Below are 101,445 nucleotides of genomic sequence, written 5' to 3'. Positions count from 1 at the left end.
CGTTCATGAAGGTCCGGACCGAGGTCCGTTCCCGGGTGGAGCGGTTCCTCAGCTTGACGGACGATCCCGGCGCGATCGATGTACGGGTATCCGAGCTGGCCGCCTGGCCGCCCGGCCGCCTGGCCGCCCGGCCGCCCGGCTGGCCGGTGGCAGCGCCGGAAACGGCCACCCCGCCCGGCTACCCCGCCCGGCTACCCCGCCCAGCTACCCCGCCCGGCTACCCCGCCCGGCGACCTCTGGCGGGCGGCAGCGCCGGAGAGGGCCGAGCCGTGCGGGTTACCGTGATCCGGTGACGGCGTACGCGGCGATCGTGCTCGCGGGTGGGGCGGCGCGCCGGATGGGTGGGCGGGACAAGCCGGCGCTGCCCGTCGGCGGCGTACCGATGCGCGAGCGGGTGCTCGCGGCCGTCGCCGACGCGATGCCCCGTATCCTGGTCGGTCCCGGGCCGGCCCCGGCGGGGGTGCTCCCGGCCCGGGAGTCGCCGCCCGGTGGCGGGCCGGTCGCCGCCACCGCAGCCGGACTGGCCCTGCTCGAACCGGGGGTACCGGTCGTCGCGCTGCTCGCTGCCGACCTGCCGCTGTTGACGCGGCCCGCCGTCGGTGACCTGCTGCGCCAGTTGGACACTCCACCGGGCACGCCACCGAACGCCCCACCGGGCATGCCATCGAACGCCCCACCGGGCACACCGCTGGACGTGCTGCCGCAGGTGGACGGGGTGTGTTTCGTGGACGCCTCGGGACGGCGGCAGACGTTGTGCGGGGTGTGGCGTACCGACGCCCTGCGTGCGGCGCTGGACCGGCTCGCTGGACGGCACTCCGGAGCGCCGCTGCGGGAGCTGCTCGCCGGGCTCACCGTGCGCGAGGTGACGTGGTCCGGTGGCGGCCCACCGCCGTGGTTCGACTGCGACACTGACGGTGACGTACGCCGGGCGGAGGAGTGGGCGCGATGACGGTGCTGGACGACTGGGTCACGGCGGTCTGCGCGGAACTGGGGCTGGAACCTGCCCAGGTGCCGGTGCCGACCGTGCTCGACCTGGCCCGGGACGTGGCCCACCAGGTGGTGCGTCCGGGTGCACCGGTCACCGCGTACCTGCTCGGGCTGGCCGTGGGGCGCGGGGCCGATCCGGTCGCGGCGGCGGCCCGGCTCGCCGACCTGGCCGGCACCTGGCCGGTGGAGTTGGGCGGCGGCCGACCGGCCGACTGACCGCGACCGAGGGGGCTGTCCGATCACGGTCCGGGCCGCGCCGACCGATACGGCGGCTGGGTAGGGTGACCGGAACGGACGGAGGCGATCATGACGGCAGACCACCCCTCGGCGCCGCCCGGCACGCCGGCGCATCACCACGAGTCGATCCTGCTCGACGAGCCGACCACGGCCGACCTGCGGGCGAAGGTGACCCAGGCGTGGCGGGAGTTCGCGAGGGCGCTGGCCGACCGGCTGGTCGACCTGCCGGCGGGGGCGCGCGTGGAGCTGACGCTCGACCCGACCGCCTCGGGCACGGACGACGCGATCTACTCCGTCGGGGCCGACGTCGGCACGGACGGCCGACTCAACGCGCGCGCGGTCGGCAACGCCACCCTGCCGCAGGGGTACCGGCTGGACCGCGCGGCCGTCGCCGACATGGTCGCGCTGGGCTGGTCGCCACCGGGCGTGGTGGAGGGCTCCGGTGACCAGTTCGGCCTGCACTGCGGGGTCGACGAGGCCACCCGGCTGGCGGCGGTGCTCTCCCGTACGCTGCGGGACATCTATGGTGCGCCGCATCCCGCGTTCCTGGTCTATCAGATCGAGGACGCCGAGGGTGAGCCGCTTGCGGGTGCCCCGCTGGGTACCGCGCGCAGCGAGTTCGGCCTGGTGCGGGAGATCGGCACCGAGCTGGAGGAGGCGCTGGCCGCCGCCGGTGGGGACAGCCCGGAGACCGAGGTGCTGGACCTGGCCGAGCGGGTACGCACGGTCGTCTCGACCATGCTCAAGTCGGACTCGGACCGGGTCCAGGTCGACTCCGACGGCGACATCAACATCCGCGCGGGCTCGGCGATGGTCTTCGTCCGGGTCCGGGACAATCCGCCGCTGGTCGACGTCTTCTCCCCGGTCCTCACCGAGGTCGAGCCCACCGAGCGGTTGTACGTCAAGCTCTCCGAGCTGACCAACCGGATGCCGATCGGTCGGCTCTATTGTGCCGACGACACCGTGTGGGCCTCGATCCCGGTCTTCGGCCGGAACTTCCAACCCACCCATCTGATGCTGGCCGTGCAGGTGATGACCGGCCTGGCGGACGAGTTGGACGACCGCCTGCACGGCGAGTTCGGCGGCAAGCGCTTCTTCGGTGAGGGGGACAAGCCGGGACGGGGTGAGCACCGCACCGGCATGTACCTCTGACCGTCGGCCGTTCCGAGTCGGCGGGCGGTAAGGGCGGGTGGGACCCGGAAACCCCGAGAAACCGGGCCCCACCCGCGTGGGAGGAAGGTTCAGGTCGTCGCGATCCAGCCGACGCTGCGTGCGGTGGTCGGGTCGGTGGCGCGCAGGCCGGTGTCGGAGACGGTCCAGAGCACGTCACCGATCACCAGCGACCGGCGTACCGGGGACCACATCCGTCGGCTCTCGCGGTCCGTCGCCGGGTGGGTCACCTCGCCGATCTCGCGGATGCTGTCGCCGCCGACGCGCAGCAGCCGGATGCCGGCGTCCACCGGCAGGGCCACCAGACCGCTGTCCGGCCGGTACAGGAAGGCGTGCGGGTCGTACTCGGCACCGGACCATCCACGGGGCAGATGCCACTGGTCCAGCCGGTACGGGCGGCCCGGATCGCGTACGTCGAAGAGGGACACCTGTACGCCCTGGGTCCGACCCCGCGTGTCGGCCTCCTGGCCGACCCCGAGCAACCGGCCCTCGGGCAGCGGGTGCAGGTAACCCGAGTACCCGGTGATCTTGAGTTCGCCGGTGACCCGGGGCGCGCCGGGGTCGGTCAGGTCGAGCGAGTAGAGCGGGTCGGTCTGTCGGAAGGTCACCACGTACGCCACCGGGCCGAGGTAGCGCACCGAGTAGATCCGTTCACCCCGGCCGAGCCCGCCGACCATTCCGGCGGGCACCAGTGATCCGCCCTCGCGGCGCAGCACCCGCACCGCGGACTCGGAGGTCCGGCCCTCTGCCCTGCCGCCCCAGACGTCACCGGTGGTGGTGGCCACCCGCAGGTGCCCGTTCCACTCCGACAGCGCGTACTGGTTGATCAGCCAACCGGGCACGGTGCCCGAGGCGACGAAGCGGGGAGGCCCCGGGGCTGCGGTGTCGAACTGGTGGATCTCGGTGACCTCGTCGTCCGCCGCCGGACGCGAGCGGGCCGGCTCGACCATCGGACGGCGACCGGCGAGGTAGAGACTGGTCGCGGTGCCGTAGACGGTGCTCGCGTCGGCGACCACGCCGACCGGGTCGCCGTCGCCGAGACGGTCGGTGGCCAGGTCGAAGCTGAGCACGGTCAGCGTCGACGTGCCGGTCATCCGTTCCGGGCGGCTCAGCCGGTCGCAGCCGATCCGCCCGGTGTGCCGTTCGGCGCCCGCCGTCCACTCGTACTCGGGCAGCCACGCCTCGATGCCCGCCCGCGCGATGACGGCACGGTTGCGGGCGGTCCGCTCCCGGTCGCTGCCGGTGCGCTCGAGCGGGAACTCCAGGCGGGGTGCCGAGTTCACCACCACCCGGGCGGTCGTGCCGGCCAGCCGGGCGTCGATGGTGCGGCCCTGGACGCGGTACGTCCCGAGCACCCGGGGTGCACCGGAGAGGTCGACCAGGACCAGCCGGGCGTCACCGTACGGGCCCCCGATCCGGCTCGCGACGCCGGTGGTCGTCGCGCGGGTGGCCTCGGTCAGGACCAGTGCCCGGTCACCGAGCAGCAGCAGTCGCTGCTCCGTCCAGCGCAGGCGCTCGTGGCCGTCGGTGAGGTCGAGTTCGCCGGTGATCCGCCGGCTGGCCGGGTCGACCACCCGCAGGACGCCGCCGGTGGTCGTGACGATCCGCCGTCCGTCGGTCTTGACCATGTCCGGCTCGTCGACGCCGACTTCGTGGTTGTTGGTCGTCGAGTGCTCCGGCGCGGCTCCCGTCGGCGCGGAAAGGGTCTCGGCACCCTTCGCCACGTCGCCGGCCCCGAGGGCGGCCCGGTCGCTGAACGTACGCCAGCCGCCACCGAAGCCGTACGGGCCGACCGAGGCGGTGGCCGCCGCGCGCAGCTCGGTGAGGGCGTCCGCGCAGGAGTCGAAGGAGACCAGGCCGACCGGCACCATTCGCGGCCCGTCGGTGCCGATGGGCAGTGTCACGACCGGTGGCGCCGACATGCTGCCGGCGAGCAGCGCCAGCGCGATCAGCGTGCCGCCGGCTGCGGTGGCCTTGGTTCCCCGTGTCATGCGCGGTTCGACGCGGCGTCCGGCGCTCCGGTTCCCCGACCGCTGGCATCGGTCGGGGAACCGGAGGTGGGCCGGTGAGCTATGTGGACGGCAGCCAGGCGAGACGCTTCCCGGTGGCCGGGTCGGACGCCTGCGCCCCGGTGAACGAAACGGTCCAGAGCACCCCGTCGACGAGTATCGCGCGGAGGATCCGCGTCTCGGAGAACCGGCCCGACTCGCCGTCGTCGTCCGGATGGGCGACCGTGCCGAGCTCGGTGCTGGCGTCGCCGCTCACCCGCAACAGGCGTAGCTCCTGGCCGACGGGGAGCGCGGCCAGGCCGGTCTCCGGCTCGTGCAGGACGACCGTGCCGTCGAAGTGGTCCTGGGACAGGTCGGGGGTCCGCCACTGGGCCGACCGGTCCGGGCGGCCCGGCTCGCCGAGGTCGAGCAGGGCGAGTTGCGGGCCCTTGAACCGCCCCCGGCTGGCCTCTTCCTGCCCGGCGACGAGCAGCCGCCCACCGGGCAGCGATTGCACGTATCCGCCGTGACCGGCGATGCTCGCGTCGCCGAGGAGCCGGGGACGGCCGGGGTCACTCAGGTCGACGACGTGTACCTGTTCGTCCTGCTTCCGGTAGCGGCCCGTCCGGGTGACCAGGAACGCGCGGTCGTCGGCGTAGTGCAGCAGGCCCGGTTCCCGCGACCGGCCGATACCGCTGACCGCGCCGGTCTCCACCATGGCGGTGTCCGCCCGGCGCAGGACCCGTACGGCCGATTCGGCGGCCGAGGTGTCCCCTGTGGTGGCTCCGGTGGTCACCAGCAGGTGTCCCTGCCGGACCGACAGGGCGTGCGGACTCGCCGGCCAGCCGGGCACGGTGCCGGAGGCGAGGAAACGGGGCCGACCCGGCCCGTCCACGTCGAACTGGTAGACGTCGGTCTGCCGGTCCTCCGGCTGGTATCGCACGTCGGCCAGATAGAGGTCGGTGCCGGTGGCGTGGACGAGGTGGGCGTTCGCGGCGATGCTCACCGGATCGCCGTCACCGAGCCGGTCGCGGGTCAGGTCGAAGCTGAGCACGGTCACCGTCGCGGCGCCGGTGGTCCGGTCGGTGCCGCTGAGCCGGTCGCAGTCGACCCGTCCACGGTGCCATTCGTCGCCGTCGTGCCACTCGAACCGGGGCAGCCAGTGGTCGATGTCGGCCTGCTCGACGGTCTTCCGGACCGTCTCCCGTCGGGACTCGTCGCTACCGTCGCCGGATCCCGGTCCGAAGCGGGCCCGGGTGCGCACCACGACGCGGGCGGTGTCGCCGGTGAGCCGACTGTCGACCAGGTTGCCCTGCAGGCGATGGACGCCGAGCACCCGGGGCGGACCGGAGAGGTCGACCAGCGTCACCTGGGCAGTGCCGCCGAGTGGCAGGCCGCTGGTGGACAGCGGGTCGCCTTCGGTCCGGCGTCCGTCGGCGTTCCAGGAACTCAGCACCAGAGCGCGGTCACCGCGCAGCACCAGCTCGGATCCGTGCAGGTGTGCCTGGCCGCGCCGTTCACCGAAGTCGAGCCGCCCGGTCTCGCGGCGGCCCGCCGGGTCGAAGACCCGCAGCAGGCCCTTGGTGAGCGTGACGATCCGCCGGCCGTCGGTCTTGGTCAGGTTCGGCTCGTCGGTGTCCCGGTCGGGGCGGGTCACGGACGCGGCAGGCTGGTCGCTCCTCAACGGCCCGGAACTCCAGTCGCCCGCGGTGAAGTTCGGGCCCTCCTCCGCGTACTCGCTGTCCTGCGGGAAGCCGTCCGGGCCGACCTGGGCGGCAGCGGCGGCCCGGAGCCCGGCCAGGGCGCTGTCGCAGGAGTCGTACGCGACCAGGCCGGGCCCGGGCACCGGTCGTCCGGCGGCGTCGGGGCGGGAGGTCGGCGGATCGGTGCATCCGGCGACTGTGAACAGGACGGTGACGAGCGTGCCGGCAACGCCGGCGGACAATCCCCGTGGCATGGCGCCTTAGACGTGTTCGGGGCGTGTCTGGTTGCGTCCCGTTGCGGATTTCCTGTCTGGTTCAGCTCGTGGAGGGTCCGACGCCGGGGGACTCCACCAGCCGGGAGAGCACGATGGTGCTGCGGCTGGAGGTGACGAACGACTCGGCCCGCAGTCGTTCCAGCGCCTCTTCGAGGTGGGCGATGTCGGCGGCCCGCAGATGGACGAGCGCGTCGGCCTCGCCGGAGACCGTGTACGCCCCGACGACCTCGGGGTGACGGCGTACCGCCGCACCGAGTTGGGCCGGGGTGGTGCGACCGGCGCAGAACAGCTCGACGAACGCCTCGGTGGTCCACCCGACGGCGGCCGGGTCGACGATGGCAGTGAATCCGCGAATCACCCCGGCCGACCGCAGCCGGTCGACCCGTCGCTTGACCGCCGGAGCGGAGAGTGACACCCGGGTGCCGATGTCCGCGTACGACGCGCGGGCGTCCGCGACGAGTAGCGCAATGATTCGTTGGTCGACGGCGTCGATCTGCAATGTTCTGCTCCTGAGAAGCAATGTTTGCGGCTGTTACTAAAGTTGCAGCCTACCTACCCTTGGTCACCGTGAACCAGCAGCGAGTACCGCGAAAGCGGACATATCTCATGTGCTCGCCCGAGCATTTCGCGGTCGAGTACGCGATCAACCCGTGGATGGACGTGACCGCCTCGGTCGACCCGGAACTGGCGGTCAAGCAGTGGGACCGCCTGCGGGAGACCCTGGTGGGCCTCGGCCACGAGGTGCACCTGCTGGCTCCCGAGGCGGGCCTGCCCGACATGGTCTACGCCGCCAACGGCGCGTTCACGGTGGACGGCACGGCCTACGGGGCGCGGTTCAAGCACCCGCAGCGGGCCGCCGAGGCCGCCGCGCACCGGGCGTTCTACGAGTCGCAGGGCTGGCGGTTCATCGCGCCGAACGAGACCAACGAGGGCGAGGGTGACTTCGCGTACCTGCCGGAGGCGCACGGCGGCCTGGTCCTGGCCGGGTACGGCTTCCGCACCGAGCTGCCCGCGCACGCCGAGGCACAGGAGGCGCTCGGTCGTCCGGTGGTGTCGTTGCACCTGGTCGACCCGCGCTTCTATCACCTGGACGTGGCGCTCGCCTCGATCGACGACGGCAACGTCGTCTACTACCCGGGCGCCTTCTCCGCCGCCAGCCAGCGGGTGCTCGCCCAACTCTTCCCCGACGCGGTGGTGGCGGACGACGACGACGCGCTGTCGTTCGGGCTGAACCTGGTCAGCGACGGCGCCAACGTGGTGCTCAACAGCGAGGCGACCCGGCTCACCGGCCGACTCAAGGCGGCTGGCTACACGCCGGTGCCGGTGGAACTGGCCGAACTCAAGAAGGGCGGTGGCAGCGTGAAGTGCTGCGTCGCCGAGCTGCGGCCCTGATCCGACGCTCGCCCTGAGCGACGTCTCGCTCGACCGCTCCAGGGCCGGCCGTCGCACCGGTCCGGCCCTGGGCACCGTGTCGAGACTCAGCCGAGCGTGGCCAGCTCGTTGACCAGCACGTTGGACAGCAGTTGACCGTCGCGCTGCACCTCGCGCAGATACCACTTCTGCTGCGGGGTACGCGGCTGGTTGAACTGCCACGCGCCGCGCGGGCTGTCGATCTGCCCGATCCGGCCGAGCGCCAGGTTCACCTCCTGCGCCGTCGGCGACTCACCGGCGAGGCGGATCGCCTGGTCGAGTACCTTGGCCGCGTCGTAGGAGGCCATCGCGTACGTGGTGGGCGAGGCGTTGTGCTTCTTGCGGTACGCCGACGCGAAGCGACGGTTCGCCGCGTTGTTCAGGTCGGCGGAGTAGTTCAGTGCGGTCCGGATGCCGAGCGCGTCGTTGGCCGGCCGGATGCTCTCCAGCACCGTGCCCTCGGTGAGGAACCCGGGCGCGTAGATCCGGCCCCGGAACCCGGCGTCGCGCAACTGCATGACGAACTCCACTGCCGCAGCTCCGGAGTAGAAGCAGAAGACCGTCGACGGGCTGCGGTTCAACGCCTGGCTGATGTCGCTGACGTAGGCCGTCTTGCCGGGGTTCGGGTTGCCCGTGGTCCAGATCACCGGGTCGGAGATCCTCGGGTCGGACTCGCCGAACTCCTGGCGGAAGCCGCGCAGCACGTCCTCGCCACCGCCACCGCCCTCGGGCAGGATGATGGCCACCCGGTCGGCCGTACCCAGCTCGTCCTTGAGGTAGCGGCCGAGCGCCCGGCCCGCCTCGTCCAGCACGTACGACGTACGCCAGATGTAGACGACGCTCTGCAGGCTCGGTGGCGAGGCGTTGGAGCCGATCAGCGGTACCCGGGCCTGCTCGACCGCGTCCCGGATGCCGAACATGACGGCGGAGCTGGCGACGCCGGTCATCGCGAGCACGTTCTGTTCGAGCAGGCTGCTCACGGCGGCCTGGCCGGACTTCACGGTGTCTCCCTCGTCGGCCGAGACCAGATTGACGGGGTGGCCGCCGAGACTCCGGTCGTTCAGGTCGAGGTAGAGCTGGAAGCCGTTGGTGAGTTCGTCGCCGATGGCCTTGTTCGGGCCGGCCTGCGGCGCGATCAGACCGATTTTGATCGGACTGCCGCCGGTGACGGTGGTGGTCCCCTCGTCGCCGTTCGTGCCACACGCGGCGACGAGGCTCCCTGTTCCGAGCGCGGCCAGCAACTGTAGTGCTCGCCTGCGGTTCATCTGCGACACCGGGTTCCCTTCAACACGCGTTGCCTAGGCGGGTGCGCCCCATCGGCGTTCTACCTGCTTCGCGACGCTGCGTCAATGATTAATGATCTTCGCCAAGAGACCGCAACGCGCTGGTTACCTTGGGCCAGACCGCCGCCTCGGGGTCGATGAGCCCGAAATGCTCACATCCCGAAAGCTCTACAAGGCGCATATCGGCCCCTGCTGCCTGGTTTGCGGCCACGTAAGCCCTGCTCATGGCGACCGGAACCTGTTCGTCGAGAGTGCCGTGCATCACTACGGTGCGTGTCGGGAGCGGTACCACGGATCGCGGGTCGGTAGCCGCGTAACGGTCGGGTACGTCCCCCGGACCACCTCCGAGCAGCGCCGCCACCGCACCCCCGTCCAGGTCGAGCCGGTACGCCTCGGCGAGGTCGGCGACCGGCGCGAGAGCGAGCACCCCGGCCACCGCCTCCGGCACGTGTCGCGCCGCGTGCAGGGCGAGGTGGCCACCGGCGGAATGACCGACCAGGACCGCTGGCGTCGGCGTCACCAGACCGGGCAGCGCCTCGTCCGCCAGCCGGGGCAGCGCGGTCACCGCGGCCAGCACGTCCTCCGGCGTACCGGGCCATCCGCCACCGGGTTGCCCGGTACGCCGGTACTCCACCTGCGCCACCGGGTGGCCGAGCACGGCAAGCGCGGCGGCCATCGAGTCGGTGTGCCGCCGGTCGTACTCGTGGCGCCAGAAGCCCCCGTGCACCACGACCACCAGCCGTCGGGGCGGCCCGGTGCCGGACGGCCGGCGCAGGTCGGCGACCTGGTCGGGGTGCCCGCCGTAGGCGACGGTGACGTCCGGGGCGGGAGCGGGCCGGGTCAGCACGGCTCGCGGGTCGGAGGTCATCGGCCGACCGTAGCGCGGAACGCGCCGCATCCGGCGTCGGGTGCGACGCACGGTGACCAGGTCGGCGGACGGGCGGAACACACGGTGACCGGTGCGCCGGGCCGACGGGCGGGGACGGCGGCCACTGGGTAAAGATGGGTGCCATGACCGAAGCACACTCAGCTGGACAGAACGACGAGCCTGGCCTGGACGGGGCCGGGCACTCCGGCACGGTGGTGGTGGTCGGGCCGGACGGCCGGCCGGTCGGCACCGTGCAGACCGACGACGGCCCCGGCGAGGACCCGACGCGCCTGGTCGAGCAGCCGGCCAAGGTGATGCGGATCGGCAGCATGATCAAGCAGCTCCTGGAGGAGGTCAAGGCGGCTCCGCTCGACGACGCCAGCCGGCACCGGATGCGGGAGATCCACGAGCGCTCGATCGTCGAGCTCAAGGAGGGGCTGGCCCCCGAGCTGCGCGAGGAACTCGAACGGCTCTCGCTGCCGTTCGCCGAGGACCAGGCGCCCAGCGAGGGCGAGTTGCGGATCGCCCACGCCCAGCTCGTCGGCTGGCTGGAAGGGCTGTTCCACGGCATCCAGGCCGCTCTGGTGGCCCAGCAGATGGCCGCCCGGGTGCAGCTCGAACAGATGCGTTCCGGCCGGCAGGCGCTGCCCAGCGGTCCCGGCGGCGGGGCCGTGCTGCCTGGGATGCCGGGCATGGGCCAGCCGGGCGGTGGCGAAGGACACAGCACCGGTCAGTACCTCTGACAGCACGCGGCGTGCGACCCCGCCGGGTCGCACGCCGCATCGCGCTCAGTCGGCCCCGAAGACCTTCTCCAGGTACGCGGCCACGCCGTCGGTGGAGTTCGTCGAGGTGACGTCGTCGGCGATCGCCAGCACGGTGGGGTGCGCGTTGGCCACCGCCACCGCCCGCCCGGCCCAGGTCAGCATCGGTACGTCGTTCGGCATGTCGCCGAAGGCCAGCACGTCGGCCGGGTCGACGCCGATCCGGTGGCAGTACCAGGCCAGCCCGGCCGCCTTCGTCACCCCGGCTGCCGAGATCTCCACCAGCCCGGAGTTCGACGAGTGGGTGGCCTCCGCCAGCCCCGCCAACGCGGCCGAGATCAGCTCGGTGAACCGGTCCGGATCCTGGTCGCCGGCCCGGACCAGCAGCTTCACCGCCGGCATCGACAGCAACTCCTCCGGTTTGTCCACGACCCGGATGGCCGCGTCACCGGCCTCCCAGCGCACCGGATAGTGCGCCTCGTGCCGCATCTCCCGGCTGTCCACGATCTCCACCGCGAGGCTCACGTCCGGCACCTCCGCCCGCAGGCGCTGGGCCACCTCGGCGAGCAGCTCCGGAGCCAGCGGATCGGCGCGCAGCACCTGGTCGTCGACCGGGTCGTAGACCACCGCGCCGTTGGCGCAGACCGCCGGCAGAGGTTCGGCGAGCTGGTCGTACACGAGCTGGAGCCAGCGGATCGGACGGCCGGTGACCAGCACGACCGGCGTGCCCTGGGCGGAGATCCGCGCCAGTACCGCGGCGGTGTGCGCACTGAGCGTGCGGTCGTCGCGGAGCAGCGTGCCGTCGATGTCGGTGGCGATCAGGCCGGGTGTCGCGTCCATCACCTGGACAGTAGCCGGTCGAGGTAGACCGCCACCCCGTCGTCGTCGTTACGCAGAGTGATGTCATCGGCGGCGGCCCGCACGCTCGGATGCGCGTTGGCGACGGCGACCCGGGCCCACCCGGCCCACTCGAACATCGGCAGGTCGTTCGGCATGTCGCCGAAGACCAGCACCTCGGCCGGATCCACGCCGAGGGACTGCGCGACCACGGTGAGGCCGGAGGCCTTGTCCACCCCGGGCGGGCAGATCTCGACGAAGCCGAGCCCGGCCTGGGTGACCGTGGCCAGGTGCGGCGGCACGATCTCCCGAGCGACCGCCAGCAACTCGTCGACGTGGTGGTCGGCGGTACGCGCGAACGCCTTGATCACGTCACCGGCGAGGCACTCGTCCCGGGTGCGGACCTCGAACCGGTCCTGGTAGGGCCAGGCCGGGTGGTAGTCGCCCCAGAGCGGGGCGTCGTGCTCGTCGGAGGCCTCGACCATGACCGTCAGGGGGCCGACCGCGACCTCCAGATCGGCCAGCAGGCCGGCCAGCACCTCGCTCCCGAGGCGCTCGTCGCGCAGCACCACCGGCCCGGCCGGGTCGCTCTGGTCCACCACCCGGCCGCCACCGGCCAGCACCAGGAAGTCCGCGGCACGGATGTCGTTGCGGGTCAGCTCGGTCAGCCGGGGGCCGCGCCCGGTGGCGCCGACCACCGGGATGCCGGCGGCACGCACCCGGTCGAGGACCTCGTGGGTGTACGCCGAGACGGTGTCGTCGCTGCGGACGAGCGTCCCGTCCAGGTCGGTGGCGATCAGCTTGGGCAGGCCCGGGCGGGTCATGGTTCCTCCTTCGCCCGCCGCCGTCGCGGCCAGCCGTACTGGTTGCCGGTAGGCGACCCGGCGTGACGGCGGGCAGCAACCGTACCTCGGGAAACCGGTCGCAACCATGGCTTCCCGGCGAATCGGATGCCAACGGACGGCGCACCGAAGATGACGTTCGGCCAGGCCCCCGCCGCACTGCCGGCGCTCGGCTCGCCGCTCATCCGACGCGCGGCACGGCGCACGGCGCGCGGCACGGCGCACGGCGCACGGCACGGCGCACGGCGCACGGCTCGGCGCACGGCACGGCGCGCGGCTCGGCGCGCGGCGCTGGGATGTTAGGAAGGGACCCTTCCTATACACCAGGCGTTAGCAGGGGACCCCTCCTTACACCTCAGTCGGGCGGGGCCTCGCGGGCGAAGGGCACCGTCGGGCTGACGGTGATGTCGGCCGGCGGACGTCCCTCGTCCGGATCCGTCTGCTCGGATCGTCGCCGGGAACGCCGGGACGTCGACGGCGGGGAAGCGTCGTCGGGGCCGACCGGCTCACCGCTCGGCGGCACCTCGGCCCCGGCGGGGGTGGTCCGGACGAGCGCGGCGGCGAACAGCAGCACGGCCGCGAAGGCCATGAACAGGCCACGCCCGTGCTCGATGCCGAGGCTCTCCTCGCCGGAGTAGTACATCAGGCTCCGACGGGTCGCGTCGTCGAGCGACGACGTGGCGGCGGCGAGCAGCGCGATCATGCCGGCCGCGAGGGCCAGGCCGGCGATCCGGGCGTTGACCTGCGCCGCCCTGGTGCCGCGTAGTGCGAGCGCCACCGCGCAACCGAGCACCAGGAGACCGACCAGGTAGCCGGTGCCCATTCCGCCGATCTCGGCGACCCCGTTGGTCACCTCCAGCGGACTGGCGGGGTCCGGACCGGTGGGGATGTTCATGGTCACCCACTCGCCGAGCAGCGAGGCGACGGCGGCGGCCGCACCCAGTCCGGCCAGCAGCATCGGTACCCGGTGGTCCCGGCCGAGGCCGGTGACGGCCCGCCGGAGGCGGCTTCCGCCCTCCGACTCGTCCGCCGCACCCCATTCGAGGACGCTGGCACCGTCGGCGCGTTCGTCCTGACGAGGGATGGGGAGGTCGTTGGTCATCGTTCGCCCTCTCCTCGGAGCCTGGACGCCCCGGAAGGCGCTGACCAGGTCGGCGGGTCCGCGTGAATCATTCCACAGCCGGCCGGTGACGTCGGGTTCCCGGCGGCGAGCCTCGCTGGTCGGTCGCCTGTCGGCGTCGGGTCGACTAGCGTCAGGTGCATGCCTATCCGTACCGCTTCCGCACGCTGGCAGGGCAACCTTCCCGAGGGCTCCGGCACGATCCGTACCGGCAAGGGCGGGCTGCAGGGGAACTACTCCTTCAAGTCCCGTTTCGAGGAGGGAGAGGGCACCAACCCCGAGGAGTTGATCGGCGCTGCGCACGCCGGCTGCTTCTCGATGGCCTTCTCCAAGGCGCTCGCCGACGCCGGGACCACCGCCACGTCGGTGGAGACCACCGCCACGGTGCACCTGGACAAGACCGACGCCGGAATGACGGTGACCCGCATCGAGCTGGACACCGTCGGTGACGTCCCCGGCATCGACGAGGCACAGTTCGCCAAGCTGGCCGAGACCGCGAAGCAGAACTGCCCGATCTCGCGCCTGCTGTCGCCCGGCGCGGAGATCACCCTCACCGCCCGCCTCACCTCCTGACCACCCCGCGCTGATCTCGCGCCTCCGGCATCCCGCAGACCGTTCGGGGCCTCGGAGGCGCGAGATCGCGCGTCGGGTGAGGAACAATGAGGGCGTGGCGGTCGAGATGGAGCGTGAGCGGTTCGAGGAGTTGGTGGGGGAAGCGCTGGACGAGGTTCCGGAGGAACTGCTGGCGCTGATGAGCAACGTGGTGATCCTGGTCGAGGACGACCCGCCCCCCGGCGAGGACCTGCTCGGCCTCTACGAGGGACACGCGTTGACCGACCGGGGCTGGGACTACGCCGGAGTCCTGCCGGACCGCATCCTGATCTACCGCAACCCGATCCTGCGGATCTGTGACACTGACGACGACGTCATCGACGAGGTGGCGGTGACCGTGGTGCACGAGATCGCCCACCACTTCGGCATCGACGACGCGCGCCTGCACGACCTCGGCTGGGGCTGACCCGCCGACCTCTTGCGGTGCTGCCCTACCGTCTCGGCCAGACACGGCGAGTACGGGAGGGACCCATGCGTAGCGAGCTGTTCTCAGCGGCGAACCTGGAGAAGGAGTCCGCGCAGCCCGGTATGCGGCTGCAGAACGCCAAGATGTTGAAGATCGAGCTGAACGGCGAGGCGATGGCCCGCGTCGGCTCGATGGTCGCGTACCAGGGGCAGGTGCAGTTCCAGGCGCTCGGCTCCGGTGGTATCGGCAACTTCCTCAAGCAGAAGCTCACCGGCGAGGGTGTGCCGCTGATGAAGCTGACCGGTCACGGCGACGTCTTCCTCGCCGACTTCGCCAAGGACGTGCACGTCATCGACCTGGAGCCGGGCGATGCCCTGTCCATCAACGGGTCCAGCGTGCTGGCCTTCGACTCGACGCTGAGCTACGACATCAAGATGGTCGGCGGCGCGGGCATGGCCTCGACCGGCCTGTTCAACTGCGTCTTCTCCGGTCAGGGCCGGATCGCGGTCACCACCCGGGGCACCCCGGTCGTGCTCAGCGTCGACGCACCCACCTACGTGGACCCGCAGGCCGCCGTCTGCTGGTCGGCGGGGTTGCAGACCGGCTACCACCGGGCCGACCAGCTCGGGCTCGGCACGCTGCTGGGGCGGACCACCGGTGAGGCGTACACGATGAGTTTCGCCGGGCGCGGCTTCGTCGTCGTCCAACCCTCCGAGGAACCGCCGGTCATGGGCAGCGGCCAGCAGGAGCAGGGCGGGGTGCTCGGCGGTCTGTTCCGCTGAGCCCGGTCGGTCAGCCCAGCTCGCCCGCACGGAGCCGGGCGAGCCAGGCTGCCGCGTCGGTGTAGTCGGCGTCGGAGAGTCCCGCCGGGGCCGGCACCGGCCGTTCGCCGGCCGTGCCGTCCCACCGGTGTCGGGGGTACGAACCGAGGAAGCGGACGTCGGCGCAGACCCGCCGTAGCCCCTGGAGGGTCTCGCCGAGCCGGTTGTCCGCGACGTGGCCGGTGCAGTCGAGGAAGAAGACGTACCGGCCCAGCGCCTCACCGGTCGGCCGGGACTCGATCCGGGTCAGGTTCACCCCGCGTACGGCAAGTTCCATCAGCACGGACAGCAGCGCGCCCACCTCGTCGTGGGCGATGTAGACCGCCAGCGAGGTCACGTCGTCACCGGTGGGCGGCGGTGGCGGGCCGGGGCGGGAGAGCAGCGCGAACCGGGTGACCGCATCCGGATGGTCGGCGATCTTGTCGGCCAGCACGGCGAGCCGGTGCCGGGCCGCGCCGATGGGTGCGCAGATCGCCGCGTCGTACTCACCGGTGGCGGCGCCGGCCGCCGCCGCCCCGTTGGAGAGCACGTCGACCACGACCGCGTCGGGCAGGTGTGCCCGTAGCCACCCCCGGCACTGGGTGGACGCCTGCGGGTGGGCGGCGACGCTGCGGATGGTCGGCAGCAGGGTGCCCGTCCGTGCGCCGAGCACGAACTGCACCGGCAGGATCACCTCGCGGGTGATCACCAGAGGTTCGCCCTCGGCCAGTTCGTCCAACGTGACCCCGACCGCGCCGCCGATCGAGTTCTCCAGCGGCACCAGCGCGGCGTCGGCCTCTCCGGTGCGTACCGCCTCCAGGGCCTCGCCGACGCTGCGGGCCGGTGTACGGCTGCCCCGCTCCGCGGCGGGCAGGGTACGCAACGCCTGCTCGGCGAAGGTGCCCTCGGGCCCGAGGTAGACGAAACGGGTCGGCGGCGTTCCCGGCATGGCGAACAGCCTACGCACCCGCCGAGGGTGTGGACGCCGATGGCGTCGGTGACTGCCCGGACGGCGTCGGCGTGGGCACCGGTGGCGGGGAGGGCACGGGCGGCACGGGTACCGGCACCGACCCCTCGTCGCCACAGGCCAGCGTCCTGATCCCGACCGGCGCGGCCACGCGTACCTCGACCGAGCAGACGTCGGTGCCGGCGGTGACCAGCCGCAGGGTGCCGGCCTGGTCCCGGGTGACCACCTGGAGCGGCTCGTACCCGATGACGTCGATGCCGGTGAAGTGCCAGCCGGCGGCGCAGAGCGGCCCCCTGGTGACCTGCACCCGCGCGTTGCGGGGGAGCAGCCCGTCGCGGCCCCGGACCAGGTCGACGATCCGTTGCCGGGACGGCTGACCGGGGCAGGCGACCGCGACCAGGCCGGCGTCGGTCGGCGCGACGGTCGGTGCGGCGCTGGGGGGTTCGCCGAAGGGCGGTGGTGTCGGGGTGGCCGATCCGGCCGCGGCCGTGGTGGGCGGCGGCGTCGGCAGGGTCGACCCGTCGCGCGGGTCCGGCGGTTCGCCGCAGCCGGCCAGCAGGAGTATGGCCAGCCCAGCGACTGCGGGCAGCCGGGTACGGCCCCGGCGGGCGCCCGGTCGGGCGGGCCGGCGGCCGGGGGCGGCACGACGGATCGGGGTGGGCGACACGGGGATGATCCTCGATGGGGGGCGAGCGTCGGGAGCGGCCGGAGCCGAGCCCATGGTAGGAGGATCCGCCGCCGACGTGAAGGTCCGCCGGGTACGCGGTGCCCGGGTCAGAGCTCGGAGATGAAGGTGAGCGAGCCGGCGACGGCCCCGTCGGCGAGCACCGGCGTGGAGATGGCGTCGACGGTCGCGTCGGAGACACCCTCGGTGGTTGCCATGATCCGTAACAGGCCACGGGCCATCCGGCCGGAGGCGAGCGCCAGCAGCGGCGGGATTTTGTCGATGTCCGGCTCGGCCAACTCGCCCCGGTACGCGGTGAAGTCGAGCAGCCGCAGGCCGCCGTCGAGCAGCGGCAGTCCGATGACGTCCTCGGGGGTGCCGAGGCCGAGCAGATCACAACCGGCGGCGGAGACGGCCACCACGCGGCTCTCGGCGTCGATCAGCAGGCAGGGCTCGTCGGCACTGGACACAGTGGCCGCCCACCGGCCGATGTTGTCGTACCCCAGCTCTGTCGGTGTTCCCGGGTCGGGCACGAACACTTCCGAGAGCGAGAGTTCGACGTGGGCCACCGCGCCTCCTATGCACACCGACGGAACGTCCACGCTAGCCGGTCGTCTCGGCCACCGCTGACCGCGCTGGTATCCACGCCATCGGTGCTGATCGCTGCCGGTCTGCGACGGCGCGGCCGGCCGGTGCGGAGTGCAGGGGCCCGGCCGCGTGGCGTCGCCGCAGACGTTACCGCCGGGTGGCCGGCTTGTCAGCGGCCATTCGGCCGTCCTCGTACCACCGGTAGTCGGCTGCTGGCGGATAGCCGCCGCTCATCCACGTCCCCGGGTGCTGCGCGACCCGGGAGAGCTTCTCGGCGGTGGCCGGGCTGATCCGGTTGCCACCGGCGACGAGCATCCGGTCGAGCTCCCGGTGGGTGGCCATCAGACAGTCCTTGGGCAGGCCGTAGACGCTGATGACGCCGGAGCCCACGAAGGTGAGCACCGGCGTCACCGGGATCGGATGGCCGACCGCACTGGTCAGTGCCTTGCTGGCGCGCCGGGCGTCGCGGCGGGCCTCGGCCACGTACGGCGGGCGCTTGCCGTTGATCTGCACCACGTCACCGGCGACCAGGACGCGGGCCCGGCCGTGGTCGGCGATGGTGACGGCGAAGAGTCCGCTCGGGCCGATGGCGAGGAACCCGGCCCGGTTGTCGTCGCTCTCGTCGAGCAGGGCGTCCGCGGCGTCCGTGCGCGGCCAGTCGATCACGTGCCACGCGGGCCCGAGATGGTCGAGTTGACCGAGCGCGCGGGCACCGGCCGCCTCCAGCCGACGGGCGCCCCGCTCGGCGCGACGTCGGCGGGCCCACTCCAAGGGCGACGGACGCGGGGCCGCGACCACCCCCGGCGCCTCGACCCGAGGGTGTGGCACCGCCGCTTGCGGCAGCGCCCGGGTGGACGGTACGGCTCGACGAGCGGGGAAGACAGTCATCGCGACCTCCGGCAAAAGGTCCCTCGAAGTTACTTTCTCACTACCCTACGTTGCGGGTCCCGGTAGTCGGCAAGCCGGAACGCCGGAATGACTGTGGATGAATGCCATATTCACCCACAGCTGTTTTATCGGATGCCGCCAAACCCTGCCCTAGGCTTCGGGTGTGACCCACTACGTGGACAGTGAGGTCGGTCGGCTCGGCACCGTGCTGCTGCACCGGCCGGGGCCGGAGCTCGCCCGCCTGACCCCGCGCAACAACGACTCCCTCCTGTTCGACGCCATCCCCTGGGTGGGGCGCGCGCAGGAGGAGCACGACGCCTTCGCCGCCGCGCTGCGCGAGCGCGATGTCGAGGTGCTCTATCTCACCGATCTGCTCACCGAGACCCTGGCCGTGGCGGAGGCCCGCGCCGAACTGACCGAACAGGTCCTCGCCTCGCCCCGGCTCGGCGACACCCTGCGCGCCCGGGTCGCCGCGCACCTGACCTACCTCGACCCGGCCGCGCTCGCCGGCGTCCTCGTCGCCGGCCTCGCCCACGAGGAGCTACGGCTCGGCGGTGACCGGCGCGGTGGCCTGGTCTACACGCTGATGGACCGGCACGACTTCGTCATCGCGCCCCTGCCGAACCTGTTGTTCACCCGCGACTCGTCACTGTGGATCGGCGGGCGGGTCGGCGTGACCAGCCTGGCGATGCCCGCCCGGCGGCGGGAGACCACGCTGACCGACGCGATCTACCGGCACCATCCGCGCTTCGCCGGCACCGAGTACGTCTACCGGCCCGACCTGGAGCACCTCGAAGGCGGCGACGTGCTGCTGCTCGCCCCCGGGGTGCTCGCCGTCGGGGTCGGCGAGCGGACCACCCCGGCCGGTGCCGAGCGGCTGGCCCGGCAGGTCTTCGCGGCCGGGCTGGCGCACACCATCCTGGTGGTGCCGATCGCCCAGGAGCGGGCCACCATGCACCTCGACACGGTCTGCACCATGGTCGACGTCGACGCGGTGCTGATGTATCCCAACGTCGCGCACTCGCTGTCGGCGTACACGGTGATCGCCGGGACCGACGGCGACGACCCACGGGTGGACGGCCCGGCGCCGTTCCTGCGGGCCGCCGCCGACGCGATGGACCTCGACCAGCTCCGGGTGATCGACACCGGGCTCGACCCGGTGACCGCCGAGCGGGAGCAGTGGGACGACGGCAACAACACGCTGGCGCTCGCGCCCCGGCTCTGCGTCGGGTACGAACGCAACGTGGAGACCAACGCCCAGCTCGAACGGGCCGGGATCGAACTCATCCCGATCGCCGGCTCCGAGCTGGGGTCGGGTCGGGGCGGCCCGCGCTGCATGTCGTGCCCACTGCTGCGCGAGTGACGACGCGGGCAGGCACGGGAGTAAGGAAGGGCCCCTTTTTAACGCCTCAGGTAGAGCAGGGGTCCCTTCCTAACACCAGAAGCGCACGCTCAGCGCAGGGTGAGCTGGCGACCCAGCAGGCCCTGACGGGACCGGCGGGCGGCGGCGTCGAGCGGCTCGGTCTCCGTCAACGCCTCGGCGTACCGCTTGGCGAAGTCGGCGACCGGCGCCTCCCACTCGGCGGCCGGGGTCTCCTCGGGCAGATCCCAGACCGGCACCAGCCGGCCGTGAGCACGGAACATGCCGGCGAACTTGGTCCCCTCGCCGAGAGTCAGCGAGCCGGCCGCACCCAGCCGGGCCAACGCGTCCAGCGCGGCCTCCTCGGCCTCGGGCAGGACCCAGCGCACGTGCGCCTTCTCCGGCACCTGGCACCAGTACGCCGACCGCGCCGCCGCCAGGCGTACGGTCGGGTAGATCGCCGCGTTGGCCCGTTCCAGGGACGCCTGCACGGTCGGGTCGTCGACGGCCTCGGGGACCAGCCAGAACTCGAAGCCCTCGTGCAGGGTGACCGTCAACGGACCGTCGACCAGGATGTCCTGGAGCCGTGGCCCGGGGCCGGGCAGCGGCGGCACCTGGACCGGGGCGCCCGGCTCGGTACGCAGCGCGCAGAGCAGCGACTCCGCCAGGTCCCGGGACACGTCACCGGACTGCTGGTGCCGCTGGAGCCCGACGAACACCTGCCCGTCGGCGCGGCTCATCGCGGGGGCTGCCATCGGCAGCACGGTGGCCAGCGTCACCGGCCGGTCGCCGTACTCCTCGACCAGCTCGGGGGTGAGCCGCAGCGGTGCGGAGGCGGCGGGCACGAGTTCCCGCAGCGCGATCCACTCCGGCTCGTCGGTCAGCCCCTCGAAGGGCCGGGGGACGAAGACGTCCCGCACCTTCTCCCGCTTCGGGGTCGTCGGCGCGGCGGCCCGCTGGTTCTTTCGACGCTTGCTCACGGCGACACAGCCTAGAGGCCCGGGCGCGATGCCGGGGGCCGGACCCGCCCTGCGCGGGCTCAGCCGGCGACGACCAGGTCCGGTCGTTCGGGGACCGGGTCGAAATCGGCCCAGACGCTCTGCCCCAGACCGTCCCGTTCGACCCCCCAGCGGCTCGCCAGGCCGGAGACGATGTGCAGGCCCCGGCCGTCGGCCGCGTCGATGTCCGCCGGACGGATCCGGGGCGTACCGGTCGCGCCGCCGTCGGTGACCCGCAGCCGGACGTGCGCCCCGTCGTCGGTCGTCATCAACCGCCAGGCCACCCGGACCACTCCGCCCGGCAGCGGGTCCGCGTGCCGGACGGCGTTGCCGACCAGCTCGGCCAGGACCGCGACGAGATCCGCGAGCACCACCGGGGACACGACCTCGGCCAGTTCGGCGGCGAGGCGGTGCCGGGCGGCGCGCGCACCGCTGGCGTGGTGCGGTACGACCACACACCACGCTCGTTCGACCGCTCCCGTCGACACGTCCCGCCCCTCTTCCGCCCCGGTGACCCCCACGATCACCTACGGGGCAGCCGCACCTCTGCGACCGTACCTCCACCAGTTCTCGGTCGGAGGAATACCCATCCATTCTGCTGTTCAACGATCCGGCGGACGAGATAGAGGCCGAGTCCGGTACCCGGATAGCGACGATTGTCACCCGAGTCGCCCTGCCAGAACCGGTCGAAGGCCCGTTCGACGTGCTCAGGGCGTACGCCGATGCCCCGGTCGCTGACCCGGACGCAGACGGTCGGCCCGTCCGAGGCCGCGCTCACCTCGATCGGCGAGCCGGGTGGGGAGTACTTGCCGGCGTTGGTGACCAGCTCGGTCAGCACGGTGACCAGGCTCTGCCGACGCCCGATCGCCCGGGGCAGGTCGGCCGGGAACTGGAGGGTCGCCCGACGACGCAGCTCACCGGGCAGGTTGGCGACCGCCCCGCGCAGCGTCTCGCCGAGGTCGAACGGCACCGCCGGCCCGTCGTCCGGCCAGGCCTCGGCGGCGGAGGAGAGCAGCCGGTCGAGCAGCCGGGCCAGCTCGTTGGCGCGCTGGCCGATGACCTGCGCGGCCTGGCGTCGGTCGGCGTCGCTGAGCGACTCCCAGTGGTCGTTGAGCGTGTCGGCGTACCCCTTGATGACGGTCACCGGCGTGCGCAGCTCGTGACTGGTCACCGCGACGAAGAGGTCCCGCTCGTGGTCGTGCCGTTGCTGGTCGGTGATGTCCCGGAAGGTGACCACCCGCAGCGCGCCCGGACCGGGCAGCTCACCCGAGGTGACCCGCAGCCAGCGTCCGTCCGGCAGGCGGTGGTCGAGGACCTGCCCGGACGGGGGCACCGGGAAGGGCAGCGGCTTGTTGATCGCCTCGGCTGCGGACCGGCCGGTGACGTCGGCGGCGGCCGGGTTCCAGAGGCGTACGTGGGCCTCCCGGTCGACGACCGCCAGCCCGTCGGCGAGAGCAGCCACCACCGGGCCGTCGCCGTGCACCGGCAGGCCGCTCTGGTCGCCGTACATGTGCGCGATGCAGGCGCCCAGGAATCCGACCACGCCCCGCTGCTCCGGGCCGGGCTCGTCGTCCCCGGCCCGGTACAGGGCCTGGAGGCTGCCGACGGCGTGCCCGCCGATCTCCGCCCGGGAGGCGACCATCCGGCGCAGGCCGCGATCGGTCAGCTCGTCGGCGAGCTGGCTGCCGAGCCGGTCGGTGCGTACGCACTGCACCCGGGGGCCGGCGAGCAGGCAGGCGGTGATCGGGTCGCTGGGTGGCAGCGGACGCCCGATGGTCCACTCGGCGGCACCGGTGGCGGCGATCACCCGTCCACCGCTGGGAGCGAACTCGACGAAGGCCATGCCGGCGGCGCCGAGTGCCGGTTGCGCCACCCGCAGTAGCTGGGTCAGTACCGGAAGGCCCGCGTCCCCCGAGTTGATCATCTCGATGACGACGGTGTGCCCGGCGATGAGAGCCGAGTAATCGGTACGGTCCGTCATGTCCCCGAGTGTGCACCTCCGTTCACCTTCTTCGGCACCCCCGACGGTCGGTTATCCCCTCAACCGGGCCAGCGTCTGCGCCGGGCGGTCGGTGATCACGCCGTCCACCTGGGCGGCCAGCACGAGATCCAGGTCCGCCGGCTCGTTGACGGTCCAGACGTAGACCTGGTTGCCGGCGGCCCGCAGCGACGGCACCAGCGCCGGGCGGGCCCGGACCAGGCCGATCCCGGGACCGGCGATGCCGACACCGAACGGCAGCCGGCCCAGGCGCAGCCAGCGGGGCAGCACCTCCAGCAGCAGTACGGTCGGTAGCGCCGGGGCCAGCGACCGCATCCGGCGTACGGCCAGCGGGGAGAAGGACATCACCGTCACGCGTACCTGATCGTCGCGGCGCGGTTCGGTCAGGCCGTACCGGCGCAGCAGGGCGACCAGCCGGCGCTCCACGTCGCGGCCGTAGCGGGACGGGTGTTTGGTCTCCACCAGCAGCCGCACCGGCCGCCCCGCGGCGAGGACCGCCTCCAACAGCCGTTCGAGGGTCAGCAGCCGGGTCCGCGAGTCGTCGAGCACCTCGTCCCCGTCGGCCGGTACGCAGCCCGGGTGCCAGGAGCCGAAGTCCAGCTCCTCCAGTTCGGCGAGGGTACGGGCGCTGACCAAGCCGCGACCGTTGCTGGTGCGGTTCAGTCGGCGGTCGTGCACGCAGACGAGGTGGCCGTCGCGGGTCAGCCGGACGTCGCACTCCAGCCCGTCGGCGCCCTCGTCGAGCGCGCGCAGGTAGGCGGCGAGGGTGTGCTCCGGCAGGTCGTACGACGCGCCACGGTGCGCGAAGACGAGCGGGGTGTGCACGGCCGTTACAGGACCCGGCCCGGTTGGCCGTTCGAGTCGACCACCGGTCGTCCGGCCGCCTCCCAGTCGCCCATCCCGCCCTCCACGTTGCGCACCTGGTCCCAGCCGTTGTGCATGAGGTAGGCGACCACCTGGGCGGACCGTCCACCGGAGCGGCAGATGACCGCGACGTCCCGGTCGTCGGGCACCTCGGCGATGCGCGCCGGCAGTTCCATCATCGGCAGGTGGTGGGCGGTGGGTGCGTGACCCGCCTCCCACTCGTCGTCCTCCCGGACGTCGAGCAGGTAGGTCTCGTCGTTGATCTCGGGCACCGTCATGGTGGGTACGTGGGATCCGAACACGGCTACCAAGCCTAGAGGGCCGTCGGGGCGATCGCGTAGGCCGGCGGGTCAGAGCCGGGTGACCCAGTGCGGATGGGCACCCGCCCACTGCGGCATCCGGGTGCCCCGGACCGCCTCGAACAGTCCCTCTCCGCCGTTGTCGAGCACGACGTAGGAGACCTGGTCGATGGTCTGCGGGTAGGACGGCACCTGGACGCCGCGCAGCGCGTCGGTGGAGAGGCCGCGCAGCGCCAGCAACAGGTCCTCCACGGGTACGCCGTTGGTGTCCACGGTCAGCGAGCCGCCGACGGCCTGGACGAGCCGGTGCAACTGGACCGGATTCTCGCGGAGGCGGGTCTCCCCCGCCCGTTGCAGCATCGCCCCCAGCAGTTGCTGCTGGTGGGTCTGCCGGTCGTAGTCGCCGCCGGGCAGGTCGTAGCGCTGGCGGACGTAGTCCAGCGCCTGGGCGCCGTCCATCCGCTGGCAGCCGGGCGAGAAGACCCGGTCGGTGTGGATCGAGCGCACCTCGGTGCGTACGCACATGGTCACCCCGCCGAGCAGGTCGATGACGCTGCGCAGACCGGCGAAGTCGACCAGGGCGGCGCCGTCGAAGCGGATGCCGGTGAGTCGGGTCAGGGTGGCCGAGAGCAGCCGGGCGCCGGCCTCACCGCCACCGCCGTACTCGTACGCGGCGTTGACCTTGTCCTCCCCGCCCGGGTAGCCGGACCCGGGCGGGATGTCGACCAGCAGGTCACGCGGTACGGAGACCAGGTAGCCCTCGCGTAGCCCGGCCGGTACGTGCACCATCAGGATGGTGTCGGTGCGCTGTTCCGGGCCGGTGTCGTCGGGGCGGCGGTCCGAGCCGACGAGCAGGTAGTTGAGCGGGCCGTCCCGGTCGGTGCGGTCGGCGCGGGCGCTCGGGTCGAGCAGTTCGGCCCGGGTCATGGTGCGCTCGTACCGGTCGGCGAGCACCCGGAGGCCGACCACGGCGACCGTGGCCAGCAGCACCACCGCCAGCCCGATCCCCAGCAGTACGCGTGGCCAACGCGGGTGCCCAGACTTGCCGCCCGGTGCGCGTGGTCCGCCGTCGCGTGCCCTCCTGGCCGTGACGTCCTCCCCGTCCGTCTGACATGAATCTTCTTCATGTCAGACTACGGACGGTGATGGCGACGTGACGGCGGTTTCCGGGTACTCCCGCCGGTCACTTCCGGCTGGAGATCACCTCGGGGTTGTAGAACACGAACTCGGCCAGCTTGTCCTGCTTGACCGCGTGGAACATGTCCAGGGTCTGCTCGCTCAGCGCTTCCCGGCCGCTGTCCGTGCCGTTGAACGTGCCGCCGTTGGTCTTCAGCATGATTAGCTCGTTGCCGGTGACCCCGCGCATGGTGAAGACGAAGTCCTCCACCGAGACGCCGCCGGTGTCCAGGATGAACGCCTTGCCGGCCGCCTTGATCAGCTCGTTGAGCTTGAGCGGGTTGGTCAGCGTGCCGTTCTGGCTGGCCTTCTTCGCCATCGCCTTGATCAGCTGCTGCTGGTTCTGCTGGCGGTCGTAGTCGCTGTTGGCCAGGCCGTACCGCTGCCGGGAGAAGTCCAGCGCGGCCCAGCCCTCCATCTCCTGGCAGCCCTTCTTGTGCACCACCGGGGTCCGCTGCTTGCCGGTCTTCTTGGCGTCCGCGTTCCACATCACCTTGCCGTCCACGTACGACATGTGGGCCGACTTGACCTCCTGCTTCGGGCAGATCCGCACCGAGCCGAGAGCGTCGATGACGTTCTTGAAGCCACCGAAGTTGATGATCGCCGCACCGTCGAAGCCGACGCCGGTCATGCCCTTGATGGTCTGGGCCATCAACTGGGCGCCGCCCTCCCAGCCGCCGCCGTTGCGGGCACCGGCCTGGAACGCTGCGTTGATCTTGTCGGTGCCGCCCGGGAAGTCGGTCTTGGGGAAGGCCGGGATGCGGGCCTCGGTGTCCCGAGGGATCGAGATCAGGTACGCCTGGTCGTGGGTGGCCGGGATGTGCAGCACGATGATGCTGTCCGCGCGTACGTCGTCGGCGGCCCACCGCTCCCGGGCGTCCACGCCCAGCAGCAGCATGTCGATCGGGCCTTCCAGGTTGTTTCCGCCCTCGTCCACCGTCTTGCCCGCCTCGCCGAGCAGGTTGCGCTGCGCGATGTTGCCGGTGGCCTGACCGATCACGGCCTTGCTGCCGACGATGGCGAGGCCGCTGGTCATCATCAGCACGGCGCCGAAGACCAGGGTGATCCGGGCCCAGAGAGGGTCCTTCCGCCGGGTGCGCCCCTTCTTGCCGCTCTTGCCGGACTTCTTGCCGGCTGAGGAGGGCGAGGGGTTCGATGCGCCAGGCGGATCGAGCAAGGAGGGGCTCTGAACCGGCATGCGTGCTCCAGCTCGTGAATGTGGGGGGCGGGAACACTTTACGGACGCAATCCCGCCGTGGCGAGTTCGTCTGACGCTCAGTTACCGTTCTCCGCCACGTCATCCTGGGGAAATGGACAAACGGGCAGAACAAAATGGACGATCGACTATTGGCTCCCAGGAATTTCACAGCAGAAGTCGGGCTTCTCGGTCACGCGCGGTGAGCGAGAAGCCCGACTGCCGGCCGGTGGCGTGATCAGCCGTTACCGGCCCGTGACTCCTTGTTCGCCTTGACCCAGTCGGTCATCGTGTCGCCGGACATCGCGCGGTACATGGCCAGGGCGTTCTCCCGGTCGGAGACGACCACCGACTCGCCGTTGATGGTCTGGCTGCCCAGGTGCGGGCTGGTGACGAACGTCAGGTTCTCGCCTCGCAGGTTGCGGAACTGCACCGCCATGTCGGTCAGTGAGAAGCCCTGGTCGACCGTGACCGCGTCGGTGACCGACCGGAGGAACGCGTTGAGCTTCTTCGGGTTGGTCAGCGTGCCGCTGCTCGCCGCCTTGTCCATCAGCGCCCGCAGGAACTCCTGCTGGTGGCGCATCCGGGCGAAGTCGCCGTCCGGGAACTGCTTCCGCTGCCGGATCCAGTCCAGCGCCTCGGTGCCGTTCATCTGGTTGGTGCCCTTGGTGAACTCCCGGTACGGCTTGTGGATCGAGGTGATGGTCCGCTCGACCTCCAGTTCGACGCCGCCGAGCGCGTCGGTGACCTGCTTGAAGCCCCCGAAGTCGATCGCCATGACGTGGTCGATGTGCACGTCGGTGAAGCACTCGACGGTGCGTACCGCCAGTGGCAGGCCGCCGAACGCGAACGCCGCATTGATCTTGCGACGCTGGCCGGAGTCACAGTCGGAGGCGGCGCTCTCCGGGATCGGCACGTACAGGTCGCGGGGGATGGAGACGAGGTACGCCTCCTGGTGGTCGGCGGGGATGTGCATGACGATGATCGTGTCGGCGCGCCACTCACCGGCCTGGTCCATCGGCGCGTCTGGATCCCGCGAGTCGGTGCCCACCATCAGGATGTTGAGCGCACCGTCCACCGCCTTCGCCGGCCGTCCGCCGGTGATTTCCGAGAACGGGTCGGTGCGGGCCAGGTTGTTGTCCAGGCTGCGGGCGTAGAACCAGGCGCCGACGCCGCCGAGCAGCGCCAGCACCAACACCACGACGCCGGTCAGCAGGGCGATCCGGCCCCACCGCGGGCGGCGGCCACGAGGCGGCGGCGGACCGCCGGGCCCGCCCGGCCCCACCGGGCCACGCGGACCGCCCGGCCCACCGGGTGCCTCGTCGTACGCCGGGAACCGGCTGGTCTCGTTCGCTCGGGCAGCGCGTCCGCCCCGGCCCGAGCCGGCCGGTACCGCCGCGCGCCCGGCGCTGCGGTGCAGGTGGAGGGCCGGCAGTGCGGCGGAGTTGGTGGCTGACATGTAACTCAGGGTACGCAGGCCCCGCCACTGTCGCCCGTCGTGAAACCCGGCCGGTGCCGGCCCCGGTGCTACCCGATCCGCTCGCGGAAGTAGTCGATCGTGCGTCGCAGGCCGACTTCGGGCGCGACGGAGGGCTCGTACCCGAGGACCTCGCGGGCGAGGGTCAGATCGGGACGGCGCATCTCCGGATCGTCGGCACTGCGCGTGACGTAGGTCACCTCGGACTTGCTCTCGCAGAGCGACACGATCGTCTCGGCCAGTTGCCGCATGCTCATCTCGTGCTCGGTGCCGCAGTTGACCGGTCCGCTCTCGGTCGAGTCGAGCAGCAGCAGGATGCCCCGGACGAGGTCCGCCACGTAGCAGATCGAGCGGGTCTGGTTGCCGGTGCCGTGCACGGTGATCGACTCACCGCGCAGCGCCTGGGAGATGAAGGTCGGGATGGCCCGCCCGTCGTCCGGCCGCATCCTCGGACCGTACGTGTTGAAGATCCGCACGATCGCGGTGTCCACGCCCCGACTGCGCCGGTACGCCATCGTCGCGGCCTCGGAGAAGCGCTTGGCCTCGTCGTACACGCTGCGGATGCCGATCGGGTTGACGTTGCCCCAGTACGTCTCCCGCTGCGGGTGCTCCTTCGGGTCGCCGTACGCCTCGGAGGTCGAGGCCAGCAGGAACCGGGCACCGTCGGCGGCGGCGCGCTCCAGCAGGTGCAGGGTGGCCACCGAGCCCACCCGCAGGATCTCCACTGGCAGCTTCTCGAAGTCCGTCGGGCTCGCCGGGGACGCCATGTGCAGGATCGCGTCGAACCGCTCGGCCAGCGCGGGATGATCCGGCAGCCCGTCGGAGATGTCCGCCTCCACCAGAGTGAACGACGGTTCGTCGAGCAGATGGGCGACGTTCTCCTTCGACCCGGTGACGAAGTTGTCCAGTGCGACCACCGTGCAACCGCGACCGATCAGGGAATCCACCAGGTGCGACGGGACGAAACCGGCACCGCCGGTGACCAGGATGCGGTGACCGGGACCAAAACGCTGCTCAACCTTCACGCCGACCAGAGTAAAGGAGGGGTCCCCTGCTAACGCCTCGTGTCCTACAGGGGACCCCTACTAACACTCGGCGGGCACTGCGCGCCGATCGACGCTCAGTGCCCGCCGGTGAGTCGTCAGTGCGCGCCGGCGCCGGTCAGCGAACGCACCTCCAGTTCGGCGTACTTGTCCTCGTCGCTCTCCTTGGAGACGAGGGTGCCGATCCAGCCGCAGAGGAAGCCGAACGGGATGGACAGGATGCCCGGGTTGGACAGCGGGAACCACTGCCAGTCGTGGTCCGGGAACATCGCCGTCGGTGCTCCGGAGACCACCGGCGAGAAGAACACCAGCAGTACGGCCGCCAGCAGACCGCCGTAGATCGCCCACACCGCGCCCGAGGTGTTGAACCGCTTCCAGAACAGGCTGTAGAGGATCGCCGGCAGGTTGCCGGAGGCGGCGACCGCGAAGGCCAGCGCCACCAGGAACGCCACGTTCAGGTTCTGCGCGAAGATCGACAGGGCGATGGCGGCCGCGCCGATCACCAACGCGGAGATCCGGGCGACGCGTACCTCCTGGCGCTCCGAGGTGTTGCCCCGCTTGATGACGTTGGCGTAGAAGTCGTGCGCCAGGCTGGACGACGACGCCAGGGTCAACCCGGCGACCACCGCGAGGATGGTGGCGAAGGCGACCGCCGCGATGATCGCCAGCATCGCCGCCCCGCCCAGATCGCCGCCGAAGAAGTCGATCCCGAGCGCCTCGGCTAGCTGTGGTGCGGCGGTGTTGCCGGCCGCGTCCTGTTCCCGGATGGCGTCACCACCCACCAGCGCCGCCGCACCGAAGCCGAGGGCAAGGGTGAGCAGGTAGAACGAGCCGATGATGCCGATCGCCCAGAGCACGCTCTTGCGGGCCGCCTTCGCCGTCGGCACGGTGTAGAAGCGGATCAAAATGTGTGGCAGGCCAGCGGTGCCGAGCACCAGGGCGATGCCGAGGGAGAGCAGGTCGACCTTGTTGTAGAAGGTCTGTGTCGCGTTGCCGGCTACCTCGACGCCGTACCGCAGCCCGGGTTCCAGGAACGCGGTGCCGTGGCCGGAGCTCGCCGCCGCGTCACCCAGCAGGGACGACAGGTTGAACTTGTACTTCGCCAGCACCAGCAGGGTCATCAACAGCGCGCCGCCCATCAGCAGGAACGCCTTGACGATCTGTACGTAGGTGGTGCCCTTCATGCCACCCACGGTGACGTAGATGATCATGAGGGCGCCGACCAGGATGATGGTCGCCACCTTGGCGGTGCTGGCGTCCATGCCCAGGAAGGTGGTGCCGGGGCGGATGCCGAGCAGCAGGGCTACCAGGGCGCCCGCGCCGACCATCTGGGCCAGCAGATAGAAGATCGACACGGTGATGGTGGAAACCGCCGCCGCGGTACGCACCGGACGCTGCCGCATCCGGAAGGCCAGTACGTCGGCCATCGTGTACCGGCCGGAGTTCCGCAGCAGCTCCGCGACCAGCAGCAGCGCCACCAGCCAGGCCACCAGGAAGCCGATCGAATAGAGGAAGCCGTCGTAGCCGTAGAGGGCGATGATGCCGGCGATGCCCAGGAAGGACGCGGCGGACATGTAGTCGCCGCCGATCGCCATGCCGTTCTGGAAGCCGGAGAACGACCGGCCGCCCGCGTAGAAGTCGGTGGCGGTCTTGGTCTGCCGGCTGGCCCAGATCGTGATGCCCAGGGTGGCGGCCACGAAAGCCAGGAAGAGCACGATGGTCAGGTTCCGGGCCGTCGTGTTGCCCGCCTCGACTGCGAGGATCATCGTGGTCACGACTCACCTCCGGTCAGCTCTTCACGGATCTTGTCGGCCACCGGGTCGATCTTCCGGTCGGCGTACCGGCTGTAGAGCCAGGCGATGAGGAAGGTCGAGACGAACTGGAGCAGGCCGAAGACCAGCGCCACGTTGATGTTGCTGCCGAACAGGCGCGTGCCCATGAAGTCTCGCGCGTACGCCGAGAGGATCACGTAGAGCGAGTACCACAGGAAGAACGCGATGGTCATCGGGAAGACGAATCCGCGCAGCGCGCGGCGCAGTCCGGCGAATTCGTCCGACCGTTGGACCGCGAGGTACCGCTGCGGCGTCGAATCGGTCGGCGCGGTCGCGGGTGTGTCCGTGGACATCTTGTGGATCACCACCTTCACAGGCATCAGGAGTTTCGCGCACGGTAAGAAGCGCACTCCCCGCCGGAAAAGGCTGAGATCGGTGCCGGTCGACGGCTGCGCCGAACGGCAGCATCGCTGCGCCGAGTGACCCAGCTCACTCCGTTGAGCGGTAGGTGAAGTCCGTCCAGGTTCGTCCGCCGGGGCATGGTCGGGTGACGCCCAACGGTGGGCCGGGTTCCGGGTGGCAGGGCGGTCAGCCCAGTTCGCGGTAGCGACCCCGATGATGCAGCAGCGGCGCGATGTCGTCGCCGAGCTCCACCTGCTCGACCGTCGCCTCGACGAGCAGGCTCCAGCCGTACTCCCTTGCGCTGTCGAGCCGGCACCCCGCCCACCCGCCGGCGTCGGCGGGCACCGGCCCGTAGGGCGTCTCGGTCCAGTCGCCGGTGGCGAACAGGCCACCCGGCGACGGGAAGAGGCCGGCGAACCGGTCGGCGAGCTGCCGGTGCGGCGGGCCGAGCGGCGCGACCGCGAACCGACCGGCCTCCTCGACCGCCGCCCACAGGTCGGACTCGGCGTCGATCAGGCCGAGCAGTCGGTCCGGCTCGCCCTCGGCCACCAGCGTGGAGGAGACGGTCAGCCCGGCCGGCCCGGGTGCGGTCCAGAGCGTCACCGGTGCGGCGAGCCGACCCCGGAAGCGGCGTACGGGCGAACGGTCGCCCGCCGGCACGGCGAACGGGTCGGTGTGGTGGATCTGGGCACCCGGCTGATGATTCACGTGAAACATTGTGACCCGCCCGGCCGGTTCACGGGCCCGTGCCCAGCTCAGGAACCGGTCGTGCAGGTCGGTGCGGTGAAGCTGCCCGTTGAGCTGGCTGAGCTGGGCGTGGGCTTCCGTCATCAGCAGTCCGAGATACACCAGGCAGTGCTCGACGCGCAGCTTGGCCGACTGTCGGAGGAGGCGCAACTGCCGCACGTTCGGTTGCACGTCGTTCCGAATAGCGTCGGTGCACACGTTGGCCTTGATGGCGGATTCGTGCTGGTCGAACTTCCCGACCGCGAGCAGGCGATCTACCTGGAGAATGCCGCTCGCGGACACGTGATCAACGGCCCTGAGACGGTCCGCTTGATGGACCGGAAGTGGGATAGCCTGCTCGGCGAAGCACTGTCCACGAGGACTTCGCTGGACCTGATCCGAAAGCTGAAGGTCACGCCATGAACGCTGCTGGACCTCGCTGGCGCACGTCGACTCGCTCGACCGATTCCGGCGGCAACTGTGTCGAGGTGGCGGACAACCTGCCCGGGGTGGTGCTGGTGCGGGACAGCAAGGATCGTTCCGGCCCGTCGCTCACCTTCGCACCGACCGCCTGGCGATCCTTCCTCGACCTGGCCCGAGAGGCATCGACCCCCGCCTCCTGCTGACCGACCCCCTGCCGGGGCGTGCGACACCCCCTCGGCGCACCGGTCGCGCGCGACGTGCGACCCACTCGGAAGGTCACGCTCGATCCAGGATCAAGTGGCCTCGTTGTAGCGCGGTAACCACTCGATCCTGCATCGAGCGCGATCATGCGGGCCGTCGGTGATCGAGCGCCGCCAGTGTTCGTGCGGGCCGCCCGTGTACCGCGCCGCCCGCGGTCATGTGGGGAGTTCTGATCGTGCGGGCCTCCCTTGATCGTGCGGGGAGTCCGTGATCGTGCGGGCCTCCCGTGATCGTGCGAGCCGATCGGGATTGTGCGGGCCGCCCCGGGTCTTGCGGGCCGTGAGCAAGCCTCCCTCGACCTGGCCCGAGAGGCATCAGGCCCCGCAACCCGGCTGATCTCCTTACTGGCGGCGTGTGCGGCGTGCCCAATGCTCGGAAGATCACGCTCGATCCAGGATCGAGTGGTCTCGTCGTCGCTCGGGAGCCACTCGATCCTGGATTGAGCGTGATCATGCGGGCCGTCCGTGTGTGTGCGGGCCGTCCGTGATCATGCGGGCCGTCCGTGTGTGTGCGGGCCGTCCGTGATCATGCGGGCCGTCCGTGTGTGTGTGCGGGCCGTCCGTGATCATGCGGGCCGTCCGTGTGTGTGCGGGCCGTCCGTGATTGTGCGGGCCGCCCGTGATCGTGCAGGCCGTCCGTGTGTGTGCGGGCTGCCCGCGATCATGCGAGCTGCCCGTGATCGGGTGGGGCCGCCGACAGGTGGCGGCACGGGTGGCCGCGTTATCCACAGGGGCAGCGCGCGGGGCGTGGTGACTGCCATCGTCGGTGGCATGTCCAGATCGCCTCGTCGGCCTCCGCAGTTGCGGGGGCGCATCTTCCGCGGGTCTCACGCGATCACAAGTGGCCTGCTCACCCGCAACGATCTCCGCAGTTCCGCCTGGCGTCCGCTCTTTCGAGATGTGTACGCGGACGCCAAGGTGCCCGTCACTCACCGGACCAGGTGCACTGCTGCCGGCCGATGGCTGATCCCGCCAGCCGGGGCGATCGCCGGTCGATCCGCTGCGGCACTCCACGGGTGCGCCCAGGTCGCCCCCGACGAGCCGGTGGACGTCATCGTGCCGCGTGACGTACGCGTCGGTGTCATCGCTGGTCTGCGCATCCATCGCGGGCCCATCGACCCGGGGGACGTCCTCGATCGCGCGGGCACGGCTGTCACGTCCCCCGTGCGTACCTGCTGGGACCTGGCACTCTGGCTCGACCTGGTGGAGGCGGTGGTGGTCATCGACGCGTTGTTGGCACGCAGACTCACCGACGTGTCCGCGCTACGCGGGTACGCGCTCGCGAGGGCGGGGCGCCGTGGCTGGCGGGCGATGCTCCGGGCGGTCGACCTCGCGGACGCTGGCGCCGAGTCGCCCCAGGAATCACGGACCCGGGTACGGCTGGTGCTGGCCGGGCTGCCCCCGCCTCGTACCCAGTGGGTCGTGTCGGACCAAGGCCGTTTCGTCGCTCGTCTCGATCTTGCCTGGCCGGACTATCGGGTGGCGGTGGAGTACGACGGGCTCTGGCACTCCGACCCGGAGCAGTTCCACTCGGACCGCAGACGGCTGAACCGACTGGTCGGCCGCGACTGGATCATCCTGCACGTCACCGCGAAGCGCCTCCGTGAGGACTTCGCGGGCTTCCTCGCCGAGGTCCAGGCCGCCCTTTGCTCCCGGGGCCACGTCCCACCGTCGTTCAGCGGCGCGGGGTGACCGTGGCCAGCAGTTCGGGCTGGCGGCGGTCCAGGGTGTCGCCGGCCAGGTACGCGCCGAGCAGCGCCGCACCCACGCCGTACGCCACGCCGAGCGGCAGGCCCAACCAGAGCCAGGTGCCGCCGAGCAGTGCGGCGGCCACCACCATCGGTACGCCGAGCACGGCGGTGACGACCATCGACAGCAGCGTCAGCAGACTCTTGACCACGCTGGCACCACTGTTCATCGCGAACGGGTTGCTCGTCTCCGGCAGCGAGTACGCGCCGAGCACCGAGATGAACGAGTTGACGGCCAGCCCGACGCCGTACGTGGCGACCAGTGCGCCGGCCATGAACCCGATCCACGCCGGCTCGCCGAGGACCAGTGCGATCACTACCGCGACCACGGCCAGCATCGGCAGTACGTAGAGCGAGAAGGCGGCCATCCGGGCGAGCAGTTCCTGTCGACCGGGTACGCCGGCCACCACGTTCGCGGCGTACGCGCTGCCGTCGAAGCCGAACTGGTTGGCCAGGGTGACTGCGGCGAGTAGCCCGACGAAGAGCATGGAGACGCTGACCAGCACCGGTGACGAGTCGCCGACGCTGAAGCCCTGATCACTGTCGAAGGCGAAGCCCTGCGCGCCGAAGTTGACCATGACCGGCACGAAGAGACCGACCACCGCGATGGTGATCAGGTTGGCCCGCCTCCGGGCGTCCCGCCACCAGTAGCGGGCCTCCCGGGCGACCAGCGCGCCGAACTGGTCCCGGCGCAGCCAGCCGGCCGCACGGGGGAACAGTTGGGCGACCGCGCCACCGGCCGGTCCCGCCTGGACCCGGGCCGGTCCGCTGCTCGCCGCACCCACCATCGCCGACTCCAGCGACCGCGACCACCACGCCAACAGCGCGAGGATGGTGAGCACGGCGATCGCCAGCTTCAGCGGTGCGGCCCAGACCCGGCCCTGGGCCAGGTCGATACCGGCCGTGAAGGGTGCGCCCAGCGGGGTCCAGCCGAGCACGGTCGCCACCGGGACGAACCGGTCCCAGTCGACCTCGCCGAGCGCGGCCACGCCCGCGATCTGCAACGGCCCCAGCATCGCGGCCAGCACCGCCAGCAGGACGGCGGCCAGGTCACGGACCCGCCGGGAGCGGAGCATGGTGGCGAACGCGCTGGTCACCGCCCGCGCACCGGCGACGCAGACGAACAGCCCCAGGACGACCCCGATCGCGGCCACCACGGCGGCCGACCATCCGCCGAAGACGCCGGCGGTGACGACCAGGCCGGAGAACGCCACCAGGGCGGCGATCGCCGGTACGCTCACCAGCGCCGCCGCGAACAGCCCCTTGACCAGGGTGCGGCGGGGTAGCGGCAGCAGCGCGAAGCGGGCCGGGTCGAGCGTCTCGTCGACGCCGAAGAAGACCAGCGGCAGCAGCATCCAGCCGAGCACGGTGAGGCTGCCGGCGAGCGCGGCGATCAGCAGCGCGTACGTGTCGTTGCCCGCCAGCCCGGGGGCGGCCAGGCCGAAGAAGGCTCCTACCGCGATCCAGAGCCCGAACAGCGACCCGACCAGGAACAGCGCGACCCGCCAGCCCTGACCACGGAAGTTGTTGGCCATCACCCGCAGCTTGAGCCGGACGAAGTGCCGGGCCGAGACGGCCCGTACCGGCTTCGCCGGGGCGGTCACTGAGACAGCCACGCCAGCTCCTCACCGGTTGCGGTACGCCCGCCGACCACCTCGACGAAGACCTCCTCCAGCGAGCGCTCGCCGCGTACCTGCTCCAGCGTGCCGACCCGCTTGATGGTGCCCTCGGCGAGGATCGCCACATGCGTGCAGAGCCGCTGCACGACCTCCATCACGTGACTGGAGAAGACCACCGTGCCGCCGCCGGTCACGTACCGCTGGAGGATGTCGCGGATCAACGCGGCCGAGACCGGATCGACCGCCTCGAACGGCTCGTCCAGCACCAGCAGTCGCGGCCCGTGCAGCAGCGCGCAGGCCAGGCCGATCTTCTTCTTCATACCCGCCGAGTAGTCCACCACCAGGGTGCGGCCGGCGTCGGCGAGGGCGAGCACGTCGAGCAGTTCCCCGGCGCGCTGGTCGACCACCGCCGGGTCCATGCCGCGCAGCAGGCCGTGGTACGCCAACAGCTCGGACCCGCTCAGCCTGTCGAAGAGGCGTACGCCGTCCGGCATCACGCCGAGCAGCCGTTTCGCGGTGACCGGGTCGGCCCACACGTCGTGCCCGAGCACCTGGGCGCCACCCGCGTCGGGCCGCAGCAGTCCGACCGCCATCGACAGCGTGGTGGTCTTGCCCGCGCCGTTCGGGCCCAGCAGGCCGTAGAACGAGCCGGCGGGCACGTCCAGATCCACACCGGCTACCGCGATCTTGCTGTCGAACCTCTTCGCCAGGCCGCGCAGCGCCAGCGCCGGGAGCTCACCAGTCATGAGCCCGACCGTATCCGGTCCTGACCAGTGCACCGACCGACCGGAGGACGATTCACGGCTCATCCGCGAGGCGGACGTCACGCCCGTCGCCCCTGCATGCCGACGGACGTTAGCAGGGGACCCTTCCTATACCGCAGGCGTTAATAGGGGGCCCTTCCTTACCGCCGGAGGCGTGCGTGTGCAACCGGACGCCCTGCTGACGGGTGAATGAATCAGATCCGGACGGGGAGGGCCATTGGACGGGGACGACGGGTTCGAGGAGTTCTATCGAACCAGCAGGCATCGGGTGGTCACGGTGCTCTACGCGCTCGGCGGCGACCTGACCGAGGCCCAGGACGCGGCCCAGGAGGCGTACGTCCGTGCCTGGCAGCGATGGTCCCGGATCAGTGGGTACGCCGACCCGGAGGCGTGGGTACGCATCGTCGGACACCGCCTGTTGATCAACCGGTGGCGCAAGATGCGCAACGGGGTGGTGGCGTACCGCCGTCACGGGAGCGCCTCGCCGGTCCCGCCGCCCTCGGAGAACACTGTGGCCCTGGTCGCCGCGTTGCGTCGGCTCTCCGTCGAGCAGCGGCAGGTGATCGTGCTGCACCATCTCGCGGATCTCTCCGTCGCGGAGATCGCCAGCCAGACTGGCGCGCCCGCCGGCACGGTCAAGGCGCGACTCGCCCGAGGTCGTCGGGCGCTGGCCGCGATGCTCGACACCGATCTTCCCGAGGAGATCCGCAATGCCTGATCCGCTCTTCACCGACCTCCTTCGGGACACCGAGCGGCTGACCTGGGCGTCGATCGACCAGGTCACGCACCGGGGGCGGCAGCGTGCCCGGCGTACCCGGATGATGTCCGTCCTCGCGGCGGCGGTGGCCGTGGCGGTGGTGGCCACCGGCGGAGTGGTCCTCTCCGGCAGCCCGGAGGCGACCGCCCCGATGGGACCGGCGGGTCCTGCGCCGACGGAGTCGACCGGCCCGAGCGCCGGCCCGCTTCGGACGGTGCCGACCTCTCCGACCGGGAACCGCCGCCCGCTGGTCGGTGCCGCCGACCCGGCGGTGCCCGCTGCCGCCATGCTCCAGGAAGGTGACGGGCCGGCCGGCTACCAGGCGGACGATTCCGAGGGTGACGACGACTGGGCCTTCACGGACAGCGCGGATCGGTGCGTGAACCCGGACCACCCGCTGATGCGGCTGGTCACTCGGGCGGAACGGGACCGGTACCTGCGGGATCCCGAGCCCCGCAGCAATTTCGTGATGCAGCGCGTGGCTCGTCTCGCGGTCGATGACGCGCTTCGTTACCAGAGTCTGGTGCTCGACCGGGTCGAATCGTGCGGCGACAAGTACGTGTCGATGTGGGTGGTCGCCGCCGGATTCGCCGGTGAGGAATCTCTGGTGGTCCGCGCGCAACACAACGCCGGTCCGGCCCTCTTCTACGTCTTCGTCCGTCAGGGGGATCTGGTCACGCAGGTCTGGCACAACGAGATCACCGACACGGCGGCGGCCGTCGAGTTGGGGCGGGCGGCGGCCTGGCGGCTCTGCGCCGGGACGGACACCTGCTGATCCTGCGGCGGTGCCCCGGATCGCCGGGTCACCGCCGGAGGGCGTCGGGGGCGTGCAGGCGCAGCATGGTGCGGGCGATGTCGGTCGGGGCGCGGCGGCGGGTGGCGAGGGAGACGGCGACCATCACGGTGAAGGCCAGCGGCACCGTCCAGGCGGCGGGCTGGGCGGTGAGGGTGGCGGGCCAGCCGGACAGCGGTGGGCCGAGCACGGTGACCAGCACCGCAGAGACCGCGGCGCCGCCGCCGACCAGGATGCCGGCCGCCGCGCCCGCGTCGGTGAGCCCACGCCACCAGATGCCGAGCACCAGCAGCGGGCAGAAGCTGGACGCGGCGACGGCGAACGCCAGCCCGACCACCTGCGAGACGTCCAGCCCGGAGACGTTCAACGCGAGCACCGTCGGCACTCCGCCCGCGATCACGGTGGCCAGCCGGAAGCCGCGTACCGAGCCACGACCGAGCACGTCCGTGGAGATCACCCCGGCGACGCTGGTGAGCAGGCCGGACGAGGTGGAGAGGAAGGCCGCGAAGGCGCCGGCGGCGACCAGGGCGGCCAGCAGCCGACCGGTGGTCCCGGCGCCGAGCGCGGCTTCGGGCAGCAGCACCACCACCGCGTCGGTCTGCCCGCTGACCAGCAGTTGCGGGGTGTAGATCCGGCCGAGTACGCCGTAGATCGTGGGTAACAGGTAGAAGACCCCGACCAGCGCCAGCACCACGAGCGTGGTCCGGCGGGCGGCCGCGCCGTCCGGATTCGTATAGAAGCGTACGAGGACGTGCGGGAGCCCCATGGTGCCCAGGAAGGTCGCCAGGATCAGCGAGTACGTGGCGAACAGTCCCCGGTCGTCGTCGGCGGCGGTGCTGGGCAGCAGCCACTCGGCGGATCCGGTCGCCACCCCGGAGACCTCCGGCACCGGCTCACCGGCCGCGAAGGTCAACTCGTCGCCGGGGCGTACCTCCCGGGTCTCACCGTCGGGCAGCGTGAGCACCGCGCGGTGCTCGACCACGACGGTGGTCGCGGTCCGGAACGTCGGACCGTCGGGCGGGGTCACCGGCGGACGCCCGTCGGCCTGCCACTGAAGGGCGAGGAAGATCGCGGGTACGGCGAGCGCGGTCAGCTTGAGCCAGTACTGGAACGCCTGCACGAAGGTGACCGCGCGCATCCCGCCGAGCGCCACGTTGGCGGTCACCACCGCGGCCACCACCAGGGCACCCACCGGGTACGGCGAGCCGGCCAGCGTGGCCAGCGTCAGCCCGGCTCCCTGCAACTGCGGCACCAGATAGAGCCACCCGATGAAGATCACGAAGATGGTGGCGAGCGTCCGCAACCGGCGGGAACCGAGCCGCATCTCGCAGAAGTCGGGCAGGGTGAACGCCCCGGAGCGGCGCAGCGGTGCGGCCACGAACAGCAGCAGGGCCAGGTAGCCGGCGGCGAAACCGACCGGGTACCAGAGCACGTCGACGCCGTACTTGAGGACCAGCCCGGCCACGCCGAGGAAGCTCGCCGCCGACAGGTACTCCCCGCCGATCGCGGCGGCGTTCCAGGTCGGGCTGACCACCCGCGAGGCGACCAGGAAGTCGGAGGTGGTGCGGGCCAGCCGCAGCCCGTAGAACCCGATCCCCAGGGTGATCAGGGTGACCGCCACGATCGCGGGTACGACGAGGTCGTTGCCCATTCAGCGCTCCGGCCGCCGGACCAGGTCGGTGAAGTCCTGCTCGTTGCGCTCGGCCAGCCGTACGTACGTCCAGCCCACCGCCACCAGGAACGGGAAGGAGAGCGCGCCGAGCAGCAGCCACGGCAGGTTGACGCCGAGCACGGTCATCCGCCCGACCGACGGCGCGATGGCGAACAGCAACGGCAGGCCGCCCAGCCCGACCAGCACCACCGCCGACAGTTGCAACGCCAGCGCCAACTGGGCGCGTACCAGTCCCCGGACCAGGGCCTCACCGACCCGGGTCTGCTGGGTGAGCTCGGTGTGCGTACCGGCCGCCGGGCGCTGCCGCTGCGACACCTCGGCCAGCACCACCCGGGTACGCGCCGGTACCTCGGGTGCGGAGTGCCCGCCCTGCGGCGGTGTCGAGGGCCCGCCTTGCGGCGGCACCCGACCGGAGTCGGCGTGGCGGGGCTGCGCCCCGGGCCGTGCCGCCGCCCCGGGCGCCGGGACGGGATCGTCGGCAGCGGCCACCCCGGCAGTCTCGTCCGCCGGACGGGAATGTCAAGAGGGCTGTGCACAACCTGTGGACAACCGATGCAGCCTGTGGATAACCCGGTGGACCCGGGGGCGGTGACCGCCCCCGGGTCACGGGTGTCTCAGCTGGTCGAGATGGTCAGATCGACGCCGGTCGACCCGGTCGCGGGCACGGTGAACCGGGCCAGACGAGGGGTGCCGTCAGGGTCGGTCACCAGGTAGCGGCCCGAGTACCTCTGGTCCTCGCCCAACGAGACGTCGTAGCTGAAGAAGACCCGCTGTCGACCGGTCATCCGCATGGAGAAGACCCCGTCGGTGAGCCAGCCGGCACCCGTGATGTCGCCGGTCTCGACGCTGTGCGCGACGACCCAACCGCTGCGCAACGGCTGGCCGTCGGTGTTACGGAAGGTGCCGTTGAGCTGCACGCCCGGGGTGAGCGCAACGTCGAGAGTCGCCGTGGCGGCAGCGGTGATCGGCACCGGAGTGGCCGCGAAGCGGGTCGCCGATCCGCCGGACCACACGGTGGCGTACGAGCCTCGACCGAACGACACCGGCCACTCGTACGGACCGAGCCGGGTCAGCGTGTAGCGGCCCTGTTCGTCGGTGCGTGCGTCCTCCGCCCCGGCACCCGGGTGGCCGGTGAACACCGACACGCCCGCGTACGCCAGCGGCGCTCCGGTCTGCGCGTCGGTGACCCGACCGGTCAGCCGGCCGGCACGGTCGAGGCGTACGACCGGCCCGGTGGTGACCTGTCCGGGCGTCGCCGTGACGGTGGCCGCCGCACGCTCGTCTCCGGTGCCGCCGTCCGGGCCGACCCACTGCCGCCCGTACGTCTCGTTCAGCGGCTTGGCGAAGAGTCGGTACTCACCAGCGGTGAGCGGGCCGATCTGGATCCGGCCGTTCCGGTCGCTGCAGTTGCCGGACCCGTCGCGGAGCGTCACCCGCTTGGGCAGGAAGGCATCTAGGCAGACGTCCCGCACCGGAGCGCCGCTCTGCCGGTCCACCACGGTGGTCGCGATGATCGCCCCCGGCCGCAGCTTGACGGTCAGGTCGGTGGTCCGGTCGGCGCGGACCCGGACGTCCTTGCGCTCCCGGGAGAAGTACCGGCTGTCGGGCGTGTACAGCGAAAGGTCGTGCCGTCCCTGCGGCAGGCCGGTGACGGTCACCGTCCCGCCACCGTTGCTGCACACGTCGTTGGCGCAGAAGTTGGCGACGGCGGCACCGGTCACCGAGTCGACGGCCGTGACCCGGATGGCCCCCGTTCCGAGAAGGCTGTCCGTGATGGTGGTCCGTTGATCGCCCCGCACGGTCACCACGTCTGCCAGATCGGGGGCGAGCTGTCCCGGGTAGTACTGGTGTCGCTCGTCGGTGAACAGGCCGACCTTGTACGCGCCGGCGAGCAGGAGGACCTCGAAAGCGCCGTCCGCACCCGTGGTCGCCCAGTGCACGCTCTGCATGTTCTCGTCGTTCGCGGCGTAGAAGTAGACCTGTGCGCGGCTCAGGGGTGCGCCGGCAGCCGTGGTGAACCGGCCTGACAGGGTGCCGACGGGGAGCACCGTGTCGTCGACCTCGATCTCCGACCCGGCGGTCACCTCGAAGACCGAGGCGCTCTCCTCGTCGACCTTGGCCGGCACATACTGGCTCTGGTACGAGCCTTCGATCGGCGCGAAACTCAGCCGGTAACGGCCCGCCGCTACGGCCATCTCGTACCGGCCCTCGGAATCGGTCGTCGCGCCGGCCCAGTCGCCGGATTCGACTTCCCGGGCATCGAGCCACAGGTCGGGTACGGGTTCGCCGTGAGCGTCTCGGATGTGGCCGGAGATGATCCCGGTCGCCTGGTCGGTCTGACCGGCCATCGCGGGTGTGCTGCCTGATGCCACGACGGCCACCACGGCTACGCCGGCCAGTACGGCACGGCGAATGAGGGTTAGCTGCATCTGCGTCCAAACGTGAGGGTGCGGGGCGGCCCGTGCAGGCACTGCGCCCGCGCCGGTCCCGCGCCCCGTACCGGACCGGCAGCAGGAGGATAGACCAGCAGCGATCTGCGCGCGGCCCGATAAGCGGCCCGCCCGACGCTCAGCGGCTCCACTCCTGCTTCGCGGCGCGGACCAGCTTGTCCTTGAGTTCCCGGATGTGCCGCCGGCTCACCGACAGCTCCGTGCCGTCGACCACCACCACGTACCCGGAGTTGACCAGCCGCAGTTCGGCGATCAGCCGGAGCTGCACCAGGTACGACCGGTGGATCCGGACGAAACCGGCGTCGGCCCAGCGTTCGGCGAGCGTCGCCAGCGACACCCGGACCAGGTGGGCGCCGTCCACGGTGTGCAGCCGGGCGTAGTCGCCCTGCGCCTCCACCCACCGCACCGCCGAACGGGGCAGCATCCGGGTGCTGCCGGCCAACTCGACCGGGATGGTCGGGTCCTCCTCGGCCCGGGCCAGCGCGGCCGGGTGGGAGGGCACCACCCGCGAGCCGACCACCCGGCGCAACGCCTCGGAGAGCCGCTCGGACCGGACCGGCTTCCGGACGTAGTCGGTGGCGCCGAGGTCGAAGGCGTCGGCCGCGCCGTCGTCGTACGCGGTGACGAAGACGATCGCCGGTGGCCGGGCGAACCGGCGCAGCACCCGGGCCAGCTCCATGCCGTCCAGGCCGGGCATCCGGATGTCCAGGAAGACCACGTCGATGTCGCCGTCGCGGAGCACCCGCAGCGCCTCGGTGGCGTCGCCGGCCGTGTGCAGGCGAGCCACCCGGTGGTCGGCGCGCAGGTGGTACGCCAACTCGTCGAGCGCGGGCGGTTCGTCGTCCACCGCCAGGACGCGCAGGAAACCGGGGGCGGCTGGGCCGCCGTTGCCGGTCACGATCCGGCCCGTACGCCGGGGTGGAACTTCGGCACCCGCATGCTCACCTTCGTTCCCGAGCCCAGGCCCGTCTCCACGACCAGGCCGAAACCGTCACCGAAGACCGACCTGAGCCGTTCGTCGACGTTCGAGAGGCCGACGTGCTGGCCCGGGTCGTCGCCGGGGTCGCCGGTGGCGCCGGCCAGCTCGGCGATCCCGGCGGTCAACGTGGCCGGATCCATCCCCACTCCGTCGTCCTCCACCGTGATGTGGCACTCGGCTCCCGCGTCCCGGGCCTCGATGCTCACCATGCCCGTACCGGGCTTGCGCGACAAGCCGTGCCGGACCGCGTTCTCCACGAGTGGTTGCAGGCAGAGGAACGGCAGGGTCACCGGCAGCACCTCGGGGGCGATCTGGAGCCGGACCTGGAGCCGGTCGCCGAACCTGGCCCGCTCGATGGTCAGGTAGCGGTCGATCGACCGCAGCTCCTCGGCCAGCGTGGTGAACTCCCCGTGCGCGCGGAAGGAGTAGCGGGTGAACTCGGCGAACTCCAGGATCAGCTCCCGGGCCCGCTCCGGGTCGGTCCGGACGAACGAGCCGATCGCGGTCAGCGCGTTGTAGATGAAGTGCGGGCTGATCTGCGCCCGCAGCGCCCGTACCTCGGCGCGGGCCAGCCGCTCCCGGGACGAGTCCAGTTCGGCGAGGGCGAGCTGGCTGCCCGCCCACTGGGCGGTCTCCAGGGTGGCCTGCACCAGACCGGGGGCGGGGACCCCGTCGGTGACGGCGACCAGGGCACCGGCGATCCGGCCCTCCGCGCCCGCCAGCGGGGCGACCACCGCACCCCGCACCGGGCAGTCCACGCGGTCGCAGAACAGCTCCGCCTCGCCGAGCACCGTCGAGCGCTCCGACGCCACCACCCGCTGGGCCGCCGCGCGTAGCTGGTCACCGTGGTGTGCGCCCCGCCCGTCCAAGGCGAGCAGGTCGTCGGTGTCGGTCAACGCCAGCCCCTCGGCACCGACCAGGGTGCGCAGGTGGCGGGCGGCTTTGGCCGCGCCGGCCGGGTTCAGCCCGGCACGCAGCGGTTCGGCGGCCAGCCCGGCGGTGTGCAGCACCTCGTAGGTGGCCCGCTGGCCGGGAGTGGCGATGCCACGGCGACCACGCAGCCGACCGACGGCGTACAGGGCCCCGGCCAGCACGGCGACCAGGGAGATGACGCCGACGACGGCGGAGAGGTTGCCACCCACGCCGACGATCCTGGTCGTTTCCGGCCGCCGGGCCAAGAGTCAGTACGCGCCCTTGCGGGCCAGCACGACGCCCACCGTGCGCCACAGGATGCTCAGGTCGTACGCCAGCGACCAGTTGTCGACGTAGTAGAGGTCCAGTCGAACGGCCTCGTCCCAGGACAGGTCCGAGCGGCCGGAGACCTGCCACAGGCCGGTCATACCAGGACGGACCAGCAGTCGACGTCGTACGTCGCCCAGGAAGTCACCGTCGTCGGCGGGCAGCGGACGCGGCCCGACCAGCGACATCTCACCCTTGAGCACGTTGATCAACTGAGGCAGTTCGTCCAGCGACGAGGCCCGCAGGAAGCGGCCCACCGGGAAGACCCGGGGATCCTGCTTCATCTTGAACAGCATGCCGTCGGTCTCGTTCTGGTCGGTCAGGCTGGCCAGCCGGTCCTCCGCGTCGACGTACATGGTGCGGAACTTCCACACCCGGAACGTCCGTCCCTCGTGCCCCACCCGGGGCTGGCGGAAGAAGACCGGACCCGGGTCGGAGATCCGGATCGCGACGGCGATGGCGATGAAGACCGGCACCAGCATCAGCAGGCCGAGGCCGGCGGCGATCCGGTCCATCATGCTCTTGGCCAGCAGCGCCGGCCCGGACAGGGTCGGCTCCTCGACGTGCAGCAGCGGCAGACCCTCGATCGGGCGGATGTGCACCCGGGGGCCGGCGATGTCGGTCAACTGCGGGGCCACCACCAGGTCGACCCCGGAGCCCTCCAACTGCCAGGCCAGTCGACGCAGCTCGCCGGGCTCGGAGCTGGCCGAGCCGCAGACCGCGATGGTGTCGCCACCGACCTCGCGGACCAGTGCCAGGACGTCGCGGCCGGCGTACACCGGGACGGGGGTCTGCACGCCCCGGGCTGCCGCGTACCCGTCGGTGATGTGGATGGCGACCGGGACCAGCCCGGCGGACGGGTTGCGGGTGACCGCCGTGTAGACCTCCAGGCAGTCCGGCAGCGTGCCGACCAGCACCATCCGGTGCGCCGCCTGCTGGATGTTGCGTCGGACCACGTGCAGCACGAAACGGGCCAGGATCCGGCCCAGCAGGATCAGCAGCAGGGCCATCAGCAGGGCGGTGCCGACGGTGAACCGGGACAGGTCGGTCTTGGTGGCGAAGGCGAGGAACGACACCGTGGCGCAGGCCGCGACCCCCGCGCGGATCACCCGCTTGAACTCGTCCGGCCCGAGCCCGAGACAACGCCGGTCGTAGGCGCCGTTGAACCACAGGACCACCAGCCAACCCAACGGCAACAGCAGGAAGGCGACGGTGAAGAACCAGGTCGGGTCGTTCTGCGCGTCGTAGAAACCGGCGGTGGCCTGGTCGAAGCTGTGGATCGCGGTGTAGCTGGAGAAGGCGACGGCGGCGAAGTCGAGCAGCAGCAGGATCGCCGTGTACGGACGGTGCCAGCGGGAGACGCGTCGCCGCGCCCGCGCCCACACCGATCGCGGTACGCCGCTGGTGGAGGGTGGGGTCGGCGGCTGGATCTCGAAGCTGTCGACGTGCCGCACGAATCTGCTCCGGCCTTCGTTGGTCACCGGGCGCTGGAGGCTAGTCGTCACCTCACCATGTCCTCCCGCATGACACGCGCCGCTCACTCGCTGTGAGGGCTCGCGTCGCCCACCGTTCCAGCTTCCCACGCGGGTCCGCGCCCGTCGGCGACCCGGAGGACATTGCGCGACAGACTCGTGTTCGCCTGGGATCTGGCCGACTTCGCGCCGTCCGGAAGCCGGGGACCGGGCCACTATACCGATGGATTGTGGCCCGGGTAGAGCGTCCGAGCGGCGGTTCGGCACCCACGTCCGATTCCGCTCCGTAGTCGATGAGCAACGTCACTCACCGTACAAGTCGGGACAACCGTCGGTCAGCCAGCGGCCTGCCGCCGGTCTGGCAGGTGGGGCAGTACTGGAGGCTCGAATCGGCGAACGAGACCTCCCGGACGGTGTCCCCGCAGACCGGACAGGGCAGCCCGGTGCGGGCGTGCACCTTCAGCCCGGACCGCTTCTCGCCCTTGAGTTCTGCGGCGCGCTGCCCCAGCGAGCGGGTCACCGCGTCGCCGAGCACCCGGCGGGTCGCCGCGTGCAGCGTCGCCATCTGGTCGTCGCTGAGCCGGTCGGTCAGCGCGAACGGCGACAGCTTCGCGGCATGCAGGATCTCGTCCGAGTACGCGTTACCCACCCCGGCCAGGACGGACTGGTCGGTGAGTATCCCCTTGACCTGGCCCCGGCGGCTGCGCAGCGCCTCGGCGAAGGTGCCCAGGTCGGCGGCGACCGCGTCCGGCCCGAGCTTGGCCACCCCGGGCACCTCCTGCGGGTCGGTGACCAGATAGGCGGCGAGCTTCTTCTGCGTACCGGCCTCGGTCAGGTCGAAGCCGGAGCCGTCGTCGAGGCGTACCCGGAGGGCGATCGGCCCCTTCCCGGGACGAAGCGGGACGGTCGAGGCGAACGCCTCCCGGTAGTGCAGCCAACCCGCGCGGGCCAGGTGGACCACCAGGTGCAGGGCGCCGTCGAAGACGACGTCGAGGAACTTGCCGTGCCGCCGGGCGTCGGTCACGGTCCGGCCGACGACCGCGCTGGGCGCCGGGTCGTACGTCTTCAGGGCGCTGATCGCGGCGACCTCCAGCCGGTCGACACGCCGGCCCACCGCGCGCTGCCGCAGGTAGCCTGCGAGCGCCTCCACCTCCGGTAGTTCGGGCACAGGTCAACGGTAGCCTTCTTTGCCGTGAAGATTGTGGTGGCGCACAACCGGTACCGGGAAGCCCAGCCGTCCGGCGAGAACACCATCGTCGACGTGGAGATCGCCCAGCTCGCGGCGGCAGGCGTCGAGGTGCTGCCGTTCCTGCGCAGCTCCGACGAGATCCCGTCGATGCCGAAGTCGGCGAAGGCGCTGCTGCCGATCTCCCCGATCTACGCCCCCCAGGCGCAGCAGGACCTGAGTCGGCTGCTCACCGAGCACCGTCCGGACGTGTTGCACCTGCACAACCCGTACCCGCTGCTCTCGCCCTGGGTGGTGCGGACCGCGCACCGGCACGGCGTGCCCGTGGTGCAGACGGTGCACAACTACCGCCAGGTCTGCTCCTCCGGCCTGTACTTCCGCGACGGGGTGATCTGCCAGGACTGCCGAGGTCGGACGCTGGGCGTACCTGCGGTGGTGCACCGCTGCTACCGGGGTTCGCGGGTGCAGAGCGCACTGATGGCGACCACCCTGGCGGTGCACCGGGGCACCTGGAAGTCGGTGGACCGGTTCATCGCGCTGACCAGTGCCGTCGCCGACCACCTGCGCGACTACGGCATCCCGGATGAGCGGATCGTGGTCAAGCCCAACGCCATCCCGGACCCGGGCACCCCCGCGCCGCTGGGTCGGGGCTTCCTCTTCCTCGGTCGGCTCTCCCCCGAGAAGGGGCTCGACCTGCTGCTGGAGGCATGGCGGCGGCACCCGGACGGCGCGCTGGGTCCGCTGCGCGTGGCCGGTGACGGCGAACTGCGCCCACTGGTCGAGGCGGCGGCGGCCGAACGTGCCGACGTCACCTTCCTCGGCCCGCTCGACCGGGCCGGAGTCCGCGAGGCGCTGAACGCGAGCGCCGTGGTGCTGGCGACCTCCACCTGGCACGACGTACTCCCCACCGTGATCATCGAGGCGCTGGCCAGCGGACGGCCGGTGCTCGGCACCGCGCTCGGCGGCATCCCGTACCTGGTCGGCGCCGACACCCCTCGCGAACCCGCCGGCACCGGCCCGGCCGTGGTCGCCTCGGCGTCGGCCCCGCCCAGCCCCGGCGGCCCCGCCGGCCCGGTCGGCTCCGATGGCCTCGCCGGCCCCGGTGGCCTGGGTCCCGCGGGCCTGGGTCCCGCTGGCCTGGTCGGCCCGGTTGGTCTTGCTGGCCCGGCTGGCTCCGGTGGTCTGGGCTCCGGTGGCCTGGGTCCCGTTGGCCCGGTCGGCTCCGGTGGATCCGTCGGTCAGGTCGACTCCGCCGGTCAGGCGGGTGCCTTGCCGGCCGGGATCCGCGCCGGGGAAGCCGGCTGGGTGGTACCGCCCGACCCGGCGGCCCTGGCCGCCGCCCTGCCGGTGGCCGCCGCTGGAGCCGCCGCCCTGGCCGGGCCCGCCCGTGCCCGCTACGACCGCACCTTCCACCCCGAGGTGGTCACCAAGCGCCTCATCGACGTCTACGCCTCCCTCCGCTGACCACCCCCGCCCCCTGCGCCCCGCGCCCCCGCTCCCTGCGCCCCCGTGCACCCCTCCACCCCACGGATGCCCGCGTGTCCCCCGCGCGTGCCCCGCGTCTCTTGCGTCGATCATGGAGTTGCGGCAGTCCCAAAAGGGCGCAAAGCGGCATGAGTCGACAGCCGCAACTCCATGATCGGCGAGCGAGGTCTGCCCAGGGCGGGAGCGGATGGCGTGCAGCGAGGTGCGCTCGGGCCCGTTGGTCGGGCCTGACCTCATCGGAGGCCCGTGCCGGCGTCGGCGCCTACGGCTGCTGCGCGTTCGTCGACTCCCTCGGAAGCGACGAGCGCAACCGGTCGTGATGGCACCCGGTAGCCACTCGATCCCCGATCGAGTGGCTATCACGGCGCGTCGATGCCACTCGATCCTGGATCGAGCACGATCTTGGAGGCCGGGGCGCGCTCGGCACGTGTCGCTGGCCCTGCGCCGACGGTCTGTCGGCTGCCGCGTCAGGCGGGCCGTCGGCCGGCCGCGTAAGTCGGCTGGCCGCGTTAACAGGGGGCCCTTGCTATGCACGAGGCGTTAATAAGGTGCCCTTCCTTACCTGCCTGTCAGAGCGAGGCACGGGCGGAGAAGGCGATGCTCGCGAGCAGGAACCCGCCGTTGACGACGGTGAACGCCACGAGAACCCAGAACACGAGCGTCGGAGCGAAGGCCAGCACCAACGCGGCCACGAAGATCACTGCGCCGTAGTCGCGGACCAGCTTCGCCAGGCGGACCGGCAGGCTGGTGGAGGTGACCATGCTGGCCGCGTTCGGGCCGGACTGCATCACCGAGGTCACCAGGTTGACCATCCAGGTGCCCGCGAAGGCCGCCACCAACCACACCGGCGTCGACGGCACCTGCGCCACGGCGGTCGCGGAGAGCGCCGCGACCAGGGCGATCTGGGCCGCCACGTCGCAGAGCACGTCGACCCGGGCCCCGGCCGCGCTGCCCTGACCGGTCACCCGGGCGAGCTGACCGTCGGCGCAGTCCAGGGCGTACGCGATCTGCCAGCCGAGCAGCGCGAGCAACCCGACCACCCAGGCGGGTACGTCCCCGGCGGCGACCGGTCCGGCGAGCGCGACCACGGTGACCGAGGTGGCCAGCCCGAGCACCAGGTTGGTGATGGTCAACGCGGTCGGCCGCAGCCCGAGCCGCTGGGCGACCAGTGCGAAGACGGCACCGATCCACTGGCTCACCGACTCGCTGAACAGGCCACCACCCCGGTTCACCCGGTGGAAGTCGGCGACCGTGGGGTGCGAAGGCTCAGCCAAGGTGCTCACGGAGGGCGTCAACGTAGTCTCCCAGCCGGGTCCGGATGTCGTCAGCGGACAACGCGAGGTGTTCGAGGATGGTGTAGCGGTCCGGTCGGGTACGCGGTGCGAAGGCGACCGCCTCGACGAACTGCTCGTCGGTGAGGCCCAGCTCCGCCGGCCGGACGGCCAGGCCGTGCCGGTGCAGGCACCTGCTGAGCTGGCCGAAGCGTTCCAGGTCGCCCCGGAGGAAGGTGCAGAACAACGCGCCGAGGCCGACCTGTTCGCCGTGCGAGCCGGTGCCCGGGTACAGGTGGTCGATGGCGTGTGAGATCTCGTGGTCGCCGCCGCTCGCCGGGCGGCTGGAACCGCAGATCGACATCGAGATCCCGCCGAGGATGAGCGCCTCGGCCAGCGTGGTGAGGAACGCGTCGTCGGTGATCTTGCCGGGGTGGTTGACCAGTGCCTCGGCCCCGGTCCGGGCGAGCGTCACGGCGAGCCCGTCGATCGGCTCGTCGCGTACCTGGTGGGCGAGTTCCCAGTCGGCGCAGGCGCTCAGGTTGCTCACCGCGTCGCCGATGCCGGCCTGGGTCTGCCGGTCCGGCCCGTTCTCCACGAAGTCGAGGTCGACCAGGACGGCGATCGGGATGTGCACGCCGTACGAGCCCTTGCCGCCCTCGTGGGTCAGCGACGCCACCGGGGAGGCGATGCCGTCGTTGGCGAGGCTGGTCGCCACGGTGACCATCGGGATGGCGTAGCGGGTGGCGGCGTACTTGGCGGTGTCGATGGTCTTGCCACCGCCGATGCCGACGACCGCGTCGTAGTGCCGGCGCCGGAGCTGGTCGCCCAGTTCGTTGGCGGAGTCGACGGTGCCGCCGGTCACCGTGAAGATGTCGGCCGAGCCGAGCGACGGTCGGCAGAGGTCGGCGATCTTCTCGCCCTGTCCGGGGCCGACCACCAGCGCGACGTCGCCACCGCCGGAGATCCGCCGGTCGGCCAGCAACGCGCCGAGGTCGGCCACGGCCCCTCGGCGGACCTCGATCGACAGCGGTGTGGTGACCGTGCGGGCTAGTAACGGCACGCGATCTCCCGCGCCCGGGCCAGGTCGTCGTGGTTGTCGACCTCGACCCAGGACACGTCACCGATCGGCGCGGCGCGGACCTCGCCACCCCGCTCGGCGAACTCCTGGTATCCGTCCTCGTAGTACAGGTTCGGGTCGCGTCGCCAGGTCGCCTCCAGCGCGTCGGCGAGCGCCCCGGCCACCTGCGGCTCGATCAGCGTCGCGCCGATGTACTCGCCGTACGCCTGCGCCGGGTCCATCAGCTTGGTGATCCGGGTGAGCTGCCCGGCGGCGTCGAAGGTGGTCTTCATCTCCTCCTCGGCCAGCGGCTTGAGGGTGTCGACCGCGAGCAGTACGCCGGGCCCGCGCTCGGCCAGCAGCGTCTTCTCGATGCTCACCGGGTGCACGGTGTCGCCGTTGACCAGCAGCACGCCCCGGGCGAACCAGTCGCGGGCCAGCCAGAGCGAGTACGCGTTGTTCCACTCCTCGGCCTTGTCGTTGTGCACGAGGGTGAGCGTCACGCCGTGGCGGCGTTCCAGGTCGGCCTGGCGTTCGCGGACCGCGTCCGCCGCGTAGCCGACCACCACGACGACGTCGGTCAGCCCCACCTCGGCGAGGTTGTGCAGCGCGATGTCGAGGATGGTGATCTCGCCGTCCACCGGGACCAGCGCCTTGGGCAGCGTGTCGGTGTACGGGCGCAGGCGGCGCCCGGCCCCGGCCGCCAGCACCATCCCGACCATGCCGACATCAGTTCCTGTTCTCACGGCGTTCACCGAAGGAGGATAGCGCCGCGCGTCGGTCGGCTGTCGGGGGTCAGCCGGGCAGGGCCGCCAGGTCGGCGAGGAAGGTCAGTCGCTCCTCGGCGGTCAGCGCGGTGTACGGGCCGGCCGCCCGCCGGTCGGTCTCCAGTTCGATGGCCTGCCACTGCGACCCGTCAGTCAGGTCGGCGATGCTCGCCGGGGTGTGGCCGGCGGCCGCCCAGGCGTCGGTATGCGCGTCGGCCCGGTGGTACCGCAGCGTGCCGAGCCGGTTGAGCAGCAACACGCCCGACGGGGTGCCGTCCGGCTCGTACGGCGGGGCGACCGCGTCGAACGCGCCGGGGCTGGGCACCGGTTCGTCACCGCGCGGCGACAGGGCGGCGGTCAGCAGCCGCCCGGTGGTGTCGGACAACCGCTGCACCCGGTCGTCGTGACCGGCCCAGAGTTCCTCGGTCACCTCGGCGTGCACCTGGTACAGCTCGGCGAGGAACGCGCTGCCGCGTTCGGTGGCGGTGAGCCCGCCGTCCGGCCGCCGGTGGATCATCCCGTACGCGACGTGCCGGTCCAGCGCCCGCTGACAGGCGATCGGGTCCCGGTACCGGGTGATCGCGGCGAATCCGGCACCGTCGACCGTGCCACCGGCCGCCAGGCGGGTCCGCATCTCCACCAGGAAGCTGGTGGCGGGCATGCCGCCATACCGCTGGCTGAGTTCCGCTCCGCCGCCGTCCTGACCGGCCTGTATCGCCGCGCGGACGACCCGGTCGAGGACGGGGGCGACCAGCGCCACGTACCGGTGCGCGGCGAGCCCGACGCTGTCGCTCACGAACCGGTCGGACCCAGGAGTTCGAAGGCCTCCTCGGCGATCCGCCGGATCAGCCCGTCGTTGACGTCGCGGTCCTCGTCGAGCAGGTCGAGGTCGGCTGGGCCGAGCCAGCGGTACTCGGTGTGCTTGCCGACCTCCAGGACCGGCGCCGTCAGGTCGCCGTCGACCCGGACCAGCCAGTCGCTCTCGACTCGGGCCAGGCCGTCGTCGCCGACGTACCGGTACTCGCCGACCAGCGCGATGATCTCCGAGACCCGCCAGCCGGTCTCCTCGGTGACCTCCCGGCGCAGCGCCTGCTCGAAGGTCTCGCCGGGTTCGAGGTGCCCGCCGACGATGTCCCAACTGTTCGGGAAGAGACGGCGGTGTGGCGAGCGGCGTTGGAAGAAGATGCGCCCGTCGGGGTGGACGATCAGCGCTCCGGCGCAGCGCAGCGGCTCGGTGGACACCCCAAGAACAGTAGCCGCCGGTGCCGAGCTGCGGCGATGTCCGCTCGGGCGGACTTCTCCACTGGTGTGGACCGGCCGGACCGGGGGTATGGGTTGGGTGCGGGCGCGGGCCGAGACGCGCACGCGAGGAGGTCGACATGCGCGGCGCGGACCAGTTGGTCGAGCAGCAGTACGCCATGCTCCTGCGACGGGACGTGGCCCGACTCCCCGACCTGTACGCCCGGGACGGGTACTACGCGATGCCCGGGGTGACGGTCCGGCCGGTCGAGTTGCCCGCCCTGCTGCGTACCTGGACGGGTGCCTTTCCGGACCTGCGGGTCGACCTGCTCGGCTCGGTGCGTACGGCCGGTGGGGCGGCGGTCGAGCAGCGGATCACCGGCACCCACACCGGTGTACTGCACACCCCCTTCGGCACGGTGGCCCCCACCCGACGCACCGTCTCCTGGGAGGTGGTGGACATGGTCCGGGTACGCCGGGGCCGCATCACCGCCTGGCGGTCCTACTTCGACTGGGGACAGTTGATCGCGCTGCTCGGCCTGCACGTGGCCGGACTGTCCCGCCAGCAGGCCCCGGACCGGTCGCTCGCCGACGAGCCCGCCTTCACCGCCGCGCCCCAGGCGGTCGCGGCCTGATCCGTCGTCCGGCCTGACCTGCTACTCGGTCGGTCCGCGCGGGCCGGACGCCCGGTCCGCACCGGTTCACCCGACTCGGTGGCTCAGGATGCGGACATCGCCGTGCCGTACGCGCTCACCCGGCCGCCGCCCGTACGCTGAACAGCCATGACCGCCGAGCAGCTGATCTCCTTCGCCCGTGGCGCCCCCTCTCTGGACATCGTCGATGTCGAAGGGCTCAAGGCCGCCGCCGTCCGCGCGTTCGACGCCGATCCCGCCGGGGTGACCGCGTACGGCACCTCCGTCGGCTACCTGCCGCTGCGCCAGTGGATCGCGGAGAAGCACGGGGTCACGGCCGAGCAGGTGCTGATCACCAACGGTTCGTTGCAGGCCGATGCCTTCCTCTTCGACCACCTGGTCCGCTCGGGCGACGCGGTGGTGGTGGAGCGGCCGACCTACGACCGGACCCTGCTCAACCTGCAGCGGATGGGTGCCGAGGTGCACGGCGTCACCATCCAGCCGGACGGTCTGGACACCGCCGAGCTGCGCAAGCTGCTGGAGTCCGGGGTGCGGCCGCGCCTGGCGCACGTGATCCCGAACTACCAGAACCCGGCCGGCGTGACGCTCTCCGAGGACAAGCGGCGTGAGCTGCTCGACCTGGCCGCCGAGTACGGCTTCACGATCTTCGAGGACGACCCGTACGCCGACGTGCGGTTCCGGGGTGAGTCGCTGCCGTCGATGCTGTCGTTGGACACCCGGAACGTCGTGGTGCACGCCTCCAGCTTCACCAAGACGGTCTGCCCCGGCGTCCGGGTGGGCTACCTGGTCGGTCCGGCCGACCTGATCGCCGACATCGCGAAGAAGGCCACCAACCTCTATATCTCGCCGGGCATGGTGGCGCAGGCGATCGTGCACCAGTTCTGCGTCTCCGGCGACATCGCCCGGTCGATCGAGACGGTCCGGGCGGCGCTCGGCGAGCGGGCCGGTGCGCTGGCCGAGTCGTTGCGGCGGCACATCCCCGAGGCCCGGTTCGTGGAGCCGGACGGCGGCTACTTCCTCTGGGTCGAGCTGCCCGAGGACGTCCTCGTCGACAAGCTCGCCCCGGCGGCGGCCGAGCGCGGCGTCGCGGTGGTCAAGGGCAGCGACTTCGTGGTGGACGGTGGCCGGCACGCGCTTCGCCTGGCGTACTCGGCGGTGACCGCCGACCGCATCGACGAGGGAGTCCGACGCCTGGCCGAGGCGATGGAGGCGGTCCGAGGCTGAAAATCTGTCGGGTTTCCGACAGAACGGCGATACCGGTGCGCCCGGGACTCCCGCTGTGGCGGCTGGCGGCCCACAATGCTGCGAGCGTCCTTCACCACATGTAGTGCAGGTCACGCCGGTTCCGGCCGCCGTGACGCCGATGTCGGGGTGCGGCCCGGCCGCCCGCACTGTGGTGTGACGCGGTCAGCACAACCCCCCGCCCCCACGGCGCCGGGCGGGCCGGATCGCCCCCTCACCCCCCGATGCGATCCGGTCCGTCCGGCGCCACCCCTCCGCCGCCGCGCCACCGCCATGATCGGTACGGCGGCGTACCCTGCAAGCCGCAGCCGAGCGCGGACGGGGGCGTGATGACGGAGCGGATGCAGCGGGAGGGGACCGCCTCCACCGGCGGTGACCAGACCGACGCCCAGCCGGTCCCGCCGCCGCTCGCCCGGTCGCCGCGGTCCCGCGCCTGGTCACCGGTACGCGCGGTGACCCGCCGGCTCAACCCGGACGGCTCCCAGCGGGTGGAGGCCCCGGCGGGTCCTCGACGCAGCGCCGTGGTCGACTGCGCGCTCTATCTCGACGGGCGACGGCAGGGCGGTGACTGCGGCTACGCCGAAGCGCTCGCGGAGGCGCGGCGCGCCGAGAACGGCTTCGTCTGGCTCGGTCTGCACGAGCCGGACCTGGCCGAGATGAGCGAGATCGCCGCCACGTACGGGCTGCACGAGCTGGCCGTGGAGGACGCGGTCAAGGCGCACCAGCGGCCCAAGCTGGAGCGCTTCGGCGAGGTCAGCTTCCTGGTGCTGCGCACCGCGCGCTACTGCGAGCACACCGAGTTGACCGAGAAGACCGACGTGGTGGAGACCGGGCAGGTGATGCTCTTCATCGGCCCGCACTTCCTGATCAGCGTCCGGCACGGTGACGCCTGCCGGCTGGCGCCGGTCCGCGAGGAGTTGGAGGCGCGGCGGGAGCTGCTGCTGCACGGCCCCTGGGCGGTCGCGTACGCGATCACGGACCGGGTGGTCGACCTGTACCTGGAGGTCGCCGACCAGCTCGAAGACGACATGGACGTGCTGGAGACGGAGGTCTTCGACCGGCAGGCCAGCGGCCGGATCCAGCGGATCTATCAGATGAAGCGGGAGCTGGTGGAGTTCAAGCGGGCGGTGATGCCGTTGCAGCGGCCGTTGCTCGCGCTCACCGCCCAGATGAGCCGCGAGGTGCCCAAGGAGGTCCGTCGCTATTTCCGCGACGTGCAGGACCACCTCAGCCGCACCGTCGAGCAGGTCAACTCGTACGACGATCTGTTGAACTCGATCCTGCAGGCCCGACTGGCCCAGGTGACCGTCGACCAGAACAACGACATGCGCAAGATCGCCGCCTGGGCCGCCATCGCGGCGGTGTGGACGGCGATCGCCGGGATATACGGCATGAACTTCGAGTTCATGCCCGAGCTGAAGATCGTGTACGGCTACCCGGTGGTGCTGGCGTTGATGCTCACCATCTCGCTGACGCTCTATCGGTGGTTCCGCCGCAACGACTGGCTCTGAACCCGCAGCCCGCCCGCCCCGCCGAGGTGGCGGGGCGGAGGCGGGACCGCGAAATCAGGCGCGCCCGTTGGACTTGCTGGGCGCCTTGCTCAGGGCGGTGGTGAGGTCGTCGGCGGGACGACCGCTCGTGGTCCGGGCACCCTCGGCGACCGACGGCACCTTGTCCGTCGGCGTCACCGGGGACGGCTTCGGCGGCGCGGTGGTCGACGCGCTGTCACCGGAGACCACCGTCGAGCTGCCGGCTCCGGTCGACGCCTTCGCGACGCCCGACGGGGCGGTCGTACGCACCTCGATGGTCTCCACCTCCTCGTGCATCGGCTCCAGCGCGGTGGTCGCGTCGTACTCGGTCCACTCCTGCTGCTCGCGGTGGCGTCGCAGGGCGATCGCCCCGGCCAGCCCGGCCACCACGCCGGCGGCGAGCATCCCGGCCAGCATGGTCCCGCTGCGGCGGGACTTCTTCCGCTTCATCTTCTTCATGTTCTTCGCCTTGACCTTCCTGGCGGCCGCGGCCTGCTTGGCGACGACCTTCTTGCCTGACGCGGCCCGACCGGCGGCCTCGGCCTGTGCGTGGCGCACGGCCAGGGCCAGGGGTGCCATGGCGGCGGCCGTGGTGGCGAGGCCGCTCGTGGCACGGTCCCGGACCAGCACCGCGGTCGGTGCCACCGCGTCGCGGGCCGTCTGGACGCGCGGGCCGACAGTGGACCCGGCTCCCTTCGCCGCGTGCGTGGCGGCCAGCCTCAGGTGACCGATCCCCCGATTGAGCTCGGCCCGGGCCAACTGCCCCTCAGTCCTGCGGCGCCCGATTCCAAACACGGTCCCACCTCCTGGGAGTTGCTTCGTCTCATCCTCCACCTTCGGATGCCTCCGCATGTCCAGATCGGGCACATGGGAGGATCCGCAAGGAACTGACCAACGAATAAGGAGTACCCGTGGCCGAGGCTGTCTACGCCACCTTGCACACCAACGCCGGCCCGATCCGGCTGGAGCTCTTCCCCAACCACGCGCCGAAGACGGTTCGCAACTTCGTCGACCTGGCCGAGGGCACGCGTGAGTACACCGACCCGCGGACCGGCAAGCCGGGCAACGGGCCGTACTACGACGGCACCATCTCGCACCGCGTGATCAGCGGCTTCATGGTCCAGATGGGTGACCCGACCGGCACCGGTCGTGGTGGTCCGGGCTACACCTTCGCCGACGAGTTCCACCCCGAGCTGCGGTTCGACCGGCCGTACCTGCTGGCGATGGCGAACGCCGGGCCGGGCACCAACGGCTCGCAGTTCTTCATCACGGTCTCGCCGACCCCGCACCTCAACAACCGGCACACCATCTTCGGTGCGGTGGCCGACGAGCAGTCCGCGAAGGTGATCGACTCGATCGCCAACACGCCGACCGGTCCGAGCGACCGGCCGCTGCAGGACGTGGTCATCGAGCGCGTCGAGATCGAGCGGCAGTCGGCCTGACACCGGCCGCCACAGGTGGTGCCCGCCGCCCGGGCCTGGGCGCGGCGGGCACCGACCGGCCGGACGGTCGCCTGACCCGTCCCATCGGTGGTCCGAGGTACCTTTGCTCGCATGACTGAGCGCTCGGGCACCTGGGTCACCCGGTGAGCGAATCCCCGCCGACCACACCGGTCTGTTACCGCCACCCGGGCCGGGAGACGTACGTCCGCTGCACCCGGTGCGACCGGTCGATCTGCCCGGACTGCATGAACGAGGCGTCGGTCGGGTTCCAGTGCCCGGAGTGCGTGGCGCAGGGACGCCGGAGCGTGCGCCCGGCGCGCACCGCCTTCGGTGGTGGCGAGACCGGTCGGCTCGGGTACGTGACGAAGACGCTGATCGGCATCAACCTCGTGGTGATGCTGATCTCGATCGCCTCCGACCGGGGCGGAGACGCGGCGGCCGGTGGCTCAGGCTTCGGCGGCCTGCTCGGCGGGAGCACCCCGCTGACCGAGTGGGGTGCGGTGCTCGGCCGGGCGATGTTCCTCGACGGCAGCATCGGCGGCATCGCCGAGGGTCAGTGGTATCGCCTGGTCACCGCGATGTTCCTGCACTACGGCGTGGTGCACCTGCTGCTCAACATGTGGGCGCTCTGGGTCCTCGGTCGGTCCCTGGAGGCGGTGCTCGGGCCACTGCGCTTCATCGCGCTCTATTTCATCGCCGGTTTCGGCGGCAACGTCGCGGTGTACGTGTTCAGCGCGCCCAACCAGATGTCGGCCGGTGCCTCCACCGCCATCTTCGGCCTCTTCGCGGCGACCTTCGTGATCATGCGGCGGCTGGGTCGGGACACGTCAGCCATCGTGCCGATCCTGGTGATCAACCTGATCTTCACGTTCACCGTGCCGCAGATCTCGATCGCCGGTCACCTGGGCGGCCTGGTCTTCGGCGCGCTGATGGCGCTGGTGCTGGCGTACGCACCCCGGTCCCACCGGACGCTGGTGCAGCTCACCGGCGGCGCGTTCCTCATGGTGGTGCTGCTGGTGCTGGCCCTGTTCCGCACCTTCACCCTGCTCGGCTGAGCCCACCGCCGGACTGGTCGGTCGGTCGGGCGGCCCGGAGGGCGTCGGCCACCTCGTCGGGGTCGGTGTCCAGGTCCTGCCGGGTGAACAGGTGCAGCGACCCGCCGGTGTCGATCTCCAACACCGGTCCGCTCGCCCCGCGCCCGGCCCGGCGGTTCACCTCGATGGTCTCGATCGTCGACCAGGGCAGGTGCCGTCGCCCGGTCCACCAGCCGGTCGGCACGGTGACGCCGTCGGCGTCCACGGCGAGCCGGACCGGTGCGATCAGGTCCCGTACGCCCCAGGCGGCGAGGGCCGCGCCGGCCAGTACGCCGACTGCCGGCCGGAGGAGGTCACCGTCGGCGAGCAGCAGTCCCAGGGCGAGTACGCCGACCGCGCCGGCCAGTTTGAGGATCGGCAGCGCGGCGCGTACCCGCCACTGCCGGGCGACCGTCTCGAACGTCACCCGACCAGCATGCCAGCGCGGCAGGTGACCGGCATGCCGGTGTCCACGGGCGGCGACGTCGCCGCGACGGCGGCGTAGGATCGGGAGCAGCCCAGGTTACCGGGGAGTAGACATGAGTGACGCGGTTATCGTCGGCGCGGTGCGTACCCCGGTCGGGCGGCGCAAGGGCAGCCTGGCCACGGTCCACCCGGTGGACCTGTCGGCGCACGTGCTGCGTGCCCTCGCCGAACGCACCGGCATCGACCCGACGCTCGTCGACGACGTGGTCTGGGGCTGCGTCTCCCAGGTCGGCGAGCAGTCGTGGAACGTCGCCCGCAACGCCGTCCTCGCGGCCGGCTGGCCCGAGTCGGTGCCCGGCACCACGGTGGACCGGCAGTGCGGCTCCAGCCAGCAGGCCCTGCACTTCGCCGCCGCCACCGTGCTCTCCGGACAGGCCGATCTGGTGGTGGCCGGCGGCGTCGAGTCGATGACCCGGGTGCCGATGGGCTCCAGCGCGGCGGGCGGGCTGCCGTTCAGCGGGCAGATCCTGGCCCGCTACCAGGGCGTCGAGGGGGTCGCCGAGGATTCGGCGCTGCCGTTCAACCAGGGTGTCGGTGCGGAGCTGATCGCCCGACGCTGGCGGCTGTCCCGGACCCAGCTCGACGAGTTCGCGCTGACCAGCCACGAGAAGGCCGCCGCCGCCCAGGACGCCGGGGCGTTCGAGGCCGAGCTGGCCCCGGTGCCGCTGGCCGACGGCGGGAAGTTCACCGCGGACGAGGGCATCCGCCGGGACACCTCGCTGGAGAAGCTCGGCGAACTGGCCACCCCGTTCCACCCGGAGGGCGTGGTCACCGCCGGTACCGCCTCCCAGATCTCCGACGGCGCGGCGGCGCTCGCCGTCACCACCAGTGAGTGGGCCAGTCGGCACGGCCTGCGTCCGCTGGCCCGGGTACACACCGCCGTGGTCGCCGCCGACGACCCGGTCACCATGCTCACCGCGCCGATCCCGGCCACCGCGAAGGCGCTGCGCCGCGCCGGGCTGGGCATCGAGGAGATCGGGGTGTACGAGGTGAACGAGGCGTTCGCTCCGGTGCCGCTGGCCTGGTTGGCGGAGACCGAGGCGGACCCGGAGCGGCTCAACCCCCGGGGCGGCGCCATCGCGCTCGGGCACCCGCTCGGCGGATCCGGTGCCCGGATCATGACGACAATGCTCGCCCACATGCGCGACAACGGGGTGCGGTACGGCCTGCAGACCATGTGCGAGGGCGGCGGGATGGCCAACGCCACCATCGTCGAGCTGCTCTGATCCGTACGGCGTAAAACCCGTCGCGGGTCGAGCCGGGGGCGGGCTAGCGTGCCCCCGTGACCGCCGCGACCGCACCGCACACCGACTGGGACGACCGGACGTGGCGGGCCGCCGCGTGGGAATGGGTGGCCGAGACGCTCGCCCGCACCGGGCAGCGGATCACCGGCCCGGTCGAGCCACGCGTCCGACCGTGGGCGCTGATCTGGCGGGTGCCCACCGACGCCGGTGACGTGTGGTTCAAGGCGAACGCGGCGGGGACCGGCTTCGAGACGGCACTGACGGCCGCCTTGGCCCGGCTGGCGCCCGGACGGGTGCTCGATCCGATCGCGGTGGACACCCGGCGGCGCTGGGCGCTGTTGCCGCACGGCGGCGCGACGCTGCGCGAGGCGCTGGCCGGCGAGCCGGACCCGGCTCGGTGGGAACGGATCCTGCCCGAGTACGCCGACCTGCAACGGGCCACCGCCGTGCACGTCGACGAACTGCTCGGTCTCGGCGTACCCGATCATCGCCCGGAGGCGATGCCGGGGCACCTCGCCGAGTTGCTCGACGACGACGCGGCGCTGCTGCTGGACACTCCGGACGGACTGACCACCGAGGCGCGCGACCGGTTGCGGTCCCTGCTGCCCGACTACGCGCAGCGGTGCCGACTGCTGGCCGAGGGGCCGATCGGGCCCACCGTCCAGCACGACGACCTGCACGACGGGAACGTCTTCGTCACCGGCGACGGCCACCGGTTCTTCGACTGGGGTGACGCGTCGGTGGCGCACCCGTTCGGCACGCTGCTGGTGACGCTGCGGTCGGTTGCGTACGTCAGCGGTCTCGACGCGGGGGACCCGGCGCTGGCTCGGCTGCGCGACGCGTACCTGGAGTCGTGGACGGACCGGTGCGACCGGCGGACCCTGCTCCGGCTGGCCGAGGTCGCGGCCGGGGTGACCATGGTCAGCCGGGCGTTGTCGTGGCGTCGGGCGTTGGACACCACCGACCCGGGTCGCGCCGAGTTCGCCGCCAGCGTGCCCGGGTGGCTGGACGAACTGCTGGTCACCGAGTTCGCCTGAGCGCGTCGAGGCCCGCCTGGGCGCGTCGATGGGCCGGTCGAACAGGTCCCGATCGGCCGTGCAAGACGTAACGTGGAATTTGCAAAAAGCATGTCCGTGAGCCACGTCACCCAGCGAACATCGTCGTTGGGCAGGTCATGGACGTCTTCTCCCGAACGTTCCTCCCGGCCGCCTCCGAGGCCGGCCTGGCGGTGCAGACCGCTACGCGCCACATGCCGGTGTTCCGTCGCTGTGTGGGCTCCGGCGACGCCACCATCCTGGTCACCCGGTGCGGCCGACCCGATCGGCCGATGTCCGGGGATTACCTTCTCCTACTCACCCATCGACGGCTGGTGGTGACCCGGCAGACGCCGGTGCTGCACCGCCTGCGACTGCACCTCAACGCCGAACTACGCGAGCTGAGCCACGTCACGTGGAGCCCCGACCCCCGGTTGCACTCGGTGGAGTTGGCCGCCACCGCGATCGACGGAATCCGTGAGCGGTTCCTGATCCGCACCCAGTTCCCGAAGCAGGTGTGGCAGCTCGACGCGCTGCTCAACCACGCCTTCCGCACCCGGGTACGCAGCGCGCTGCCCCGGATCGTGGCGACCGTCGCCGAGGCGCCCACCGCCACCCGGCCGCCCACGCTGCATCCCGCCGTGGCGCGCTGACGCAGGACATCCCGACCACCGCGTCGGGTTCAGCGATCGGTCGGCAGGGCGTAGCCCACGTAGTCCCGGAACTCGAACCGCCAGCCGGGCGGCACGAGATCCGCGCAGAGCCGGCGGCTGCCGGTGCAGACGATCGCATCCATCTCCGCAGGATCGGCCGCCGGACGGTGGTCCAGCACCGACTGGAGCGCCAGCAGCTCCGGTGACCCGCCGTCGGTGTCCCGCAGCAGCAGCCACCAGGGGTACTCCCAGTCGTCGTTGCGCTGGGACAGACCGATCCGACGGGCGTCGGCGGCGCGCACCGCGTCGGCCGCCCAGCGGTACTCCTCCGCCCACTGCGGACGCCGTAGGAAGCGGCTCTCCCAGTCGGAGGTGGTGAAGACCGAGCCCGCGCCGACCAGTCGGCGCGGGAAGCCGTACGACACCGCGAGCACGCCGGCCAGCGCACAGGTGGCCAGTACCGTCACCGCGAGCGTCGCGGCGATCGGTCGTCGGCCATCCCGCCCGTCACCGGTACCCTGCCCGTCACCGGCGTTGTGCCCGTTACCGGCGTTCTGCCCGGCACCGGCGTTCTGGCGCGCACGGCGCAGCACGGCGTCGAGCCAGAGCCCGGCCAGCGGCACCGAGGCGGCCAGGGCGTAGAGGATCAGCCGGTTGCCCCAGGGCTGCCATTTGATCATCGTGGTGTGCAGCGCCACCGCGACCACCACCACCAGTGCGTACGCGCGCAGCGCACCGGCCGTCTCCGGGCTGACCCGCGCCGGACGGCGCAGCGCCGCCACGGCACCGATCAGCACCAGCGCACCGGCCAGCGGGAAGGCCACCCGGTCCTCGTCCGGGTACCACGACGGCACCGGGAAGACCTCCCGCCCGAACGTGATCGCCCGGTCCTGCGGGTCCACCCCGAGCAGCCCGGCCACACCGATGATCGCCGCGGCGGAGGCGTCCCGCAGCGGGGCCAGCGGGGTGTCCAGCGCGGTGTGTCCGATGCGGAGCGCGTTCACCACCACCGACAGCGGGTCGTGCCGCTCCATCGGCACCGACTCGCGCAGCCGCTCCGGCCCGAGCGGGTGGCCGAACTCGGCGTACACCCGGCCCAGGAAGGGGCCGACCACGGTGACGGCGACGAGCAGGATCAGCGCAGAGGCACCGACCGTCCGGGCGGTCGGGCCGACCGGCAGCCGACGGTCCGCGCCCGTTCGCTCCAGGTACGCCAGGCGGAGCTGGCCCAGTCCCCAGAGCACCAGCAGCGGACCGACCGCGAGCAGGCCGCTGGTCTTGGTCACGGCGGTCAGTCCGGTGGCCGCCCCGAGCGCCAGCAACTCACCGAAGCCGGCGCGGTGACGCAGCCCGTCCAGCGCGAGCGTGGCCGCGCACACCACCCAGGCGGCGCAGACCAGGTCGGTCTGGGTGCTGGTCGCCTGGAGCGTCACCATCGGCGTGGTGGCCAGCACGAACACGGTGAGCAACTGGGCCCGCCGTGCGCCGCCGAGTTGCGCGGTCACCCGGGCGACCGCGATCAGGCAGAGCACCCCGGCGGCCCACTGCACCAGGTGGTGAAGCGCGTCGCCGCCGGTGAACAGGCGCAGGTGCAACAGCAAGTACTCAGCACCCGGCGGGATGGTGACCTGCCGGTGGATCGCGGTCGCCCAGAGCGACAGGTCGCCCTGCGCCACCCAACGCTCCACCTTGGGCAGGTGGTAGGTCTGCGAGTCGAAGTTGTTCGGCGCGGCGAGCAGGGCGATCAGCAACTCGACCAGGAGCAGCCCGGCGACCGTACCGGCCAGCACCCGCTCGCCGCGACTCGCCGTACGCCAGAAGTCGGTGACCGACGCGCGCCAGCCCGCCGCCGCCGGTGGGCCGTCCGGGCCGGACGTCGTCGCCGGGTCGACCGCGGTGACCGTACCGACCGCGGCGCGAGTGTCCGACGCTCCGGCGAGGACACTCGCCGACGACGGCGCGGCGGGCCGACCACCGACCGACCCGGTCGCACCGCCGGAGGTACGGCGATCCGCCTCCCGGGTCCGGCCGGTCGTGGCGGCCGCCCGCCGCCGCGCGGCGGCGACCCCGACACCCGCGAGAAAGAGCAGCCACGCCACGCCGAACGCGGGCGCGGTCAACCTGCCCAGAGCACCCAGCACCTCGACGGTCAGCACCGCGAAGGCACCGACGGCGAGACTCGCTCGGATCACCGCCAGCCGCCGTGGCGCGGTGTGGCGCGCGGACCGTGGCCGCAACGCCACCGTCGCCAGCACGACGGCGACGACGGGGGCGAACACGAACGGGAAGCCGGCGGCCGACATGGCCGGAAGTAAACACCATCGGCCGGGGTGCCCGACGCTCAATCTGCTGAGGCGGTCGCTACCACAGGATCGATCTGCCGGGGCTACGCTATGGCCGACACACTGCCGCCCTCGTGGAGATTCCCGTGAAGCTGTCGATCCTCATGCCGGTCTACAACGAGGAAGAGCGCATCGCGGATGCGCTCAAGCAGGCGCTGGCGGTCGAGTACCCGTGCGAGATCGAACTCGTGGTGGTCGATGACGGTAGCCGCGACGGCACCGGGGAGGTCCTGGGTCGGGCCGACGACGCGCGGCTGCGGGTGATCACGCACCAGCGCAACGCCGGCAAGGGCGCGGCCATCCGGACGGCGGTCGCCAGCGCCGAAGGCGAATACATGGTCATCCTCGACGCGGACCTGGAGTACGACCCACAGGACATCCCCAAGCTGCTCGCCCCGGTGCTCGACGGCCGGGCGACCGTGGTCTACGGCAATCGGACCTTCGGCAGCCACAGCGCCTACAGCTTCTGGTACGTGATGGGCAACAAGGGCGTCACGATGGCGGCCAACGTGATGTTCAACTCCTACATCGGTGACCTGGAGACCTGCTTCAAGCTGATGCCGGTGGAGCTCTACCGCTCGCTCGACGTGCGGTCCCGGGGCTTCGGCATGGAGGCCGAGGTGACCGGCAAGCTGCTGCGCCGCCGGATCCGGCCGTACGAGGTGCCGATCAGTTACCGGGCCCGGGGCCGCGAGGAGGGCAAGAAGATCACCTGGCGGGACGGCGTCGAGGCGATCTGGATCCTCGGCCGCGAACGGACCCGCCGCCGCCCCGGGAGCGGTCCCGCCGCCTGACGCGGCAGCCGGGGCGAGGACGGGCGGCTTGCCCGCCGGGCGCGGGCGACGGCGGTCCTCAGACCAGAGCCGGGGACAGGAACCCGGTCAGCGCGCGGTGCAGGCCCGCCGCGTCCAGCCCGTGCCAGCGGGTGTGGTCGTCGGCCGAGCCGTAGCGGCGCAGGTCGTCGCGTCCCACGCCGAGTGCGAGGAGCCGGTGCGGCCGGTCCGCAAGCGCCGCCGTGACCACCCGGGTCGAGGTGCCCGCCAGGTAGGGCTCGACCAGGATCACCTCGGTGCCGGCGAGCGCCCGCAGGCCGGCGGTGTCGAACGGGCGCGGCCGGTGGGTGTACGCCACGGTGACGGGCAGATCCGCTGCGGCTGCCACCGCCGCGTCCAGCACCGGGCCGACCGCGACCAGCAGCGGCGCGCCGGGCCCGGCGTCGCGGACCACCACCAGCTCCCCGTCGCCGGCGTACGGCCGCGCGTTGCGCAACGTCGACAACCGCAGGTACGCCGAGGTGTCCCCGGCGACCGTGGCGCGCAGTAGACCGGGCACCTCGGCCGGGTGCCCCGGCACGTGCACCGTCCAGTCGGACAGGGTGTCGAAGAGCGCGACGTCGGCCGGGCTCAGATGGGTGCGTCCGGCAGCCGCCCGGTCGTACGACGCGCCCACGCTGACCAGCACCGCATGCGCCGCCTGGTGGTCGAGGTCGAGCTTGATCTGCTCGTACGCCCGCTCCACCAGGAACGGTGCGTAGCTGTGCACGATCGGCCGTAACCCGGTCAGCGCCAGCCCACCGGCCACCCCGAGCATCAACTGCTCCCGGATGCCGACGTTGAGCACCCGGTCGGGGTGCCGCCGGGCGGCCGGGGCGAACGCGTCGGCGGAGATGTCGGCGAGCACCAGGGCGGTACGCGGATCCTCGGCCAGCAGGTGCGTGGTGGTCTCGATGAAACTGTCCCGCATGGCTACTCCCCGCTCTCGACGACCGCGACGACGACGTGCGGCCGGTGTCCGTGGTGCCCGGTCAGGGCGGTGTGCAGCGCGTCGTGGTCCCGTCCGTCGACCGTGGCGGCGGTCCACCCATTCACCGTGAACCGGGTGGCCACGCCACCGGGCCAGCCATGGGTGGCGGAGGAGTTGTCGACCACGATCGCGGTCAGGTTCGGCAGGCCGGTCGCCCCCGCGTACGCGATCGCCTCGTGGTTGGAGCCCTCGTCCAGCTCGGCGTCACCGAGCAGGGCGTACACCCGGGTGTCGAGCAGCCCCTGGGCGCGGAGCCCGAGCGCGGTCCCGACGGCCAGCCCGAGACCGTGCCCGAGCGAGCCGGAGCCGATCTCGACCCCGGGGAGCAGCGTCCGGTCCGGGTGGTCGCCGAGTCGACTCTCCGGCCCGCCCTGGTCGTCCAGCCAGTCGAGTGGCACGAAACCCTTGGCGGCGAGCACCGCGTAGTAGCCGGCGACCGCGTGGCCCTTGGAGAGCAGGAAACGATCACGAGCCGGGTCGTCGACGGTGTCCGGGGTGATCCGGAGGATCCGGTCGTAGAGCACCCAGAGCACGTCGACGGTCGAGTGGACGTTGGCGCCGAACACGCGGCCGGCGCGGATCCGTTCCAGCAGCGGTGCGACCGGTGATCGGCCGTCGAGCGGCGCGGCGGCCTCGGCGACGCGGGCGGTGGTGGCGAGAGTAGTCATGCGGATACTCTGCAAGTTGAAGTCAGGTTCAATTCAAGGCGGTGTGATGCAGGAAGCCCTCACCATCGGTCAGCTCGCCGCGCGCAGCGGCGTGGCGCAGTCGGCGCTGCGCTACTACGAGCGGATGGGGTTGATCCGGGCCGACCGCACCGGTGGCAACCAGCGTCGCTACCACCGAGGCGAGCTACGCCGGGTGGCGTTCGTCCGGATCTCGCAGCAGGTCGGCATCTCGCTGGACGACATCCGGGCCGCCCTCGACTCGCTGCCCGCCTCCCGTACGCCGACCGCCGAGGACTGGACCCGGCTCTCCGCCATCTGGCGGGACCGGCTGGACGAGAAGATCAAGCTGCTGAGCAAGCTCCGCGACGACCTCGACGGCTGCGTCGGCTGCGGCTGCCTGTCACTCCAGCGCTGCGCGCTCAACAACATGGACGACCGGCTCGCCGCCGAGGGCCCCGGCCCCCGACTGACGCTGCCGGGGCGCGACTCGATCTAGGGCCTGTTTCATGAGAACTGGTCGGCCTGCGGGGGGCCCGAACGACGACCGGCGGCGTTGCCCTGTGGTCCGGATACGACACCGGTATCCGGACCACACCGCGCCTTGCCGGATCGCCGCCCGGACTCCGCCTCGGGTCGACCGCCCTCATGAAGCTGGCCCTAGCCGACGGTGAGCAGCACCTTGCCGAGGTGCTCGTTCGACTCGACCAGACGGTGCGCCTGCGCCACCTCGGTGATCGGCAGCCGTCGGTCCACGACCGGACGGACCCGGTCCGCCTCGACCAGCGGCCAGACCTCGTCGCGTACCCCCTGCACGATGGCGGCCTTCTGGTCCAGCGGGCGGGCGCGCAGCGCGGTCGCCGCCACCGTGCCCCGCTTGGCCAGCAGCGCGCCCAGGTCCAGCTCGGCCTTGCGGCCACCCTGCATCCCGATCACCACCAGCCGCCCGTCCGGAGCCAGCGCCGCCACGTTCCGGCCGAGGTAGGACGCGCCCATGATGTCGAGCACGACGTCCGCGCCCCGACCATCGGTGACCCGCCGGACCTCCTCGACGAAATCCTGCTCCCGGTAGTCGACCAGGTGCACCGCGCCCAGCTCACGCAACCGGGGATGCTTCGCCGGCCGCGCGGTCGCCACCACCGTGGCCCCGAGCGCGGTGCCGAGCTGGACCGCGAACGTGCCGATGCCGCTGCCGCCGCCGTGCACCAGCAGCGTGTCGCCCGCCGACAGCCGGGCCACCTGCACCACGTTCGACCAGACCGTGCACGCCACCTCGGGCAGCGCGGCGGCGTCGACCAGGTCGACCCCCGCCGGCACCGGCAGCAGTTGCCCCGCCGGCACGGCCACCCGCTCCGCGTACCCGCCGCCGGCCAGCAACGCACAGACCTCGTCACCGACCCGCCACCCGGTGACGTCCGCACCGGTGGCGCTCACCACACCCGAACATTCCAGTCCCGGGTACGCGGGCGCACCCGGCGGCGGCGGATAGTGCCCCTGCCGTTGCAACAGATCCGCCCGGTTCACCGCTGTGGCCCGCACGTCGACGATCACCTCGCCCGACCCCGGCTCCGGATCGGGCACCTCGTCCCAGCTCAGCACCTCTGGCCCACCGGGCTCGGCAATCACGATCGCGCGCATGGCCCAGTCTTACCCGATCGTCGCGCCGTTCTACGCCCCGGCCACGCCCTGAGCCGGCGAAATCCGTGCAGGTGGAACACAGTGGAGTCGCTCGACCGACCGCTGCGGCGGTCACCCGGCCGGGGTGGCTCACTCCTTCGCCGATCTGCCGGACGTGGCAGACTATGCACGGCCGCGCGGCGCGCGGCCCCGGGAGGGTTCGCCTAGTGGCCGATGGCGCTGGTCTTGAAAACCGGTAAGGCAGCGATGTCTTCGTGGGTTCGAATCCCACACCCTCCGCTCGCCAGCCACCCGCACCCGCACCCGCCCACGCGCCGCACCACCTGCCGCGTCATGGGCATCCCATCTCCGCCGCGATCATGGACATGGTCGCGGTCGGCCGCCGTGATCATGGACTTGTGGCACACGAAAAGCGCCTGAATGCCCTGCTTTGCCCCTGCCACAACTCCATGATCGGCGGGGCGGGGTGCGGTGGGGCGAGGTGCGGTGGGGCGAGGTGCGGGGTGGCGGTGTGGGGGCGGCGAGAGCGTCGTGAGCTGTCGGCGCCTCAGCGCTTCGGTGGGCGTACCTGCTGGTTTTCGCGGATCTTCTCGGTGGCGAGTCGGTCCAGGGCCCGGCGGCGTTCGTCGGGTCGGGGCTGATCGTCGCGCTCACGTACGGAGTCGACGGCTGCGGTGACGAAGTCGCGCCAGATGCCGGCCACGGATCTCCCTCGCTCGATGGGTGCCAGGCTGACAACCCGAGTGAGCGGCCTTCGGTTACGGCGGACACCTCGCGTTTTCCCGGTTGGCACCGCGCGACAGGGTATGAAGGGGGACGCAGAACACCACTTCCACCGGAAGGACCTGTGTCGATGACCCTGGAACGACCCATCGCCCCGGACCCGTACGAGCTGCTGCCGACCGTCGCCTCGTTCACGCTGACCAGCGACGACGTGCACAACGGTGAGCCGATGGACGCGGCGCACGCCCATGACAGCACCGGTGGGGGCAACGTGTCGCCGCACCTGGCCTGGTCGGGTTTCCCGGCGGAGACCAAGGGCTTCGTGGTGACCTGTTTCGACCCGGACGCGCCGACCGGCAGCGGGTTCTGGCACTGGGTGCTGGTCAACCTCCCGGCGGATGTGACCGAGTTGCCGCGTGGCGTCGCTGAGGGCGACCTGCGGGGGGCGTTCAGCGTCCGGAACGACTACGGCGTGCAGGGGTTCGGCGGTGCGGCGCCACCGGCCGGTGACCGGCCGCACCGGTACGTCTTCGCGGTGCACGCCCTCGACGTGGAGAGCCTGGACCTCACGCCGGACGCCTCACCTGCCTACGTCGGCTTCAACCTGGCCTTCCACACCCTCGCCCGGGCCACCATCCGCCCCACCTACCAGATCACCGCCTGACCCCACCCCACCGGTGAGCCGCGTTGATCAAGAGGTTTTGGCCATCGATCCCGACCGGGCGTGGCACAAACTTCTTGATCAACGCGGTGAACCCGCCCGGGCGGGAGGGCCAGGGGGAGGGGGGCAGGGGGAGGGAGGGGGCAGGGTTAGGTGGGGGTGCGGGCTACGGCGAAGACGGACTGGCCGAAGGGTGGGCGGGCGATCTGCTCGGCGGCCTTGGTGGCGGGGAGGACGAGGGTGTCGTAGACCTTCACCATCGGGCCCTCCTTCGGCATCAGCCGGAAGACCTTGGTGGCCATGAAGTAGCCGATCAGGCCGAGCGCGTTCGCGTAGTGGATCTTCTCCACCCGCAGGCCGGCCTCGGTCATCGCGGCGGAGAGCGTCTTCTTGGTGTAGCGGCGGACGTGGCCGGTGGCGACGTCGGCCGGGCTCATCGCGAACTGGAACGCCGGGACGATGATGACGACCGCGCCGCCCGGGCGGACCAACTGGCCCATGGTGCGCAGCGCCGACACGTGGTCCTCGATGTGCTCCAGCACGTTGTACGAGACCGCCGCGCTGTAGTCGCCCCGCTCCGTGTTGGGCAGCAGCATCTGGCGTACCTCGATGGACGGCTGGTCGGCCAGGCGCTCCTTGAGTGCGACCAGCCGGTCCGGGTCGGCCTCGGTGGCGGTGAAGCGGGGGAAGTGCTCCGCCCACTCCAGCGCGTAGTCGCCGAGCCCGCTGCCGATCTCGATCGGGTTGTCACCCAGGTAGGGCACGGCCAGCTCGACGAACCAACGTCGGTGGTTGACCGCGGTGGCGAGGCCCTCCAGAACCTCGGACTGCACGCGCTGATCCCCAGTGATTTCTGTCATGCGTCGATTCCTCACGATATGACTCGACCCCGCGCCAGGACCGACTGAGTGAACCATCCGCCTGGAGGGCGGGAATATCGGGGCCCGCGGTGGCCGAATTACGGTCGGGTAGCTGCACGATCGGTGGTGGTCAGCGAACTCGGAAGATGTTACGCCAGTGGCCTGAAGGCCGCACGATGGCCCGATACGCCGACTACGCTCCGAATTACCATGACTACTCCTGAATCGGGCCGCTCCGCCGACGAGTCCGAGGCGCCAGGGGTGCCGGACGGGCCGCCGGACGTTGGTCATCGGCCCAGCTCAGGGCGGTGGAAGGACGTCGTCGCCGTGATGAGCTTCACGGCGCTCGGCTTCTGGGTCACCGCCCGGATGTGGCTCAACCCGGCCGACGGGATCCGCGACAATCAGACCGATATGGCCCAATTTCAGTGGATGATGGCCCACGGTGCTCGGGTGGTGACGGAATTCGCGTACCCGTTCTCCTCGGATCGGATGAACGTGCCGGAATCCGTCAATTTGATGGCAAATACCTCGGTCTTATCCGTTTCATTGCCGATGACGCCGGTGACACTGCTGTTCGGCACCCGTGCGTCGTTCCTGCTCTTTCTCACGCTCGGGATGATCGCCACGGCCACTGCCTGGTACTTCGTGCTCTCCCGGGTCCTGGTCGGCTCGCGCGGCCCGGCCTGGCTGGGCGCCGCCTTCTGCGCGTACGCCCCGGCGATGGTTTCGCACGCCAACGCGCACCCGAACATCGTGTCCCAGTTCGTGGTGCCGCTGATCGTCTGGCGTACCGTGCGGCTCGCCGAGCCCGGCCGCTGGCTGCGCAACGGCGTCCTGCTCGCCCTGGTGATCGTCTGGCAGGCGTTCCTGAACCTGGAGATCCTGCTGATGACCGCGATCGGTCTCGGCGTGGTCGTCGTGGTGCTGGCCGTCGCCCGGCCCGACCTGCGTCGGCGGGCCCGCCCCTTCCTCGCCGGACTCGGCGTCGCCGCCGCGATCGCGCTCGCGCTGCTGGCGTACCCGCTCTACGTCCAGTTCTTCGGGCCCGGCGCGTACAACGGCCTGTCCTGGCTGATCCGGGGCTACTCCACCGACCTGGCCTCGTTCTTCACCTACGCCCGCGAGTCGGTGGGTGGAGAGGCGCTCAGCGCGGCCCGACTGGTCAAGAACCCCACCGAGGAGAACGCCTTCTTCGGTTGGCCGCTGGTGATCCTGGTGGCGGCCGTGGTGTGGTGGCTGCGCCGCAACCCGGTGGTGATCGCGCTGGCCGGGCTGGGACTGATCTTCGCGGTGCTCTCGCTCGGGCGGGAGATCCGCTTCGACGGCCGGGGCACCGGGATACCCGGCCCCTGGGCCGCGCTGGAGGACCTGCCGGTGCTGCACTCTGTGGTGCCGACCCGCTGGTCGCTGGCGATCACGCCGATCGTCGGGCTGCTGCTCGCCTACGGTGCCGAACGGGTCCGGCAGGTCGCCGCCCGGCACCCGGACCGGCGTACCCAGATCCGGTTCGGCACGGCGACCGTGCTGGCGATGGCTCTGGTGCCGGTGTTGCCCACCCCGCTGCCGACCAAGCGTCTCGAACCGACCCCGGAGTTCGTCACCTCCGGAGCCTGGCGTCCCTATCTGGCCGGCGGGCGCAGCCTGGTGACCCTGCCGCTGCCCGACACCGAGTACGCCGAGCCGCTGCGCTGGTCGGCGCAGACCCGGTTGCAGATGCCGATCGCCCGTGGCTACTTCCTCGGCCCCGACACCCGGCCCGGCCGCGACCAGGTCGCGCTGTTCACCGCGCCGCCGCGCCCCACCAGCACCTTCTTCGGTGCGATCCGGCGGACCGGGGAGGTGCCGCAGATCACCGCGCGGGACCGGCAGGAGGCGATCGAGGACCTGCGGTACTGGCGGGCCGGCGCGGTGGTCCTCGGCCCGCACGAGCAGGCCGAGGCGCTGCGTACCGGGATGACCGAGCTGACCGGCGTCGAGCCCACGTACACCGGCGGGGTGTGGCTCTGGGACGTCCGGCCGCTGGTCGGGGAGTGACGCTCAGGAGCTGCGGATGCAGCAGCCCTGGCAGACCTTCGGCGTGGGCAGGGTGAAGGCCAGGCAGCAGGTGCGGCGCTGCACGGTCGGCTCGCCGTTGCGGCCCGGCACCAGCTCCACCAGGTCGGCCAGGTCGAGCGCGCCGAGCAGGGTGTCCACCGCCTCGACCGCCGAGCCGGGCAGGCTGTCGGCGGCCCGGAGCACCCCGTGCGCGATGCCGGAGGCCACCGAGCCGAGCAGCGTACGCGTGCCGATCCGGACCTCGCCCTGGATAGCGGTGATCACCGGCGACAGGTGCGCGTCCAGCAGCGTGCCGCGCAGCGCGGTCAGCAGGGCCTGCTCGTCGGCGAGCACCCGGACCTGGGGCAGCCCGGACAGGGCCAGCGGGTCGTTGGGCAGGACCGCGATCGGGGTGGACCGGCGCAGACCCAGCGTGATCAGGGTGCGCGGGTCGGCGAAGTGCACGAGGGCGGCGTCGGCGTCGAGCAGCGGCACCCGTCGGGCGACGGCCCAGCCGAGCACCACCGGCAGCGCCGCCCAGTAGCTGTACGCCTTCCAGGCGACCGCGGCGGAGGCGTGCGGCGTACCGCCCCAGAGGCGGACCGCCGAGTCGAGCAGCTCCGGCACCTGGACGCCACTGGTCAGCGTCGTCGCCGGGGCCCAACCCGCCTCGTCCGGCACGACCAGCCCGGCGGCCAGGCCGGGCAGCGCGTCGGTGCCGAACATGGCCCGCAGGGTCGCGGTGACCGGAGCCAGCGGAGCGGCCGAGGCGGCGTGGACGGGCAGCACGGCTGTCACCTGTTCCACCCCCCGTCCGAGACCCCGATGGCCAAACTAAGGCTAGCCTAACCACACTTCGGCTGCGCGGGGAACCCGGAAAGAGGGGGAAAGCGAGAGGCTCGGATCACTCGGCGGTCGGCGGTCACGCTGAGTGTCGTACCGGAGACTCGGGGCAGTATCGGTAGAAAACGCTCACGGGTCAAGGGTCCTGTCGAGAAGGTGCCAGTTGTGTGCGTGATCGGCGACGCAACGTGAAACTTGATGCACCCGGCCACGAGGAAGCTGATGACGACCTCACCGCTCGATCGGGCTGCCGACTCGTTCGCCGCCGAACTCGCACGGCACCGGACGGAGCGGGGGCTGTCCAAGAAACAACTCGCCACCCTGATGGGCTTCGACCCGTCCTACGTCAGCCACGTGGAAGGGCGGCGGCACCGACCCACCGAGGACTTCGCCCGGCGCGCGGAGGCCGTCCTGGAGGCCAGCGGCGCGATCTGGCAGCGGTTCCGGGAGTACGACGACCTGCGTCACGCCCGCGCCGAGCGGCACCACCGGGAACCCGTCCTCCCCGGCCAGTGGATGCCGCCAGGCACCGGACTCATCGTCGAACGCGAGACGGCCATCCTCACGCACACCGACGACTCCTACCACTGCGTCATCCGTCGGGAGCTGTACAACGCCGGCACCGAACCGGTCACCCGCTACCTCGTCCGGATCGCCGTCGACCGCTACCCGAACGACCCGGGCCGCTCCAACCGGCACCACCGGGAACACCCGCTCACCTTCGCCGAACTGCAACTGAGCGCATTCCGCGAGGAGTCCGGCGAGCGCGAGGCCATGCACTGGCGGGCCAAGCACGACCGGGACGCCTTCAAGGAGATCTGGCTGCTCTTCGAGAACGCCGACCGCCGCTTCCCGCTCTACCCGGGTCGCCGCGCCACCATCGAGTACGCGTACACCGTCGGGCGGGACAAGTGGGGCCCCTGGTTCCAGCGGGCGGTCCGCGTACCGACCCGGCACCTCGCCGTACGCCTGGATCTGCCGGTGGCGCTGGACCCGCAGGTCTGGGGCGCGGAGACCTCGCTCTCGGCGGAGGAGGGGCCGCTGCGCACGGCGGTGACCCGGCGGGACGAGGGCGCCCGGGCGATCTTCGACTGGGCGACCGACGAGCCGCCGCTGAACGCCCGCTACCGGATGCAGTGGCGCTTCCGCGCCGAGCCCGAGACCGAACCGGAGGGCGGCCGGGTCCGGCCGTCCGACCGGATGCGCGGACTCGGCATCGTGCAGCGCGGCGTCGACCTGCTGCGGCAACCGGCCCGACCGTTCGACCTGCCCCGCGAGGAACAGTCCGCCCGCGAGATCGTCGACCGGCTGGTCACCGCGGTGGCCCGGCTGGACGAGGTCCACCCGTTCACCAAGGGAGTGGGCGTCGCCGCGCCGCAGCTCGACATCGGCCGGGCGGTGGCCGTGGTCCGCCCGCCCGATCGCACGGCCGAGCCCGTCGTGCTGCTCAACCCCCGGGTGGTCGAGGCCGCACCGGACACCGACGAGCAGTACGAGGGCTGCCTCTCCTTCTTCGACCACCGTGGGCTGGTGCCCCGGGCGCTACGGATCGACGTGGAGCACGCGCAGTTCGACGGCGGACGGGTGATCACCTCGTTCGAGTTCGGCATGGCCCGCCTGGTGGCGCACGAGATCGACCATCTGGAGGGTCGGCTGTACGTGGACCGGATGGCGCCCGGAGTGCCGCTGGTGCCGGTCGAGGAGTACCGCGAGTCCGGGACCCCCTGGCGCTACTGACCGCGTGCCGCCACCGCGTCCGCTCCGGAGCGCGCCCGCACGGGTGGTGCCACCGCGCCCGCCCGGGTGGGAACGACGGCCGGACGGGCGCGGGTGGCGTGGGCGGTGCCGGTCCGCCCGATCAGGGGGGACCGGGGCGCGTGCCCCAGGGGGCAGGGGCACGCGCCCCGGCTCGGGGGGAGAAAAGCTCTACAGGTTGCCGAAGGTGTCGTACCGGGTCTGTTGCGGCGGGACGTCGTCGGCGGCGAGTACCCGCAAAGTCGACCGGACCATCGAGACGGAGCCGGAGACGTAGCAGTCGTGCGCGGTCCACGGCCCGTACCGGGCCACCACGTCGGAGATGTCACCCTGCTCGCCGTCGAAGTCCGGGTCGTCGCTGCACGCCGGGGTGACCGACAGCCACGGATGGGCCGCCACCAGTTCCCGCAACCGGTCGAGACCGTACAGGTCCGCCTCGGTACGGGCGCCGTAGAAGACGTGCACCCAGCGCGCCCGGTTGTAGCCGGCCAACTCCTCCACCAGCGCTTTGATCGGCGCCAGCCCGACCCCACCGGCGACACAGAGGATGTCCCGCTCCGACGCGCGGTCCAACGTCATCGACCCCATCGGCGCGGCCACCCGCAACAGGTCACCCGGCTTGATCCGGCGGACCAGCGCACCCGAGACCCAGCCGGCGGCCTCCGACGGCGTACGCACGTGGAACTCCAGCACGTTCTCGTCGTTCGGGGCGTTCGCCACCGAGTACGTCCGCCACACCCGGGGATGGTGCCGGGGCGCCTCCACACTGACGTACTGGCCGGCCTTCCAGGACAGCGGATGTTGCAGCGCCCGGCAGGTGAAGACGGCGGTGTCCGAGCCGTACCGCCGGTGGGTCAACACCTCCGCGTGCCAGAACGGCGGGTTGTCGTCCGCCGCCGCCCCGGCCAGCATCTTCTCGGCGATCGCCGCGTACGCGTCCCGCCACGCCTGGTCGTACTCCAGGTTCCAACCGTCCCCGGCGGTGCTGCGCAACGCGTCCAACAACGCGACACCCATCGTGTCGTAATGCGCCGTGTCGACGTGGTACTTGCGGTGGTCCCGACCCAGCGCCCGCAGGAACTCGTCGAACCCCTCCGGGTCGTCGACGGTGTGGATCGCCGTGATGATCGCTTCGAGGAGCCGGTCACCCTGCCCGGACATCTGCACCGGGAACAACTTGCGCAGCTCCGGGTCGAGGAGGAAGACCCGCGCGTAGAAGTGGTCGGTCAACCGGGCCCGATCCTCCTCGACCAGGGCCCAGCTCTCCTTCAGCAGCCGCGCGAAGTTGTCCACCTGGGAGCGCTCCTTCTTCTGCCGGCGGGATCGGGAACACCGATAGAATGTCCACGGAGCGTGCATGAAGGTCGCACAGAATGTGCGATCCGACGTGAGGCGCGCTCAGTGGCACCCGGATGCCACCAGCGCAGACGGTCGGGCACAGTGGTGCGGTGACCGCAGAGCTCACCCGCCCGACGTCCCGTCGGACACTCGGCACCGAGACGATGCTCGTGCTCGGCCTCTCGCTCGGCCAGTCGGCCGTCTACGCCACCGTCTCGATCATCGCGAAACTGACCGCCGAGGGCGGACTCTCCCGGCAGACCGCCGCGCTGAACACCTCCGCGTCGGCCCGGCCGTACCTCGACCTCACGTACCAGCTGCTCGGCATCGTCTTCGCGCTGCTGCCGGTGCTGCTCGCCGTACACCTGCTCACCCGTGACCCCGGCGACCCGGTACGCACCCTCGGCCTGGACGCCCGACGGCCCTGGGCCGACCTCGCCCAGGGAGCCGGGCTGGCGGCTCTGATCGGGCTCCCCGGCCTGGTGCTGTTCTGGGCGGCGGCCCAACTCGGCATCAACGCCACCGTGGTGCCGGCGGCGCTGCCCGACCTCTGGTGGACCGTGCCGGTGCTGATCCTCGCCGCCTTCCAGAACTCGATCCTGGAGGAGGTGATCGTGGTCGGCTACCTGATGACCCGGCTACGGCAGCTCCAGTGGCGCGTCGGCGCGATCATCGCCACCAGCGCCCTGCTCCGCGCCTCCTACCACCTCTACCAGGGCTTCGGCGCGTTCATCGGCAACGCGATCATGGGCGTCGTGTTCAGCCTCTTCTATCTGCGTACCCGCCGGGTGATGCCCTTGATCGTGGCGCACGCCCTGCTCGACATCTTCGCCTTCGTCGGCTACAGCCTGCTGCCCCGAGAATGGTTCGACTGGCTCTGACCGCGCAGGCGCCTGGTCTGAGTGGCGGTCGCGCTCCCGGATGGTCGGGCTGGCCCCCGCCGGGGGGCGCGGGCTGCCGTGGGGTCGGGTCCGGCGGGCCGTGGTCAGCGACGCCGGGGCGGGCGGTAGGCGGCGACCGCGCGGGAGGCCAGCCGCTGCGCCGCCGCCGAGTCACCGACCGCCGCCGTCACCAGCGCCGCACCCGGCAGCACCCGGGACGCCCACCGCAACGCCAGCCAGCCGCCCGCCTGCGCGGCCAGCGGCGCCGCCAGCCGCCAGGCCGCCTCGGCGGCCCTCGGCCCCGGCTGCTCGCCCGGCCCGTCCGCCGCCCGAGCCGCCGCCAGCGCCGAGCGCGCACTCGCCTCGTCCGGATGCACCTGCGCCAACACCAGCAACTCCACCGCCCGCTCCGGATCCGCCGGATCGCGGCCGTACGCCGCCGCCAGGTGCAGCACCAGGTTCGCCTGCGTCCAGAGCACCGCCGCCAACTCCACCACCGGCGCGAAGGCACCCGCCAACGATGCAGTCGCCCCGCCGACCCCCGCCTGCCGGACGAACCGCCGGCCGGCGAGCCGGGCCAGACCGTCGCCGTCCGCCTCCGGGTACCGCTGCCGCAGCCGCCGCGCCCACGCCGCCGCCCCCGGCCCGAGCGCCTCGACCGCCGTCAGGGCGAGCAGCTCCGGGGCATAGCCCGGGTGGTCCAGCACCCGCACCACGAGCATCCGCAGATCAGGCGTACGCCCAGCGAGCCCCGCCTCGCTCCCGTCGGCCGAGGTGGCGCCGGTCAGCGGCGTCGGCTCGGTCAGTGCAGGTGGGGTCTCGGCCGGTGTGGGTAAGGTCGGGGTCGGCTTGCCTGGGGCCGGCCCAGGTCGGGCCGTCTCAGCGGATTCCGGTCGCGTTGGATCGAACTCGGTCGGATCGCCAAGGTCGGCGTCGGTCTGCGCTGCGGCGGTCAGCGTCGTGGTCGGCTCGGCCGAGATCGGTTCGACGGCCTGCACCGCGTGGAGGGCGTCGTCGGTCCGGTCCGACGCGACCTGCTCCGTCTGTGGCGCCGCACTGTCCGGTCCGGCTCCGGCTGCCGCGACCCCGGTCGCCTTCGTCGCAGCCTTCCGTACCGGTGCGGCCTTCACGGCTGCCTTCCTCGCCGTCCTCTTCACCGGTGCTGACCCGGAGGAGGGAGTCTCCGCCGTAGCTGCCTTCCTCGGCGCGGCCTTCCTGGCCACCTTCCGGCCCGAACCCGCCTGCGCCGCCGCAGTCGCATCGTTCCGCCCGTCGCCGGCCGGCGGGGCCTCGGTCGCATTCGGCTGCCCGTCGCTCGGCGAGGGTGTCTCGATCGCATCGTTCTGCTCGGTGCTCATCGACGGCGTAGGGGCTGCTGCCGCCGTCCGGCGACTGGCGGCGGGGCCGGTGGCGACCGGTTCCGGCCCGGTCGGCCCGGGGTTCGATCGAGGCGCCTTCTTCGCGGCGGCTTTGCGACGCGTGGGCGCAGGGGTATCAGGAACTGCCCCGTCTGCTTTGGGAACCCCGCTTCGGCCCGGCCGACTCTCCGGATCCGATGCCGGTCCGGCACCGGGTGGGGGCGCAGTCGCAGACGGTGGCGTGGGGGTGAACGGTGTCCTGGACGAAGCAGGACGAGTCTGGCGGGGCACCGGCTGCTCCGGGACGGGTGGCGGCTGGAAGATCACACCCGGCGCGGCCTTCGTCCGACGAGGTCGACGCCCGCCCTCGTCCTCCTGCGGCTCAGTCTCGCGCGGAGGCGCGGGCGCCGGAGGGGGTGTGAACGTCGCCTTCGGGGAGCGGCGACGCGCTTCCCGAGCAGGTTCCGGACGGTCATGATCGCGTGGCGACTCCTCCTGCATGTCGATGGAGCGTAGTCGCGATCACGGCGCCGCACAGCTCAAGAATCCCCTCGCCGGTCTGCGGGTCGGCGGGATCCGGTAGTCGCTTTGCCCCCGGACGGGCGGGGCCTGTATCCTCGGGCGCGGTGGTCTGCGGGCCACCAGGGAGACTTCGCCTAGTCTGGTCTATGGCGCCGCACTGCTAATGCGGTTGGGGTCTTAAAGCCCCTCCCGGGTTCGAATCCCGGAGTCTCCGCGCGAAAGCCGGGTGTGTAGACTGGCTGAGCACCAGCGCCCGTAGCTCAACGGATAGAGCATCTGACTACGGATCAGAAGGTTAGGGGTTCGAGTCCCTTCGGGCGCACAAGATCGACAAGGCCCTGACCTGCTATAACGGCGGTCAGGGCCTTGTCTGTTTCTGTCCATGAGGGACGGTTGGCTGCTCGGTGGCTGCTCGTGCGACGAGCATCCCCTGCGTGTCGGACTGTCCGGGGGCGTCCGGTCGGGTCCGCGTGAGCTTGACGATGCCGAACTTGCACTCATCCTCGATTAATCCACGAAAGTTGATCGAATGCGTGGAGAAGCGGGTCCGTGAGAGCGTGATTCCGCACCTTGCCGTCGACGTGAACCGGCGCGTTTTTGTGTTGTGGCGCGACGTGGTGGGCCCGCGGTGGGCGCTGGCCTGCTTTGGCGTAATCGGTTACGGTGACGTCGCTCTTTGTCGATGTGATCTGTGTGCGGGTGTGGAGGGGCGGTCGCTGTGATCGATCCGCAGCGGGTGCACGATGCGAAGGTGGCGTTGGGTGCGAGGCTTGCGGGCTGGCGTCACGCGCGTGGGTTGACTCAGTTGGCGTTGGCGCGGCGGGTGCCGGTTTCCCGCACCACGATCGCTTCGGTGGAGCGTGGGCGGCAGTGTCCGGACCGAATCTTCTGGCAGCGTTGTGACGCGAATCTGGCGGCTGGTGGAGAGTTGCTGGCCGGCTATGACGACTATCGGCGCCTCAAGCGGCAGCTTGATCTGGAGAAGGCTGAGGCGGATCAGCGCGCACGGTGGGGTGAAGCCGAGGATCGCTCGTGGCCGGCGGGGGATGGCCGTGCTTCGTTGACCGGGGCACCGAAGCCGACGTCGGTCAGCGGTCCGGGCGGTCTGATGGCACCGCGGCCGGAGGTAACCATCGTCGGCGCGGGCGACGTGGGCGAGGGTGACGTCGCTACGCTTTCGGTCATGTCCGACGGGCAGGCGATGTCAGTGCGGGTGAGTCGCAGGGCTCTGCTGGAACTCGCCGCTGGGCTCGCGACTGTGCCGGCCATGACGATCACCGGCGAATCTCACTCACGGGCTGTTGATCCGGCTGTAGTGGACCATTACGCGGAGCTTCGCGCGTTCCTGGTGCGGGCGGATGACCGGCTGGGTGGCCTGACGATTCTGTCGACGGTCGAGCAGCAGATCACCACGATCGCCGTGCTGCGGAGGCAGGCGCGTGGGTCACTTCGTGACCAGTTGCTCAGCACGGAGGCCCGGTGGAGTGAGTTCGCTGGTTGGCTCAGTGACGATCTCGGTGACCGGGCGGCGGGTGGCCGCTGGCTGGACCGGGCGGGAAGCATGGCGCAGGAAGCCGACGATCAGGAGTTCTGGGCGTACGTGCTGGCGCGTAAGGCTCAACGGTTGGTGGGCACCGGTGACGAGGACCGCGTCGTCGGGATTGCTCGTGTGGCGGCCCGCCTGCCGGATACGCCTGTTCTCGTGCGTGCCTTCGCCGCCGTGCAGCAGGCGCATGGCAGCGCCATCGACAATGACGCCTGCGCATTCGAGGCCGCGATCGAGCAGGCCCACGAACTCGTCGCGACCGCTCGCACGGCCGGGGATGACAGCACACTCGGTTCCTTCTGCACCCGGCCGTATCTGGCGGCGCAGGAAGGTGAGGGGTGGCTGCGCCTCAACCAACCCCGAAGGGCCGTCGACAGTTTCACCGCCGCCGTCAACGAGTGGCCTGACCGGTACCGACGCGAGCGGGGCGTGTACCTGTCGCGCACCGCACACGCCCACCTGGCGGCCTCGGAGCCCGTCCGTGCCGCCACGGTCGCGGCACAAGCGTTGACCGTCGCGACCACGACCGGCTCGGCCCGAGTACACCGCAACGTCACCGTCCTGGCCCGCCGCCTCGAACCCTTCGCCGGCCAGCCGGAAGTCCGGCACCTCATCGACAACCTCGCCGCAACCAGATGAACCATCAGCCGCCCGAACAGGCTTATCCGCCGCAACCGCCGGATGTGGCCGTCGTCGGCCGCGCCAACATCGACATCACCGTGCGGATCCCCAGGCGGCCCGTGCCCGGCCGCACGACGTTCGCCTCGTCGCCCGCGACGACCACCCCGGGCGGTAAGAGCCTCAACCAGGCGGTGGCCGCCCGCCGGGCGGGTGCCCGCACCAGCCTGATCAGCACCGCCGGCGACGACCAATGGGGCGCCTTCCTGCACCAGGCACTCATCGACGCGGCCGTCGACGTGTCCCACTTCCACCTTCTACCGTCGACTCCGACCGGCATCGCGATCATCGAGGTAACCCCCGACGGGGAGAACTACATCGTCCTCGCACGCCCTCCCGCCACCGAACTCACCGCCGCGCACGTACGCACCGCACTACAGCAACTGCCGGCCCCGATCGTCATCACCCAACTCGACCTCCAGCCCGACGCCGTGCACGCCGTCCTCGACCACCACCGCGCCAGCACGCTCATCGGCAACCTCGTTCCACATCCCGCACTCGGGACGACCGTGCTCGGCGGGCTCGACCTGTTCGTCTCGAACGAGACCGAAGCGGCAGCCATCCTCGGCCGCCATTACACCGACCCGTCGGTCGCCGCCCAAGAACTGCGCAAACTAGGGCCACGAGCAGCCGTGGTGACCGCCGGCGCTCGCGGAGCCGCCTACAGCAGCCCCGACCACACCTCACTCGTACCCGCACCACACATCGACGCCATCAACACCACCGGCGCGGGCGACACCTTCCTCGGCACCCTCACCGCCGAACTCGCCCGCGGGATTCCACTACCCCACGCCATCGCCCAGAGCGTCGCCACCGCCACCACGCATGTGAGCACCACAAGAGGGCAATAGCACCCGCTCCGCACTCTGCCGAACGCTCGATCCCGAGCAGCCGCCAACAATGACGACGATCTCGTCGACCACCTGGCAACCGGATCTGCCGAAAGTAGTGCGTCTGCATCACCTCATGGCATATGGTTCGTCTTCCTGGCCATCCCCTGGCGCTCGTTGGCTTTGGCAACCAGCTCGCAACTTTTCGGATTATTTCGGTTGCCTCGACCTTCAAGTAGCGCCCAAATCTCTACCCAGTTAAGGGCGTGGCACCAGCCGGTCGCACGAAGATGACGACGTGCCGTGCGCGTGTGATCGCTACCCTGAGGACCCGGCGGGCTGCCTGACTGCGCGATTGGTCCCAGTTCGGGTCGAGCAGCGGGGCGGCGTACTGATCTTCCACAATGATGACCCCGTCGAACTCCTTGCCCTTGGACTTGTGCATGTTCATAAGGCTCACCGCAACGGGTTCGGCCTGCACTGCTTCCAGCGCCTCGGCGGCCAGGACCTGCCGGACCGTCTGAGCGGCATTGGTGTAGGCGTCGCGCCCGTTCCATGCATCCATGAGTGCCCATGCAAGCGCATCGGTGGCCTTAAACAACCGCAGCAGGCGCGCCCTGCTGAAGATTTCCTCCAGCTCGCTGGAGCCGTCCAGCCGGGCGCGGGCGATCTGCCAGTCGCTGACCGGATCGCCGTTGAGCTGAATGCCGTCGTCAACGGCAGCGATAATAACCTTGCCCGTCTTCGAGAGCACCGTGGTTCCCCTATGGAACGAGGAGATAGCTCTTTCGATGGTGGTTATTTTGGCGCGGGCACCCGCCGTGCCTCCAGACAGCTTGGTCCTGTAGAAGTCCGCGATGGCGGCCATCGTGCTGCTGATCGCTTGTACTCGGGAGAGGCCGGGCCACTCCATGACTGAGGCCACGACGTATCCGGCGGCGGCGGATAGCTCCGGGTCCCAGTTCAGCTCATGGTCGACAGCTCGCAAGATCCTTTTCGCGTTTTCCGGGTCCTCACGATTTTCCGAAATTGTCTCCGAGATCCGGGCGACGAGCGCGTTGGTTGACGCGAGCACTGCGATCGTGGGCGTGTGGCCCAGGTGCCTCTCCAGATGGCCGTGTATGGCGATGATCGCCCGGTGAGCTTGTGTCTTGTAGGTGGCGGGCCAGGCATACGCCCAAGTGGCCACGCTGGCAGGTGGCGGGCTGGGGGCGTTGCGCAGCACGGCGTTGGCGTAGTCCAGCAGCCCACCACCTGGACTGCGGTGATTGTCCTTAGATAAATCGAACGGTGTCGGGTTCAGGTACTCGTTGGCCTGCTCGAGACGTTTGTCATCGACGCCTTCGACGAAGTCGAAGATCCTCTGGTCGGGGTCGGCGAGGCATGCGATCGTTGACGCCTGGCTCAGTGCCTGGACCGCTTTCCACTGATCGTTGTTCGTGTCCTGAAACTCGTCGACGATGATCAGCGGGTAGGTGTCGCTGTAGAGTTCGCGAACCGCAGGATTGCCACTCAGCAGGGTCGCTGCGGTGCCAGCGAGCCGGTCGAACACATAACGGCCCTCGTCTCGGGCGAGCCGGTGGGTCTCCTGGGCCCAGTCGCTCTGGAAGTCGGCGCGGATCTGTCGTTCCCGGTCGGGTGCGATGAACGACGACGGCTTGCCAGCCAGCAGGGGTCCATGGGCGCGGACGAGTTCGAGGAAGAAGGAGTGGAAGGTGCGTACCTCCAGCCGGCTGCTGGCCGTGGGGCGGAGCAGTCCACGCATGCGGTCGGAGATCTGGCGTACCGCCGCCCGGGAAAAGCTCAAGAAGAGCACTCGCTGCTCGGGCTCTAGGCTGTCGAGCATGGTGGCGGCCTTGAGAAGGGCGATCGTGGTCTTGCCGCAGCCGGGGCCGCCGAGAATGAGCAAGTGCCCTTCTGTGGCAAGGATCTCGCGCCGTGTGTCGTCGAGGTCCACCGTGCTGCTCAGTTGTCCGGCTCCGCTGTCGCATCGACGGGTGGGGACGCAGGCGGACGCAGATCCGCGTCGATAGCGAGCAGGAAGGACACAAGCATAATCGGCAGTTCAGCCCGGCTGGGGCACTCGGCGATCAGCAGTGCCGCGTAGCCGCCGTTATCCCCCTTCCGGTCCTGCAGCAGCTTGCGGACGTGTGCACGAACCTCGTCGTCGGTAGCTGTCTCCGACAGCGGTTGGGTGCCGAACGGAAAGTCGGGGCGGGTGCTCACCGAAGCGGCGAAGTGTCTTTGGACATCGACCGGCACTTCTGTGACGAGTAGCTTCTCGATACCCATATACGGGATCTCTTGGTACCGGGTGAACCGGGCAGTTTTGGCTGCTTGGTCGGGCGTTAACGGCTCCCTCGGGGTGTCGTGGATGCCGAACACCGGCTTGCCCATGTCAGCGAAGACCGGGGCGAACAGCGGTACCGAGACGTCGTTGCCAGCATCGAAGATCGAGATGCCAGCCAGGTCGGGATGCAGGTAGTCCGTGACGGTCTCATCCTGGTCGAGAACGTCGGCGACGGCCCGAAAGACGGCAGCCTCCGTCGCACCTTCCACCACGAGCACGGCTCTGGCCAACACCGCCTCGGCGAACTGGCGCCGATTGTCGCGGTAGCGCTTGAGCTTGAAGCCGGCAGGCAGGACGACGTTAGTGCTGCTCAGTGTTCCCGCGTTGTCGCGGGCGAGGACCACGACCCTGTCAGGGGCGAACTTCTCGATGACGTACGGCGAGTGGGAGGTGATGATGACCTGTCCCATGCGACTAACCACGAAGTCAACCAGCCGGCGCTGTGCGTGTGGCGGCAGGGCGATCTCGGGCTCCTCCATCGCGAAAATCACCGAGTGGTCGCCCTTCAACTCGGCGATATAGGTCAGTAGGGCAAACACCAGCAGGTTCAGCGAACCGGTGCTGAGCCGGTTGAACGGGACGCCGTGCGCGCCCGGCTGCGTGGCCAGAAAGAGCCGCAGGACCTCGCGCAGGTGCTCTCGGGTCAACTCGGATACCCGTACATCGATCGCGCCGGGATCGTCCGTCAAGCTGAGGAACCGCTCCACCCGGGAACGGACCTCGGTCCGGACCTTCATGAACGCCGAGCCCTCCCCGGCGATCACGACCTCGTCCAAGTCCCGCAGCGTCCTTTCCCACAGCTGTCCGGCGGACTCCGCCTCCAAGCGCACGATGGTGTCGAGCAGGGAGCCGCGTTGAAAGCTCAGCGCCCGGTTGCCCGTGCGATTGGGCCGCAGGTAGAGGAAGCCGCACAACCGCTTGTCGTCCCGAGTGAACGGTGCCAACCCGGCACCCAGTCCGACGGACAACTCGGTGAAATCGTCGACCACCCGCTCAGGGTGGGCGAAAAACGTCCCGCCCTCGAAGTCGTCCTCCGCAGGGTTGAATCGACCCAGGAAGACTAGCGGCAGGCACCACTCGTCCTGCTCGATTCCCTCGCCGGACTCCTGCGGTGATGGTTCGGCGAAATCGGATCGCGGGGATGACCAGCGACGGAGGTGGCTACGGAAACGTCGCGCAGCCTCGGACGTCAGGTCGGTGAGCACCACCTCGATACGCACCTCGGGCAGAACTCCGTCTACCTCCTGATACCGAGCGGCATAGAAGTCGTACTCATCGATGACCGGCCGCCGAAACATCCGCTCCGGCCCGAGAACAAGCTCCAAAGCCTCGCACACCGTGGACTTACCCACGCTGTTGCCACCGACGAGCAGCGCGTTCCCGTCGAGCAGCACCGTGCCACTGAGCACGCCCCGGAACTGATGCAGTGTCACCCGCCGGACCTGCACTCATCCTCCAAGATCGTCCTGATATTCAGACACCCGAGTATCCTGCGCGTCGTCACGCCGCGCTACGTCCCTACGTCTCCCGGCCGCACCCTTTAGGTCCGAGGTGGCCGACCGCTGCTTCCATCTCACCGACCTTCCGGACACCCTGACGGCGACGAAGGCCAGCCGGCGAAGCGCATTTGTCCGGGAGGCGCCTTTTGCTTGAAGGGAGCGGCTCGCGGCGAATCTGGTCACGACCGAGGGAGGCGGTGATCCGTCACGGGTAGCTAGTCCGCGCGAATACTGGTGACGCGAGCGAGATCTTCGGTACGACGCCGTTGGCCCGCGTCGTAACCAGTCGTCGAGATGCCCGTTACTCGCTACTCTGGGCAACCGTGACAATCCGTAGTCTCTTGCCGCCACCCGCCCGTCGCCACTTCCGCGATCTCAGTGCTGGCTACAGCACCCTCCGGCTGATCGCGGGAATGTGGGAGGACCAAGGGTTCACGCCGTCCGGTGATCCGAACGACGAGACCAGCGAACGGCGAGGGTTCTGGCGCGAGTTCGAGGACAACGTGGACTGGACCGATCCCGCCCACGTCAACCGTGTCTTGCGGGTGTACGAGTCGTTGATCGACGCCATGCCATCGGAGGCGTTGGCGAGCACCCGCAAGTTCATGGAACGGCAAGGCTTCGACGTTGACGGTGAGGGAAGGATCAGTCCGAAGTCAGACAACACTCTCCTCGCTGCGGCGACGATGCCACGGTCGCTGACCGCGCTGCGAGACCCGGAGATGATCCTGGACTCGTTCGAACGCATCAACAGGGCGCTCCCGACCGACCCAGCCCAAGCCATCGGATCGGCAAAGGAACTGGTCGAGGCAACCGCGAAGACTGTACTCGAAGAGCTGGGCGTCCCGTTCAACGACAAGACCGCCAAGCTGCCTCAGCTCATCGACAGGGCGCAACGCGAACTCGGGCTGCACCCGCAGACCATCGCACCGGGGCCGGACAGCAGCCAGGCCGTCAAGCGCATTCTCGGCGGGCTGTCGGGCATCGCGCTCGGCCTCGGTGAACTGCGCAACGAGGGCTGGGGCACCGGCCACGCCGCACGCCGCACTGGGCTGCGTCCTCGTCACGGTTACCTCGCTGTCGGAGCGGCGCACACCTGGTGCCAGGTCATCCTCGACACGCTCGCCGACCCCGCCGCACCTTGGCGGGCGCAGGCGGTTGCCACGGCAAACTGTGATCCCTCACCTCTACTCGATGGGTAGAGGTAATCGAGCCGAGGAGGGCAGACTCCGTCAGACCGGCCGTCTGCGGTTCCCCGTGCAGCCAAAGAATCTCCGCCGGGAAGGCAGCATGGCCTCGGACTCGTTGAATAAACGCTCGAACATGCCCGACGGCCGCTCCGGTGGTGCGGCTTGACCCAGATGATGCGTTAGCCGGGCTTGTACATCGCTGTGCGTCCACATCGGCGCCCCGAATATGTGTTCATCGGCGCGGGACCAGATTACCTAGATTCGGTGCACTTAAGAAGTGCTGCCGGGCTGCAAATTCCGCTTCACGTATAAGTCGCTCTCGTGCCGAAGTCTAGCTAAGATTGGATCACCACCGGTTACCCAACTCCCATACGGCTTCCGTTCGTCATGAATGAAGTGCTCTACCTTAGTCGAGAAGTCAATGTTCCACCGCTCGGTCGCAACCGCTACTGTGGCAATTAGGCGCCCGGTGACCATCTCTGGCACTTCGGTGAGGAGGGGGCCTGCCAGATGGAGCGATCGAGCGGATTGTAGAATCGCCGACGGCGCATATCGCATGTCGAGCAGGTGAAGGATCTGCAGCATCTCTGCCGTCAGATGTCCGGCAGACGATTGACGCCACAGCTCGCCACACAGGTCTAGGAACACCCGACCTTTTAATGTCGCCGACGCAAGTGAAGCTCCACCGCCGAACTGCGATAGCAGGCCGCAGCCAAGAAGCCTTAAAAGGCGTTCCCTTACGGCCCCTTGAGAAACTCCGAGTAAATCTGAGATGTCGCGAAGTCTGGCGTGCGGTTCGGGCATGGTGGAAATCAAATGCAAGACTGCAAGGCTAGCGCCGGGAAGGCCGCTTGAGCGGACGAAGAATCGTACATCCTCAGACGTAAGGTTGCCCAGAACTACGTTAAGTAGGATATCCCTTCCAACGCGTTCGGCCAGCATTTCCGCAATCATCGTCCTTTGATTCTCGTCATCCGCATCGAAATCTTGAGGGATCCAGATGACCCTAAGGCGATGAGGCTGAATGGAGCCGCCTCCTGCTCTGTAGTCACTCATGGCTTCCGAAAGAAGGCGATGCGCCTTCATCGTGTCCCGGGCCACGTATACGCAGATTTCCGCTTCTGCATCAAGCAGCATGGTCCGGATATCCTTATCGACACCCTCGACATGATTCCACAGTGTTTGACCGACAAGTGGGCGTGACCAGTCGCGGAGGAGTTCGCATGCGAAGTCGAACTTGCGCCGCTCCGCTTCTACATATGCGTATAGATTGGTGTGTGAAAGCTTGCTGAGCACTTCTGTAGCGCATTGCGAAAGAAATTGGTGCTCTGCGGACTCGACCATGGGGGTCATGGTATTGGCAGACAGTTGGGAGGGCAATCAACGGAGGCAACCCTACAGATCGAGGCGCTGATCACGACCGCCCGGAAGTCCTCGAATCGACTCCATCCTGGTCGCGATCTTGGACCTGCTCGGGCTGCGGATCTTCGAAGCTTGCGGGTCGAACATCGCCGATGTCGGCGGGGAACACGCCCAGCGGGTCGTAGGCGCACGCGGCAAGAGCGGCGGGATCGTCCTCTTCCCACTACCGCCTGGGGTGGACTAGGGCGTGCCGAGGAATTCCTGTTACGCCTGGACGGGTGACGCCCTGAGGGCCTCCGCGTTCGGCTACAGCGAGGCACAACTGCGATTCCACGAAGAGAACGCCTACACCCTGCTCGGAGACGTAGAAGCAGCACTCGCCGCCCAGGACCGTGCACTCGAACTCTGCCCTCCAGGCGACTACACCGACTGGGCGCTCACCCGACTGGACCGCGCCACCTGCCTGATCAAGACAGGCCACGCCTCGGACGCGCTGGACTCACTCGCCGAGACGGTCGAGAGCCTCGACGAGGTCAAGCGTCAGGGCATGATCGCCAGGCGGGCGTGCCACGTCCTCGACGCGCTACCCGCCACGGAGCGCTTCTCTTCGACCGCACGAGACCTGCGAGCTCTGTTGACGAAGATCCGATAGAAAGGCGCACGTCGTGACCCTGGTAGCAGCCGCCGAGCCCACCGATATCGACGCGATCGCCGCACTGCTGCAGGAGTTGGACACGTTCTACGGCGAGACCGAGGTCGAGCCACGTGACGTACGCATCCAACAGATCAGCGAAGCGCTCTTCGGTGACCCGCCCCTCGCCTACGCCGTGCTGGCCTGGGACACGAAGACCCTCGTCGGGCTCGCCACGTACTCCTTCCTCTGGCCGGCTGTCGGTCTCACCCGCTCGCTGTACTTGAAGGAGCTGTACGTGGCAGAGGCGGCCAGAGGGCAAGGAATCGGCCAGCTTCTCATGGACCGCCTTGCCGAGGTGGCGGCAGCCAACTCCTGCAGCCGGATCGAATGGACCACCGATCGGGACAACGCCCAAGCGCAACACTTCTACGAGAAGATCGGCGTCACCCAGAACGGGAACAAGATCTTCTACCGGCAAGAAGCCCCACTCCTGTCGAGGGCCAAGTGATGTGTCGGTGACCTCGTTGTGCTCCTGGCTGCTACGCCTCGGTCAGGCTCGGGCCGCGACCGATGTTCTTGAGGACGTCCTGAACGGTTGGCCTGTCGACTACCGGCAGGACGAAGCGCTCACACTCACACGAGGCTGGCTCGCCCTGTCCTACGTCGCGACGAACCGTCTTGCCGAGGCAGGCGGCCTAGGGTAGCGGGGCCTTGACCCTCGCCGCCGCGACGGTTTCGGCGAGGGCGATGCGTTCGCTGCGCCAGGTGCATCTCCGACTTGTAGGCACGACGACATCTGCCGACGTGACTGAGTTCCGTAATGCCTTCTCCCTCGTCGATTCCATGGTCAAACTCTGATCATGGGCTTGATCTCTGGAGCGACGACCACGGACGAGGCGAATCGGGCTGCGGATGTCGCCGTACTGCCGGTGGGCAGTTTCGAGCAGCACGGCGACCACCTTCCTCTGATGACGGACACCATCGTGGCCTGCGCGATCGCACAAGCTGCCGCAACCGCCTACGAGTTGCTGCTGCTGCCCCCGGTGACAATCAGTTGTTCGCAAGAGCACTCGGGATGGCCCGGCTCGGTGAGTATCCGCTCGTCCACCCTGACCCGCATCATCACCGACGTCGCGGAGTCACTGAGCCAGGCTGGCGTCAACCGCTTGGTCGTGGTCAACGGTCACGGCGGGAACTACGTACTGTCCAACGTCGTGCAGGAGGCGAACGTCACCGGACGCCGCATGGCCCTGTACCCGAGGCGGCAGGACTGGGAGACCGCCCGCCAGCACGCCGAGCTAAGCAGCACCAGCCACGACGACATGCACGCGGGGGAGATCGAAACCTCTCTGCTACTGCACCTGAGCCCCGAACTCGTCCGGCCCGGATACCAGACCGCCGACCACCTCGCGGACCGCCCGGATCTGCTCGTACTCGGGATGCGCGGCTACACCGACACCGGAGTCATCGGCAAACCATCCGCTGCTACGGCCGCCAAGGGAAAGGCAGTCCTGGAGAGCCTGACCAGCTCTTTCGCAACGAGCCTCGCGCTGCTCAGATAGCCCTTCGAGACAGATCGAGCCCGGGACTGGCCGCTCGCGTAGGTGGATGCGTGGCCGCCAGCAATTTCGGCCGCGAGGTTACGGGTGCTGCGTTGGCCGAGGTCGTATCGGGCTGGGACCGGCGCTGTCGAAGCGTAGTTGTGGCACGTCGTGCAGGTCGGGGTTCGGGACTCGGTGCATCGCGGGTGAGCGGATTTCGATGATGAGCATTTCGGTGAGGAATTGGACGGTGGCGTCCAGGAGGTGGCTGGTGTGGGCGGTGGCGCTGTGTTCCTTCAGGCCGACGGTGATGTGGATGTGGGGTTTGATTGTTTGGGTGGTGTCGTCCCAGGCGATGGTGCCGCCGCCGAGGGCTTCGATGTTGGTCAGGTCGACGTGTGACCAGACGGGGGCGTCGGGGTTGTCGAGTCGTTGGCAGGTGCCGACGATCGTCGCGGTGGACAGGCCGGCGATGAACATCGGGATGTAGCCCTGCTTGATGCGGTGGGTGCGGCAGGCGTCGGTGAGGGCGGTGAAGAAGTCGTCGCCGTGGTCGAAGACGACGCCGATCATGCGGCCGGGGGTGAGGTCGTGGCTATGCATCCGTCGTGCTCGTTTCCGTCGGCTCGTTGTCGGTGATGGGCCAGGGCCAGGCGGTGGGACCGGTGAGTCCACCTGCGGTGGTGATCGCAGTGGCGATGTCCTGTGGGTTCGCTGCGGCGTTGAGGAGAGCGCGTAGCAGGATGCGGGCTTTGTAGGGGTGCAGCCAGCCGGCGGGGATGAGGCCGCGTGTGATGAGGTCCTGTTCGGAGCCGGGGAAGCCGTAGGTGCGGGTGAGGGTCGGTCCGGCTGGGGTGCGGGAGGCGAGGACGACGGGGATTCGTCCGGTGAGGGTGCCGAGGGTGCCGACGAGGGGTTCGGGGACGTGGCCGCCGCCGAAGCCGGCGATGACGAGGCCATCGACGCGGGCGCCGATGGCGTCGAGGACGGTGGGATCGTCGTCGAGGGTGACCGTGTGTAGGCCGACACGGGCGTGTTCGGCGAGGTGCGGTCGAGGGACGGTAAGGCGGTGGGGGACTCGGGTCAGCATCCGTACGGTGCCTTCGAGGACGTAGCCGAGGGGACCTGTATCCAGGGAGCGGAAGGTGTCGCCGCTGGTGGAGTGAGTTTTGGTGACCCATCGGGCGGCGTGGACTTCGTCGGCGAAGACGACGAGGCAGCCCTGTTCTCGTGCGTGTGGCGATGCGGCGGTGTGGATGGCGGAGAGGATGTTGGCGGGTCCATCGGCGCCGGCGAGGGTGGGGTTACGCATCGCGCCGGTGACCACAAGAGGTTCGGGCCGGTGGTGGAGTAGGTCGAGCAGGTAGGCGGTCTCCTCGATCGTGTCGGTGCCCTGGGTGACCACGACACCGTCCGCGCCGTTGGCCAGCGCATCGGCTGCGGCTGCGGCGAGTTCGGTGATGTCGGTAATGGTGAGGGACGCGCCGGGACGGCGCCGAAAGTCCACCACTTCGATTTCGATTCCGGCGTCGGCGAGCCCGGGGACGGCGTCGACGAGCTGCTGGGTGGAGAGAGCGGGGCTCACGGCGCCGCCGGTGCTGCTGGTCATGGCGATGGTGCCGCCGAGCCCGAACACCACGACCCGTGGCGGGGGTGCGGTTGAGGTTGAGGACACCGGGCTCCTTTCAGGGCGCGCCGCCGCAGTGACGAAGACTGTGCTGGCCTGCGGCGATCGTGATGGTGGCGGGAGCCTATTACGGCAGGGAGCCGACGAAGCGACACGCCCGATCGGCGCCGTCGAGGGACAGCAGCCGGCTGCGCGGCTCGGCCAACCCGGCCAGACCGTAGTCACCGAGCTCGGCGCACCGGGTTCGCAGCCAGGTCCAGTTGAGGTTCAGGTAGTCGGCGAGGGCGTTCAGCCGCGAGGCGGAGGTGTCGGCGGCGATGACAGAGTGAGCACATGCGTGCCCGGCGGCATCGCGGTACTCGGCTAGCGCGGATCGTTGGCCGGTGACGTCGACGTGCCACACTCCGTCCGCGCGGATCCACGTGGCGACGATCGCGCGGCGTGAGGTGAGGGCGAGGCCGGGCAGCGCGGCGTACTCGGATTCGTCGGTGATCGCGACGTCGATGCCGAAGGACTCCATCAGCGCGACCGCCAGCAGCAGAAGGATCCGTTCTGACTCTGTCGATGCTTCCACGGCGGCCTGGGGGACGCAGAAGATTCTCGTGGCCTGCTGGGAGCTGGTGGTGAACCGTGCTGCGGTGGATTCCAGGTACCGCAGTTTGTGGCCGAACAGCAGCCAGGTGCTGGCCTCTTCGCCGGTCTGTTCCCGGGTCCAGTAGGTGGGGATCTCGGTGAGGTCGGCGGATTGGCGGCTGATGTGGTCGGCGCAGAACGCCGAGCCGAGCCACATCCGTGACACGGTCTCCAGGTCTGGTCCGACATCACCGCTGACAGCCGACCGGGTCAGGCGGCTGTACTCGGCTATGGCGGTGCGGGCAGCGTCGAGGCGGGCGTCGTCAAGCAGGAGCGACTGGTCCAGGTTCGCCACGGCCCACAGCACCGCTGCGGTGATCGCGTCGAGCTGGTACACGCGCGGGATGAGCAGGCGAACACCGTCATCGATATCGACCAGCCGTTGAGACGCCTGGCGGGAGTCCAGAGCGAACAGGCGGTTGCTGGCGGACGTGGTGATCTGTCCGGCGACGAGCCGACGCTGAAGCGGACGTCGCCACTGCCGCTCGGCATCGGTCCTGGGAATCGTGGCGATGATCCGGCCGTCGTCGACGGCGGGGTACACCTCGACGTCGATAGGCACGCCGGGAAAGTACCGTCCACCCGGCGCGGCAAGGGTGCGTTCTACCCGGGGCTCCCGGGTTGCCGAGCCCAGCGCAGCCGCGATCGTCGATGCAAGATCACCGCCCGGTGAATGGGCGGCGACGGCCCGGTGGCGAGCTGACGCGAGGCCGGCATGAGTCGTGGCACGATCCAGTGCCGTCTCGGCGGCTGCACCCCAGCGGACCCGCATCGCCGTCTCGGACCGTTCCCGCTGATATTCCGACTCAAGCTGGCGGTATGCGTCGTAGGCAGTGAGTAGGCGGCCCTCGGCGTTCAGAAGTGTGTCGCACTGCTGCCAGAAGACCCGGTCGACCACCTGCCGGCCGGCCTCCACGTTCGCCACCGTGCTGCGGGTGCTGTGCACCTTCCGTGCGATATCCTTCTGCATAAGACCACACGCTGCGCGTCGTTCGCGTAGCTCCCTGCCGAGCGCGTGTTTCGCGTCGTGAAGCTGTTGCGGGTCGATCATGACATTGGCCTTTCCCCGCGGTCAGCTGGTCCATCTGATTTTCGCTCCGCTGAGGAGCGGCAGCCCATGCCGACTTGACGTCAGCTGACGATATCGGCGGACTCGACTATGGTCCGGTACCACGGCTGCCTGGCAGGCACACGTCGGCGTGGCCGAGGATGGCTTCGGTGGCTGCTTGCGCGAGGGTGGCTTGGGTTGCGGCAGGTATCCCGATCCGGTTCCAGTGGAAGATCAGGTGTTCCACGATGACCGCGCGTAGTCCTCGGGTGAGCCTGCCTGTGTCGCGTAGCCCCCGAAGGGTGGTGCCGGTGCTCTCGAACCCGGTATGCCAGCTGCTGGGGGCGCGATTCGAGCCGAGTAGCAGGTAGTGGACCTTCTCGGTGAATGCCCTCCACCTGTCCGGGTCAGGCGCGGGCCGCTGGCTGAGGTGATCGGCGCGACGTTGGGCGACTCGCGCCCAGACGTCGCCTTGTTCGTTGAGGTCGAGTCCTGCGGCGCGCATGAGTGCGGTGCACAGGATGAGGGAGCGTTCGCGCCGGTCGGTGGGACGGTCGTGGAGGTAGGTGAGGAGGTGTCGGCTGTCGTGGTGGAACAGCGTGTGGGCTGCGTGCATCGCGTCGGGGCCGCCGAATGCGTGGGTCTCGGGCTCGTAGATGTCGCTGGTCCAGACGACTCCGTCGGTGAGTAGGTGGTGGAGGGGATCCTCGGGCCAGTGGGTGGTGGGTAGGTAGCGGATGCGCCAGGGTCCTTTGCGGATGAACCACCATGCGCTGATCAAGCCGGCGGTCTCGGCGGTGGGCAGCACGCGGCGCAGATGAGGAACTGCCTGCTGTTCACGCTCACGGCGGCTGTGGCCGGGGTAGTGGATGTTCACCTGTTTCCAGGCGATCTCGTCCATGACGGGCCTTTCGTCAGCTGAGGAGGAGGCAGGCGTCCCAGCCGGTGGTGGTCGCGGTGGTGGCGAGGTGGGAGCCGGTGGTGCCGTCGAGGAGGCCGGTGGCCTCCTCGGTGCCGGGGGCGGTGTGGTGGTGTAGGTGTGTCAGGTGGGTGAGTGGCGTCGGGGTGAGGGCGTCGGCGGCGATGCGTCGTGCGGTGGTGAGGAGCCCTGCGGTGCCGTGGCACAGGCTGCGGTCGGTGAGCCGGCGGAGTTGCGCGGGGTCGGTGACGCAGGCGGTGAACGCTGTTTCGGCGAGGTGTCGGCGGTGGGTGTCGTGGAGGGCGAGGGCGGCCAGTTGTTGGGCGCGGGCGATGCCGGGGGTGCCGTAGCACCACGACGGGCGCAGCGGCTGCTGCTGGGTGGGTGTGGCGTGGTGTAGGTCGTCGAGGGTGAGGGTTTGCGGCCACCAGGTGCTGCCGTCGGTGTGCTGCTGCCAGGTGTCGAGCCAGCGGCAGATGGTGCGGATCGCCGAAGCGTGTCCGTTGACGGTGATGCCGTCTCGGTGGGTGAGGGCGAGCAGGGCGAGGGGGCCGGTGATGCCGTGGGCGAGGCCGTGGTTGGCGTGTCCTCCGGCCGGTGGTGGTTGGTGGCGGTCGGGGCTGTTGGTGCACCACCAGCCGGGAAGGTTGTGGACGGGTTCGGTGAGCCGGACGAGGTAGTCCAGGACGTGGCGCAGCAGGTCGTGATCGCCGAGGCGGCGCAGGGCGACGCCGAGGCCGGTCAGTCCCCGGATGAGGTCGTATTCGGCGTAGTGGGGTCGTTGGTGAGAGTCGATGCGGCGGTGTGCGGTATGTAGTCGTCGGCGGGTGACGGTGGCGGTGCCGTCGGCGGCGACCGCGCGGGCGCGTGTGAGGGCGGGTTGGTCGCTGGTGGCGAGGACGAAGGCGAGCGCGGGAGCGCCGTAGAAGAGGCTGGCTCCGGCGGCGATGCTGACGCCGTGGCTGGTGGCGGTGCGTAGGGCGGCGTACGCGGCGGGCCAGTCGCCGGTTTCCAGATGCAGGAGCGCGATGCCGGCCGCGCCGTCGGCGAGGGACTGTCCGGGGTTCATGCGGTGGCCTGGTGGGTGCGGGCGATGGTGCGGGCCAGGCGCAGGCAGTGGCGTTCGGAGGCGGTGTCGACGCCGATCATGCGGGCGTGGTGCAGGTGCAGCAGGTCGGCCAGCACGTGGTCGAGGTGCAGACCGTCGGCGGCGGCCAACCGTCGGTAGGTAGCCAGCGCCGCGTCCAGGGCGTCGTCGCGGAGTGGTGTGCGGGCGTGGGCGAGCTGCGCGGGTGGGAGTCGTGGGCCGCGGTGGTGCGGCAGGTGTGCGGCGAGCCATCGTGGTCCGTCGTGGGTGAAGCTGTTGGCGATAGCGATCATGCCGGCGGCGGTGGTGGCCTGACGGTCGCCGGCCAACCGGCCCAGGACGGTGTGGGAGTCCGCGGCGAACACCCGCTCGGCGGCGGCGAGGGTGGGGCCGGTGCCGTGGCGGTTCTCCGGCCGGTAGCTGTGCAGGGTGTAGTCGTGCAGGACACCGTCGTGCTCCAGGTGTTGCGTCCACTCGGCGAGGCTGCGGGCGGTGCTGGTGAAGTCGGCGTGGTGCAGGGGGATGCGGAGCCGCAGGTGCGGTTCGGGGTCGGGATAGCGCAGGAACCACCAGCCCGCCGGCAGGAGGCTGTCGACTCGGCCGGCGAGGTCGTGGAGGACGTCGTCGGCCCGCCCGTACAGCCGCGTCTCCAACCACGGCGACGGTCCGGGCCGGTGCGCCACGGTCGTCGCGGCGCGGGCCGGTCGAGGCGGCCGGCCGGCGGGTTGCGGATGGGTGCGGGTGAGGGTGAGCAGGAGTTCGGCGGGCCTGCCGCCGATCCATCCGGCGGATCCCGGCGCCTCGGTGACGGTGGTGTGGTGGCGCCGGTCGATCTGCTGCCACAGCACCGCCAGGTGCGCATCATCGTCCAGGTTGAGGCGCAGTTGGACGTCGTCGTCGCCGACCAGGATCTGCTCGGGTAGCCGGTGGCGGTCGCGGTATCGCTGCCAGGCGTCGCGCCACTGCGGCCAGGGCACGTCACGGGGAAGGGCTGTGCGGTCGACGATCCAGCGGGCGGGATGCAGGATGCTGCGTCCGCGCCGCACGCGGGGCAGGAACGGCAGCCCGCCGGCGTGGCCCCAGTCGAATCTGCTGCACGGCGCGGTCCACGCCGTCCAGATCTCGGTCAGGAACCGCATCAGCGGCTGCTGCAGCCCGGGCAGCAGCACGCTGTTGCACAGCAGCGCCTCGACCGGCCGGCCGGTCGCCGCCCGGACCAGCCACAGGCGATGGCCGTCGCCGGCCACCGCCAGGTCAGCGACCGTGACCGGCGGGTCCGGATGGAAGTCACCGACGGGCAGGACGGGCAGCATCGCCGGTGTCCGGGCGACCGAGATCAGCCGCGCGTCCAGGGGTGGCCCGGACAGCTGCACGATGTCCGCATCCGGCAACGCGGTCGGCAGATTCTGGTAGACGTGCTGGAACGAGGCCCGTTCGGCGGGGGTGAGCAGGTGCAGGAACCGGCCTGCGGACACCCCGGCATGCCGGGCGCCGCTGAGCACCGTCATCGTGAACGCCCCCCGGTCCACATCTGCGAGGGTCGCGGCGGCGAGAGTGAACCTGACCTCGGTGTGCGGGACAGGCGGCCGCTCATCGTCTGCCCGGAGCTGACCGATCAGCTCGTCGCCGAGGACCACCTCCGCGCCGCCGGTGAGCGCCGACTGCTGAGCGACCTGCCCCAGCAGCCGGTCGCGGGCGGTGAGCACCGCAGGTACGCGGCGGGTGGATCCCCGGTACCCGGCGGGGAAGCCCAGCACGGTCAGCACGTCACGGACCGGCACTGCCGCACCCGGGCCCCACCGCGCGATGAACGCCCGGTGGTACTCCGCCCAGCCCGGCAGCTGCGGTGCCACCGCTACCAGCGTCAACGCGGCACGGGCCGCTTCCCGTCGCACCGCAGGTGGCAGCGTCACCGCCACGTCGACCCGCAGATCCACCGCGACCCGGTCCCCAGGATCAGGCATCGGAAGGTGACAGGCCAGGTGGGCCGCCGGGTCGGTGACGGTCATCGCCGGACGCACCGCCGACAGCAGCACCCCCGCCCGGACCAGCGACGCCACCGTCCGCTCCACCTCGTCCACACCGAGGCACAGCGACTCGGCGACGCGGGCGGCAAGAACGCCGAACCCGACCGGACCGGCCGCCCCTTCCACCGCCGCCCGCACCACATCCGTCAGCCGGACCTCGATGTCCCACCGGCGCTCTGCGTCGCTGCGGGCACAGGGCAGCACCCACACCCCACCCCGCCGGTACCCCACCGCGTTCGTCACCACCGCCACCCGACGAAGCACCGTCAGATCCCGCTCCGCACGCACGGTGTGCTCCGCGATCGCCTGCCCGTTAGCAGACGCCACCGACCGGTGCGCCTCACCCCACCGCACCGCCGCCCGGTCACCGAACTCCACCGGCGCCACCCCCGCGAAGGTCCCGAACGGTGTCGCACGGGTGGTCCACCGCAGCAGATACCGCACCGTCGACTCCACCAGACGCCGCAACCGCTCCACCGACACCGGCTCACCGGCGACGACCCGACCGATCTGCGCGGCCAACCGCGGCGTGGCACCGGCGACAGCCGCCGCGAACCCCGGCACCGCCCACACCGTGGCCAACCACCGCCGCCACTGCACAGGCCGGGGCGAGGTCAGGTCGGGCCAGGCCGGCAGGACCAGGCCGTCCGGGTACGCGGCGACTCTGATCAACGCCGCACCAGGAGTGGAGAACACGATGCACCACCGAGACAGGGCAGGGCCCGGCGTCGGCGGACGCCGGGCCCCGAGAGTGGGTGTGAAGGATCGGTTACTTGCCGCCGCCGGAGCAGGCGTTCGAGCCGGTGTTACCCGAGCCGCAGCCGTCGTCGGTGCTGGTGGCGTACCCGCCGGCGGCGGGCCCGGAGTCCACCAGCGTGATGTCCAGGTCCAGCTCGTCGAGTTCCGTGTTCTCCACTCGCGTTTCCCTTCCTATGCGGGGGTGAAGGTGAGGACCATGCGGCTGTGCCGCTTGTCCAGCACCGTCCCGGCCGGCACGTCGCCGTCGGGAGTACCTACGGGCAGAACGCTCAGCACCGCAGACGGCTCACCGGCGTCCACCCATGCGCGCATCTGCGCCACCATCCGCGCCGCCCACACGGCCGCGTCCGGCCCGTGCGCACACGCGCCGACGTCGAACACATCGCCGCTCCACCGCAGCGCCGACCGGTACACGAACGTGCCCCCATGCAGGGCGGCGGGTGTACCGAACCGCCACGCCGGGGCCACGACACCGGCGTCCACGGTGTCCTGCTGCGCCGTCAACACCACGACCTCGTCCACCTCATCGCGAAGACGGGCCGCCAGCCACAGATCCAGATCAGCCAGGACGGTACGAGGCGGCAGACTCGCCCCGGCCCACGCCTGCTCCCGCGGCAACGCCAACAGCCCACCGACCGAGGTCGCGTCGACCTGCTGACCCTCGTCCAGCCGCAGGTGGACCCCCGGCGCGATGTCGACGTAGCGGACCTCGTGCGCGCCGGCACCCTGCATCGCCACGAACCCACACAACCGGTCGCTGCGGCTGACCAGCCGATCACCGTCGCGCCGCAACGCCCACGACCGGGTCATCCCGAACGTCCGCACCGGTGCTACCAGCACGCCGCCCTCATTCAGCTGGGCGATCCACGCCGGAGGCACATCCCACGCACCGACCGTCACGATGATCAGATCGAACTGGTGATCTGAGGCGACCGGCAACTCGGCGTCGGCGCAGACCACGGTCACATCTCCGTACCCCGCCGCCGCCAGACACGCCACGGCACGCTCGGTCACCTCAGAGTCGATGTCCACCGTCGTGACCGAACCCGACGGCCCCACCAACTCCCGCAGCAACGACGCGTTGTAGCCACCCGACCCGATCTCCAACACATGCCGGCCCGCCAGACCACCATCCAGGGCATCCACGGCCTGATCGAGCATCTCCGCGATCAACCACGGCGCCGACACCGAACTGACGGTCTCGTCACCACGCTTCTTCGTTACGACGGCGCTGTCGCTGCGATACGCCTCCACCATCGGCACCCCCGGCGTGTACAGCTCCCGAGGCACCACCCGCAGCGCCGCCTCCACCTCAGGCCGCATCACCAGTCCCTTGGCCTCGTGATCGGCGACCAGCTGGTCGACCATCGCCTCACGCAACCTCTGACTGCTCACCGTGTCGATACTCATGAACCTGTCACTCTCCCTATCCATCACGCCGCCCCAGTCCACACGGCCGCTCTTCTTCGGCAGCAGTCCACGTACGCGAGCAAGCTTCGGAAGACGCACCTTCACCAGAGCACAAGGGCCGCATCGCCACTCGACGCCTGCACGTAGGTCGGGCACGGTCATGGCTCGAAGTGCGGTGATCTGTGTAGATCACGTCCTCCGATCAATGTGCGGATGGCGAGGAGAACGGCTTCGTGCCGGTCATGCTCACCACTGAACGCTGACGCACCGGTGTCGAACACCCTCGACACGGAATTTCGACACCGGCCGCGAGCATGCCTGCTGGGCAGTAGCAGTCCTGGCCAGCCCGCACCGGCTCGATCCGACGACCTCTACATCTGGTTGAACGGGGTCCAGCGTGGCGTCGTGGCGGTGTTCAAAGGGCCGCATGCGGAGACACTGAGCTCGTGCGCAACCGCCGGCCGCGAAGACGACCAGGGCTCGGCGATATGTTGGTGGCCAACTGGGATTCCCCGCTGGCGGCCAGTTACAGATCTTGAATGGTCAGGTTGTGTTGGGTTCGAGGGTCAGTCCGGTGTGAGCAAGGAAGCTGTCGAGCAGGTCGGTGCGGTACTGGATGCTT

At 70.7% G+C, this 101,445-nt stretch carries 96 protein-coding genes, 3 tRNA genes and 1 pseudogene; 40 read left to right on the top strand and 60 right to left on the bottom strand.

Annotation, left to right across the window (positions count from 1 at the left end):
• The 4 genes from ACWDVW_RS18475 to ACWDVW_RS18460 all read left to right on the top strand — a co-directional run.
• Positions 1 to 293: hypothetical protein (locus ACWDVW_RS18475; RefSeq protein ID WP_449950211.1), on the top strand; the 293-nt coding region annotated here is incomplete at its 5' end.
• Complete coding sequence (mobA, locus tag ACWDVW_RS18470) at positions 290 to 949, top strand: molybdenum cofactor guanylyltransferase (protein WP_449950208.1); 660 nt, start codon at positions 290 to 292, stop codon at positions 947 to 949. The genes ACWDVW_RS18475 and mobA, both read left to right, overlap by 4 nt.
• On the top strand, positions 946 to 1,203 hold the full coding sequence (locus ACWDVW_RS18465; protein WP_396743609.1) for a DUF6457 domain-containing protein: 258 nt from the start codon (positions 946 to 948) through the stop codon (positions 1,201 to 1,203). The genes mobA and ACWDVW_RS18465 overlap by 4 nt, the downstream gene beginning before the upstream one ends.
• A 90-nt stretch (positions 1,204 to 1,293) precedes the next feature.
• Positions 1,294 to 2,376, top strand: coding sequence for a T3SS (YopN, CesT) and YbjN peptide-binding chaperone 1 (locus ACWDVW_RS18460; RefSeq protein ID WP_449950205.1), 1,083 nt, complete (start codon positions 1,294 to 1,296; stop codon positions 2,374 to 2,376).
• Between the two features lie 89 nt (positions 2,377 to 2,465).
• Here ACWDVW_RS18460 and ACWDVW_RS18455 read toward each other — a convergent pair whose 3' ends face one another.
• The 3 genes from ACWDVW_RS18455 to ACWDVW_RS18445 form a co-directional block, all read right to left on the bottom strand.
• Positions 2,466 to 4,385, bottom strand: a complete 1,920-nt coding sequence (locus tag ACWDVW_RS18455; RefSeq protein WP_449950202.1) for a beta-propeller domain-containing protein — start codon at positions 4,383 to 4,385, stop codon at positions 2,466 to 2,468.
• Positions 4,386 to 4,464: 79 nt separating this feature from the next.
• On the bottom strand, positions 4,465 to 6,339 hold the full coding sequence (locus tag ACWDVW_RS18450) for a beta-propeller domain-containing protein (protein ID WP_449950199.1): 1,875 nt from the start codon (positions 6,337 to 6,339) through the stop codon (positions 4,465 to 4,467).
• 61 nt (positions 6,340 to 6,400) lie between these two features.
• Positions 6,401 to 6,859: an Lrp/AsnC family transcriptional regulator gene (locus ACWDVW_RS18445; RefSeq protein WP_350698030.1), complete on the bottom strand. Its 459-nt coding sequence runs from the start codon at positions 6,857 to 6,859 to the stop codon at positions 6,401 to 6,403.
• 59 nt (positions 6,860 to 6,918) lie between these two features.
• Here ACWDVW_RS18445 and ddaH point away from each other — a divergent pair, with 59 nt between their 5' ends.
• Positions 6,919 to 7,752, top strand: coding sequence for a dimethylargininase (ddaH, locus tag ACWDVW_RS18440; protein WP_449950194.1), 834 nt, complete (start codon positions 6,919 to 6,921; stop codon positions 7,750 to 7,752).
• Between the two features lie 86 nt (positions 7,753 to 7,838).
• Here the strand turns inward: ddaH and ACWDVW_RS18435 are convergent, their stop codons facing one another.
• Together ACWDVW_RS18435 and ACWDVW_RS18430 are read right to left on the bottom strand one after the other, a co-directional pair.
• On the bottom strand, positions 7,839 to 9,044 hold the full coding sequence (locus ACWDVW_RS18435) for an ABC transporter substrate-binding protein (RefSeq protein ID WP_449950192.1): 1,206 nt from the start codon (positions 9,042 to 9,044) through the stop codon (positions 7,839 to 7,841).
• A 79-nt stretch (positions 9,045 to 9,123) separates the two neighbouring features.
• Positions 9,124 to 9,921, bottom strand: a complete 798-nt coding sequence (locus ACWDVW_RS18430) for an alpha/beta hydrolase family protein (protein ID WP_449950190.1) — start codon at positions 9,919 to 9,921, stop codon at positions 9,124 to 9,126.
• Positions 9,922 to 10,055: 134 nt separating this feature from the next.
• On the opposite strand from ACWDVW_RS18430, the gene ACWDVW_RS18425 reads away from it, so the two are divergent.
• Entirely contained in the window at positions 10,056 to 10,664 is a 609-nt protein-coding gene (locus ACWDVW_RS18425; protein WP_396743591.1) for a bacterial proteasome activator family protein, read from the top strand.
• Between the two features lie 45 nt (positions 10,665 to 10,709).
• On the opposite strand, the gene ACWDVW_RS18420 is transcribed toward ACWDVW_RS18425, so the two are convergent.
• The 3 genes from ACWDVW_RS18420 to ACWDVW_RS18410 all read right to left on the bottom strand — a co-directional run bounded on the left by ACWDVW_RS18420 (position 10,710) and on the right by ACWDVW_RS18410 (position 13,463).
• Positions 10,710 to 11,522 (bottom strand): HAD family hydrolase, encoded by an 813-nt coding sequence (locus ACWDVW_RS18420; protein WP_449950187.1) that lies wholly within the window; start codon positions 11,520 to 11,522, stop codon positions 10,710 to 10,712.
• Positions 11,522 to 12,343, bottom strand: coding sequence for an HAD family hydrolase (locus ACWDVW_RS18415; RefSeq protein ID WP_449950185.1), 822 nt, complete (start codon positions 12,341 to 12,343; stop codon positions 11,522 to 11,524). The genes ACWDVW_RS18420 and ACWDVW_RS18415 overlap by 1 nt, the downstream gene beginning before the upstream one ends.
• A 373-nt stretch (positions 12,344 to 12,716) precedes the next feature.
• Positions 12,717 to 13,463 carry a hypothetical protein gene (locus ACWDVW_RS18410; protein ID WP_449950183.1) on the bottom strand — a complete coding sequence of 249 codons (747 nt, stop codon included), beginning with the start codon at positions 13,461 to 13,463 and terminating at the stop codon, positions 12,717 to 12,719.
• A gap of 159 nt (positions 13,464 to 13,622) precedes the next feature.
• Here ACWDVW_RS18410 and ACWDVW_RS18405 point away from each other — a divergent pair, with 159 nt between their 5' ends.
• The 3 genes from ACWDVW_RS18405 to ACWDVW_RS18395 all read left to right on the top strand — a co-directional run bounded on the left by ACWDVW_RS18405 (position 13,623) and on the right by ACWDVW_RS18395 (position 15,281).
• A complete protein-coding gene (locus ACWDVW_RS18405) occupies positions 13,623 to 14,054 on the top strand; it encodes an OsmC family protein (RefSeq protein WP_350698038.1) in 432 nt (143 codons plus the stop codon).
• Positions 14,055 to 14,160: 106 nt separating this feature from the next.
• Positions 14,161 to 14,499: a metallopeptidase family protein gene (locus tag ACWDVW_RS18400; RefSeq protein ID WP_117228335.1), complete on the top strand. Its 339-nt coding sequence runs from the start codon at positions 14,161 to 14,163 to the stop codon at positions 14,497 to 14,499.
• A gap of 65 nt (positions 14,500 to 14,564) precedes the next feature.
• A complete protein-coding gene (locus ACWDVW_RS18395; RefSeq protein ID WP_350698039.1) occupies positions 14,565 to 15,281 on the top strand; it encodes an AIM24 family protein in 717 nt (238 codons plus the stop codon).
• Between the two features lie 10 nt (positions 15,282 to 15,291).
• On the opposite strand, the gene pheA is transcribed toward ACWDVW_RS18395, so the two are convergent.
• From pheA to ACWDVW_RS18375, 4 genes and pseudogenes are all read right to left on the bottom strand, one after another.
• The gene (gene pheA, locus ACWDVW_RS18390; RefSeq protein ID WP_449950229.1) at positions 15,292 to 16,248 is read right to left on the bottom strand and encodes a prephenate dehydratase; all 957 of its coding nucleotides are present in this window, start codon (positions 16,246 to 16,248) and stop codon (positions 15,292 to 15,294) included.
• A 118-nt stretch (positions 16,249 to 16,366) separates the two neighbouring features.
• Positions 16,367 to 16,987 (bottom strand): annotated as a pseudogene (locus ACWDVW_RS18385) (hypothetical protein); the annotation flags it as partial.
• 53 nt (positions 16,988 to 17,040) lie between these two features.
• The gene (locus ACWDVW_RS18380) at positions 17,041 to 17,499 is read right to left on the bottom strand and encodes a PAS domain-containing protein (protein ID WP_449950179.1); all 459 of its coding nucleotides are present in this window, start codon (positions 17,497 to 17,499) and stop codon (positions 17,041 to 17,043) included.
• Positions 17,500 to 17,665: 166 nt separating this feature from the next.
• Entirely contained in the window at positions 17,666 to 18,406 is a 741-nt protein-coding gene (locus tag ACWDVW_RS18375) for a hypothetical protein (RefSeq protein WP_449950176.1), read from the bottom strand.
• 163 nt (positions 18,407 to 18,569) lie between these two features.
• Here ACWDVW_RS18375 and ACWDVW_RS18370 point away from each other — a divergent pair, with 163 nt between their 5' ends.
• The gene (locus tag ACWDVW_RS18370) at positions 18,570 to 19,769 is read left to right on the top strand and encodes an arginine deiminase (protein WP_396743575.1); all 1,200 of its coding nucleotides are present in this window, start codon (positions 18,570 to 18,572) and stop codon (positions 19,767 to 19,769) included.
• An 89-nt stretch (positions 19,770 to 19,858) separates the two neighbouring features.
• On the opposite strand, the gene ACWDVW_RS18365 is transcribed toward ACWDVW_RS18370, so the two are convergent.
• The 12 genes from ACWDVW_RS18365 to ACWDVW_RS18310 form a co-directional block, all read right to left on the bottom strand.
• A complete protein-coding gene (locus ACWDVW_RS18365; protein ID WP_449950173.1) occupies positions 19,859 to 20,746 on the bottom strand; it encodes a DUF5926 family protein in 888 nt (295 codons plus the stop codon).
• A 59-nt stretch (positions 20,747 to 20,805) separates the two neighbouring features.
• Positions 20,806 to 21,219 carry an ATP-binding protein gene (locus tag ACWDVW_RS18360; protein ID WP_396743569.1) on the bottom strand — a complete coding sequence of 138 codons (414 nt, stop codon included), beginning with the start codon at positions 21,217 to 21,219 and terminating at the stop codon, positions 20,806 to 20,808.
• Positions 21,220 to 21,287: 68 nt separating this feature from the next.
• On the bottom strand, positions 21,288 to 22,745 hold the full coding sequence (locus ACWDVW_RS18355) for a PAS domain-containing sensor histidine kinase (protein WP_449950170.1): 1,458 nt from the start codon (positions 22,743 to 22,745) through the stop codon (positions 21,288 to 21,290).
• A gap of 51 nt (positions 22,746 to 22,796) precedes the next feature.
• Positions 22,797 to 23,588, bottom strand: a complete 792-nt coding sequence (locus ACWDVW_RS18350) for a glycerophosphodiester phosphodiesterase (RefSeq protein ID WP_449950167.1) — start codon at positions 23,586 to 23,588, stop codon at positions 22,797 to 22,799.
• A gap of 5 nt (positions 23,589 to 23,593) precedes the next feature.
• A complete protein-coding gene (locus tag ACWDVW_RS18345) occupies positions 23,594 to 23,929 on the bottom strand; it encodes a rhodanese-like domain-containing protein (protein ID WP_350698047.1) in 336 nt (111 codons plus the stop codon).
• Positions 23,930 to 23,977: 48 nt separating this feature from the next.
• On the bottom strand, positions 23,978 to 24,919 hold the full coding sequence (locus tag ACWDVW_RS18340) for an LCP family protein (RefSeq protein WP_449950164.1): 942 nt from the start codon (positions 24,917 to 24,919) through the stop codon (positions 23,978 to 23,980).
• Between the two features lie 190 nt (positions 24,920 to 25,109).
• Complete coding sequence (locus ACWDVW_RS18335) at positions 25,110 to 26,300, bottom strand: LCP family protein (RefSeq protein ID WP_449950162.1); 1,191 nt, start codon at positions 26,298 to 26,300, stop codon at positions 25,110 to 25,112.
• 235 nt (positions 26,301 to 26,535) lie between these two features.
• Entirely contained in the window at positions 26,536 to 27,756 is a 1,221-nt protein-coding gene (locus tag ACWDVW_RS18330; RefSeq protein WP_449950160.1) for an LCP family protein, read from the bottom strand.
• 68 nt (positions 27,757 to 27,824) lie between these two features.
• Entirely contained in the window at positions 27,825 to 28,799 is a 975-nt protein-coding gene (locus ACWDVW_RS18325; RefSeq protein ID WP_396743554.1) for an NAD-dependent epimerase/dehydratase family protein, read from the bottom strand.
• A 116-nt stretch (positions 28,800 to 28,915) separates the two neighbouring features.
• The gene (locus ACWDVW_RS18320; RefSeq protein ID WP_449950226.1) at positions 28,916 to 30,583 is read right to left on the bottom strand and encodes a solute symporter family protein; all 1,668 of its coding nucleotides are present in this window, start codon (positions 30,581 to 30,583) and stop codon (positions 28,916 to 28,918) included.
• Between the two features lie 5 nt (positions 30,584 to 30,588).
• A complete protein-coding gene (locus tag ACWDVW_RS18315) occupies positions 30,589 to 30,942 on the bottom strand; it encodes a DUF485 domain-containing protein (RefSeq protein ID WP_396743548.1) in 354 nt (117 codons plus the stop codon).
• 235 nt (positions 30,943 to 31,177) lie between these two features.
• On the bottom strand, positions 31,178 to 31,822 hold the full coding sequence (locus ACWDVW_RS18310) for a flavin reductase family protein (protein ID WP_449950156.1): 645 nt from the start codon (positions 31,820 to 31,822) through the stop codon (positions 31,178 to 31,180).
• On the opposite strand from ACWDVW_RS18310, the gene ACWDVW_RS18305 reads away from it, so the two are divergent.
• The 3 genes from ACWDVW_RS18305 to ACWDVW_RS18295 all read left to right on the top strand — a co-directional run bounded on the left by ACWDVW_RS18305 (position 31,760) and on the right by ACWDVW_RS18295 (position 34,092).
• Positions 31,760 to 32,140 (top strand): Scr1 family TA system antitoxin-like transcriptional regulator, encoded by a 381-nt coding sequence (locus tag ACWDVW_RS18305; RefSeq protein WP_449950153.1) that lies wholly within the window; start codon positions 31,760 to 31,762, stop codon positions 32,138 to 32,140. The two genes, ACWDVW_RS18310 and ACWDVW_RS18305, sit on opposite strands and share 63 nt — an antisense overlap.
• Entirely contained in the window at positions 32,137 to 32,343 is a 207-nt protein-coding gene (locus ACWDVW_RS18300) for a DUF397 domain-containing protein (RefSeq protein ID WP_449950150.1), read from the top strand. Before ACWDVW_RS18305 ends, ACWDVW_RS18300 begins: the two co-directional genes overlap by 4 nt.
• A 1,101-nt stretch (positions 32,344 to 33,444) precedes the next feature.
• Positions 33,445 to 34,092 carry an endonuclease domain-containing protein gene (locus ACWDVW_RS18295; RefSeq protein ID WP_449950147.1) on the top strand — a complete coding sequence of 216 codons (648 nt, stop codon included), beginning with the start codon at positions 33,445 to 33,447 and terminating at the stop codon, positions 34,090 to 34,092.
• Here the strand turns inward: ACWDVW_RS18295 and ACWDVW_RS18290 are convergent.
• Both ACWDVW_RS18290 and ACWDVW_RS18285 read right to left on the bottom strand, forming a co-directional pair.
• Positions 34,076 to 35,764 (bottom strand): ABC transporter permease, encoded by a 1,689-nt coding sequence (locus ACWDVW_RS18290; RefSeq protein WP_449950144.1) that lies wholly within the window; start codon positions 35,762 to 35,764, stop codon positions 34,076 to 34,078. The two genes, ACWDVW_RS18295 and ACWDVW_RS18290, sit on opposite strands and share 17 nt — an antisense overlap.
• Positions 35,749 to 36,513 (bottom strand): ABC transporter ATP-binding protein, encoded by a 765-nt coding sequence (locus ACWDVW_RS18285; protein WP_449950142.1) that lies wholly within the window; start codon positions 36,511 to 36,513, stop codon positions 35,749 to 35,751. Before ACWDVW_RS18285 ends, ACWDVW_RS18290 begins: the two co-directional genes overlap by 16 nt.
• 235 nt (positions 36,514 to 36,748) lie before the next feature.
• Here ACWDVW_RS18285 and ACWDVW_RS18280 point away from each other — a divergent pair, with 235 nt between their 5' ends.
• A complete protein-coding gene (locus ACWDVW_RS18280; protein ID WP_449950140.1) occupies positions 36,749 to 37,249 on the top strand; it encodes a SigE family RNA polymerase sigma factor in 501 nt (166 codons plus the stop codon).
• On the top strand, positions 37,242 to 38,063 hold the full coding sequence (locus ACWDVW_RS18275; RefSeq protein WP_449950137.1) for a hypothetical protein: 822 nt from the start codon (positions 37,242 to 37,244) through the stop codon (positions 38,061 to 38,063). Before ACWDVW_RS18280 ends, ACWDVW_RS18275 begins: the two co-directional genes overlap by 8 nt.
• A 28-nt stretch (positions 38,064 to 38,091) precedes the next feature.
• Here the strand turns inward: ACWDVW_RS18275 and ACWDVW_RS18270 are convergent, their stop codons facing one another.
• From ACWDVW_RS18270 to ACWDVW_RS18240, 7 genes are all read right to left on the bottom strand, one after another.
• Positions 38,092 to 39,732 carry a sodium:solute symporter family transporter gene (locus ACWDVW_RS18270; RefSeq protein WP_449950134.1) on the bottom strand — a complete coding sequence of 547 codons (1,641 nt, stop codon included), beginning with the start codon at positions 39,730 to 39,732 and terminating at the stop codon, positions 38,092 to 38,094.
• The gene (locus ACWDVW_RS18265; RefSeq protein ID WP_449950223.1) at positions 39,733 to 40,158 is read right to left on the bottom strand and encodes a hypothetical protein; all 426 of its coding nucleotides are present in this window, start codon (positions 40,156 to 40,158) and stop codon (positions 39,733 to 39,735) included.
• Between the two features lie 209 nt (positions 40,159 to 40,367).
• The gene (locus ACWDVW_RS18260) at positions 40,368 to 42,125 is read right to left on the bottom strand and encodes a carboxypeptidase regulatory-like domain-containing protein (RefSeq protein WP_449950131.1); all 1,758 of its coding nucleotides are present in this window, start codon (positions 42,123 to 42,125) and stop codon (positions 40,368 to 40,370) included.
• A 196-nt stretch (positions 42,126 to 42,321) separates the two neighbouring features.
• Entirely contained in the window at positions 42,322 to 43,101 is a 780-nt protein-coding gene (locus ACWDVW_RS18255; protein ID WP_396743530.1) for a LytR/AlgR family response regulator transcription factor, read from the bottom strand.
• Entirely contained in the window at positions 43,098 to 44,324 is a 1,227-nt protein-coding gene (locus tag ACWDVW_RS18250) for a sensor histidine kinase (protein WP_449950127.1), read from the bottom strand. Before ACWDVW_RS18250 ends, ACWDVW_RS18255 begins: the two co-directional genes overlap by 4 nt.
• A 39-nt stretch (positions 44,325 to 44,363) precedes the next feature.
• On the bottom strand, positions 44,364 to 45,875 hold the full coding sequence (locus ACWDVW_RS18245; RefSeq protein ID WP_396744154.1) for a sugar transferase: 1,512 nt from the start codon (positions 45,873 to 45,875) through the stop codon (positions 44,364 to 44,366).
• A 325-nt stretch (positions 45,876 to 46,200) separates the two neighbouring features.
• Positions 46,201 to 47,061, bottom strand: coding sequence for an Fpg/Nei family DNA glycosylase (locus ACWDVW_RS18240; RefSeq protein ID WP_449950124.1), 861 nt, complete (start codon positions 47,059 to 47,061; stop codon positions 46,201 to 46,203).
• A gap of 24 nt (positions 47,062 to 47,085) precedes the next feature.
• Here ACWDVW_RS18240 and ACWDVW_RS18235 point away from each other — a divergent pair, with 24 nt between their 5' ends.
• Positions 47,086 to 48,543 carry a glycosyltransferase family 4 protein gene (locus tag ACWDVW_RS18235; RefSeq protein ID WP_449950121.1) on the top strand — a complete coding sequence of 486 codons (1,458 nt, stop codon included), beginning with the start codon at positions 47,086 to 47,088 and terminating at the stop codon, positions 48,541 to 48,543.
• Positions 48,544 to 49,133: 590 nt separating this feature from the next.
• On the opposite strand, the gene ACWDVW_RS18230 is transcribed toward ACWDVW_RS18235, so the two are convergent.
• The 5 genes from ACWDVW_RS18230 to ACWDVW_RS18210 all read right to left on the bottom strand — a co-directional run bounded on the left by ACWDVW_RS18230 (position 49,134) and on the right by ACWDVW_RS18210 (position 52,904).
• Positions 49,134 to 49,847 (bottom strand): CDP-alcohol phosphatidyltransferase family protein, encoded by a 714-nt coding sequence (locus tag ACWDVW_RS18230; RefSeq protein WP_449950119.1) that lies wholly within the window; start codon positions 49,845 to 49,847, stop codon positions 49,134 to 49,136.
• Positions 49,831 to 50,898, bottom strand: coding sequence for an iron-containing alcohol dehydrogenase family protein (locus ACWDVW_RS18225; protein WP_449950116.1), 1,068 nt, complete (start codon positions 50,896 to 50,898; stop codon positions 49,831 to 49,833). Before ACWDVW_RS18225 ends, ACWDVW_RS18230 begins: the two co-directional genes overlap by 17 nt.
• Entirely contained in the window at positions 50,886 to 51,617 is a 732-nt protein-coding gene (locus ACWDVW_RS18220; RefSeq protein ID WP_396744151.1) for a phosphocholine cytidylyltransferase family protein, read from the bottom strand. The genes ACWDVW_RS18225 and ACWDVW_RS18220 overlap by 13 nt, the downstream gene beginning before the upstream one ends.
• Before the next feature lie 73 nt (positions 51,618 to 51,690).
• Entirely contained in the window at positions 51,691 to 52,458 is a 768-nt protein-coding gene (locus ACWDVW_RS18215) for a hypothetical protein (protein ID WP_449950113.1), read from the bottom strand.
• Positions 52,455 to 52,904, bottom strand: coding sequence for an NUDIX domain-containing protein (locus tag ACWDVW_RS18210; protein ID WP_449950110.1), 450 nt, complete (start codon positions 52,902 to 52,904; stop codon positions 52,455 to 52,457). The genes ACWDVW_RS18215 and ACWDVW_RS18210 overlap by 4 nt, the downstream gene beginning before the upstream one ends.
• A gap of 137 nt (positions 52,905 to 53,041) precedes the next feature.
• Between ACWDVW_RS18210 and ACWDVW_RS18205 the strand changes: the two genes are divergently transcribed.
• From ACWDVW_RS18205 to corA, 3 genes are all read left to right on the top strand, one after another.
• Entirely contained in the window at positions 53,042 to 53,536 is a 495-nt protein-coding gene (locus ACWDVW_RS18205; protein WP_449950107.1) for an ester cyclase, read from the top strand.
• Between the two features lie 147 nt (positions 53,537 to 53,683).
• Positions 53,684 to 54,778 carry an aminotransferase-like domain-containing protein gene (locus ACWDVW_RS18200; protein ID WP_449950104.1) on the top strand — a complete coding sequence of 365 codons (1,095 nt, stop codon included), beginning with the start codon at positions 53,684 to 53,686 and terminating at the stop codon, positions 54,776 to 54,778.
• Positions 54,779 to 55,248: 470 nt separating this feature from the next.
• Complete coding sequence (corA, locus tag ACWDVW_RS18195; protein ID WP_449950218.1) at positions 55,249 to 56,307, top strand: magnesium/cobalt transporter CorA; 1,059 nt, start codon at positions 55,249 to 55,251, stop codon at positions 56,305 to 56,307.
• Between the two features lie 54 nt (positions 56,308 to 56,361).
• Here corA and ACWDVW_RS18190 read toward each other — a convergent pair whose 3' ends face one another.
• Positions 56,362 to 57,177: a hypothetical protein gene (locus tag ACWDVW_RS18190; RefSeq protein WP_449950101.1), complete on the bottom strand. Its 816-nt coding sequence runs from the start codon at positions 57,175 to 57,177 to the stop codon at positions 56,362 to 56,364.
• 59 nt (positions 57,178 to 57,236) lie between these two features.
• On the opposite strand from ACWDVW_RS18190, the gene ACWDVW_RS18185 reads away from it, so the two are divergent.
• Both ACWDVW_RS18185 and ACWDVW_RS18180 read left to right on the top strand, forming a co-directional pair.
• Positions 57,237 to 57,767: a peptidylprolyl isomerase gene (locus tag ACWDVW_RS18185; RefSeq protein ID WP_350698069.1), complete on the top strand. Its 531-nt coding sequence runs from the start codon at positions 57,237 to 57,239 to the stop codon at positions 57,765 to 57,767.
• 143 nt (positions 57,768 to 57,910) lie between these two features.
• Complete coding sequence (locus tag ACWDVW_RS18180) at positions 57,911 to 58,822, top strand: rhomboid family intramembrane serine protease (RefSeq protein ID WP_449950098.1); 912 nt, start codon at positions 57,911 to 57,913, stop codon at positions 58,820 to 58,822.
• Here ACWDVW_RS18180 and ACWDVW_RS18175 read toward each other — a convergent pair.
• Complete coding sequence (locus ACWDVW_RS18175) at positions 58,806 to 59,267, bottom strand: PH domain-containing protein (protein WP_449950095.1); 462 nt, start codon at positions 59,265 to 59,267, stop codon at positions 58,806 to 58,808. The genes ACWDVW_RS18180 and ACWDVW_RS18175 overlap by 17 nt on opposite strands.
• Before the next feature lie 112 nt (positions 59,268 to 59,379).
• On the opposite strand from ACWDVW_RS18175, the gene ACWDVW_RS18170 reads away from it, so the two are divergent.
• The 3 genes from ACWDVW_RS18170 (at position 59,380) to ACWDVW_RS18160 (ending at position 62,257) form a co-directional block, all read left to right on the top strand.
• Positions 59,380 to 60,552, top strand: a complete 1,173-nt coding sequence (locus tag ACWDVW_RS18170; protein WP_449950092.1) for a thiolase family protein — start codon at positions 59,380 to 59,382, stop codon at positions 60,550 to 60,552.
• 56 nt (positions 60,553 to 60,608) lie between these two features.
• Positions 60,609 to 61,607: a phosphotransferase gene (locus ACWDVW_RS18165; RefSeq protein WP_449950089.1), complete on the top strand. Its 999-nt coding sequence runs from the start codon at positions 60,609 to 60,611 to the stop codon at positions 61,605 to 61,607.
• Positions 61,608 to 61,744: 137 nt separating this feature from the next.
• A complete protein-coding gene (locus tag ACWDVW_RS18160; protein ID WP_449950087.1) occupies positions 61,745 to 62,257 on the top strand; it encodes a hypothetical protein in 513 nt (170 codons plus the stop codon).
• Positions 62,258 to 62,286: 29 nt separating this feature from the next.
• On the opposite strand, the gene ACWDVW_RS18155 is transcribed toward ACWDVW_RS18160, so the two are convergent.
• The gene (locus ACWDVW_RS18155; protein WP_449950084.1) at positions 62,287 to 64,560 is read right to left on the bottom strand and encodes a hypothetical protein; all 2,274 of its coding nucleotides are present in this window, start codon (positions 64,558 to 64,560) and stop codon (positions 62,287 to 62,289) included.
• Positions 64,561 to 64,685: 125 nt separating this feature from the next.
• Between ACWDVW_RS18155 and ACWDVW_RS18150 the strand changes: the two genes are divergently transcribed.
• Positions 64,686 to 65,393 carry a glycosyltransferase family 2 protein gene (locus tag ACWDVW_RS18150; protein WP_449950083.1) on the top strand — a complete coding sequence of 236 codons (708 nt, stop codon included), beginning with the start codon at positions 64,686 to 64,688 and terminating at the stop codon, positions 65,391 to 65,393.
• Between the two features lie 58 nt (positions 65,394 to 65,451).
• Here the strand turns inward: ACWDVW_RS18150 and ACWDVW_RS18145 are convergent, their stop codons facing one another.
• Positions 65,452 to 66,342, bottom strand: a complete 891-nt coding sequence (locus tag ACWDVW_RS18145; protein ID WP_449950080.1) for a transketolase family protein — start codon at positions 66,340 to 66,342, stop codon at positions 65,452 to 65,454.
• 2 nt (positions 66,343 to 66,344) lie between these two features.
• Positions 66,345 to 67,070, bottom strand: a complete 726-nt coding sequence (locus ACWDVW_RS18140) for a transketolase (protein ID WP_449950078.1) — start codon at positions 67,068 to 67,070, stop codon at positions 66,345 to 66,347.
• A gap of 46 nt (positions 67,071 to 67,116) precedes the next feature.
• On the opposite strand from ACWDVW_RS18140, the gene soxR reads away from it, so the two are divergent.
• Complete coding sequence (gene soxR, locus ACWDVW_RS18135; protein ID WP_449950076.1) at positions 67,117 to 67,566, top strand: redox-sensitive transcriptional activator SoxR; 450 nt, start codon at positions 67,117 to 67,119, stop codon at positions 67,564 to 67,566.
• 161 nt (positions 67,567 to 67,727) lie between these two features.
• Here the strand turns inward: soxR and ACWDVW_RS18130 are convergent, their stop codons facing one another.
• On the bottom strand, positions 67,728 to 68,705 hold the full coding sequence (locus ACWDVW_RS18130) for an NAD(P)H-quinone oxidoreductase (RefSeq protein WP_449950073.1): 978 nt from the start codon (positions 68,703 to 68,705) through the stop codon (positions 67,728 to 67,730).
• Positions 68,706 to 68,897: 192 nt separating this feature from the next.
• On the opposite strand from ACWDVW_RS18130, the gene ACWDVW_RS18125 reads away from it, so the two are divergent.
• Positions 68,898 to 68,984 (top strand) — tRNA-Ser (locus tag ACWDVW_RS18125).
• 268 nt (positions 68,985 to 69,252) lie between these two features.
• On the opposite strand, the gene ACWDVW_RS18120 is transcribed toward ACWDVW_RS18125, so the two are convergent.
• On the bottom strand, positions 69,253 to 69,408 hold the full coding sequence (locus ACWDVW_RS18120) for a hypothetical protein (protein WP_350698081.1): 156 nt from the start codon (positions 69,406 to 69,408) through the stop codon (positions 69,253 to 69,255).
• A 150-nt stretch (positions 69,409 to 69,558) separates the two neighbouring features.
• Here ACWDVW_RS18120 and ACWDVW_RS18115 point away from each other — a divergent pair, with 150 nt between their 5' ends.
• Entirely contained in the window at positions 69,559 to 70,092 is a 534-nt protein-coding gene (locus ACWDVW_RS18115) for a YbhB/YbcL family Raf kinase inhibitor-like protein (RefSeq protein WP_396743470.1), read from the top strand.
• A gap of 146 nt (positions 70,093 to 70,238) precedes the next feature.
• Here the strand turns inward: ACWDVW_RS18115 and ACWDVW_RS18110 are convergent, their stop codons facing one another.
• Positions 70,239 to 70,949 (bottom strand): class I SAM-dependent methyltransferase, encoded by a 711-nt coding sequence (locus ACWDVW_RS18110; protein WP_449950068.1) that lies wholly within the window; start codon positions 70,947 to 70,949, stop codon positions 70,239 to 70,241.
• A 210-nt stretch (positions 70,950 to 71,159) separates the two neighbouring features.
• On the opposite strand from ACWDVW_RS18110, the gene ACWDVW_RS18105 reads away from it, so the two are divergent.
• Positions 71,160 to 72,986, top strand: coding sequence for a hypothetical protein (locus ACWDVW_RS18105; RefSeq protein WP_449950066.1), 1,827 nt, complete (start codon positions 71,160 to 71,162; stop codon positions 72,984 to 72,986).
• 3 nt (positions 72,987 to 72,989) lie between these two features.
• On the opposite strand, the gene ACWDVW_RS18100 is transcribed toward ACWDVW_RS18105, so the two are convergent.
• Positions 72,990 to 73,772, bottom strand: coding sequence for a hypothetical protein (locus tag ACWDVW_RS18100; RefSeq protein ID WP_449950216.1), 783 nt, complete (start codon positions 73,770 to 73,772; stop codon positions 72,990 to 72,992).
• 279 nt (positions 73,773 to 74,051) lie between these two features.
• On the opposite strand from ACWDVW_RS18100, the gene ACWDVW_RS18095 reads away from it, so the two are divergent.
• Positions 74,052 to 75,566: a peptide deformylase gene (locus tag ACWDVW_RS18095; RefSeq protein WP_449950063.1), complete on the top strand. Its 1,515-nt coding sequence runs from the start codon at positions 74,052 to 74,054 to the stop codon at positions 75,564 to 75,566.
• Positions 75,567 to 75,755: 189 nt separating this feature from the next.
• Here ACWDVW_RS18095 and ACWDVW_RS18090 read toward each other — a convergent pair whose 3' ends face one another.
• A complete protein-coding gene (locus tag ACWDVW_RS18090; RefSeq protein WP_449950061.1) occupies positions 75,756 to 76,877 on the bottom strand; it encodes a globin domain-containing protein in 1,122 nt (373 codons plus the stop codon).
• A gap of 155 nt (positions 76,878 to 77,032) precedes the next feature.
• Here ACWDVW_RS18090 and ACWDVW_RS18085 point away from each other — a divergent pair, with 155 nt between their 5' ends.
• Complete coding sequence (locus ACWDVW_RS18085; RefSeq protein ID WP_350698087.1) at positions 77,033 to 77,803, top strand: CPBP family intramembrane glutamic endopeptidase; 771 nt, start codon at positions 77,033 to 77,035, stop codon at positions 77,801 to 77,803.
• Between the two features lie 104 nt (positions 77,804 to 77,907).
• On the opposite strand, the gene ACWDVW_RS18080 is transcribed toward ACWDVW_RS18085, so the two are convergent.
• Positions 77,908 to 78,933 carry a hypothetical protein gene (locus tag ACWDVW_RS18080; protein ID WP_449950059.1) on the bottom strand — a complete coding sequence of 342 codons (1,026 nt, stop codon included), beginning with the start codon at positions 78,931 to 78,933 and terminating at the stop codon, positions 77,908 to 77,910.
• Between the two features lie 873 nt (positions 78,934 to 79,806).
• Between ACWDVW_RS18080 and ACWDVW_RS18075 the strand changes: the two genes are divergently transcribed.
• From ACWDVW_RS18075 to ACWDVW_RS18060, 4 genes are all read left to right on the top strand, one after another.
• Positions 79,807 to 79,897, top strand: a tRNA-Ser gene (locus ACWDVW_RS18075).
• 35 nt (positions 79,898 to 79,932) lie between these two features.
• Positions 79,933 to 80,005: transfer RNA gene (locus tag ACWDVW_RS18070), tRNA-Arg, on the top strand.
• A gap of 396 nt (positions 80,006 to 80,401) precedes the next feature.
• On the top strand, positions 80,402 to 81,868 hold the full coding sequence (locus tag ACWDVW_RS18065) for a helix-turn-helix transcriptional regulator (RefSeq protein WP_449950056.1): 1,467 nt from the start codon (positions 80,402 to 80,404) through the stop codon (positions 81,866 to 81,868).
• Positions 81,865 to 82,758: a PfkB family carbohydrate kinase gene (locus ACWDVW_RS18060; RefSeq protein ID WP_449950054.1), complete on the top strand. Its 894-nt coding sequence runs from the start codon at positions 81,865 to 81,867 to the stop codon at positions 82,756 to 82,758. The genes ACWDVW_RS18065 and ACWDVW_RS18060 overlap by 4 nt, the downstream gene beginning before the upstream one ends.
• Positions 82,759 to 82,987: 229 nt before the next feature.
• On the opposite strand, the gene ACWDVW_RS18055 is transcribed toward ACWDVW_RS18060, so the two are convergent.
• Both ACWDVW_RS18055 and ACWDVW_RS18050 read right to left on the bottom strand, forming a co-directional pair.
• Entirely contained in the window at positions 82,988 to 84,694 is a 1,707-nt protein-coding gene (locus tag ACWDVW_RS18055; RefSeq protein ID WP_449950052.1) for a UvrD-helicase domain-containing protein, read from the bottom strand.
• Between the two features lie 8 nt (positions 84,695 to 84,702).
• Positions 84,703 to 86,520 (bottom strand): ATP-dependent nuclease, encoded by a 1,818-nt coding sequence (locus ACWDVW_RS18050; protein ID WP_449950050.1) that lies wholly within the window; start codon positions 86,518 to 86,520, stop codon positions 84,703 to 84,705.
• 389 nt (positions 86,521 to 86,909) lie between these two features.
• Here ACWDVW_RS18050 and ACWDVW_RS18045 point away from each other — a divergent pair, with 389 nt between their 5' ends.
• Positions 86,910 to 87,788: an abortive infection family protein gene (locus ACWDVW_RS18045; protein ID WP_449950047.1), complete on the top strand. Its 879-nt coding sequence runs from the start codon at positions 86,910 to 86,912 to the stop codon at positions 87,786 to 87,788.
• Between the two features lie 258 nt (positions 87,789 to 88,046).
• On the opposite strand, the gene ACWDVW_RS18040 is transcribed toward ACWDVW_RS18045, so the two are convergent.
• Positions 88,047 to 89,120 (bottom strand): helix-turn-helix domain-containing protein, encoded by a 1,074-nt coding sequence (locus tag ACWDVW_RS18040; RefSeq protein ID WP_449950045.1) that lies wholly within the window; start codon positions 89,118 to 89,120, stop codon positions 88,047 to 88,049.
• Positions 89,121 to 89,385: 265 nt separating this feature from the next.
• Here ACWDVW_RS18040 and ACWDVW_RS18035 point away from each other — a divergent pair, with 265 nt between their 5' ends.
• The 3 genes from ACWDVW_RS18035 to ACWDVW_RS18025 all read left to right on the top strand — a co-directional run bounded on the left by ACWDVW_RS18035 (position 89,386) and on the right by ACWDVW_RS18025 (position 91,334).
• A complete protein-coding gene (locus ACWDVW_RS18035) occupies positions 89,386 to 89,790 on the top strand; it encodes a hypothetical protein (protein ID WP_449950042.1) in 405 nt (134 codons plus the stop codon).
• A gap of 13 nt (positions 89,791 to 89,803) precedes the next feature.
• Positions 89,804 to 90,280, top strand: coding sequence for an N-acetyltransferase family protein (locus ACWDVW_RS18030; RefSeq protein WP_449950040.1), 477 nt, complete (start codon positions 89,804 to 89,806; stop codon positions 90,278 to 90,280).
• Between the two features lie 352 nt (positions 90,281 to 90,632).
• Positions 90,633 to 91,334, top strand: a complete 702-nt coding sequence (locus tag ACWDVW_RS18025) for a creatininase family protein (protein WP_449950037.1) — start codon at positions 90,633 to 90,635, stop codon at positions 91,332 to 91,334.
• A gap of 78 nt (positions 91,335 to 91,412) precedes the next feature.
• Here ACWDVW_RS18025 and ACWDVW_RS18020 read toward each other — a convergent pair whose 3' ends face one another.
• The 8 genes from ACWDVW_RS18020 to fxlM form a co-directional block, all read right to left on the bottom strand.
• Positions 91,413 to 91,916 carry a PPC domain-containing DNA-binding protein gene (locus ACWDVW_RS18020; protein WP_449950035.1) on the bottom strand — a complete coding sequence of 168 codons (504 nt, stop codon included), beginning with the start codon at positions 91,914 to 91,916 and terminating at the stop codon, positions 91,413 to 91,415.
• A complete protein-coding gene (locus ACWDVW_RS18015) occupies positions 91,909 to 92,988 on the bottom strand; it encodes an asparaginase (RefSeq protein WP_449950033.1) in 1,080 nt (359 codons plus the stop codon). The genes ACWDVW_RS18020 and ACWDVW_RS18015 overlap by 8 nt, the downstream gene beginning before the upstream one ends.
• A 79-nt stretch (positions 92,989 to 93,067) precedes the next feature.
• A complete protein-coding gene (locus ACWDVW_RS18010; RefSeq protein ID WP_449950031.1) occupies positions 93,068 to 94,624 on the bottom strand; it encodes a helix-turn-helix transcriptional regulator in 1,557 nt (518 codons plus the stop codon).
• Positions 94,625 to 94,730: 106 nt separating this feature from the next.
• Entirely contained in the window at positions 94,731 to 95,522 is a 792-nt protein-coding gene (locus tag ACWDVW_RS18005; RefSeq protein ID WP_449950028.1) for a thiopeptide-type bacteriocin biosynthesis protein, read from the bottom strand.
• 13 nt (positions 95,523 to 95,535) lie between these two features.
• Positions 95,536 to 96,609 (bottom strand): lanthionine synthetase C family protein, encoded by a 1,074-nt coding sequence (locus ACWDVW_RS18000; RefSeq protein WP_449950025.1) that lies wholly within the window; start codon positions 96,607 to 96,609, stop codon positions 95,536 to 95,538.
• On the bottom strand, positions 96,606 to 99,350 hold the full coding sequence (locus ACWDVW_RS17995; RefSeq protein WP_449950023.1) for a lantibiotic dehydratase: 2,745 nt from the start codon (positions 99,348 to 99,350) through the stop codon (positions 96,606 to 96,608). The genes ACWDVW_RS18000 and ACWDVW_RS17995 overlap by 4 nt, the downstream gene beginning before the upstream one ends.
• Positions 99,351 to 99,423: 73 nt before the next feature.
• A complete protein-coding gene (locus tag ACWDVW_RS17990) occupies positions 99,424 to 99,570 on the bottom strand; it encodes an FxLD family lanthipeptide (RefSeq protein ID WP_176093382.1) in 147 nt (48 codons plus the stop codon).
• 14 nt (positions 99,571 to 99,584) lie between these two features.
• Complete coding sequence (gene fxlM / locus ACWDVW_RS17985; protein WP_449950214.1) at positions 99,585 to 100,823, bottom strand: methyltransferase, FxLD system; 1,239 nt, start codon at positions 100,821 to 100,823, stop codon at positions 99,585 to 99,587.
• Between the two features lie 405 nt (positions 100,824 to 101,228).
• On the opposite strand from fxlM, the gene ACWDVW_RS17980 reads away from it, so the two are divergent.
• Positions 101,229 to 101,445 (top strand): hypothetical protein (locus tag ACWDVW_RS17980; protein ID WP_449950019.1); only part of this gene is annotated, 217 nt, incomplete at its 3' end.

The sequence above is a fragment of the Micromonospora sp. NPDC003241 genome (assembly GCF_053589795.1).
The sequence above is the reverse complement of the archived record's forward strand: the minus strand, read 5'-3'. Positions and strand labels throughout refer to the sequence as shown.

Coding starts and splice junctions, on each gene's coding strand:
- ACWDVW_RS18000 (WP_449950025.1), bottom strand. CDS start 96,609: ATGAACCCCGGACAGTCCCTCGCCGACGGCGCGGCCGGCATCGCGCTC.
- ACWDVW_RS18460 (WP_449950205.1), top strand. CDS start 1,294: ATGACGGCAGACCACCCCTCGGCGCCGCCCGGCACGCCGGCGCATCAC.
- ACWDVW_RS18140 (WP_449950078.1), bottom strand. CDS start 67,070: ATGACTACTCTCGCCACCACCGCCCGCGTCGCCGAGGCCGCCGCGCCG.
- ACWDVW_RS18155 (WP_449950084.1), bottom strand. CDS start 64,560: ATGTCGGCCGCCGGCTTCCCGTTCGTGTTCGCCCCCGTCGTCGCCGTC.
- soxR (WP_449950076.1), top strand. CDS start 67,117: ATGCAGGAAGCCCTCACCATCGGTCAGCTCGCCGCGCGCAGCGGCGTG.
- ACWDVW_RS18200 (WP_449950104.1), top strand. CDS start 53,684: ATGACCGCCGAGCAGCTGATCTCCTTCGCCCGTGGCGCCCCCTCTCTG.
- ACWDVW_RS18375 (WP_449950176.1), bottom strand. CDS start 18,406: ATGACTGTCTTCCCCGCTCGTCGAGCCGTACCGTCCACCCGGGCGCTG.
- ACWDVW_RS18450 (WP_449950199.1), bottom strand. CDS start 6,339: ATGCCACGGGGATTGTCCGCCGGCGTTGCCGGCACGCTCGTCACCGTC.
- ACWDVW_RS18405 (WP_350698038.1), top strand. CDS start 13,623: ATGCCTATCCGTACCGCTTCCGCACGCTGGCAGGGCAACCTTCCCGAG.
- ACWDVW_RS18095 (WP_449950063.1), top strand. CDS start 74,052: ATGACGACCTCACCGCTCGATCGGGCTGCCGACTCGTTCGCCGCCGAA.
- ACWDVW_RS18025 (WP_449950037.1), top strand. CDS start 90,633: ATGGGCTTGATCTCTGGAGCGACGACCACGGACGAGGCGAATCGGGCT.
- ACWDVW_RS18145 (WP_449950080.1), bottom strand. CDS start 66,342: ATGCGGGACAGTTTCATCGAGACCACCACGCACCTGCTGGCCGAGGAT.
- ACWDVW_RS18010 (WP_449950031.1), bottom strand. CDS start 94,624: ATGATCGACCCGCAACAGCTTCACGACGCGAAACACGCGCTCGGCAGG.
- ACWDVW_RS18300 (WP_449950150.1), top strand. CDS start 32,137: ATGAACGCTGCTGGACCTCGCTGGCGCACGTCGACTCGCTCGACCGAT.
- ACWDVW_RS18040 (WP_449950045.1), bottom strand. CDS start 89,120: ATGGTCGAGTCCGCAGAGCACCAATTTCTTTCGCAATGCGCTACAGAA.
- ACWDVW_RS18410 (WP_449950183.1), bottom strand. CDS start 13,463: ATGACCAACGACCTCCCCATCCCTCGTCAGGACGAACGCGCCGACGGT.
- ACWDVW_RS18420 (WP_449950187.1), bottom strand. CDS start 11,522: ATGGACGCGACACCCGGCCTGATCGCCACCGACATCGACGGCACGCTG.
- ACWDVW_RS18170 (WP_449950092.1), top strand. CDS start 59,380: ATGAGTGACGCGGTTATCGTCGGCGCGGTGCGTACCCCGGTCGGGCGG.
- ACWDVW_RS18060 (WP_449950054.1), top strand. CDS start 81,865: ATGAACCATCAGCCGCCCGAACAGGCTTATCCGCCGCAACCGCCGGAT.
- ACWDVW_RS18160 (WP_449950087.1), top strand. CDS start 61,745: ATGGACGTCTTCTCCCGAACGTTCCTCCCGGCCGCCTCCGAGGCCGGC.
- ACWDVW_RS18115 (WP_396743470.1), top strand. CDS start 69,559: ATGACCCTGGAACGACCCATCGCCCCGGACCCGTACGAGCTGCTGCCG.
- ACWDVW_RS18395 (WP_350698039.1), top strand. CDS start 14,565: ATGCGTAGCGAGCTGTTCTCAGCGGCGAACCTGGAGAAGGAGTCCGCG.
- ACWDVW_RS18430 (WP_449950190.1), bottom strand. CDS start 9,921: ATGACCTCCGACCCGCGAGCCGTGCTGACCCGGCCCGCTCCCGCCCCG.
- ACWDVW_RS18355 (WP_449950170.1), bottom strand. CDS start 22,745: ATGACGGACCGTACCGATTACTCGGCTCTCATCGCCGGGCACACCGTC.
- ACWDVW_RS18330 (WP_449950160.1), bottom strand. CDS start 27,756: ATGTCAGCCACCAACTCCGCCGCACTGCCGGCCCTCCACCTGCACCGC.
- ACWDVW_RS18105 (WP_449950066.1), top strand. CDS start 71,160: ATGACTACTCCTGAATCGGGCCGCTCCGCCGACGAGTCCGAGGCGCCA.
- ACWDVW_RS18455 (WP_449950202.1), bottom strand. CDS start 4,385: ATGACACGGGGAACCAAGGCCACCGCAGCCGGCGGCACGCTGATCGCG.
- ACWDVW_RS18220 (WP_396744151.1), bottom strand. CDS start 51,617: ATGGTCGGGATGGTGCTGGCGGCCGGGGCCGGGCGCCGCCTGCGCCCG.
- ACWDVW_RS18020 (WP_449950035.1), bottom strand. CDS start 91,916: ATGCATAGCCACGACCTCACCCCCGGCCGCATGATCGGCGTCGTCTTC.
- ACWDVW_RS18190 (WP_449950101.1), bottom strand. CDS start 57,177: ATGCGGAGGCATCCGAAGGTGGAGGATGAGACGAAGCAACTCCCAGGA.
- ACWDVW_RS18320 (WP_449950226.1), bottom strand. CDS start 30,583: ATGATCCTCGCAGTCGAGGCGGGCAACACGACGGCCCGGAACCTGACC.
- ACWDVW_RS18415 (WP_449950185.1), bottom strand. CDS start 12,343: ATGACCCGCCCGGGCCTGCCCAAGCTGATCGCCACCGACCTGGACGGG.
- ACWDVW_RS18400 (WP_117228335.1), top strand. CDS start 14,161: ATGGAGCGTGAGCGGTTCGAGGAGTTGGTGGGGGAAGCGCTGGACGAG.
- ACWDVW_RS18315 (WP_396743548.1), bottom strand. CDS start 30,942: ATGTCCACGGACACACCCGCGACCGCGCCGACCGATTCGACGCCGCAG.
- ACWDVW_RS18270 (WP_449950134.1), bottom strand. CDS start 39,732: ATGGGCAACGACCTCGTCGTACCCGCGATCGTGGCGGTCACCCTGATC.
- pheA (WP_449950229.1), bottom strand. CDS start 16,248: ATGCCGGGAACGCCGCCGACCCGTTTCGTCTACCTCGGGCCCGAGGGC.
- ACWDVW_RS18110 (WP_449950068.1), bottom strand. CDS start 70,949: ATGACAGAAATCACTGGGGATCAGCGCGTGCAGTCCGAGGTTCTGGAG.
- ACWDVW_RS18275 (WP_449950137.1), top strand. CDS start 37,242: ATGCCTGATCCGCTCTTCACCGACCTCCTTCGGGACACCGAGCGGCTG.
- ACWDVW_RS18130 (WP_449950073.1), bottom strand. CDS start 68,705: ATGCGCGCGATCGTGATTGCCGAGCCCGGTGGGCCAGAGGTGCTGAGC.
- ACWDVW_RS18425 (WP_396743591.1), top strand. CDS start 10,056: ATGGGTGCCATGACCGAAGCACACTCAGCTGGACAGAACGACGAGCCT.
- ACWDVW_RS18205 (WP_449950107.1), top strand. CDS start 53,042: ATGCGCGGCGCGGACCAGTTGGTCGAGCAGCAGTACGCCATGCTCCTG.
- ACWDVW_RS18005 (WP_449950028.1), bottom strand. CDS start 95,522: ATGGACGAGATCGCCTGGAAACAGGTGAACATCCACTACCCCGGCCAC.
- fxlM (WP_449950214.1), bottom strand. CDS start 100,823: ATGAGTATCGACACGGTGAGCAGTCAGAGGTTGCGTGAGGCGATGGTC.
- ACWDVW_RS18465 (WP_396743609.1), top strand. CDS start 946: ATGACGGTGCTGGACGACTGGGTCACGGCGGTCTGCGCGGAACTGGGG.
- ACWDVW_RS18335 (WP_449950162.1), bottom strand. CDS start 26,300: ATGCCGGTTCAGAGCCCCTCCTTGCTCGATCCGCCTGGCGCATCGAAC.
- ACWDVW_RS18310 (WP_449950156.1), bottom strand. CDS start 31,822: ATGACGGAAGCCCACGCCCAGCTCAGCCAGCTCAACGGGCAGCTTCAC.
- ACWDVW_RS18285 (WP_449950142.1), bottom strand. CDS start 36,513: ATGACTGGTGAGCTCCCGGCGCTGGCGCTGCGCGGCCTGGCGAAGAGG.